Below are 110642 nucleotides of genomic sequence, written 5' to 3' on the forward strand. Positions count from 1 at the left end.
CATAAGTTCAGCCCGGCAGCACTCATCTTTGAGACGGGATCGCACCCAGGATGGCGACCTGTTCGGGATCCTGGCTCGCGGCTTCGGGCAGGCCTGCACAACCGTTCTACCCGCTTTCCGCAGCAGGCCGGCTCTGTGGTCCGGCGTCTGTTCTGATCCCGCAAAGGAGAAACGCCATGCAAATGCTTGATAACCACCGCTGGAGCTGGGCGAGGGCCGGGTTACGACCCGGCGCGCGATCTCGCCTGGTGGTTCGATATCGAACGCAATCGCCTCTTCACCCGGAAGATAGGCGGCGGCGAGACCGAGGTGCATGAACTGCCCTTTTCAGCCAGCGCGATGGCGGTGACGACAGATGGCCGGCAGCTGATGCTGGCTGAAAACGGCCTTACCTGCGTGATCCGCGGACCGGCGCGTTGAGTCTGCATCTCGCCATCGAGGCGGATGATCGGGTCACCCGCTCGAACGATGCGCGGGTCCACCCGTCGGGGCCTTCTGGATCAGCACCATGGCTGGAGATGCGAGCCGGGCGTCGGCAGCTTCTACCACTATTTCAGGGGGCGCCTGGAGCGGCTGTGGGCGGGAATCACGATCCCGAACGCGATCTGTTTTTCGCCCGATGGAACCATCGCCTATTACTGCGACACGCCCAGCCGCACCATCATGCGGGTTGCAACCGATCCCCGGAATGGCCGCCCGCTGGCCGCGCCCGAGACCTTTCTCGGCCCGCTCGATGGCAGCCCGATGGCGCTGTCACCGATGCAGATGGCAATATCTGGCTGACTTTTTTATGGGCTTGGCAAGGTAAACGGCTACACGCCGAATGGTCGGGAAATCGGTTCACTTTCTGTACCAGCCGCCAATGTCACCTGCCCGGCCTTTGTCGGGCCAGAAGCGCGTCACATGCTTGTCACCACGGCGCTTCACGGCATTCCGGAAGCGGACCGAATTGGCCTGCCGGAGGCCGGTGCCACGTTCATCACCGCGCTTGATTTTCGCGGACGGTTCGACCCGCCCGTCGCCCTTTGACCAGATGGCCCGCAGGGGATGCCGCCCATGCTGGCCATCAGCTGACCGGTGGCCAGCATCGGCTGTCGACGCGGGCCTTGGCGCGCCAGACAAGCTTCAAGCCGTCTGATCACGGATTATTAATCACACTGAGCTATTCCCCGATCCTTGGACAGATTTCCGGCTGATTTAAGCTACTGCCTTTGTCTGCTGATCTGTTACAATTGTGTTGAAGCGGACCATGGCGGGCGGCTTTCCGCCATGGGCGGTGCGGGGACGCCGATGGTTGTAGAAGGTGATCCAGGATCCGATGGCGGCCTTTGCCTGCGACCCGGTCTCCCAGGCGTGCAGGTAGACACATTCATACTTGAGGGACCGCCAGAGGCGCTCGATGAGAGCATTGTCGATGCACCGCCCCTTGCCGTCCATCGAGATGCGGGTGCCAGGTCATCTGCCGGACACCGTAGAAGGGCGTGTCGAGGAACTGCCGGTCAATCAGCCGCATCTGGCAGAGGTTCTGATCCGTCTCGCCAGCCGACTCGTGGTAAAAGGAGGAACGCGAGATCGACAGCAGGCGGCACTGCGCCCCGGTCGACAGCGCCGGGTGGTTCCGCTCAATCATCTCACGCCGCACTTGCCGGTCCACGGCTTGAGCTTTCGTGAAAAAAAATCGTTGACGACAACGTTCGCCCGCTCTACCGAACGCATGGCGTTCGCGGGCTCACCCTGCGATCCTGGCGTGCCGCGACCGGAGCGTCTCTTCATCCACCTCCACAACAGGCTTTCTGCCGCCACGCTGGAAGATATCCACAGCCCCGTCGAGCAACGCCTTCTTCCCTTGGTGGATCATCGTCGGATGCACGCCGTATTCGACCGCCAGTTCCGACACAGTGCGCTCCCCCTTTACGGCCTCAAGTGCCACGCGCGCCTTGAAGCCCGCTTCAGGGTACCTGCGTCTCCGCATTCCGGATCTCCTCGTCCCCGGAGAACAGCAAATGTCAGAACGTAGCTTCCGTCACTGTCCGATTTCCCAGGAATGGCTCAGTCTGGCTCGGCTTCGATATAGTTGTTACATAATTACGGCTATGCGCTATTTGGCGTCGTTGCCAAAGTCGGTTGATGTAGAACCAAAGTAGAAATGTCACTGTGAAACGGCGGCCAAAAAGACGCCACTTTCGACGTTTTGGCGACCACTTTGCGGGAGTATAACTTCCACTTTTTTGATCTCCGGCATCGTATACCGACAATATCAATATCTTACGGTGATCGCTCTCCTGGCGAACTCAAGAGACTTCCAGCCTCTCAATGCCGGCCACCTTCGCAGACCCTCGGCTTGACTCAATCGAGAACATTGCAGCAACACTGGATGCACTAACCCGGCCACCGCAACCCGATCCCCACGCCGGATCTCTTCGACATCCATCCGCGACCAACCGGAAAGCGACCGCTTTTCGTGCCGGTCCCCTCATGCCGCGAGGTTCTCAAAAACATGCCCAAAATACCCATGCTTGGGGTCAGACTCTTCGATCCAGACGCGAGCCGCTACAAGCTGACATCCCGCTTCACGGTCCATCTCGTCCGCCTGCGTCAGGCCACGGTCGAGGCTGCGAAGTCGCTCAGCCCCAAGGAGCTCGAAGAGCTGGTCAAAAGCTCCGCGATCATGAAGTCGACAGGATCGAACGCCGTGTTGACCTGATCCTGGCGGCCCGGGCGAAACTGCCGGGCGCGAGCCATCTGAAGTCGGATGATCGCAACGCGCTGCGGGCGCTGGCCGATGGCGCGGAGCTGATCGACATCCCCAGCGAGCATCGCGCGGATGAGATCGCCGCCGGGCTCCATACCGACATGCCTTGGATGGGCCCGGCTAATGAGCTCGCCTGGCATGCCATGCGCCGGTCCGTCCGCGAGGGCTGGAAGGGTTTCCGGCTGCCGCCCATGCTGCTCGGCGGCCCGCCCGGCATTGGCAAAAGTCACTGGGCCCGCAAGTTCGGTGACCTGCTCACGGCGCCGGTCATGGTGCTGGAGGTGGGCAGCGAGGCGGCCAGTTTCGGGCTGGTGGGCAGCCAGCGCGGCTGGAGCGGCGCGGAGCCGGGACGGCTCATCAGGACGATCCTGCGAACGGCGGTCGCCAACCCGATCGTGGTGGTGGACGAGATCGAGAAGGCGGGCGCGCCAACCACAACCAAGGGACATGCCTTCGGCCTTACGGAAGCCACCCTGCCCCTGCTCGAGCCGCTCAGCGCCAGGCGCTGGAGCTGCCCCTACTATCAGGTGGAGTTCGACATGAGGTGGATCGGCTGGATCTTCACCGCAAACACCGCCGCCATCCTTTCGGAGCCCTTCCGCAGTCGCTGCCCGCCCATCCGCCTGCGCCACCTCACATGCGTGGAGCTTGGCGATTTCGTGCGCCGGGAGGGCGCAAGGCGCGAGCTCTCCGAGACCGCCATCGAGATAATCGCGGAGGTGCTGGCGCACCCCTCCCTGTGGGGTCATCGTCCCAGCCTGAGGATCGCGGGCCGGATGCTGCAGCGGGCCGCGGATCTGGAGAAAGGTCCGCTCCTGCGCTGATACCGCATCCCCCTGCCCCATCTTCTGAATGTCCCCGAGTTTCTTAGACGCGTTCACGTCTCATCTTCTGCTGCCGTTCGAACTCGGCGGGCGACAGCATCCCGTTCCTCGCATGTTTGCGCTTTGGATTGTAGAACATCTCGATGTAATCGAACACGTCCTGCCTTGCCTCTTCGCGGGTCCGGTATGTCCTGCGCCTGATCCGCTCGCTCTTGAGGCGGTTGAAGAAACTCTCGGCGACGGCGTTGTCGTGGCAGTTGCCGCGGCGGCTCATCGAATGCTCAAGATTGTGGGCGCGTGAGGCAACGCAGCCCAATCCATGCAGGTCGAACTGGCTGCCCTGATCTGAGTGGATCAGCACCTTTCCCTTCGGTTTGCGCCGCCAGACAGCCATGAGCAGGGCCTGCAGAACGATATCCGTTGTCTGCCTGCTTTGCATCGACCAACCAATCACGCGCCGGGAATATACCAGCAAGGCCATCCTGAAGTGGGCCAACGAGAACGGCGTCGAATGGCACTACATCGACCCGGGCAAGCCGCAGCAGAACGGCTACATCGAAAGCTTCAACGGCAGCCTGCGGGACGAGTACTTAAACGAGGAGATCTTCGACAGCCTGACCGATTGTGCTCTGCCCCCTGGAAACTGGACCGTCTTAAGCTTGAGTTTTCGGCTAGTTTTCCCTGGCTGGGAGAGGAGCTGAAGACGATGAAGGCATCGAAGTTCACGGAAGCGCAGAAGGCGTTCATTCTGAAGCAGGGCGAGGAAGGCACGCCTGTTGCCGAGATCTGCCGCAAGGCGGGGATCAGCCAGGCCACATACTTCAACTGGAAGAAGCGTTATGGCGGGTTGCTTCCCGATGAGATGCGGCGGTTGAAGGCGCTTGAGGACGAGAATGCACGGCTGAAGAAGATCGTGGCGGACCTGACGCTCGACCGCGAGATGCTGCAGGACGTCATCCGCCGAAAGCTCTGAGGCCTGTCCGGACGCGCAAGCTTGTTGACGGGCTTCTGGTTGACTGGGGTGTCTCGATCCGACGGGCCTGCCAGGCGCTGCGGTTCGACACTTCGAGCTACCATTACAAATCCCGTCGCACCGGGCAGGCCGGCCTCGAACTGCGGATCCGCGAGATCTGCGAAACGCGTGTGCGCTATGGCTACCGGCGCATCCATGTGCTGCTGCGGCGGGAGGGCTGGCAGGTGAACATCAAGAAGACACGCAGGATTTACAATGAGCTGGGCCTGCAGCTGCGCAACAGGCATCCGAAGCGCCGGGTGAAGGCGAGGCTGCGCGAGGACCGACAGGAGGCCTCCGGACCGAACGAGGTCTGGGCGATGGATTTTGTCCATGACCAGCTCGCCCTGGGCAAGAAACTGCGGATCCTGACCATCGTGGATATCCATTCGCGTTATTGCCCGGCGACGGATCCCCGATTTGCTTACCGGGGCGAGGATGTGGTTCAGACGCTCGAACGGGTCTGTCGGCAGATCGGCTACCCGCAGACGATCAGGGTCGATAACGGCAGCGAGTTTATCTCCCGCGACCTGGATCTGTGGGCCTATGCCAATGGTGTCACATTGGACTTCTCCCGACCGGGGAAACCCACCGACAATGGCTTCATTGAGGCGTTCAACAGCAAGCTGCGGGCGGAGTGCCTGAACGCCCACTGGTTCATGGACCTTGCGGATGCGCGCGAAAAGTTGGAGGCTTGGCGCAGAGACTACAACGAGGTCAGGCCTCACAGTGCGATCGGTTACAACGTGCCGATCAACCTGCATATTCCCGGTGGCGCAGCCAGCCCGCCTCCGTGATCAGAGCCGCGAAACTCCAGATCGCGGCGGTCCTAACCAGGGGAGCAGAGCAAGAGCCGCGAAACTCCAGATCGCGGCGGTCCTAACCAGGGGAGCAGAGCATATGAACGAGGGACGACCGGGGGCAGGTCACTGTTCGTTCCAGAAAACGGGTTCATCGCTCTGAACGCTCCCCTTACGTGCCGGCGTGTTGGATCTCACAGCACTTGCACCACGCACCCCACTTTCTCGGCCTCTTCCAGGATCTGCTGAATGCTGTGGGGCTGCCGATCACGCTGACGAATGAGTTTCGCCATCTGACCAAAGGAGGGATGATGCGCGAAGGCGTGAGCGCCGGTCGGCCAACCGATATTTTCTCCAGGACGGTTTCCTGCGGCAAGAGGAAGCGGAAAATCATGCAATGCGGGTATTGCGTGCCCTGCGTGATCCGCCGCGCAGCACTTTTCGGAGCCGGGATCGACGATGAGACGCGCTATCGTCATAATATCAGGGACGCTTGGAGGGATCCGGAAATTCGGGACGACCTCCTCGCGATGAGGCTCGCCAACCTGGACGTGATCGGCAATCTGCGGGTACGGGCCATCGCAAGTGGTCCCTTCCCGCTGGGAGCTGTCGAAAGGGACGGTTGGTTCGGTGTTCACGAGAGAGGTCTCACGGAGTTCCGTGACTACCTCAGAAGCGAGGGCTTGTAGGTTGATCGATTTTCACTGTCATCTGGACCTGTTTCCGCGGCCCACAGTAGCCGTGCCGGAGGTCGAGGCAGCAAAGATCTAACTTCTCTCTGTCACCACCACCCTCAAGGCATTCAAAAAGACTGCAGGTTTTCCGGGCAAAGGATCGCGAATTCGAACCGCGCTTGGCCTGCACCCACAGCTAGCTCATGAGCGACTCAAGAGGTTGATCTTTTTTGCCGGCGGGTGTCGGAGACCCGTTATGTCGGTGAAGTTGGGCTTGATGGTGGTGATGAGTTCGCGCGGCACCTGGTTCTTCAAAAGGAGGTCTTCAATACTGTGTTACGGTCCTGTTCGGATGCCGGCGGTAAGTATTTGTCCATTCAGAGCAGGAATGCGAGCGGCGAGTCATGCAAAATATGCTGTTATGTGTCGAAACCAGTCACACGGCCCGGGCTGACGGTGCCGTGGGAAAGAGCAGCTCAAGGACCCGCAGTGTGACCGGAGAGTTGCCTGAGCCTAGCTGAGATAAGGAGGCATGCCGGATCCAATTCGGGGTAATTCCTTCTCAAATCGCCCCAGCCAGCGCTCCACGGCACCGGTAAGGTGGTCACGAAGCTGCCGTGCTGCAAAGGCCGTTTCCTTGCGGGAAAGAAGATCAAGAATTTCAAGATGTTCGTGAAGCGCATCGCCGATCTGATCCAGCGGAATACTGAGAACCGGGTCAAACAGGTGCCGGGTCGGCGCGAAGAGGATATGGGTGCGCTCCAGAGCCCGGAGAATCTCATGATTGGGGCAGGCACCCAGCAGATCGACATGCAGATCACGTTCGATCCGGTCAAAGCTGGCGCTGTCGACGCTTTCTTTCTGCAGCAGATCCGCGATCCTGCTTCGGGCTTCGCTGATCGCGGCGGGCAGTAGGAGGGGGGCGGCGAGTTCGAGCGCCGCCGGCTCAAGCAATGCCCGAAGATCATACAAGTCCCGGACCCGGCGCGGCGTGACATGTTCGGCGATCCAGGTGCCTGAACGGGATTTGTCGATCAGCCCAACCGCATGCATGCGGGCCAGCACATCCCGCGTCACGCTGCGGCTGACATCGAAATGCTCGGCCAGCCGCAACTCATTGATCCGCACCTGCTGGCGCAGCACTGCGGCCAGCACGGCCTGTTCAACCTCGGCATAGATCCGTTCCCATTGCCGGGACTGGTCGAGGCAAACTCGGTCAAGCGGCATCGGGTTCTGCGCCATGATCTCGCCCGCCTGCCCCGCCACGAAAAACCCCTTGCGGCCCAGCGATGTCACCAGCCCATCTGCCTCCAGCTGCTCCAGGGCCTGGCGCACAGGCGAGCGGCTGACGCCGAAGGTGCGGGTCAGTTGCAGTTCCACCAGCCGTTCACCGGCGGTCAGGCTGCCACTGAGGATCAGATCGCGCAGACCTGCATGAACCTGTCGTGACAGCGAGGCGACATCGTCTCTGGCCATGGTAACCCTCACTTCCGCGCGCGGCGCCCAGTTCTCTTCAGCACAATTAGTTATTGCACATTGGGCGCAATAAGCAATAGGTTGCCCGCAGAATCATCTATGTTCGGGGAGGAGCTGAAGATGAAAGCAGCCGGGATGGGGGCATTTGCCCTTTGTATGGCCGGAGCGGCGGCTCAGGCAGAAACCGTGATCCGCTTTGCCCATATGAATGGTCAGACGCATTTCGTGCACAGCGAGGCGATTGCTCTGGCCGAACGCGTGCATGAGCGCAGCGGTGGGGAAGTCCGGATTGAAGTCTTCCCCTCGGGCCAGTTGGGGGAGAGCAGCCAGATCGTCGAACAAATGTCGTTCGGAGCCGATCTGATGGGTCAGGTCCAGGCCGGAAATCTGGCTGATTACCTGCCGGATTTCTCGATCCTCGTCTATCCGTTCATGTATGACGGGATCGGGGATGTCGAACGCCTGGTGGGCTCGGACCTCGTCGCCGGGCTGAATGAAGGTGTTTTGCAAAGCAATCTTCGGGTGATGTGTTACCTGCATTACGGCACTCGTGATCTTTACACCCGCAACCGCGAAGTGCGCAGCCCAGCCGACAGCAAGGATATGTCGATCCGGGTGCAGCCAGTTACAATCTATACCCAGATGGTGGAACAGGTGATGGGCGGCGCGCCGACCCCGATCCCATGGCCCGAAGTGTATTCCGCACTGGCGCAGGGCGTGATCGATGCCGCCGAGGCGCCGCCATTGTCGATTCTGGATCAGCGGCATTACGAACATGCCCGCTATCTGATCCAGACAAATCATATTCAGGATGTCGTGCCGCTGGTGATCAGCGCCTCGCAATTCGACGCGCTCAGCCCCGCCAGCCAGGAGGTGCTGCAGACCGAAACTGCCGCCGCCTGTGCCGCCATGTCGGCGGCCTCGATCGCCAGCTATGAAACCGGCATCGAGGAGCTGCGCGCCAATGGGATGACCATTATCGGCGATGTGGACCGCGCTGCCTTTGCCGAAAATGCGGGTCTGATCGCCGCCTCTTTCCCCGAATGGACCCCGGGCCTGTATGACCGCGCGCGGGCTATTCTGGACGCGGAGTAACGATGTCAGGACAGAGGCCGGGACCTCCGGCCACCGCCTGATCCGCCTGTCCCTCGCGCCTTCCAAAGGACAAATCATGACGACAGCAAGCGCAGCCGCCTCCTGGCTGGATCGCTTTGAGAGCGGTCTTGTCCGCATCATCGCGATCTTTGCCATTCTCATTCTGATTTCCATCGTGGGGATCGTGTTTATCGCCGTTGTGATGCGCTATGGGTTCAACCTTGCGCTGGTCTCCTCTTTTGACGTCTCGACACTGCTTTTCGCCTGGCTGATCTTTCTGGGCCTTGTGATGGCCGAACGCGACGGCGCTCATATGGGCATCGACATCACTGATATGCTGCCCCCTCGCCTGCACCGGATGGTCGTGTTTTTGCGCTATGCGCTCTTGCTGGCGGCAGCCTGCTATCTCTGTCGCATCGGCCTTGCCCTTGTCGAGCGCACCGGCACCCAGATCCCATCTCTCAGAATTTCGACCCGCTGGCTTTACGCCGCATTGCCGGTCGGGTTCGGCCTTCTGGCTGTCGCTTATGCGATCCGCCTTGTCCGGCTGCTGCTGTCTCCTGCGGGAAAGGCCTGACCATGCTTGCAATTATTGGCGTTCTTTTTGTCGTCCTGCTTTTGCTGGGTGTTCCGGTCGGGATGATCCTGATCATGATGTCGCTGGTCTATGTGCTGTTCGAGCCGTCGATCCTCGACATGATCTTTGCGCAAAGGCTGGTTGTCGGCACCCAGAGCTTTCCCCTGATTGCGGTGCCGCTGTTCATCCTGACCGGCGAGCTGATGAATATTTCCGGGATCAGCCGGCGCGTGATGGCTTTTGCCAGCGTTCTGACCCGGAAATTCTGGGGTCGGATCGCCCTGACCAATGTGGCGCTTTCCACCCTGCTGGCGGGCATGTCGGGGTCGTCAAATGGCGATGCGGCGATGCAGGCAAAGATTATGGTGCCGGAAATGACCCGTCGCGGCTATCCGCGTGGCTATTCGGTGGCGCTGACGGCGATCACTTCGCTGATCGCACCGATGATTCCGCCGGGGATTGGGCTGATCCTGTTCGGCTTTGTCACCAATGTCTCGATCGGCCAGCTTTTCGCTGGCGCCATTCTGCCGGGCTTAATGCTGGCCGCGATGCTGATGGTGCAGACCTGGATCACCGCCCGCCGCAACCAGTGGGAGCCGCCCGAGACCGGCGCGCCGGAGATCCCGCTGGGCAAGGCATTCCTTTCGGCCCTGCCCGCGATCCTCTTGCCGGTGATCATCATTGTCGGGATCCGCGGCGGCGTCTTTACCCCGGCAGAGGCCGCGAGCGTTGCGGTGATTTATACTGCGCTTTGTGTGCTGGCCTACCGCGAGGCGAGTTTCGGGCAGGTATTCGCCTCGCTGCGCTCGACCGTGGTGTCAACATCGGCCATCCTGCTGATCCTTGCGGCCTCGGCGGCATTCAGCTGGATCCTGACCTTTGAACAGGTGCCGCAATCGGTGGCCCGGGCCATGCTGGATCTGACCGATAATGCCGGGCTGATGCTGCTTCTGGTTTCGCTTTTGCTGCTGATTGCAGGCGCCTTCATCGATGGGACGGCGCTGATCCTGATCCTTGGCCCGATCTTCCTGCCGGTGGTGACCTCGCTGGGTGTCGATCCGGTGCATTACGGGATCATCTTCGTGCTGATGGCGCATCTGGGCGGGGTCACACCGCCGGTCGGCACCATCATGTTTGCCACCTGTTCCATCACCCGCACACCGCTTTCCGAGTTCATGCGGGCCATTATTCCCTTCATCTTCAGCTATATGGCCTTCACTATTGTGATCATTTTCGTGCCCTGGTTCAGCCTCGTGCTGACCGGACGCTGAAGCACAAAGTGAGGCAGCGAAAGACCATGACACGTCCCGAAATGATCACCTGTATCGAAGATCTGCGTCAGCTGGCAAAGCGCCGCGTGCCCCGGATGTTCTACGATTACGTCGATTCCGGCGCCTATACTGAAGCAACCTATCGCGCCAATGAACGCGATCTCGCGCGCCTCGGTTTCGTGCAGCGCGTCGGGCGCAATATCGCGGGGCGGCGGCTGGAGAGCCATGTTCTGGGCGTGCCGGTGCGGATGCCACTGGCACTGGCCCCGACTGGCCTCGCTGGCATGCAACGTGCCGATGGCGAGATCCTGGCCGCCCGCGCCGCGCGTGATTTCGGCATTCCCTTCACCCTTTCCACGGTGTCGATCTGTTCGATCGAGGATGTCGCCGCCGAGACCGGCAACCCTTTCTGGTTCCAGCTTTATGTGATGAAAGACCGCGGCTTTATCGAAAGGCTGGTCGGGCGCGCCCATGCGGCGGGTTGCTCGGCGCTTGTGGTGACCGTTGATCTGCAAGTGCAGGGCCAGCGCCATAAAGATATCCTGAATGGCCTGTCCACCCCGCCAAAGCCCAGCCTGCGCAACCTCATCAATCTGGCGACGAAACCGCGCTGGTGTCTTGGGATGCTGGGCACAAAACGGCGCAGCTTCGGCAATATTGTCGGCCATGTCAGCGGCGTCAGCGATGTCACTTCTCTCGCCGGCTGGGTTGCCGATCAATTCGACCAGACCCTGACCTGGGAGGATATCGGCTGGCTGCGCCGGATCTGGGACCGCAAGCTGATCGTGAAAGGCATAATGACGCCCGACGACGCCCAGGCCGCTGTGGATCAGGGAGCCGATGCGGTGATCGTCTCGAACCATGGCGGCAGGCAGCTGGATGGTGCGCCGTCAAGCGTCAGTGCGCTGCCTGCGATTGTGGCAAAGATCGGGTCCCAGGCCGAGATCCATATCGATGGCGGTATCCGCAGTGGTCAGGATCTTTTGCGGGTGCGCGCGCTTGGCGCCCATGCCGCCTATATCGGCAGGCCCTTTCTCTATGGGCTTGGCGCGATGGGGGAAACCGGCGTCCGCCGCTGCCTCGAAATCATGCATCGCGAGCTTGATATCACCATGGCGCTTTGCGGCCAGACCGATATCGGGCAGGTCGATGCCTCCATTCTGGCCGCCGCAGATCTGCCGGCCGACTTTCCCCATACCTCCATGACCGACTGAAAGGACAAAACATGTTCGGCAATTACAAGATGCATCCCGACAGCGGTGTGATGCCGCCCTACGCACCCGCCTATCCGTTGGAATGGGAATGCCAGCTGCGCAATCTCGAGGTGATGACCCGCGTCAATGCGGCAAAGCTGCGTGAGCTGCTGGCCCATACCCCGTTTGAGCCGGTGAATGACCGTGTGGCTTTCCGTTTTATGGCTTCGCCCGGTCATACATTGTCATACCACAATGACCGCATGTTCGACCTGATGGTGACAGCCGCCGTGCGCTGCGAGGGGCTCTTTACCCAGACCCATCTTTATATGTTCTGCTCAGATCCGATGGGCATTGCCGCCGGGCGCGAGCTTTTTGGCTATACCAAGAAAGACTGCACCTATGCCTTTGACGAGAAAGAGGATGGCTCGATTTCGGGCTGGGTGAACCGCCGCACGGTGCCGGTGGCCGATTTCGCCTTCACCCCGGATCCGGCGGCCCCGGTGGTGCGGCTGGTCGATGGCCCGGACCAGCCCCGCGGCGAGATCCATGTGCGCCGGTTCCCCCATCCCGAACATCCCGGCACAGCCTATGCCGATGTAGTCCATCGTGCCTTCCCTCTGCCCTACAGCCCCCCCATCCCGGGGCGGATCGACCTCAAACTGCACGAGTCTGCCTTTGATCCGCTGACCGAGCTGGAGCCCGAAGTCCTTTCGGCGCAGTTCATGGTTTCGACAGATTACGCCGGTGGTTTTGCGAAGGAAGAACGTCGTCTTGTGAAGCGGCTGGTGCCGTGAGCGAAGCTGCAACAGGTGTCGCCCTCGTGACCGGGGGCGGCGGCGGCATCGGGCGCTGCATCGCTGATACTCTGGCGCTGGACGGCTATGCGGTGCTGGTGGTAGATCTTAGCGGTGCAGGTGAAGAGACTGCGCGCGGGATCCGGGAAGCCGGGGGTCAGGCCGCCGGGTTCAGGGCGGATGTGACCCGCGATGAAGACTGGCTCCTTGCATTCGAGGCCGCGGAGCAGCGCTTTGGCCCTGTCACCGCGCTGGTCAACAATGCCGGCATTGCCGGGCCTTTCGCCCCGATTGACCAGTATTCGGTTACGGCCTTTGACGAGGTCATCTCGGTCAATCTGCGCGGGGTGTTTCTCGGCCTGCACCATAGCCTTGCCCGGATGCGCCGCCAGGGCGGGGGGGCGGTGGTCAACATCGCCTCGACCTCCTCCATTCGCGGCCGCGCGGGGCTGGCCGGCTATGTCGCGGCGAAACATGCCGTGCTTGGCCTGACCCGGGTGGCCGCGCTGGATATGGCCGGCAGCGGTATTCGCGTGAATGCGGTGCTGCCCGGCCCTGTCGATACAGCGATGATCGCCACCATTGACCGCAATGCCGCAGCGCAGGGCCAGGCCGTGCAACGCAGCGGCACTGCTGCCCCGATCCCGCCTGACGGCATCGCCCCGACTGTCTCCTTTCTGCTCTCCGACCAGGCCCGCCACGTCAATGGCGCGGCCTGGGTGGTTGATGACGGCTCTACTCTGAACTGAAGGATATCTCTGCCATGAAACTTTGCAGCTTTGGCCCCCAGGGCGAGGAACGCGCCGGGCTTGTCGATGCCGGGGGCGGATCCGCGACATTTCCGCCCTGGTGCCCCGCTGGAACAGCGACCATCTGCGGCCCGGCGCGCTGTCGGCACTTGCTGCGCTGGATGTGACCGCTCTGCCAGAAGTCGCTCCGGGAACCCGGCTCGGCGTGCCGTGGAGCGGGATCTCGAAATACATCTGCATCGGGCTGAACTATTCAGATCATGCTGCGGAATCCGGCCTGGCCGAACCCTCTGAGCCGATCATCTTTCTCAAGGCGCCCAGTGCGATTTGCGGCCCGGATGACGATACGATCACACCCGAAGGTTCGACCAAACTCGACTGGGAGGTGGAATTCGGTGTGGTGATTGGCGCGACTGCCAGAAATGTCAGCGAAGAGGCCGCCCTTGACCATGTCTTCGGCTATTGCCTGTTGAACGATATTTCCGAGCGCGGCTTCCAGATGCAGTCGTCGCAATGGGACAAGGGCAAGGGGTGTGACAGCTTCGGCCCGGTCGGGCCCTGGCTCGTCTCGAAAGACGAGATTGATGATCCCCAGAGTGTTGATCTCTGGCTGGAGGTGAATGGCATCCGCAGGCAGACCGGCAATACCGGCACGATGATTTTCACACTGCGCCAGATCATTGCCTATGTCAGCCGTCATATGACGCTTTTGCCCGGCGACATCATCGCGACAGGGACCCCACCAGGTGTCGGTATGGGGATGCGCCCCGACCCGGTCTATCTAGCGGCAGGGGATGTGGTCGAACTGGGAGGGCATGGCCTTGGCAAGCAACGGCAAAGGGTCGTTTGAAAGCTGAGCTGCCGGGCATAGCTGCGCCTTTTCCACGACTTCATTTCTGAAAACGGTCAGGACGCCGGCCAGGCGTCCTGCTGAAACTGTTCAGGCCGACAATGGCTTAGAAGCAGCTGACTGGCATGGCAATGCTGAGCACGTAAGCGATCCGCGTGACATCCGATACTTCTGGCCCATTTCAACTTAACACGGAGTTAGGCAACGGACACCGGACCTGGCAGCTGCGAGCCGTCATCAAGACCGTTCCACTTCACCCGGAGCGAAATCAATCAAAATCTCACGCAGATCGAACGCTGCCAGCCCCCCGGGTCCACAATGCCTGCAGCATCCAACCACTTCATCTTCGGAAAGCTTAGTAACTCCGCAACTGTCCAGATCGGGATACCCACAACCATCTGAGCTACTCCCCGGAATTCGGACAGTGACGGAAGCTACGATCTGACATTTGCTGGTCTCCAAGGACGAGGAGATCAGAATATGAAGAAGCGCAGGAACCATGATGCAGGCTTCAAGGCCCGCGTGGCGCTGGAGACTTTGAAGGGCGAGCGCACTGTGTCGGAGTTGGCGGTCGAATACGGCGTGCATCCGACGATGATCCATCAATGGAAGAAAGCCTTGCTCGACGGGGCGGCGGGCATCTTCGAACGCGGCAGCAAGAAGCCTGTTGCGGAGGTCGACGAAGAGACGGTCCGATCACTGCACGCCAAGATCGGGGAGCTGGCGGTAGCCAACGATTTTTTGTCACGAAAACTCAAGCCGTGGACCGGCAAGTGAGGCGTGGGCTGATCGAGCGAAGCCACCCGGCGCTGTTGATCGGGGCGCAGTGCCGCCCGGCTCGTCGATCTCGCGCTCGTCCTTCTGCCATGAACTGGCGGGTGAAACGGATCAGAACCTCGGCCTGATGCGGCTGATCGACCGGCAGTTCCTCGACACGCCGTTCTACGGCGTCCGCCAGATGATCTGGCACCTGCAAAACGAGGGGCACGGCGTGAACCAGAAGCGCATCCGGCGGTTGATGCGGCTCATGGGCCTGATGCCGATCTGACCTGGAAGCCCAACACCAGCAAGCCGAGGAAGAGGCACAAGATCTATCTCTATTTGTTGCGCGGGCTGCGAGTGGATCGGCCCGGTCAGGTCTGGTGCGCTGACATTACTCTCGCAAGCTCTCTCGAACCGGTGGCGTTCGCCTGCTCGGCTGCCGATGCGGCGCGGCTTCCTGTATCTCGTCGCCATCAGGACTGGTTCACCCGTAAGGTGCTGGCGTGGCGGATATCGAACACGCTGGAGGCGGACTTCTGCATCGAAGCGCTGAACGAGGCCATCCTCCGCTTCGGCGCGCCTGGGATCATGAATACGGACCAAGGTTCACAGTTCACATCCTTCGCCTGGACTGACCGCCTGAAACGCGTTGGCACCCGGATTTCGATGGATGGCAAAGGGTGCTGCATCGACAATGTCTTCATCGATCGTCTGTGGCGATCGCTGAAGTATGAATGCGTCTATCTGCGCGCCTGGGAAACAGGATCGCAGGCAAAGGCCGCCATCGGATCCTGGATCACCTTCTACAACCATCGACGACCCCACACTGCCCATGGCGGACAGCCGCCCGCCGTGGTCTGCTTCAACAGCATCGAAACAGATCAGCAGGCGCAGGCAGTAGCTTAAATATCCCCGAAAACTGTCCAAGCATCGGGGAGTAGCTCAGCAAGGCTTGGGTATCCGCTTTACACTGGAACCGCGGCAATGGATGGCGGGCCTTTTGTCGCCCCCATGATCCGCACCCGCTTTGACGGGAAGATCACCGGATTGCCGCCAAGAGATGCGCAACCGACACAAGCCGCTCCCCCGAGGTCCCGGCAGCCAAATGGATCACCACCGCGCCTGCGACGATCTCTTGCCGGGCCACGCCACCCACATCGAGCCGCGGCCCATCTTCAGCGGGGCCGAACATCATTGCCGCGAACTCCACAGGGTCTTTGGGTGCAGGCAGCTCAAGCCGCTCCTTCCGCGCCGGCGCCCGCCAAATAGAGATATGTTCGCCGGCGCTCGGTGCCGCCGCGCAACGATGTTCACAGTCACGTCCGGCACCAACGTCCCCGCCACGACCCGCGCCTTCACTTCATCCGGCTAATTCCGGTTCCGATGGTCGCCATCACCGCCCGGGAGAAGCTCCAATGCATACTCCATGAAGAAACTCCGTTCCAACAATCATCTGAGTCCAATGAACCGATCATGAAGACGCTCGGAAGGTGGGAGGCAGAGAACGCTTACAGCGCATCCTTCCGGATGCGCCTTTTGTCTATTTGAAATGTATCAGGCGCTGAAATCGGGCGGGACCAGCGCTTCGGGCATGTTCTGATAGGAGACCGGGCGCAGGAAGCGGCGGATCGACAGCGTGCCCACGCTGGTCGCGCCGAAATTGGTCGAGGCCGGGTAAGGCCCGCCATGCACCATCGCGTCGGCGACCTCGACGCCGGTCGGGAAGCCGTTCACCAGCACCCGGCCCGCCTTGCGCTCCAGCACCGGCAGCAGGCGTTTGGCGGCCTCGGTATCGCCCGCGTCTAAATGGATGGTGGCGGTCAGCTGGCCCTCAAGCCCACGCGCAAGCGTCTGCATCTCGTTGAGAGAGCGCACCCGCACCACAAGACCCAGGGGGCCGAAGACTTCTTCTGACAGGGAATGGTCGGCGAGGAACTGCCCGCCCCTGGTCTCATAGAGGTTGGGCGAGGCCTGGCGGCCCTCGGACACCGTCTCGAATACCGGCCTCACTGTGTTGCGGCTCTGGAAGCGGGCCTGACCGTCGCGATAGGCTTTCGCGATGCCTTCTGTCAGCATCGCCTGCGGCGCGACCTTGCTCAGCGCCTCTTTCGCAGTCGCGATCAGGCGGTCGGCATCCGGGCCGTCGACCACCACGGCGATGCCGGGATTGGTGCAGAACTGACCGGCGCCCGTCGTCAGCGAGCCGGCCCAGCCGGCGCCGAGGGCTTCGGCGCGGGCTTTGGCGGCCTCAGGCAGGATAAACATCGGGTTAACGGAGCCGAGTTCTCCGAAGAAGGGGATCGGCTCAGGCCGCTGTGCGCAGAGGTCAAAGAGCGCGCGACCACCGGCGAGAGAGCCGGTGAAGCCGACTGCCTTGATCAGCGGGTGCTGCACCAAAGCGGTGCCGACATCGCGGCTGCCGCCCTGGATCAGGCTGAAGACGCCGGGATGGATACCACATTTGGTGATGGCGGCATGGACCGCCTCGGCGATGATCTCGCCGGTGCCGGGATGCGCCGAGTGGCCTTTGATCACAACGGGGCAGCCCGCGGCCAGCGCGGCGGCCGTGTCGCCACCGGCAGTCGAGAAGGCGAGTGGGAAATTCGAGGCGCCGAAGACCGCGACCGGGCCGATCGGGCGCTCGACCAGTTTCAGATCGGGGCGCGGCAGCGGCTGGCGCTCCGGCAGCGCCGCGTCATGGCGGCGGTCGAGGTAGTCGCCCTTGCGGATATGCGCCGCAAAAAGGCGCAGTTGGCCGGTGGTGCGACCGCGCTCGCCTTGCAGACGCGCGGCGGGCAGGCCGGTCTCGGAGGAGCCGATTTCGGTGATGGCGTCCGCGCGGGCTTCGATTTCATCGGCGATGGTCTCAAGGAACACCGCGCGCTCTTCGCGCGAGGACCAGCCGAAGGACCAGAAGGCTTCCTCAGCCGCTTGCGCTGCTCGGTTCACCAGATCGACGGTGCCGGTGGAGTAATCAAACGCCGCGCCATGCGCTGGTTCCGAGCGGAAGCTGCCTTCGCCCGCGACCCATGCGCCTGCGATCAGATGTTTGCCATGCGGGGTGAAACTCATGTTCAGTCTTTCTTAAGGCGGTAAAAGCGCAGGCCGTTATCCTGCATAATGCCCTGCATGGTCTCCGGAGCGTAAAGGCTGCCGAGCAGATCGCGGGCGAGATCTACGACCTGGCCATGGCTTGCCGCCAGGGTGCAGACCGGCCAGTCGGAGCCGAAGACCAGCCGCTCCGGCCCGAAGGCCTCGGCGACGAGGGTGACGAAGGGGCGGATGCGATCCGGCGTCCAGTCTGCGCCGGCCTCGGTCACAAGGCCCGAGATTTTGCAATGCAGGCCGGGCACAGTTGCCAGTGCGCGGATGCCGGCGGCCCATTCCGCATCGACCGGCCCTGTCATATCGGGCTTCGAGATATGGTCAAGGATCGCATGCAGGCCAGGCGTGGCCTGCAGCGCCTCGACCATAGCGGGCAGATGGCGCGGGAAGGTCAGGACATCGAAGGGCGTGCCACGTAGCGCAACTTCGGCAAGACTTGCGCGGAAGCGCGGATCGGCGATCAGCGCTGGATCATGTTCCTGCAACATCGGGCGCAGGCCGATCCATTTCGGCCTAGCGGCATAGTGATCCAGCCGCGCCGCGAAATCCGAGGCCAGCATGTCGATCCAGCCGACCACGCCCGCGACAAAATTCGTCTTCGCGGCGATATCCAGCAGGAATTCCGTCTCGGCCTCGGTCTCGGCGGCCTGGACCAGCACGGTTTGCGTGATGCCCGAGGCACGCATCAACGGCTCCAGATCCTCCGTGCCGAAATCGCGGTAGAGCGCGGTCAGTTCAGGGCTCATCCAGCCGTAATCCCCGCGCGAAACCTTCCAGAAATGCTGATGTGCGTCGAGCATCCGTCCCCCTCCTCAGCTGCGCAGCACGCCCTTTTTCAGGATGATATTGGCGTAAAGTCGGCGCTCGCCGGTCGCGATCACCGCGTAGGCGGCTTTGGTGCGGTCATAAAAGGCGAAGCGGTCGATCAGCTCCAGCCCGATCTCGCGGCCCTCGGCAGCTTTCGAGAGGCCCTCGAAATCGGCATAGATCGCGGGGCGCTCGCCGGGGGCATCCATCGCGGCAGTCGGCTGGTCGACGAAATCATCCAGCGGGAAGACAGAAAGCACCGCCTCCAGCGCGTCGGTGGCCGAGATCTGCGGCAGGCGGATCAGGCGCTGCGCGGCGCTCGCGGCGGGGAAGTTGGCGTCGGTGATCACCAGCTCATCGCCATGCCCCATATCGGAAAGGATCGCGAGCAATTCGCCCGTCAAGAGCGGGTTGATAGTTTTGAGCATGTCAGTCTCCAGTCAGGCGTTTTCGAGAGCGCGGTCGAGATCGGCCCAGATCGCCTCGGGCAGATCGGTGTTGAACCATTCGACATTCTGCGCCAGTTGCGCGGCGGTTTTGGCGCCGATCACCACGCAGGTGGTGGCGGGATGACGCATCGGAAAGCGGATCGCGGCGGCGGCCAGCGGCACGTCGTATTCGTCGCAGACGGAACGCAGGGCCTCGACGCGCGCGACAATCGCCGGATCTGCATCGGCATAGTTGAACTTCTTGCGCCCGCCCTTCGGCGCGGCGAGGATGCCGGAATTATAGACCCCGGCCAGCACCAGCGAGACGCCGCGCTTCTGCGCCAGCGGCAGGAAGGTCTCGCCCGCGTCGCGGTCGAGCAGCGAATAGCGCCCGGCCAGCATGCAGCAATCGAGATCGGTCTCCTCCAGCGCGTCGCGGATTACTTCCCACTCATTCACGCCAAGGCCGAAGCCTTTGATATTGCCAGCGGCTTTCAGCTCCTGCAGCGCGCGGAAGCCGCCGCCTTTTGTCAGCTGACCCCAGTGATGATCGTGCAGATCGGCATGTGTAACGCGGCCGATGTCATGGACATAGAGAAGGTCGATCCGGTCCATGCCGAGGCGCTGCTGGCTGTCATCATAGCTGCGCATCACGCCGTCATAGCTGTAATCGAACACCTCGCGGAACGGCAGACCGTTCCACCAGCCGGGGTCCAGCGGGTTTTTCGGTGGCTCGGGCGGTAGTTTGCGGCCGGCGCGTTCGGTCGTCATCAGGCGGCCGACCTTGGTCGAAAGGGCGTGGCTTCCGTCATGCTCGCGCAGGACCTGGCCGGTCAGATGTTCAGACCGGGTCAGGCCATACATCGGCGCGGTGTCGAAATAGCGGATGCCGAGTTCCCAGGCTTTCTGCAGCATTTCAACGGCCTGGGCGGTCGGCACATCGGCATAAAGCCCGCCAAGCGGCGCCGATCCGATGCCAAGCGCGGTCAGTTCCAGCCCGGTATTGCCGACTTTGCGGCGGGTTGCGGCGGTGGTGGTCATGGGTATTCCTCAGGTATGGGTTGCACTGCGGCGCCGGGTGCGGGCAAAGACCACCAGCCCGACACCGACCAGCAAAAGAGAGCCGCGCACGATCTGCCGCTCGCTGTCGGTCCAGCCGAGGAGCGCTGCGCCGTTCAGCAGGCCGATCAGGAAGATCACGGCGGTCAAGGTGCCGATCACATTGGGTTTGCCAAGCTTCAGCGCCATACCACCCAGCAGCACCGCAGTCAGCCCGTCAAGGAAGTAAGACGTGCCGAGATAGGGCTGACCGGAAGACAGGTTCCCCGCCAGCAGCACCCCTGCCAGCGCCGAGACAACGCCCGACAGGATATAAAGCATGAAGAGCATCTTATTAACCGGCACCCCGGCCTCGGCCACGGCATCGCGGTTCTGCTCCATCGCGTAGATATAATGGCCGAAGGTCAGCTTTTCCTGGATGAACCAGGCCAGCGCGTAAAGCAGACCGACAAAGATCGCGACCAGCGGCAGCACGCCGATTTTGACCGCCAGCAGATCGCCGACAAAGCCGGTAGAGCCAAGCGAGATCGAGGTGCCCTTGCCAAGTGCCGCTGCAAGTGAGGCCGCAAGCGCGCCAGTGGCAATCGTGATCACCAGCGCGGGCAACCGCAGACCGGCGACCAGAGCCGCATTGAGCAGGCCAAAGAGGATACCGACGCCAAGGCCGCCAAGGCTCGCCATATCCCAGCCGTAACCTGCCTGCACCAGCCATGCGGTGAACATATTCGACAATGCCGTCACCGACATGAAGCTCACGTCTATCTCGCCGGTCGCAATGATCCAGGTCAGGCCCAGAAACATCAGCGCTGCGATGGAAGAGGAGAGCAGCATACCGTGGATATTGCCGGGCGCGAGGAAGGTCGGGCGAAGAAAGGCGAAGGCGGCGAAAACCAGGATCACCAGAATGAAGAAACCATAGCGCATCAGCAGCTCTCCGCCATTGGGGGCCTGTCTCGCCGGGGCAGCGCGCTGCGCCGGGTGAAAGGTGGTCGCATTGCTCATGCCGATTTCCTCCGCGCCGGGAACAGATCGCGCAGCGCGCCGGAGATCCTCGGATCGAATATCGCGATGGCTGTGATCAGGACGGTCGAGACGATGGCGTCCGAGTAGTAGTAAGGGATCGCCAGCAAAGTGAAGCCGTTCAGCATCATCGACATCAGAAGCGTGCCGGACAGGGTGGCGCCGACCGAGGGGCGGCCGAACAAAGCCGCGCCGAGGTAGACGGCGGCAAAGGCGGGCATCAGCAGCTGATTGCCGGCGGTGACATTTGCCGCACCGGAAGACGCCACCAGCAGCGTGATCGAAAGGCAGGCAAGCGTACCGCACAGCGCGAAGGCGAGGATGATCAGCGCGGTCGTCGGTACCCCGGCAAAGCGCGCCGAAAGCCGGTTCTGCCCTGTCGCATAGAAGCCGGCGCCAAAGCGCGAGGCATGCAGCAACACACAGGCGATCAGCGCGGTACCGATCAGGATCGCGAAGGGCATATCCAGCCCTATGATCTTACGGTCATTCAGGTCAAGCAACCCCGACATGAAGAAATTCTGCGAGATCGAAGTGCCGTTTGAGTAGAAGTAGGAAAAGCCGATGGCCAGGCCGCCGGTCGCAATCGTGGTGACGATATCTGGAAGACCGAGGCGCGCGACCGCGATTCCGTTCACCAGGCCAAAGACAAAGCCCATCGCGAGGCCGCCGGCCACTGCGACCGACAACGGCATCCCGATGGCGATCAGCCAGCCCAAAGTCATCGCGCCCAGTGAGGCGACGCCCGGGAAGGAGAGATCGAAATGCCGCACAACGATCACAAAGGTCAGACCAAGCGCGGCCAGCCCCTGGACCGACATATGCCGCATCAGCGCGCGGATATTGCCCTCGGACACATAGGCGCTGTTTTGCATGGCAAAAAGCACGGTGATCAGCGCGCTCATCGCCGCAAAGGCCCCCAGCCGCCATAGGAGTTGGTTCGAAATCATGCTGCTTTCCCTCCGGTGGCGCTGCCCATGATCCCGGCATGAAGCAGCCTATCGCGGTCATCCCCCCGCACCGGCGCACCAATCGGGCGGCCGCGATAGAGCGCCAGCGTGCGATCAGCGACGCCATGTACCTCATCGCAATCGGATGAGATCACGATGACCGCCTTGTCTTTGGAAATCTCGCGCATCAGGGCATAGATCCTGGAGCGCGCACCGATATCGACGCCGACGGTCGGCTCGACAAAGATATAGACATCGGCCTCGCGGTAGAGGCCGCGCGCGATGACCACCTTCTGCTGGTTGCCGCCCGAGAAGCCGCGCAGATTGCGGTCGAGCTTGAGCGGGTAAAGGTCAACCTTTTGCGCCAGCTCCATCGCAGCGCGGCGATTGGCACCAAAGCGCAACAGGCTGCCGGTCGAGGCGCGGGAGAGGTTTGCCAGCGTGGTGTTGAAGACGACGTTTTCGTCCAGCGTCAGCCCCTCGGCCCGTCGGTCGCCAGGGACAAGGAAAATCCCCGCCTTCAGCGCCTGGGCGGGCGAGGAGAAACGTGTCTCACGCCCTTTCAGCATGATCTCACCCCGGTCGGGTCGGATCGCGCCAAAGAGCGCCTTCGAGAGTTCATCAACGCCCGAGCCCACCAGGCCGAAAATCCCGAGGATCTCGCCTTTGCGGGCCTGGAAGGACACATCCTGGAAGAGATCGCCCGAGCCAAGCCCGCGCGCTTCCAGCACGATCTCGCCATCGGCCAGGTCGGAGCGCGGCGGGAAGGTCAGGCCGGTTTTCGAATCCAGCATCAGGTTCGGGATTGAGATGTCGCGCTCACGTGCCTCGGCCACCGTATGGCAGGCCACCTTTTTGCCGCCCCGGAACACCGTGAAGCGGTCGGCGATCTCATAGACCTCTTCGAGGCGATGCGTGATGTAGATGATGGCGATCCCGCGTGCCTTCAGCATCGCCATCATCGCGAAGAGGGAGGCTTTTTCGCGCTCAGTCAGGGTCGAGGTCGGCTCGTCAAGGATCAGGATGCGCGCATTTTTCAGCCGAAGCGCGTGCAGGATCGCGACGATCTCACGCTCGACAGCGGGCATATCCGCGACCTTGCGGCTCAGGTCGATTTCAATCGGGAAACGCGACAGGATCTGGCCTGCGCGGGCGGCAATATCGCGGCGATTGACGCGGACGAAAAGACCGGGGCGCGCGGCCTCGCTGCCCAGGAAGATATTCTCGGCACCCGACAGATCGCCGACCAGTTCAGGGTGCTGCTGCACCACCGCAACGCCTGCCTCGATGGCCGCGCGCGGCGAGCCGAGCTCATAGCTCTCACCCGCGATCTCGATCACGCCGCGATCTTTCGCATAGACGCCCGACAGGATCTTGATCAGCGTGGATTTGCCGGCGCCGTTGACGCCAAGCAGCGCATGGATCTCACCCGCCCTCAGGCCGAAATCCACATTTTCCAGTGCTTTTACATCGCCGAAGCGCTTTTCAATTCCTCGCATCGACAGGATATCCCCTGCCTCAGCGCCTGCTCGGGTGCCAGTTCCGGTACCTTCGGCCATGTTCCGTATTCCCTGTCTGACGGATCAGAAGACGCGGGCGGCAGGGGAGTGCCACCGCCCGCGAGTGCATGTCAGAGGCTGCGCCTCAGAGCACGCGGTTCCAGCCAAGCTTTGCCGCTTCGCCCGGGACGTCATAGGTGTCCGGGATGGTGTCGAGTTTGTCGAGCATGTCCTTGGTCACGGCATAGGTCGGCGTGATGATGAAGCGCGGCGCGGCGCGGCCGGCGGCCACTTCATGCGCGAAGAAGGCGTTCATATAGGCCATCTCGTAGAAGCTCTGCGCCATTGTGATTTTGAACGGCGAGTCGGCCTTGATATATTCAAACGACTGCTGACCGCCGTCGATGCCGGTGATGATGGTGTTGCGTCCGGCGGCGCGGATCGCAAGCATCCCCTCCGACGCGGCGCCATCCCAGGCGCACCAGATGGCATCCAGTTCCGGGTTTGCGGTCAGGACCTGATCGACAACCTGGCGCGGCGTGGTCGAGCCGCCAAGCGCGAAGGCGATTTCCGAGACGATCTCGATTTCCGGGAAGCGGACGAAAACCGATTTCGCGCCGAGCGTGCGCTGATCCCAGCTTTCATTCGACGGCAGTGAGACCAGCGCCACCTTGCCTTTGCCGCCCAGTGTCGAGGCGATATATTCCGCCGGATAGGCGCCGAGGCCGAAATTGTTCGACATCGCGGTCGAGGTCACGGTGGCATGCGGCACATAGCTGTCGCCGATGAAGATCGGCACGCCCGAGGCCACGGCCTGCTGCACAGCCGGCGAGATCGCGGCGGCATCTGCCGGGGTGATGAAGATCGCGGTCGGCTTCGTTTCGACGAAAGCGAGGATCTGGTCGGCCTGCTTTTTCACGTCATAATTCGCGTCGGCGATGGTCAGCGTGCCGCCTAGGCGGTTCACCGCGTCCTGATAGCCGTTGACGATATGGCGGCCGGATTCCCAGACGGTCCAGCCCAGCGAGGCGCAGAATTTCAGATCGGCGCTTTGCGCGAAGGAGTAGTCCGGGCGCAGAAGCGTCGCGGCGACGGTGGCCGCAGCCCCGGCCGAGAGAAGCCCGCGGCGGGTCAGGCGCAGACCGCTGTGGCTATGGACCAGCTCCGGCGTTTTGGTGTCTTCAGTCATGTCTTCCTCCCTCTGTCGGCCCTGCCCTTTTGGCGGTATCGGCCGGTGCAAACCCTGATGGGTCGTGCCCTTGTTCCCTCCCGGAGCAAAGGCGGTATGCCCGGGCGCCCTTTCGGGCATCCGGGGTGGTCGCGGTCTGGCTCAGGCGCTTTCGCGTAACAGACCGAGATATTCCTGCTGCGTCGCGACGCGCGGATTGGTGGCGTGGCAGTGATCCTTCAGCGCGGCATGGCTGACTTGCTCCATCATCGCCTCGGTGACGCCCATCGCGGTCAGGCCGGAGGGCATGCCGATGCGGCAGTTCAGATCTGCGACCACCTGATCCGGCGCGCCGCCCATCCGTTTTGCCAGCACATCCCATTTCGCGCCGATTACGGGTCGGTTGAAACGCAGCACGGCCGGCATCAGCACCGCATTCAGGGTGCCGTGATGCAGGTTCAGCTCTCGGATCGCACCCAGCGGATGGGTCAGAGCATGCACCGCGCCGAGGCCCTTCTGGAATGCCATCGCACCTTCCAGCGCGCAGATCATCATGTCGCGCCGCGCATTGGCATCGCTGCCATCGCGCATCGCGGGCTCAATCGCGTGCAGCCCGTGATCCAGGCCATGCAGCGCAATCGCCTCGGCCGGCGGGTTGAAGGCCGGCGCCATATAAGTCTCGAGGCAATGCGAGATCGCATCCATTCCGGTCGCGGCGGTCAGGCCGCGCGGCAGGCCATAGGTCAGCTCCGGGTCGCAAAGCGCGATCGAGGGCAGCATGAAGCCCGAGATGATGCCGAGCTTGCGGCCATCGGCTGTGATGATGACGGCGGCGCGGCCAACTTCCGATCCGGTGCCGGAGGTGGTCGGCACCGCGATCATCGGGCAGATGCGGCCATGGATCTTCGAAAGACCACCGGAAACCAGCGTATACTGGTCCAGCGGACCTTCATGGCCGGTCAGAAGGCGCACGGCCTTCGCCAGATCCAGCGAGGAGCCGCCACCAAGCCCGACGATACCGTCGCAGCCTTCCCCCACATAAAGCGCATGCGCCGCGATCACCGCCTCTTCGGTCGGGTTCGCGGGGTCTCGGCAAAGACCGTCGCGTTTTCGAGAAGGTCCGCAACCTTAGCCACGAGGCCGGTCGCGACCAGCCCTGCATCGGTGGCGATCAGCGGGCTCTTGACGCCCAGGCCCGCCAGAAGTTCCGGCAGACGGGCAATCGCGCCCTCGGCGAATTCGATCCTGGTCAGATAGTTGATCGTGCTCACAGTGCCGCGCTCCGCAGCACCGGGTGACGTGATTTCGGCATGTCTTCCTCCCGCATCGGGTGCTGCTGCCCTGCAGCGCTCCAGGCGATTCTTGAACCGCACCTTCAACCCAACTAATATATGAGTGGCATAGCACAGCGATATATGAGTTTGTCAAGAAGCTAAGAATTGCTGTTGCATTTTCTTTTTTTAAGGGCGTATTCGTAAGGGGAGTGGGAGGAAAGTATGCAGAATCGCACGCCGCAAAAGGCCGAACAAGTATATGAGTTGCTGCGCAGATCAATCATCCTGCTGGAGATCGAGCCGGGCGCGGCGCTTGTCGAAAAGGATATTTGCGCCGAACTTTCGATCTCGCGGACCCCGGTGCGCGAGGCGGTGCTTCGCCTTGCCGAGGAAGGTCTGGTGAATGTGATTCCCCATTCCGGCACTTATGTCAGCCGCATCTCGCTGCCGGTCGCCGAAGAGGGGTTCGTGATCCGCCGCGCGCTGGAAATCGAAAGCGTCCGCCGAGCCGCGACCCATTACACCGAAGAAGGCGGCGTGCTGCTGAATGCCACCATTGCGCGGATGCGGGATCTGGTCAGCAATGGCCGGCTTGAGCTCTATCTTGATGAGGATGATGCCTTCCATGCCGGCATCGCCCGCATGAGCGGCATGCCCCGGATCTGGAAATTCATCACTATGGCCAAGGTCCATCTCGACCGGATGCGCCAGCTTTCTGCTCCGGTGCCGGGCCATCTCGGCGCCGTGACCGAACAACATGCCGCCATCGTCGCCGCTATCGCTGCGGGCAAGCCCGACCAGGCCGAGCTCGCGATGCGGATCCATCTCGAGGCCTCATTCGATGTGATGATCCGCCTCTACCAGGACCGGGCGAACATGTTTCAGCCCGCAGAAGACTGAGCCAGGAAAGACCCGAAATGCCTGACGCCAGAAACTTTGTTTCACCACTGATCAGACTGAATTCAGCGGATAATGTCGCTGTTGCTCGTGAGACCATCGACCCGGCAGAGCTGCCCGAGGTCGAGGGGATCCGCCCTCTGACCCGTATCCCGCGCGGCCATAAAATGGCGCTGAGGCCGATTGCGCGCGGCGCGGCGGTGACGAAATACGGCCAGACCATCGGTTTCGCGACCGATGACATCCATGCCGGCTCGCATGTCCATGTGCAGAACCTCGCCGTAGGCGAGTTCACCCGCGAATATGCTATCGGCGTTGACGCCGTGGACCCGGTCATGGTGCCGACGGCAGATCGCGCCACATTCATGGGTTATCTGCGCCCCGACGGCCGGATCGGCACGCGCAATTATATTGCGGTGATTTCCTCGGTGAACTGCTCGGCCACCGTTTCAAAAGCGGTCGCTGCGCATTTCTCGACCCCCGGTGTGATGGAGCGTTGGCCGGGGGTCGATGGGGTAATCGCGCTGACCCATGGTGGCGGCTGCGCCTTCAACACGAAGGCCGAGGGTTATACCTACCTCGCCCGCACAATCGCGGGTTACGCGACACATCCGAATATCGGCGGCGTGCTGATGATCGGTCTGGGCTGTGAGACCAACCAGATCCCGGCGCTTTTGGAGCGCGAGGGGCTGGCGGAATCCGACCGGCTGCGCACGATGACGATCCAGGCGGTCGGTGGCACCCGGGCGACGGTTGCGGCGGGGATCCGGGCGATTGAGGAGATGATGCCGATCACCGGCGCGGCAAAGCGCAGCCCGCAACCTGCATCTGGCCTGATGCTGGCGCTGGAATGCGGCGGCTCGGATGGCTATTCTGGCATCTCGGCCAATCCGGGCCTGGGCTGTGCCGCCGATCTGCTGGTGCAACACGGCGGCACCGTGATCCTTTCGGAAACGCCCGAGATTTACGGCGCCGAACATTTGCTGACGCGGCGTGCCTCGCGACCCGAGGTGGCACAAAAGCTGCTCGAACGCATCGAGTGGTGGCGCGATTACACCGAGCGCAACAACGCCGAGATGGACAACAACCCGAGCTACGGCAACAAGGCGGGCGGGCTGACGACCATCCTGGAAAAATCCCTCGGCGCGGTGGCCAAGGGCGGTGTCTCGCCTCTGAACGCGGTCTATGAATATGCGGAAAAGGTCACGGAACACGGACTCGTCTTCATGGACACGCCCGGCTACGACCCGATTGCGGTGACTGGCCAGATCGCCGGCGGCGCCACTCTGGTGGCCTTCACCACCGGGCGCGGCTCGGTCTCGGGGTTCAAACCCTCGCCGACGCTGAAGCTCGCCAGCAATTCGCAGATGTATCGCCATATGTCCGAAGACATGGACATGGATTGCGGCACCGTGGTCACCGGCGAGGAAGATATCGAGACCCTGGGCCGGCGGCTCTTTCAGCTTCTGATCGACACCGCCTCCGGCCAGCTCACCCGCAGTGAAGAGCTGGGCTACGGGGATAATGAATTCGTGCCGTGGCAGGTCGGCGCGGTGATGTGACAGCCAGACGGCACCGCCAGGATGCGTGCCGGTCCAGCTTTCGGAGGAGAACGGATATGAACACGGTCGCGAAGCATTATGATGTTGTGATCGTCGGCGCAGGTGTGGGGGCGGCGCGATGGCGAACCGTCTGGCCGCCACCGGCGCGAAAGTTTTGATGATTGAGCGCGGCAATTACCTGCCGCGCGAGGCTGATAACTGGTCGGTGAAGGCGGTCTTCCATGACCGCAAATATACCGCCAAAGAGACCTGGCGCGACAAGGACGGCAAGCCCTTCCACCCCTCGACCTTCTACTATGTCGGCGGCAATTCGAAATTCTTCGGTGCGGCCACCGTGCGTTTCCGCACGGAGGATTTCGAGGATCTGGAGCATGAGGACGGCGTCGCCCCGGCCTGGCCCTGGACATATTCCGAATTCGCGCCCTATTACGACGAGGCCGAGCGACTGATGGGCACGCATGGCACCGCCGGCGCCGATCCGATTGAGCCGCCGCGCTCCGGCCCCTTCCCCTACCCGACCATCGGCCATGAGCCGGAGATGGAGGCGATTGCCGATAAGCTGCGCAGCAAGGGGCTGCGTCCTTTCCCGCTTCCCATCGCGATTGACCGCCACAAAGGCGGCGCCTGTGTGCGCTGCGCCACCTGTGACGGCTTCGCCTGCAAGCTCGGCGCGAAAAACGATGCCGAGGTGCGGCTGGTGCGCCCGGCTTTGGCAACCGGTCAGGTTGATCTGGTGCTGGATACCAAAGTCCTGCGCCTGATCACCGATGCCACCGGCAAGCGCGTGACCGGGGTCGAGATTGAACGGGGCGGCGAGACGAAGGTGATCGAGGGCGATCTGTTCATTTCCTCGGCCGGTGCGATCAATTCCTCGGTGCTGCTGCTGCGCTCAAAGAATGAGAAACATCCGGGCGGGATCGGGAATAACACATCGGACCTCTTGGGCCGCAACTATATGGCCCATAACAACACTGCAATGATGGCGATCCATCCCTTCCGGAAGAACAAGGTCACCTTCCAGAAGTCGATGGCGATCAATGACTTTTACCTTGCGAACCATCACCGGCCCTACCCCTTGGGCAACATCCAGGGGCTCGGCAAGCTCCAGGGCGGAATGCTGACGGCGAATGTGAAATTCATTCCCGAATGGGCGATGGATCTCTTTGCCACCCGCTCGGTCGACTGGTGGATCATGTCGGAAGACCTGCCGCATCGCGACAACCGGGTCACGCTCGACAATGATGGCACGGTCAGGATCAGCTACACGCCGAACAATGAGAAGGCGCATAATGAGCTGGTCAAGGTCTGGGCAAAGACCATGCGCTCCATCGGCTATCCGCTGATCATCACGCAGCGCATGGATATCACCGTCTCGATGCACCAATGCGGCACGGCTGTGTTCGGGCGCGACCCCGCGACCTCGGTGCTCGATCCCTGGTGCAAGGTCTGGGATGTCGACAATCTTTATGTCGTCGACGCCTCGTTCCTGCCCTCATCCACCGGCTTCAACCCCTCGCTGACCATTGTGGCGCAAGGGGTGCGGGTTGCCGAACATCTTGCCCGCGACGTGCTGAAAACCAGCGCCGCCGCCTGACATACCGATTTCGGGGAGGAAATCATGTCCGCAAAACCGAAGGATATCTTCGATCTCACCGGCCGCGTGGCCATCGTCACCGGCGCCTCGCGCGGAATTGGCGAGGCGCTGGCCTACGGCCTCGCCGGGCGTGGAGCAAACGTGGTGGTGAACTACAATTCCGCGCCGGAGCGTGCCGCGAAAGTGGTCGCGAATATCGAGGCAATGGGCGCGAAGGCCATCGCGATCCAGGCCGATATATCGGACGAAGACGCCGCCGGCCGCCTGGTAGCCGAGACCGTTCAGGCCTTTGGCAAGCTCGATATCCTGATCAACAATGCCGGCATCGTGTTGCCGGCTGCGGCGGAAGCCTGCTCCATCACCGACTGGCGCCGTACGATGGCGGTGAACCTGGATGGCGTCTTCCTTGTGTCCCGCGCGGCGGGGCGGCAGATGATCGAACAAAAATCGGGCGCAATCATCTCGGTCGGCTCGATGTCGGGGCGGATCGTCAACTGGCCCTTCCGCCACGCCGCCTATAACGTCTCGAAAGCCGGTGTGCATATGCTCACCAAGGCGCTGGCGACCGAATGGGCCGAGCACGGGATCCGCGTCAACGCCATCGCGCCGGGCTATATCCGCACCGAACTGACCGATGAGGTCTTGCGCGAACATCCCGATGTGGTGCGCGATCACTGGGCCAAAGGCGCGGTGCAGGACCGCATAGGCTCGGTCGATGAGCTGGTCGGCGCGGTGGTCTACCTCGCTTCTGACGCGGCCAGCTTCACCACCGGCGAGATCATCACCATCGATGGCGGCCTGACGCTGCGCTGAGGAGAGAGACATGGTTCAACGTGGTTTTGGCGGCCCGCTCCGCTATGTGCAGGGGCCGGGCGTGCTGGCCGATCTGGGGCAATATGCGGTGGGGCTGGGCGCAAAGGCGCTGCTCCTGGTCGATGCCTTTGTCGAGAAAACATATGGTGAAGCGCTGCGCGCCTCTCTGAAATCGGCAGGTGTCGAGACGGTTTCAACCGTGTTCGGCGGCGAGTCGACCGAAGCGGAGGTGGCGCGCGTCGCCACGCTGGCCAAAGGCGCCGCCGTGGTGATCGGGGTCGGAGGCGGCAAGACGCTCGACACTAGCAAGATCGCGGCGCGCGATGCCGGCGCGCGGATCATCACCGTCCCGACCATCGCCTCGACCGACAGCCCGACCAGCTCCATCGGCGTAATCTATACCGAGGATGGCGTCTATGTCCGGGTCGAGCGCTGCTATCGCAACCCCGATGTGGTGCTGGTCGACAGCGACGTGATCCTGCGCGCGCCGGCGCGTTTCCTGGCCGCCGGCATGGGCGACGCGCTTTCGACATGGTATGAGGCGCGCTCGAATTTCGAAAGCCGTTCGAACAATTACATCGCGGACGGCTATGCGGTGACCGTCGCCGGCGCTCAGATCGCCCGCGCCTGCCATGAAACCCTGATGCGCGACGGGCTGAACGCCTGGGAGGCCGCGAAAGCCGGATGCCTGACCGACGCGGTCGAGAATATCATCGAAGCGAATACGCTGCTCTCGGGCCTCGGGTTCGAGAATTGTGGCGTCTCGGGCGCGCATGGCATCCATGATGCGCTGACGATCATGGAACCGACGCATCACTTCTTCCACGGCGAAAAGGTGGCCTTCGGGATCATCTGCCTCCTCGTGCTGGAAAACCGCGACCGAGCCGAAGTCGAAGAGGCCGTGCGCTTCTGTAACGCCATCGGCCTGCCGGTGCGGCTGGCCGATCTTGATCTCGCCGATGTCTCGGATGCCGACTTACTGCGCGTTGGAGAAGAGGCTATGAAGCCGACTAATGTGATCCACTCAGTCCACCGTCATTTGACGGCGCGCAGCATCGCCCATGCTATTCGCACCGCGGATGTTATCGCGACCAGCCTGACCGGGCCGAAGCACGCCTGATATCCCCCCCCGAAAAGACGGGGCAGGGAGGAAGACATGACTGGAATCCATCCGGCTCCGCCGCCAAACTTGGGCGGCGATGAATAGAGCTGCGCACTTAGGTGCGGAGACGCGCCAGAACTTTGGCCCAATTCGGGCTCTGAAATCACTCGATCTCGACCCGCGCTCCGCCGAAGTTCACGCGCTGATGGGCAAGCCGCATAAATCTGGCCTACGCCGGATGGTTACCAGCATAGCTGACAGAGTGCGTGGACGTGGCGCCGGCGTGACGAACTTGTCCCATAGGGCATTCTTCCATTCCAAAGAAAGGATCGTACCAGCAAACCTTGGGATCAAACACTTTATGTGTCCCGGGTCCGCTACATTAGCCTCATCGCGGCTCCCGGCCAAGAGCTGCGATGGGTTGAGATACAGCGCAGAACGCCTTGTGGTCTGACCAGGATCGTGAGCCGGGCTGAGCCCGCCTCTCTTCACCGTCTCGAACAGTTGACGGAGGCCCGTTTTGCGGGACCGTGAAGCATAAGGAAGAGAGAGTGATATGATACCAGTAGCGGCCGTGATCGGCATAGATGTTTCCCGCAATTGGCTCGAAGGCTTTTGTGCGTCGAGCGGGCGATGGCTCCGCCTGCCCAACACCGCAGCCGGCCATGCGCAACTTCTCACGCAGCTCCAGGATTGTCCCAACCAGTGCGGGTCGGATTTGAGGCAACAGGCGGTCAGGGATGGGTGCTCTGGTCCACGTTTGTCGCGACCGGGGCGGAGGCTCTGCAGCTACCACCGGCACAGATCAAGGCCTTTGCCCTTTCGCGGGCACACGGGCAAAGACCGACAGGAACGATGCCGAGCTCATCGCGCGGTTCATGCTGTTCAGGCCTGAAGCCGGGCGAAAACTGCCGGGAGAGAACCTGCGTATTCTCAATGCATTAACAACACGCAGGGCAGAGGTGGTAGAGATGCGCAGACGGCTTACTGCGCAGATCGCGGCGCGCAGGAAACAACAAGTCCCCGCCGATCTCGAGGCTATGGATGCCAACTTCCTGGCAATGCTGGACGCTCAGGTCGGTGACCTTGAGCACCGGATCAAAGGTGCCATCGGGCAGGGCTTTGTTGCGCTATTCGTTATGAAGTCGGATTTGCCCCTTTCCCAGACATCTTCAGCGCCTGCGAACGGTCTCGGGCGTGCCGAGTGATGTGAAGCGGCTCATGAATGCGATGCGGATCTGAACCTCTGCATCCTGCCTGTCGAAGTCTCTGGCCATGATGCGCTCGCCGAGGAGTTTAATGGATCTCATCCTGGCTTCCACGCGGCTTCGTCGGTGACATTCTGACCATTTCTTCCAGTTGGCCATGCCGAACCGTCTGCAGGCCCGTAGCGCCTCATTTTGCGCCTGCAGGCCCGGATCCATGCCCTTCCATGCCTGGGCATTCCGTCGTGGGGGGATGAGGGCATCGGCCCTTCGATCCGCGATGGCGGTGTGACAGCCTTTGGTGTCATAGATGCCGTCGGCGGTGACACTGCCGATCCGCTCCTGCGCCGGGAATTGCTCCAGCAGATCGGGCAGAACAGACGCATCGCCGATGCGGTTTCCGGTCATCTCGACCGCCCGCACTTCCAGCGTTTCAGCGTCGATAGCTATGTGGATCTTGCGCCATCGCCTGCGGCGAATGGCTCCATACTTGCTGACCTGCCACTCACCTTCGCCAGAGCACCTGATCCCGGTGCTGTCCACCAACAGATGCAGCGGCCCGGGCGCCGCATGATACGGGATCTGCACATTCAGCTGCTTCTGCCTGCGGCAGAGCGTGGTGTAGTGTGACACGGGCCAGTCGAGACCAGACAGGGCCAGCAGGCTCTCCACAAACCCTGTCGCCTGCCGCAGCGGCAGTCCGAAAAGCACCTTGACTGAAAGTCAGAATTGGATGGCCGCTGCCGGGAGCCTCTCAGGATGACCTGGCTTGCCATTCGGGGCGCGAACCAGGCCCGCTCAGGGTCAATCACACCATCAGAGAGCCGCGGCGCTTCAGGGCTCGACTATAGCCAGACCAGTTCGTCGTGCGGAAAACAGGGATCGGCTTGCTCATAGGGTCAACGTAACCCGCTGACTCAGAAACATGAATCCGGGAAACCGCAGGATAGTGCAACAAAGCCCAATGGCGTTAAAGCGCCTCATCATACCTCCTCGACGAAACGCCAGAGCTAGGAAGGGCCACGATCCGGGCCTGCGATCGCGCAGCGAGGCCCTGAGTGCTTGCATACGCTACGGTCGGGCCAACTGGAAGAAATGGTCCGGGTCTCACTGACGAAGTCGGGTCGAGGCCTGGATGCGATGCGTTAAACTTCCAGGCGAGTGCATCCTGGCCAGAGGCTTCGACAGGCAGGATGCCAAGGTCCAGAGTAACCATCCGGCGTAGGCCGCAGTTATGCGGCTTTGGCGATGGGGCTGCGCTTCCATTTCCAGGGGAGCAGTTCCGGCAGGCGCGACACTGGCATGTCGGGGAGTCGTGCCAGGACATCGGCCAGCCAAGCCTGAGGATCGACGTCGTTCATCTTGGCGGTGACGATGAGGGAATACATGAAGGCGGCGCGTTCGCCGCCCCGGGGCGAACCGGTGAAGAGCCAGGCTTTGCGGCCGAGGGCGATACCGCGCAGGGCTCGTTCGGCTGAGTTGTTCGTCAGGCAGATGCGGCCGTCGTCGAGGAAGCGGGTGAAGGCGTCCCAGCGGCCGTCCTGCTCGAACATGTAGTTGATGGCCTTGGCGACGGGGTTGTGCTTCGACATCCGGGCGCGCTCGGCCCGCATCCAGTCGTGCAGGTCTTCGACCATCGGGCGCACCAGCCTCTTGCGGGTATCTTGGCGCGCTTCGGCGCCCATGCCGGTGATCTCGCGCTCGGCATCGAAGATGGCATCGATGCGTTTGACGGCTTCCAGCGCGATGGGCGAGATCTCTTCGGCGACCGATCTGCCCTTACGGGCGGTGGCCTTGATGTCGGCCAGTTCGAAGAACTTCCGCCGGGCGTGGCTCCAGCATAGCGCGCTGAACACCGGCGCGGGTTTGCGGGCCGCATCGTAAACGCCGTTGTATCCGCCATAGGCGTCGGCCTGCAGGATGCCGGTCCAGCCCGCCAGATGCCGGGTCGGATGTTCCATCCTTCGGTCGGTCGAGAAGTAATAGAGCGCCGCAGGTGGTGCCCCGCCTGCAAAGGGGCGGTCATCGCGCAGATAGGTCCAGAGCCGGGCCGTCTGCGTCCCGCCCTTGGCCATCAGTGGCACGGTCGTATCATCCGCGTGTAGTCGTTCGGCGCCGAGAACATGGGTGCGGATCAGATCGTGGATCGGCTGCAGCGCGACGCTGCAGGCCCCGACCTGGTCGGCCAGCGTAGACAGGCTGATCTCGACACCTTCCTTGGCATAGCGTTCGGCCTGCCGGTTCAAGGGCTGATGCTGGCCGAACTTCTCGAAGAGCACCATCGCCAGCAGGTTGGGGCCGGCCCAGCCCCGAGGCGTGGGGTGGAAGGGGGCCGGTGGTTGGCTGATCTTCTCGCAATCCCGGCAGGTGAACTTCTCGCGGATGGTCTGGATCACCTTCCACTGCCGGGGAATGACCTCCAGCGTCTCGGTGATGTCCTCGCCCATCTTCACGATGCGCGTCGACCCACAACAGGTGCAGGAGGCCGGGGCTTCGACCACCACGCGCTCCCGCGGCAAATGATCGGGAAACGGCTTGCGGGACGGACGGCGACGTTCGAAAGCCGCAACTGTGGTCTTCGCCACGGCGGCATCCGTCTTTGCCCGATCCTGCCCAAGGTCCGTCTCCAGATCCTTAAGCTGCATCTCGAGTTGTTCGATCAGCCGGGCGTGGCGTTCGGCGCTGTGGCCGAACTGCTCGCGGCGGAGTTTGGCGATCTGGAGCTGCAAGTGCCGGATCATCACATCGGAGGCGGAAACGACGGCGCGCGCCTGTATCAGTTCATCCTCTGCAGCAGCAGTGCGCGCCTCTGCCGCAGCGAGGGCAACACGCAGGATATCGATCTCCGAGGGGGTCTCCGACATGCGAAGGCCTACCACAGGGATGCAAAACAGTCCAACAAAACAAAGGATTTTGGGGCTGTCAGCCCGCCGAGGCAGGCCGCTGCGTCCAGCGCGGATTGCGCCAGTCGATCCCCTCGAGAAGATAGCCGAGCTGCGCCGCCGAGACAGGAACGGCAGCGCCGTCCCGGCTCACCGGCCAGATGAACTTCCCCGCCTCCAGGCGCTTCAGATAGAGCGACATGCCGACCCCATCGTGCCACAGCACCTTGATCAGATCCCCCCTGCGCCCGCGAAAACAGAAGATCTCGCCACCGTGTGGGTCGCGCCCCAGCCCCTGCTGCACCTTCAGCGCCAGGCTGTTCATCCCGCAGCGCATGTCCGTCACCCCGCCCGCGATCCAGACCTTCGCCCCAGCCGGAAACGCGATCATGCCCGGTCCAGAACCTGCACCAGACGCGCCAGCAGCATCGGATCGATGGCGGCGGCGACCGCAAGCCTGCGCCCGTTGGCCAGCGTGATCTCGACGTGGTCTTCGCGGTCGGAGGTCGGCTCGGTGGTAGATTGGCGGCATGCCGTGCCAGCAGTATCCGAAGCAACCTGCACCGCAAGAAACTGCGGGCGACTGCCAGCGACAAGTTGACCGGACCGAAAATCCCGACGCCACCGCGTCAGCAGTGCCCGCGAAATCTCGTAACGCCGAGCCGTCGCGGCGCATTGCCGAAAACCCCGAAGGCTCTCTTCGACAATCCGAACCTTCTCGGCATCCGTCCATTCCCGCCGCCGACCTTTGTCGACAACCGAGAGAACCTCGATCTGTGATCTGAACTTAGGGTCATCCATAAGGTCAGCGTCTTAGCCGACATCAGTCCCCTTCATCAGACGGCCCTCACCGGATGGATACGGTCCAGATCCGGATCGCACACAGGAACAGCTTCACATCACTCGGCACGCCCGAGACCGTCCGCAGGCGCTGAAGATATCTGGGAAAGGGACAATCCAGCCTCATCCCGAATAGCGCAAAATAGCTCATTGCCTATGTCAGCCGTCATATGACGCTCATGCCCGGTGACATCATCGCGACAGGGACCCCGCCGAGTGTCGGTATGGGGATGTGCCCCGAGCCGGTCTAGCTGGCTGCAGGGGATGTGGTCGAACTGGGGGGCCTTGCCTTGGCAGACAAAGGCAAAGGGTCGTGTGAAAACTGACCTGCCGGGTGTAGGTGTGCCCTTTCAAGACGCTCAGGGTTGAGAGCGATGAGGACGCTGAACAGGCGTCCTGCTGAGACCGTTCGGGCCGACAGTTGCGGTGAGGGAGCGCACAGATGTGGTCATATGCATAATGGCACGGATCCGCGTGGCACCCATCAATATCTATCGGGTCCTTGTGCAGATTGAACACTGCCAGGCGTCCCGCGTCCACAATGCCCGTGGCATCCATCTGCGGCGAAAAAGCTTAGACCCCGATCAGCGCCGCTGCCGATTTGACCAGGCTGTAAACGGCTGTTGTGGCTGCCGCCATGAGGGCATCCGCCCAGTTCAAATCCGGGGTGACAGTGCAAGAAAGTCGCCGCCGCCGGTGATTCCGGAGACAAGGCCGATCACTGCACGGGGGATCAAGGCAGGCATGAACGGCGGCTGTTAGGCCACCCGAATGGCAGCTTTCCCCAGAGCGCGCGCGCCGCGCTACGGCACGTGGCCCGACAGCATCAGAAGAGCGCCAACGAGGGGATAACTCGCCCGGCACCCGGATTCACGCCCCCAGGCGCGGCGAACGGATAGCCGGGGAGCGGGAAGGGAAAGTGGTTTTCCGAGGAGAGTTGCGCGGTCCTTTGGACCATGTGGGTGCCAATGGCGGCAACCACATGGTTCAGCAGCAGTGCCGTGACTTTCATCTCAAGCGGGGGCAATCCGAAAATGACCATCAGCGCGATGTAGCCGGTAGCGCCCGTCTGATCCGGCGCTGCGCAGGGCAAGGTGACAAGGAAGAATGCCAGTATCAATTCAGTCGGTCTTCTCCGCGCTGGCGCACCCATCGGTCCCCACTTCAGGAAGGCATATGCGGCCGCCGCAGCAATCTTCCATGAGGAACCGCAAAAGGCCGTTCAGGGCATCGAACTCGGCGGTGTAAAGGATCGACCGGCTTTCGCGGCGGGAGGATACCAGGCCCGCACGCTCCAGTTCTTTCGCATGAAAGCTGACATTCGAGGCGGTAACCCCGGCCTGCTCGGCGATCACGCCTGCGGCGAGACCCTCCGGCCCGGCTACGACCAGCATTCGCAGGATGCGCAGGCGGGTTTCCTGAGACAGGGCTCCGAAGGACAAGAGCGCTTGACGTTCATCCATTATTTGATGATCCTATAAATATAGAATCAATGAGTATCGCAAATGACGATCCAAAGCAATATCGGCGCGCCGACCGGCGCCGCCGACCCGGGAGATATTACCCTCAGCGGGTTTCTCGAGACACTCTGGCACTTTGGGCCTCGGCCCGTCGTCTTCAGCTATAACGGCGGGGAGGCAGGCCCGTCTGTCAGGTCACTGAGGTCAGGGCCGGACAGTTTCGCGCGCTGGATTGTGGGGGCAACCCGGAGGCCAGGTTCACCAGGACCATCGTCAAGAAAACTGACCATGTCGCGCTGGACATGGCGGCCAGGTTGACCTTCGAGGTCGGTGATAAAGTGCAGCCGATGCCAGACATCGACCCGGCGGCACTCAAAGTGTTGAAGACCTTTCAGTATCCGACGGAGGACCTGCGCCCGAAAAGCTGGGACTAGTTCGCGCAGGACGCTGCGCCGCAATTCGGCCTGGTGATCACCGTTGGTAAGGATGTCGCCGGGGAGGTCTGCCCGATCCGGCCAGGCTCGCCAGCCACAGGCCATTGCGGCATTGCGGATCCGGCCGCTGCCACCGGCACGGAGCTCGAGCGCGAGATGGTCTTTGCCGAGGCGTTTCGTTACCTGCGGCTCCGCCTTGAGCTTTTCTGTGCCCTGCTGGTTGCATCGCAGGATGCAACCAGCCTGATCCGCCACCTGCGTGAGATCGGCCGCGCCGAGGGCGCAACTGACCGGCCGCGCGACAGTATCTGAGGACATTATGGACATCGTCATCTACCACAACCCCGCCTGCGCGACCTCGCGCAACACGCTGGCCATGATCCGCAATGCCGGTGTTGAGCCGCATGTGATCGAATATCTGAAGACGCCGCCGGGCCGGGCCATGCTGCAGGACCTGGTGGCCAGGATGGGAATGCCCCTGCGCGCGCTGCTGCGCGAGAAGGGCACGCCCTTTGCAGAGCTTGGCCTTGGGGATCCGGGCCTGACCGACGATCAGCTTCTTGATGCCATTGCGGCGCATCCAGTGCTGATGAACCGACCGGTGGTGGTGTCGCCGAAGGGTGTTCGCTTGTGCCGCCCCTCCGAGGATGTCCTGGATCTGCTGCCGCCGCAGCAGGGCGCGTTCACCAAGGAGGACGGCGAACAGGTCGTCGACGGGGCGGGCAACCGCATCAGGTCCGCCTGAGCGATGGCACCTTCCCCCTCGCGCCGCCTGTCATTCCTTGACCGCTATCTGACGGTCTGGATTTTCGCCGCCATGGCCCTTGGCATCCTGATGGGATCCGTGGTCCCGGGGCTTCCCAACCTGATGGAAAGCCTGTCCATCGGCACCACCAATATCCCGATCGCCATCGGCCTGATCGTGATGATGTATCCGCCACTGGCCAGGGTCCGCTACGAGGATTTGCCGCAGGTTTTCGCCGATCGCCGCGTGCTGATCCTGTCGCTGGTGCAGAACTGGCTGATCGGACCGGTGCTGATGTTCGCCCTTGCCGTGATCTTCCTGCGCGACCATCCCGATTACATGACCGGCCTGATCCTGATCGGGCTCGCACGTTGTATCGCCATGGTTCTGGTCTGGAACCAGCTCGCGCGCGGCGACAGCCAGTATGTGGCGGGTCTGGTTGCCTTCAACTCGATCTTTCAGATCCTGTTCTTCCCGGTCTGCGCCTGGGTCTTCCTGACTGTGCTGCCGCCCCTATTCGGGCTGGCGGGCAGCGTGATCGACATCAGCATATGGACCATAGCCGAGGCGGTGCTGATTTATCTCGGCCTCCCCTTTGCCGCGGGCTATCTGACTCGTCGCCTGCTGATCGCCCGGCGTGGGCAGGCCTGGTATGCAGAGCAGTTCCTGCCAAAGATCAGCCCGCTGACACTCGCGGCACTGCTCTTCACCATCATCGCCATGTTTAGCCTGAAGGGGGGCGAGGTTCTGACCCTGCCGGGCGACGCGCTGCGCATCGCGGTGCCGCTGACACTCTATTTCCTGATCCAGTTCACCATCAGTTTCTGGATGGGGCGGCTGATCGCGGCGGACTACCCCCGCACGACAGCCATCGCTTTTACTGCAGCCGGCAACAATTTTGAACTGGCCATCGCGGTCGCCATCGCGGCCTTCGGGCTGGCCTCGCCGGTGGCTTTTGCTGCTGTCATCGGCCCGCTGGTGGAAGTGCCGGTGCTGATCCTGCTGGTATCCGTCGCGCTGCGGCTCGGCCGGCGCTGGTTCCCCGATGCTCCAACGAAAGAAGAGATGAAGACGTGACCGATCTCCCGAACCTCACCGATGCCGCGCGCGTTCCTCTGGCAGGCGATCTGCTCGCCCCCTCGCGGTCGGCGCATCCGCCACGGATCCTGCTGCTCTACGGCTCTCTCCGCGCGCGGTCCTATAGCAGGTTCCTGACGCAGGAGGCCGGGAGGCTGCTGCAATATTTCGGCTGCGAGACGCGCATTTTCGACCCCAAAGGCCTGCCATTGCCGGACGAGACCGGCGCCGATCATCCGAAGGTGCAGGAGCTGCGCGACCTCTACCTCTGGTCTGAAGGCCAGGTCTGGACCAGTCCCGAACGCCACGGGGCCATGACCGGGGTGATGAAAAGCCAGATCGACTGGATCCCGCTCTCCATGGGCGCGATCCGACCGACCCAGGGGAGGACCCTGGCGGTCATGCAGGTCTCGGGCGGGTCGCAAAGCTTCAATGCCCTGAATCAGATGCGTATTCTTGGCCGCTGGATGCGGATGCTGACCATCCCGAACCAGTCCTCGGTTGCGAAGGCCTATGACGAATTCGACGAGGCCGGCCGGATGCGACAATCGCCCTATTATGACCGCGTGGTCGATGTGATGGAGGAGCTGGTGAAATTCACGCTTCTGACCCGCGACATCTCCGCCGTGCTGACCGATCGCTACAGTGAACGCAAAGAGGCCGCCCAAGCTCTGGAAGCCCGGCTTCGACTGGACGAGGCTGTACGATGACCCTTGCCGCACCGGCCTTGCCCCTGCGGCGCTGGCCAGTGATCACCGCGCTCGGCATCGTGCAGATCTTTGCCTGGGGCAGCAGCTACTATCTGATGGCTCCGCTGGCCGGCCCCATTGTGGCCGATACCGGCTGGCCGCTCCCCTGGGTGATCGGAGCCCTGTCGTTCGGGTTGCTTGTGGCAGGGCTGGCTTCGCCCCGCGTTGGCACGGCCATTGCACGACATGGCGGCAGGCCGGTGCTTGCCGGCGGAATGATGCTGCTGTCGGCAGGTCTTCTTGTGCTGGCGGCGGCTCCGAACCTGCCGGTGTTCTGCCTTGGCTGGGTCATCATCGGCCTCGGTATGTCGGCAGGGCTCTATGATCCGGCCTTCGCAACGCTGGGACGTCTTTATGGTCGCGACGCCCGATCTGCGATCACCGCGCTGACCCTTTGGGGCGGGTTTGCCAGCGCGGTTTGCTGGCCGATCTCGGCCTGGGCGGTCGGGCAGTTCGGCTGGCGCGGCACCGCCGCCGGCTACGGATTGCTGCATCTGACGATCTGCCTGCCGCTGATCTGGCGCATGATCCCGCAGGAGATGAAAGGACCACCGATGGGCAAGGGGCAGGCGACGGCGCAGATAGCGCTTTCGCGGCCCGAGAGGCGCAGTTTCCGGATCCTGACGAGAATCTTCACCCTGGCCGCGATCATTGCGGCTGTGGTGTCTGTCCATCTCCTGACCCTGCTGGAGGCCCGTGGCGTGTCAACTGCTGCGGCGGTCGCGATGGGCGCGCTGATCGGTCCGGCACAGGTCGCCTCGCGCCTGGTGGAGACCGCGAGCGGTGGCAAACATCACCCCAGATGGACCCTGCTGATGGCGGCTGTCCTCTTTACTGCGGGTGTGGCTCTGCTGGCCTCCGGCTTTGGCTTTTCGGGCCTCGCGCTCATGCTTTATGGCGGCGGCAACGGCCTGTTCTCAATCGCCCGTGGGGCGCTGCCCATGGCGCTGTTCGGACCCGATCGATATCCCGCCCTGATGGGGCGCATGGCACGGCCAGCCCTGACTGCCCAGGCAGCAGCCCCTGTGGCCGGGGCTTTCGCAATACAGTTTCTGGGGGCGAACACAGTGCTTTTTCTGCTCATGGTTCTCGCGGGATCAGCATTGGTGCTGGCCATCTCCGTCGCCGTCGCCGTCTCCGTTGTGCGGCCAGGGTGATGAACGGCAGGCCGGCATCAGCGACTGTTATCCGAACAGCGCAAAATGCGACAGAGCCAGAGGAGGGTTGCGCCAGATTCCTGCAATACTCCCGTCCGCCGGAGACGGAGCGAAGCCCTGGCGGCGGAAGAGACCGGGCGCTCTCCTGACAGTTTTTAACCTCGCGGCAGACAGACTCTGCCCTGGGTCTTTATCGGAAAGGCAATGCAGAAGCGCGCGACCTGATTGCCAGACTGCGCCGATGGGTCAGCAGGCTGGACCGAGTCGACGATCCGAAGGGTGAGAACCTGTTGGGTCTGGAACGCCTGCCAGACCACCCTACCCTGCCGCGATTTCACGAACCTGTCTCGCTGCGGCTTCCAGCAGTGCATGTGCCAGGGCATCGTCATTCACCGCCCGCGAGAGCGTCAGCGCGCCCACCATCAGCGACAGCACGGCCATCGCCTTGTCCGAGGGCCGGTTTTCGCCGGCAGACCCGGTCATCTCCGTCAGCATCCGAAGATGCTCCCGCACGCCGACCTCGAACTGCGCTCTGACCTCTGGTCCGTGACGGGCAGCATCGGCCCCCAAAGCGACAAAGGGGCAGCCTTCCCCCTTCCTGTTCAGATGTTCGGGCGAAAGATAAAAGGCGGTGACAGCCTCAAGCGGCGCATCGGGGTTTTCGGCAACCACGTCCGACCAGCGCCGTGTCGCCATTTCCATTGCGCGCGCGGAGGCCTGCCCGATCAGATCCTCTTTCGAGGCAAACTGTTTGTAAAAACCGCCCTGTGTCAGGCCAGCGCCCTTCATCAGATCCTTGAGCCCGATGCTATCGAAACCATGTTCGCGAAACAGCTTGCTGGCCGCGTTGATCACGGCCTGATGGTTCTCTTCCGCCTGCGCACGGCTCACTCTCATGGGGCGCTCCGATCCCTGAATTCGCTGGGAAATTCTTACCGCATATAGAGGCTGAACGCAATCAAAGCAGCATCCATCCCGTCACATCCAGGGGGCATTAAGGCAGGTCTATCGCCGCAACACCGACCCGAGCATGATCAGGCCATAGGCCAAAAGCCCGAGCCCCAACGCCAGATAAAGCGCGCGGATGTCGCCGGTCCATTCCAGCGCCAGCCAGCCACCGCCAAGCGCGATCACAAGCCGGACAATCCCCGCCACCAGCGGCATTGTCAGCCGTTGCTGACCCTGCGCCGCGAAGTAAAGCACCAGCCCGAGGCCGAAGAAACCGTAAAACGGTCCCACGATCTGCAGATAGGCGCGGCCGGCTTCAATCATCTCAGCCTCGGCGCTGAACAGCGTCAGCCAGGCCACCGGAAAGGCGGCCGCGATCAGGCCCACCGCTTCGGTTACGGCAAAGGCCAGCACCGCGCCGGTCAGCGCGATCTGGCGCGCCCGGGCCTCCAGGCCGGCGGCGGCATTGGTGCCGACCAGCGCCACCATCGGGGCACCGATGCCGAAGACCATCGGGATCAGCAGATATTCCAGCCGGATGCCGGTGCCGAAGCCCGCCACCGCTTCGACCCCCAGCCGCAGCGCGATGATCGCCGTGCTGCCCGCGATGACAACATTGCTGATCACCGACTGTACCGAAGACAGCGCACCGATCTTCAGTATCCCGGCAAAATGCCGTGCTTGCAGCGGCAGCCAGCGAAAGCGCGCGGGGTTGCGGCCAGATGCGATGTAAAGGCCCAGAATGGCCGCCCCCACCGCGTAGTACAGGACCAGCGCCAGACCGCCGCCCGCAATGCCCATCGCCGGGATCGGTCCGAAGCCGAAGATCAGCAGCGGCGAGACCGGGATCAGGAAAACCACCCCGAGCACCGAGACGAGCGCGGGCACCAGCATATTGCCCGCACCACGGATCACACTGCCCAGGCCGTTCATCAGCCAGGTGAAGACATTCCCGGCAAAGACCACGTTGGAATAGATGATCGCGGCTTCCAGCTCGGCGCCGCGCCCGCCAAGCGCGGTGAAGATCGGGCGGCCCCAGATCAGGAACAGCGCCGAGAACGCAAGGCCAATCCCCAGATTGACCACCACGGCGTGCAGCACCAGCGCATCGGCATCGGCCCTGCGTCCGGACCCGAGCGCACGGGCGATCGAGGAGGAGACCGCCCCGCCCACCGCCCCGGCTGAAATCATCGTCATCAGCATGACCACCGGAAAGACCAGCGCCATACCCGCCAGCGCATCGGTGCCGAGTTTCGAGACCCAGAAGGTCTCGATCAGCCCGGTCGAGGCCTGCGCCAGCATGATCAGCACATTAGGCAAGGCCATCCGCACCAACAGCGGCAGGATCGGTGCCTCCAGCAGACGCTGCGTGCGCGGGTCGCGTTCAATCGTGGCAGTGGCGGCGGTCATAGGGGCACCAGGAGGCTGGAGGCAGAAACAGAAACAGCGGAAAGCATCACTGCGCTGCCCAGCGGCGCAGGGCAAGGCTTGCATTGACGCCCCCAAAGCCAAAGCCGTTAGACAGGGCGTAGTCGGTATGAAGGCTGCGGGCCGTGACGCCGACAATATCCAGCCCCCCGGCCGCCGGGTCCGGATCGGTCAGATTGCGTGTCGGCGGCGCGATCTGGTCGCGCAGCGCGAGTGCGGTGAAAATCGCCTCCAGCCCGCCTGCCGCCCCCAGAAGATGGCCGGTCGCCGATTTGGTTGCGCTGATCGCCGGGCCTGGCAGACCGGCGAACAGGGTCCGGATCGCCGCCAGCTCGCCCAGATCACCGACCGGGGTTGATGTGGCATGGGCGTTCAGATGGCCGACCGCACCCGGCGCAATCCCGGCCTGGGCCAGCGCAATCTCCATCGCGCGGCGCGCGCCGTCGCCATCCTCGGGGCCTGCGGTGATGTGCCATGCGTCTGATGTGGTACCATAACCGACGATCTCGGCAATCGGTTGCGCACCGCGCGCGAGGGCGTGGTCCAGCGCCTCGATCACCAGGATGCCCGCGCCTTCGCCCATCACGAATCCGTCGCGTGCCCGGTCAAACGGGCGGGAGGCCAGCGCGGGCGTCTCATTCCAGCCGGTCGACAGCGCGCGGGCCGCGGCGAATCCGCCAAGCGCCGTGCGATCGATACAGGCCTCGGCCCCGCCGCAAAGCGCGACGTCGATCTCGCCCGCGCGGATCATGCGGGCGGCATCGCCAATGGCCTGCACCCCCGCCGCGCAGGCGGTGACCGGCGCGCCAAGCGGCCCCTTGAATCCGTACCGGATCGACACCTGACCTGCGGCAAGGTTCGCAAGGAAGGAAGGCACCGTGAAGGGCGACAGGCGGCGCGGACCCCGGTCCGCCACCGTCGCCACGGCGTCAACGATGGCGTGGAACCCGCCGATCCCGGTCGCGATGATCGTGGCTGTGCGGTGACGTTGTTCATCGGTTGCAGGGATCCACCCCGCCTGTGCCACGGCCTCATCGGCTGCCGCCATGGCGAAAAGGATGAAGCGATCCATCCGCCGCTGGTCCTTGGGCGCGACAGTACTGTCGGGGTCAAAACCACCTTCCGGATCCTCGGCGGATCCGGGAACCGGCGCCGCGATCCTGCATCCCAGATCGGCACTGACCGCATCCGGCAGAAGGCGCAGACCTGAGCCGCCCGCCAGCAGGCGTTGCCAGGCCAGCTCTGTGCCGGTGCCGAGCGGGCTGACGGCGCCCATACCTGTAATCACGATTCTGCGCATGGCATGTTCTCCGATCCATGTTAGATGTCATATGCCATCTAACATGGATCAGCAAGACACCTGGCGTTACGGGATACCGGGCGTAACAATACCACGCGCCATCAGCCAAATTCAGATCCCGGCGCATGGGCCGTTACCCCGTCCCCGCCGAGAAAAGCGCTGCGGAAATCTTATGGCAGGAACGCCCCCGTTCACCGCCTCGACAATGCAAGGACGCTGACCGCAGACACAGGCGCGGCGTCAGAAACCGCTCCGGCGGAGCAGTTTCCGGCGGATGGTGATCATTGCCCGCCGGAAATGAGCCGGGTTTTCCTTTGCAGATCAGGCCAGCTGCAATCCAGGCCTATGTTCAAGCGGGCAGAACATGCCGGTTTCGCCGGATCAAGAGACGGCGCAGAATGCGTCGTGACCTGACGTGACTTCAGAGCAGAACCACTTGTTTGCCGCGCAGGATACCTTGCCGGACCTCTGCAAGCACGTCCGGCAATGTGGAAAATCCGGATACGCTTATCGGAGGCAGCTCCAGCGATCCCTGCTCAACCAGGCTGAAAAGCCGGGTCCCGGCCTGACGCAGCAGCCGCAGATCCTCGCGGCATCCATGTTGGTGGATGCTGTTCAGCGCCACTTCGTGCAGGGACAGAGCGGTAGAAAATGCGGACAGCGGCGCGCTTTCCTGCCGGTCCTGGATGCAGATCAGGTGGCCGTTATAGCCGATCAGCGGCGCCAGTATGCGGGCATGAGTGCCGCTGACCGTGTCGAAAGCCGCATGAAGACGGCGTGGGCCGAGGGCGGCCGTCAGCTGCTGCTGCCAGTCCGGATCATGATAGTCGAAAACCCCGCTGACCCCGAGGGACAACAATGCCGGGTGATGCGAGAGAGAGGCAGTTGCCCAGACACGCCAGCCCAGCCTCAGGGCCAGCTGGCAAAGGATCAGCCCGACCGCGCCACCGCCGCCACAGACCAGCACATCGCGCCCTCCGGTGCCGGGCAGTTTTTCCAGGGCCTGCCAGGCGGTCAGGCCCGGACAGGGCAATGCGGCGGCTTGCGCATCATCCACACCCTGCGGGACTGCCATAAGGGCATCCGCGCGGATCACGATATGGCTGGCAAAGCTGCCATTCTGCCCAAGGCCCTGATGATAGGCGTAACGCATAACCGCAGGCAGCTGCACCCCTGCCCCGGCGGCAAGCAATATGCCACAGCCATCAACCCCCGGAACATGCCCGGGGCTCCAGAGCGGGTGCCCCCATTCGATCATCTTCCAGTCGACCGGGTTCAGCCCGATCGACAGGTTTTGCAGCAAAACCTCGCCGGGCCCGGGAACGGGCAGCGCGCGGCTTTCCTGCTTCAGCCCTGTGGGCTGCCCCTGGCTCTGCCATGTCCAGGCAATCATCTCATCGGCCAAAACTCTCTCCCCCGCAAAGCCTGCCCGGCTGTCAGAACCCGCCGCTCACAAAACCGCCATCAACCGCGATCTCGGTGCCGGTGACATAGGCCGCCGCCGGAGCGGCGAGGAACAATGCGGCCCCGATGATGTCTTCAGCCCGGCCCCAGCGTTTGATGGCACAGCGGTGCAGAATACGCCCGGTCAGACCGGCATCCTCCTGGAGGCCGGTTGTCATCTCGGTCGCGATATAGCCCGGCGTGACCGCGTTCACCCGGATCCCCTCGGCGGCAAAAGCATGGGCGAGGTGGCGGGTCAGCCCCAGAACGCCGGCCTTGCTCGCGCCATAGGCCGGCACCGCCGTATCGGTCAGATAGCTGAGCATCGAAGCCGTGTTGATGATCGAGCCGCCCTGGCGTGCCAGCAGGGGGCGTGCCGCCATGCTCAGCCCCATGACGCTGTTAAGGTTGACTTCCATGACTTCAAGGAAGGTGTCGGTTTCATATTCCTTGTCGGGCCGCGCAATCCCGGCGGCATTGACCAGAATATCGAGACGGCTGAACCCGTCGAAAGCGCCCGCCACCGCTTTGCGATCCGTCACATCGAGGCGGGCGAAGCGCATCCCTGCGACGGGCGGCGTGGCATTCAGCCGCCCGATCTTGGCCGCAGAACTGCCCATAGCGATGACCTCTGCGCCGAGGCGGGCAAAGGCCTCAGCGATGGCGAGGCCAATGCCACTGGTGCCGCCGGAAACGCAGACTGTCTGGCCGGCAAAAAGATCGGGGCAAAGGATGCAAGCGGGGTGGTCATCTCAGCGGGTCTCCTTCGGGAATTTCAGGTCAGACGCAGCCCTGGCGATAGCGCGCCAGAGAGTGCGAGAGGTCATATTGCTGCGTTGCGGCCAGGCGATAGGCGGCCAGCCCGGCCTGATAGACCGGGCGATGTGCGGGGCGCGGGCTGTGCCGCGATGCTTCGGCATGGATCGCGCGGATCGGCGAGAAGTCGGACCAGATCTTCAGCGCATGGAAGGCGATGGCGGCGGCGCCCAGCGTTGCGGCCTCTTGGTCAACCGCGGTCTTGACCACATCTATCTCAAGAGTATCCGCAAAGATCTGGCGCCAGAACGCGCTGCGGGCGCCACCGCCAACCGCCACCAGGGACGGGCCGATGGGGGTCATGCGGCGCAATTCGTCCAGCGCCACCCGAAGGCCATAGGCGACCCCTTCGAACGCGGCACGCAGCAGATCGCCACGGTCATGCTGCAGCGAAAGGCCGATCCAGCCCCCCGCACTTCGGCGCCGCCTTCCAGCGATGTGCCGCCGCCCAGCGTCGGCACCATCAGCAGGCCGCGCGCCCCGGGTGGAGAGGTCTCCGCCAGCTTTTCCATTGCGGCATGGCCCATGCCTTCGCCATCCGCGCCAAGGATCCTGCGGGTCCAGTCCATCGTGGTCCCGAAGAGAAGATGGATGTGGCCGAGATAAACTGCCCCGGCACCAGATGGGCGAAAGCATAGGAGCGGACTTTCGGGTCCAGGACAGGGCGTGCGGCGGATATCGTCAGCCAGCTTGACGAGCCCATCGAGGAAAAGAGATCGCCGTCTTCAAAGGTCTGCGCGCCAAGCGCCATGCAGGAATTATCGACCCCGCCTGCAATGACGGCCGTCCCGGGCTTAAGCCCGAGCGTCTGTGCCGCCGTCCTTGTCAGCTCGCCGATCACCGAGGCCGATGGCACGATTTCCGGCAGGAGATCTGCGCGCAGCCCAGCGGCGGCCAGGATCTCCGGGTCATATTGTCCGGCCAGCAGATCAAATGCCCCGAACCAGACGCATAGGACGGATCCGTCACCATCCGCCCCGTCATCAGGAAATTGAGATAATCCTTGGTGCCGAGAATGCGGTTGGTACGGGCGAAGATCTCCGGGGCGTTCCGGCGCAGCCAGAGGATTTTGAACAGCGGGTAGAGCGGTGCCGGGAAGCCATTTCCGGTGCGCAGATACCAGCTTTCCTCGTCGAAACGGTCAAAGAACGCAGCCGCATCCTGCTGGGCCCGTCCGTCTGACCAGATCGGCACCGCATCCTGCAGCAACTGCCCCTCTGCATCGACCGGAATACAGCCAAGACTGTGGCCCGAGAGGCTGATCGCCCTGACATCCGCAGCCGTAAACCCGGCCTCCCCCCCTTTCGCCAGCAAGGCGGCGGTGGTTCGGATCAGAGCCTGCCACCAGTCTGCCGGCCGTTGCTCATGCAAAGATGGCACGGGATAGAATGTCGGGTAATTTTCGACCACTTCGGCGAGCACCCTGCCATCGGGCGCGACAACGGCACCTTTGAGCCCCCCGGTGCCGAGGTCGCATGCCAGAACCAGATCCTTCATCATTTCTCTCCCGCGTCTGTCTGGTCCGGCTCAGCCCGCGACCCGCAGCCCGCCATCCGGCAGGGACCGGCAGGCCGCGATCAGGTCTCTGGCCACATCCGTATTGATGCCAAACCGCGTGACTCCGGCTTCGATCATGGCAGCAACGGTCTCAAGATCACGGATCCCGCCCGAGGCCTTGATGCCAATTTCCGCGCCGGCGGCTTCCCGGATCAGCCGGATATGGTGCAAGGTGGTGGGGAGCCCGGTCCAGCCGGTGCCGGTCTTAACAAAGGCTGCCCCGGACGCCGCCACCAGCGTCGCCGCGCGGCGGATCTCGTCATCGGTCAGTCGCGAGACCTCGATGATCACCTTGACCGGCACCGGTGCCACGGCTTTGATCACGGCGGCAAGCTCTGTCGCCACATAGGCATCATCGCCAGACTTCAGCCGCCCGATATTCATCATCATATCGACTTCGGTGGCGCCGTCCGCGACCAGCCCGCGCGCCTCGACAAGTTTGGTCTCTGTGCGGTTGCCGCCCGAGGGAAAGCCGATCGGTCCGCCCACCAGCACCCCGCAACGGCCCGGAAGCAATGTCGCCAGCAATGCGGTGAAATGCGGCAGCGCATGGACGGCGATAAAGCCTTCGGCCAGCGCGACCCGGGCGACCTCGCGCAGGTCGGCCTCGGTATGGAAAGCCTGCACGGCGCTGATATCAATCATCTGCGCAAGATCGCGCGGCGACAGGATGCTTTCGGCGGGTGCCTCGGCCATAGTTTTCTCCTTGCTGGAACAACCGGGGGATGCCCCGGTCCTGCCCTTCGTCTCAGCCCTCTCCGCGCGCGCGGAACCGGGCCAGATGTTGTTTCATTTCCTTGAAACGGTTCGCCTGCTCGGCGTCGCGGCGCAGAGCTACCGCCGTCGAGAGGATGTCGATGGTGACCAGAGCCGCCAGCCGCGAAATGGTCGGTGTATAGGCATCGGTATTGTCGAGTGTCTCGACCACCAGCACCACATCGCAATATTGCGCCAGCGGCCCCTCGGCGCCCAGAAGACCCAGCACCTTTGCACCGTTCCGGCGTGCCAGCTGCGCCACCTCGATCAGAGATTTCGTCATTGCGGTATTCGAGATCACCACCGCCACATCACCCGGGCGCATCATGCCCGCCTGCATGGTCATCTGGTGCAGGTCGCGCTCGGCACCGCAGGGAATTCCGAACAGCGGAAACTTCTGCTGTGCGTCCAGCGCCACGATGGCCGAGGCGCCAAAGCCGAAGAACTCCAGTCTTGCGGCATCGGCCAGCAGGGATACCGCCGCCTCCATCCGCACGGTGTCAAGCTGGCGGCGGGCCCAGTCGAGGCTGGTGATTGTGTAGTCAAATATCTTGCCCGAAATGACCTGGACAGAGTCGAAAGCCGCAATCGCCGAATGCGTCGCCGGCGTCCCGAGCGCGAGACTATGGGCCAGCCGCAGCTTGAAATCATTGAAGCCCTCGCAGCCCACGGCAGTGCAGAAGCGGATGACGGTGGGCTGGCTGACCTGGGCCAGCTCTGCCGTTTCTGCCACGGTGGCCGAAAGAAAACGCGACGGATCTTCAAGCACAAGATCCGCCACTTTGCGGTCAGAGCGGCGCAGATCCGGCAGCGCCTGGCGGATCGCGGTAAGGATATCGACGCCGGGATTGCTCCGCGCCTGTTCTGTCGACTTTGGTTCCATTACCGCTCTCCTGCTCAAAATAGGTCAGCCGACACAATAAACCACGCCGGTCATGGCGCGTAGTATCGCAAGATCGGCCCGTTGCGCAGCCATGGCGTCGATCCGCTCCGGCGCACAGCTATTGAAGGCGAACATGCCATAGTGATGCGCCAGCAATGTGCCCGCCCCGACGGCGCAGGTGATCCCGGCCGCTTCCTCAAGCGAGAAATTTCCCGCAATTCCTGATGCTGTCAGCTCGGGGTCACGCCCGTTCACCGGCAAAAGTGCGATGTCTGGGGCGAAATCGGTGACATCAGAGACAAGCCCCTCAAAAGGCACACAATCCCCCGAATGCCAGAGCCGCAGATCCGGCGTCGCCAGACCATAGCCGAGAAACCGGTGCCGCCCTGTGAGATCCGTTTCCGGGGTTTCATGTGCCGCAGCGAACACCCGAAGCGAAAGCCCCGGCGCAAGCGCAATCCTTGCCCCTGCATCGGTGCCGGTAAGGCGCGGATCTTCCGGGTCGAGCCGGCTGCGAAGGGCGGCCTCGGCCCGCTCCGCCTCGGGGAATATAAAGCGCGCTGCCGGAAAGGCCTGCGCGATATAAGGCAGCGTGCCCGGATCCATATGATCGCCGTGGCGATGGGTCAGCAGGATGAAGTCCGGCTCCGGCAGATCTCTGACGGCGACCGGCACCGGCATCATCCGCTCATGCGGGCGGGCTGTACCGCTATATTTTTCAGCCAGGCTGTCCGAGAGATAGGGATCGATCAGGCCAAACCGGCCTGCGGCAAAGATCGCGAACCCGGCCTGGCCAAGCCAGAAGATTTCTGTCCCCCCGGCCTGAGCCCCGCGCAGCCGGGCCGCGCGCAGCGCCGGCGCGAGATCCCCGCGAAGGGCCGCGGGGACAGAAGGCGCCCGGGGGTCATGCCGGTGCTCCGGCTGCGGGTCCAAGGGCGCGGATCAGGTTCCGGACCGCAATCGACGTCGCACGGCTGACGCTTTCCGCAGTCAAAGCGCCGATATGGCTGGTCGCAATGACATTAGGGTCACCTGCAAGGGTCAGATCGCGCGGTGGTTCCTCGGCAAAGACATCGGTTCCGTAGCCGCCCACAGCACCGCTCGCCAGCGCCGCTTTCATTGCCTGCTCATCGACGAGGCTCGCCCGGGCGGTGTTCACCACCAGGGCGCCCACCGGCAAGAGGGCAAGTTCTGCGGCGCCCAGCAAAGGCGCCCCATCGGTGCGGGCCGGTGCATGGAGGCTGATCAGATCGGCTGAGCGCAGCAGCTCTTCAAAGGGCGAAAAGGAAAACAGCGCCGGATGCAGGCCGGGATCGCGCGGGAAGGGATCATAGGCCAGCACCTTTGCCCCCATTGCCACCACCACGCGGGCGACATGCGCCCCGATCGCGCCCATTCCGACGATGCCGACCGTGCGGCCCGAGATCTCGGCTCCGCGCCTGCGCAGCCAGCCGCCCGATTTCACGCTGTGATCGGTTTCAGGGATATGGCGCGACAGGGACAGCATCAGGCTGACCGCAAGCTCTGCCACGCCGATGGCATTCGCGCCCTCGGCACGCAGCACCTGCACCCCCCGCGCCTCGCATTCCGCCAGCGGCAGATTGTCGGTGCCGACACCATTTCTGGAAATCGCCCTCAGCGCTGATGCGGCCCGGATGACCTCGGCCGGGACCGGCTCGACCCCGGCAAGCCAGCCGACGCAACCGGGCAGCAGACTGGTCAGATCCTCGGGCGTCGGTGTCTCGCCGGCCTTTGCCCAGACGAGATCATAGCCCGCCTCGGTCAAAGGCGTCAGCTCGGCCGGGCGCAAAGCGGTCAGGGAACGGGGCGTGATCAGAATGCGGGTCATGGTCCTGCCTCAGAGTTTCGGCTTCTGGCGTCCCGCCGCATCAGCAATGCGGGAGATCTCGTTGAAGTCCGGGCCGGAAACCGGAATCGTGATGTCGAAGACCTCGGCAATCACCTGGGTCCAGCCATGCAGGAAATAGGTCCAGCCATCCTCGATCTGCAGCGCCTTTGCCGCGCGGGCGCGTTCGGCCTGCTGCAAGAAGACCAGATCGCCGCGATAATTCAGATCCCAGGCAATGGCTTTCTCGGGGAAAAGCGCCGCATCGGTCAGGGGTGATCCGGGCGCATCCTTGCCAAGCCCTGTCGCATTGACCACAACCGAGCCGGGCTTCAGCCCCGCCAGCAATGCGTCATTGCGCCCGGGCCGGTCGGCCAGTTCATAATCAAGCCGCGCATCGGTTTCGATCCCGGAATGCACCTTTGCAATCTCGTCAAGCCGGGGCTGCGAGCGGTTCGAGACAATGATCCGCGACGGCACATCCGCGCCCCGCGCCTTGTGCATCAGATGCCAGGTGATGGCGATGGTCGAGCCACCCGCGCCCAGCATCAGCAGCTCGGCCCCGGTCTTCGAAAAATGATCTGGCGGCAGGAAACCATCCAGGGCAAGCCCGGATGAGATGGGGTCCTTGGCATGGCAGCGCAGGCGCCCGCCCCGTTTCGAGATACAGCTCACTTCATGCATCAGCTGTGCATGGGGGTCGATCTCGTCAAAAAGATCGCGGCAGGCCGCAAAGAGGTCAAGCTTATGGGTTGTCACCAGTGCGCCAAGCGAAAGCGGGTCATCACGGATGAATTCCACCGCCTCGCGATATGCGGCGGGATCGGCATGGAGCGGGAAATCAATTCCTCTGATACAGGCATCCTTCAACCCGAGATGATCGGCCCAGGCCGGGAAGACCCGCATGATGGAAGAGGCGCCGGTGGTGACACCGATGAAGTAAAAGGTCGGGCGGGTTGCAGGCTCGTAGCGGCTCATTTCGGTTCCTCACGCAGTCTGGCAGCCATGGTGACGGCTTCGCGGGCCTTGCGGGTGATGGCCGCGAAATCGCCCTGGGAAATATCATCGCGGGTGGCGATCCAGGTTCCGCCCACGGCTGCGACGGCTGGCAGAGTCAGCCAGTCCCCCATTGTCGCAAGGCTGACACCGCCGGTCGGGATGAAACGGGGGACAGATGGGCGAAAGGCGCCGAAATCGCCGAAAGCATCGCAGCCCCGCCCGCCGCGCCTGCGGGGAAGAACTTGAAGAGGGAAAGCCCTTCCCCAAGCGCAAGGCTCAGCTCCGAAGGCGTCATCACGCCCGGGGCGAAGGGCAATCCGGCGCGCGCCGCTGCCGTCGTGATCGCCGGATCATAGCCCGGAGCAAGGCCGAAGCGCGCCCCGGCGGCCTGGGCGGCCTGAAGATTGGCCGCGGTCAGGATCGTGCCTGCGCCGGTGATCAGCTCGGGCCGTGCTTCGCTCAGTCTGGCGATCACATCCCCCGCCGCGCCGGTGCGGAACGTGATTTCCGCAACCGGCAGCCCGCCTTCCAGCAAGGCATCCGCAAGGGCCAGCGCCTGATCGGCCTGTTCTATGGCAATCACCGGCACGACGCCAAGCCGCGCGATATGGTCGAAAATCCCGCTTTGCATCCCCTGCCCTCTCAGATTGCCGTTGCCATGACCGCTGCAACCGCTTCCGGGCTGCGCGGGTTGTAGAGATCGTTTTCGCGCTGTTCCCAGCCGCCGTTCGCGCTGGCATGGATACGGCTGCGCATACCGCCTGCACGGGCGATGATCTCGTAATCCTGGCCGGAATCGGACGGGTAGCAGAAGAACATCACCAGCGGCGCGGCGCCGGTATTGACCGAGCGGTGGATCCAGAAAGGCGGCACATAGCAGACGGTCAGCGGCGAGACTTCAACGATGCGGATCTCGCCATCGGGCGATTCCAGAAGCATCAGGCCCTCGCCCGAAATCCCCTGATAGATCTCGGGGCGATTTCCGGCCCGATGAATATGCCCGCGGGTCATGAAGAACTCGTCGCCGATCATCCCGGGTTCCATATGCGTCATCCCGAAGATCAGATCGCCCGGGGCCTCCGTCGGGCGGAACTCCTCGACGGTATAGACAACACGGTCGCCCTCATGTGCCACCGCCCCGGCAAAGGCCGCCGTGTCGCGATAAAGCCCACCAAGATCGGCGAGCCGCTTTTCATACCGGCCTGTGCGATTGCCAAGCGTGCCTGTCTGCGGCCCGATCAGACAGGCCACGGGATCATAGAATTCCAAAATTTGCTCCTTCGTCGTCTCTCAGCGGATCGTGTAGCCGCCGTCGATCGCCAGATTGGCACCGCTGACCATCGCGGCCTGCGGGCTGGCGAGATAGAGGACCGCTTCGGCGACCTCTTCGGGTTTCGCAAAACGTCCGACCGGAATGGCGGCGCGGGTTTCGACACCCTTCTGGCCGCCCCAGCTCATCAGACCAAGCTCGGTTTCGGTCACGGTGGGCGAGAGCGCATTCACCGTGATGCCGCGCTTGCCCCATTCCAGCGCCATGCAGCGCGTCATGCCAAGAATGCCGGCCTTGCTGGTGCAATAGGCCACATGACCCTCGATGCCGATTGTCGCGGCCTGCGAGGACATGTTGACGATGCGCCCATATCCCTGTTCCAGCATTGGCGCCGCTGCGGCTTTAGCAAACAGAAACGCCGCGCGCAGATTGATCGACAGGGTCGCATCCCAGAGATCAAGCGGATAATCCTCCGCCGGGGCGAGCGGGCCGATGCCGACATTGTTGATCAGGATATCAAGACGCCCGAAAGCCTCCAGCGCCGCCTGAACGGCCCGGCTGCCGCAGTCATCCTCACGTACATCCAGCTGCAAGGCGCGGTGTCCGGCGCCAAGGCCGGCGGCGATTTCTGCAATTTTCTCATCCCGATCAACCAGCAGGAGCCTGGCGCCGCGTGCCGCAAACATCTGCGCAACGGCAAGGCCAATGCCTGCGGCCGCGCCGGTGATCAAAACCGGGCTGTTCTGAAAGCCGGTTTCAGGTGTGGGATTGATCTGCATCACAGAACCTCACGTGCAAAGGCATCCAGCGCGAAGATCGCATCGCGCAATGTTTCCACAGAAAGCGCAACCGGCGTCGCCCAGGTGCATTGGCCAGGCGCCAGCGCGGCCCCGGCAACGCGGGTGATTTCTTCGGTGGTGACCCCTTCAAGCCCCAGATCAGCAAGCGTCACCGGCAGGCCAAGGCTGCGGCAAAAGCGGATCATCGCCGTGATCTCTTCGGTGGCGCGGTTTTCCAGCATCAAAAGACACAACGTGCCGAAGGCCACCTTCTCGCCATGGAGAAGACCATGCGTCTGCGGCAGCACCGTCAGCCCGTCATGGATACCATGCGCCGCCGAACAGCCACAGTTTTCAAAGCCCAGGCCGCTCATCAGGATATTGGCTTCGATGATCTGCTCCAGCGCAGCAGTGATCCGGCCTGCCCGCGCCGCAGCAACCGCTTTCGGCGCCTCTCCCATCAGGATGTCATGACAGCGGCGCGCGACAGCGATGCCGACCTCGGTCGGGGGGAAACCGCCCGCGACATAGTTGCTCGTCCGGGATTCGATGTTCGAGCGGGCTTCGAACCAGGTCGAAAGCGCATCGCCGATGCCCGCGATCAGGAAGCGAACGGGCGCTGCAGCCACAATTTCGGTATCGACCAGCACAAGATCCGGATTGCGCGACAGGCGCAGGGATTCCTCAAAGACCCCGGCCTCGGAATAGCGCACCGCGACGGCGGAACAGGGGGCATCGGTCGAAGCGATGGTCGGCAGGATCACGATTCGGGCGCCGGTCTCAATCGCCGCAATTTTCGCAGTGTCGATGGCCTTGCCACCGCCCGCGCCAATCACTGTCGATGCGCCCGTCTCACGGACCTGCGCCACAATACGGGCAATCTCGGTCGCGGAACATTCGCCGCCGAAAGACAGGATCTGCAGACCCGGAATGCCCGCCACTGCGATCGAAATCCGATCGAACACCGCCCTGTCGATCAGCATCAGGCTTTTGCCGCCCCAGCCTGCGAGGACATCACCCAGTCGCGCAACCGCTCCTCTTTCCTGGATATATTTCCCAGGCCCCCCAAATGCGCGCGACATGCCATCCCCTTACGTGTGTCGATGTAGTCTCACTACTAATTACGTTGCAACGCTACATGTCAATAGCTTTATGACTTACTATTTTTCAACTTTTTACAGTTGACACATTTATTTATGTACTATTACTACTTATACAGCACAAGGCAGATGCCGCAGCCAGGGGCAGGAGACCTATGGCCGCAGGGCGGAGGAGATCATGGCCAATAACCTGCAGATGGTATCGATCAGCAAGCATTTCGGGGGCATCCGCGCGCTGTCGGATGTCACTTTCACGGCGAATGGCGGCGAAGTTCATGCGCTTCTGGGCGAGAATGGCGCCGGCAAATCCACGCTGATGCGCGTCTTGTCCGGCGACCACCAGCCCGACCGCGGCAGGGTGGTTCTCGATGGCGAATCCCTGTCTCTCGCCAGCCCCCGGGCGGCGCGCGACCATGGAATCGCGGTGATCTATCAGGAGTTCGCGCTCTGCCCGCATATGAGTGTGGCCGAGAACATCTTCATCGACGATCCGGGTTTCGGGCGCAGTATCATCAACTGGAAGGCTTTGTATTCCCGCGCCTCCGAACTGGTCGCGAGCCTTGGCCTCGCAAAGCTGGATGTGCGCCGCCCCGTTTCGGATCTTTCGGTAGCAGAGCAACAGATCGTCGAGATCTGCAAAGCGCTGCGCCGCAAATCCCGGGTGATCGTATTTGACGAGCCGTCGGCAGTGCTGACAGAGCGCGAAACCCGCCAGCTTTTCGACCTGATCCGCCGCCTTCGGGCGGAAGGTGTCTGCGTGATCTACATCTCGCACCGGCTGGAAGAGATTTTCGAGATCTGCGACCGCGCCACGATCATGAAAGACGGCACCTATGTCGATACCGTGAATATCGCGGATATCGACCAGGGTCAGCTGGTCGCTATGATGGTCGGGCGCGAACTGACCCATATTTTCCCGCCGCGTCATGCCGTCATCGGCGCCCCGGTGCTGGAGGTGGACAATCTCAGACTGCCCGAACTGGTCGGGGATGTCAGTTTCTCGGTGCGCGCTGGCGAGGTTCTTGGCTTTTACGGCCTGATCGGCGCGGGGCGGACCGAGGTGATGCGGGCGATTTTCGGCGCAGACCGCGCGGTATCGGGCGAGATCCGGCTAAAGGGGGCGCCCGTCCACAATACCAGCCCGGGCAAGGGCGTTGATAACGGCTTCGGCATGGTCCCCGAGGATCGCAAGGGTCAGGGTGTTCTGCTCGATCTGTCGATTGCGACAAACATCATGCTGCGGCGGCGCAACGGAACTGCCCGCATGGCAGGGATCCTCAATTCCGGCGCCGAGCGTGATCAGGTCAACAGGCTGATCTCTGCGTTACGGATCAAGACGCCCTCCGGCACGCCGGAGGTCTCGACCCTGTCGGGTGGCAACCAGCAAAAGGTCGCGCTGGCAAAATGGCTGGCGACGGATCTTGAGGTGCTCATTCTTGACGAGCCGACACGCGGCGTCGATGTCGGGGCGAAATCGGAAATCTATCAGATCATCAATGAGGTGGCCGAGCGCGGCCTTGCGGTGATCGTCGTCTCCTCCGACCTGCCGGAACTGATTGGCATCGCCGACCGCATCATCGTGATGCGCTCGGGTGCGATCAAAGGCGAGCTGTCGGGAGAGGATATGAACGAAAAGGCGCTGATCGCGCTGGCGATGGGAGTGAAAGAATGACGCGAACCGCAGCCTCGTCCGGATCAGGACAGATCACCGGCTTTCTGGTGCGCAACAGCTCTGTTGTCATGCTGGTCCTTCTCATCATCGCCTCCGCGATCCTGTCGGATGCCTTCCTGTCGCGGGGCAATATTTTCAACCTGCTGCGTCAGCTGACTCCGCTTTTGCTGATCAGCATCGGGATGCTGCTGGTCATCAATACCGGCGGCATCGACCTTTCGGTGGGCGCAATCGCGGCGGCCGGCGGCCTCGCGGTCGCGATCCTGATCCCACAGCTGCCCTTTGACGGCACTCCCGCCGTGCTTACGGGCGTTATTGCCATGCTGGTCTTCGGCGGGCTGCTTGGGGCGTTCAATGGGGCACTCGTGGCATGGTTCCAGCTGGCACCGTTTGTTGTGACGCTGGCGATGATGACCATCGCACGCGGCATGACCTATATGATGTCGAACGGTCAGCCGGTACGCCTGCCCTATGAGCTGGAGGCAACCGCGATTTTCGATGCTTTCGGCAGCGGCGGGCTGCCCTGGCTCCGGCTGCCCTGGCCGGTCGTGTTGTCGATCCTGGTGATCGCCGGCTTCTGGTTCCTGATGCAGCGCATGGTGTTCGGTCGCATGGTGATCGCGACCGGCAGCAATGAGACGGCGGTGCGTCTCGCCGGCATCCCGCATCGTCGCTATATATTCGCAGTTTACGTGATCAGCGGCGCCCTGGCGGCCCTGGCCGGGATCGTCGTCACCTCGCGCACCGGGGTCGGAACGCCAGTGGCCGGTCTGGGCTTTGAGCTGGATGCGATTGCGGCCTGCGTGATCGGCGGCGCCCGGCTCTCGGGTGGTAAGGGCACGGTGATCAATACGGTGATCGGCGTCCTCGTGCTTGGCCTTATCGGCAATATCATGAACCTGATGAGCGTGCCGTCCTACCCGCAGCAGATCATCAAAGGCCTGATTATCGTCGCGGCCGTAATGCTGCAACGTTTTGGCCGCGACCGGGCCTGACCCCTTTTCCAGGCGCCCGCGCCGTCTTTCAGAACCAAAACCACCTCCGGGCGCGATCTCGCGCCGGGACGAGGACCTTACATTCATCACAGGGAGGAACCAGATGAAATCCGTGAACACCAGACTGGCCATTTTGCTGGCAAGCGCCATCGCAATTCCCGCAGGAATTGCCTCGGCTCAGGACGCCGACAAGCCTGAGATCTACAAGCTGATGCCCGACACCGCGCTGTCCGGCCTTGTCGACCCCTATATGCCCGACCGCACCGATATCGACAAAGCCTGGCCGAAAACGCCCGCTGATCCGGGTAAGATCCAGGTCGGCTGGACCGAGATCACCATGGGCGGGCCGTTTTTCGTAGAACTGATCAAGGGCGCACAAAAGACCGCGGATGCCAGCAATATCGTGCTTGATGTGCAGGTGGCTGACGGCGATCTGCAACGTCAATGTGGTCATATCGACACGTTCATCACCCAGGGCAAGGATCTGATTGTCATCGATCCGACCGATACGCTGGGGGTCGCCTCCTGTATCAACCGGGCGGTGGATGCGGGCATCCCGGTGCTTGCCATCGGCACCGTGCCCTCGGACCGCGCGCGCATCCTGACCACGATCACGCCGAACCCCTATGAAAACGGCTTCCGCACCGGCGAATATGTCGGCCAGAATGCGGGGACCGATCTGATTGTTGCAGCGCTCATCGTTGGCGTGGTCGGCAATTCCACCTCCGAAAGCCGCCTCAACGGCATGGTATCCGGCATGGTCTGGCAGCGCATTCAGGATCTTGGCCTGGACATCTCTCGTGAAGATGCCATGCTGCGTGGCTACAACCTCTTCCAGCAGGCGAAGAAATCGGGCGGTTTCAACGATGAGGAGCTGAAGTTCCAGGTCGTCGCAATGGGCGAGGGCAACTGGACCGAGGAAGGCGGGCTTGCCGCGGCCGAGGATATTCTGACGGCGCATGGCAGCAAACTGACCCATATCCTTGCTGACAATGACTGGATGGGCATCGGATCGCTGCGGGCGCTGCGCAATACCGGCATCGAGACGATCAAAGTTGCCACCTCTGCCGATGGCGCACGTATTGCCCTGGAAGAGATCAAAAAGGGCAACCTTCTGGTGACCGGGACCTTCTCGGGCGAGCAGACCGGCGTCTCCGCAGTGGCCTTTATCGATCAGATCTTCAACAAAGGGTTTGACGCGCAAAACCTGCCGCTGGGCACCTATTTCCCGGCCTATGCCATCACTCCGGAAAATGTTGACGACTTCATCGACCCGAACCCGGAAAACCAGTTCTATAAATACGAGGTTTCTCCGGTCCTCAATATCGGTGAGATCCGCGCCGCCGCCGGCGTGAACTGATCTGCCCTGATCCGAATGAGGGGGCCCTTGGCCCCCTCAGACTTTGCGCTCCGGTCTTCTGGCCATTTGCTCTGCGCCAGGGGCAACCCTTCCCTTCAGCATGAGGCCCGTGAATGCCCTCCCATATTTCCAAGCCCCTCGTCATGATCACTGGCGCCAGCGCCGGGATCGGGTCAGAAATCGCCCGCACCTTTGCCGCCGCCGGATATCCTTTGCTGCTCCTGGCGCGGCGGCGCGAAAAGCTCCTGGACCTCGGCCTTGCCAATGCCGTCTGCTGCGAGGCGGATGTGCGGGACCGGGACAGCATCCGCGCGGCCATAGCCGAAGGCGAGGCGCAGTCCGGCCCGGTCGATGTGCTGATCAACAATGCCGGGATCTCGCGTCTGGCACGGCTTGATGATCAGGATCCGGAAGACTGGCGCGATCTGATCGACATCAATGTGACCGGCGTTCTGAACTGCATGCATGCGGTGCTGCCTGGAATGAAGGCCCGCCGTCATGGAACCATTGTCAATATGTCGTCGATTGCCGGACGCAAGGTCTATCCTTTCCACGATGTCTATGGCGGCACCAAGCATTTCGTTCACGCCGTCAGCGACGGGGTGCGGGGCGCATCGGCAGAGTTCAACGTGCGCGTGATGACGGTTTCGCCGGGCATCACCAAATCCGAGATCGACAAAACCATCACCGATCCCGCAGCCTATGCGGTCTGGTCCGCTGACCGCGACCGGATGGAGGGGGGATCGACGCAACTCATGTGGCCTCGGCGATCCTCTTCGCCTGCCAGTTGCCGCAATCGGTAAATCTTCAGGAACTGACGATTACCGCGACCGCCCAGGCCTATTGAGGCACCCCGCTCACCTGCAAAGAAAGCCCTGACGAGCGGTCGTTTTCGCGGCTCTGGCACGTCCTGCGCCTGATCCGCTCGCGCCTGAGCAGGTTGAAGAAGGGCTCGGCGACTGCGTTGTCGTGGCAGTTTCCACAGGGGTCCCTGGAAGGATCGGGATTGTGGGCGCGTGAGATAACACCGCCCGGTCCATGCTGGTAAACTGGCTGCCCTGATCCCTATGGACCACCACCTTCGCCTTTGGCTTGCCCCGCCAGCTGGCCATGATCTAGGCTTGCAGGATGACCTCTGGTTTACATGGACCAGGCGCGCACGCGCGGGAACCCGACGTCCTTTTTCGTGTCTCCTGCCGCCGCCTTCACGTATTGGCGCTTTCGGGCACAGAGCGAGCGCTTGCTCACGCCAGGCCGGGCCAAAACGTCGCCGACCGGATTGCGCCGCGCGGTTGTCTGCGCGACCGCATCGCGCCCTAATCCGTCAGTGAAATTGCCTGTGCCCATCATGGCCTCTTTGCCTCAAAATCAGCAAAGAAGGCATGCAGGAAACATGGGACTGTTCATCAGCCCGCCGACAAGCCCGCCGGTCAGGCCTTTCGATTGGGCAATTATGCGATCCCCCGCTGAGGCGTCCCTTCCTTGGCCGGCCCGGTCGCTCACAGGCGGAACCTTAATACCCACGGCGCTGACAGCACTGGCTTCCGAAGTTACGGGATCTGGCATTCCTTCGGAGCCAGGGTCCAGCTCAGGTTAAAGCGCATGACATAAAGGGGTGGCCCTGGATAAGTTCAGGACCACCGCCGGGTACCGGTTCTGTCAGGCGGCAGCGACAGGCCTCAGCTCTCGACCGCGCCGATTTGCCAGACATAGACCGGCTCGGTGCCATTGACCGCGTGATCACCGAGGATGCGCTCTTTGTAGATCAACGGGTTATGGTTCGCGGCCGTCCGGGCATTGCGCCAGTAGCGGTCCAGTCCGAGCGCCGTATCCGCCGCCGAGGCGCTCAGCGCGTTGAAGAGGTCGCTGGTTGCGCGCAGCGCGAGGTCCGCCGCCGCAACCTGAGCTTCGGCCGAGGCCAGTTCCGCCGCGATATTGGCGGCGTCATCGGCGGCTTTGTCTCCCGCTTGCGAGGTCTCATAGGCGCGATCGGCTGCACGGGCGGCCTCGATGGTGGCGGCGCGGGCGGCAAAAGCAAAAGCACGCGCGCGGCCCACGACCTGCAGGACCTGCGGGTCCTCGCGGACCACCGAGCCCGAGCCATGTGAGAAGGCGCGTTTGCGGGCGGCGACCTTACCCGCGACATCCTGCACCGCCGCCAGCGCCGCCCCGGACAGCACCGCGTCCAGCACCAGCTGATAATAGGCGGTCTGATAGCGGAAACGGGTTTCGAACGGCACCAACCCCTCGGCTTCCAGCGCTGCCCCTTTGAACGTGGTGGTGCCGGTCCCGGTCAGCTTCTGGCCAAAGCCGGTCCAGTCATCCAGCCGGTCGATCCCCGGCTGATCGGCGCGCAGAATCGCCACCACCGGCGCCCCATTGTCTGAACGCACCGCATAAGTGTCGATCCAGTCTGCAAAAATCGTACCTGTCGAATAGTATTTCTCGCCATCGACGCGAAAGCCCTCCCCCTCGGGTGTGACTTTGGTGAAGGTCTCTCCCAGCTTCACCTTGCCAATTTCGGACCAGGCATTGCCGGCGATCTCTCCCTTGCCAAAGCGGCGCAGCCAGACCTCTCCTTCGGCGCGCGGCGCCACCAGCCGGTCCTCGACCAGCGCAAAATGGCCGCGCAGCGCCTGGACGATATTGGTATCCGCCGCAGCAAGGTCGATCAGCAGATCAAAGAACTGCTCAAGGCTCGCGCCAGAACCTCCGAATTCGACGGGCACCCGCAGCGCGGTGAACCCGGCCTCTTTCAGCCATTTGATCTCCTCAAACGGCAATTTCCGCTCGCGTTCACGCTGGTTGGCGCCCTCACGGATGCGTTCGAACAGGGGCGCGAACCGGGCCTTGAGCGCGGCCAGATCGGGAAGCGTCGCGGGCTGAAAGCTGGTTTCTTGTATCGTCATTTTAGGGGACTCCGGTTGCAACAGCCCGCCCTGCCCGGCGCAGTGGCGCCGGGGGCAACATGGCTGGTCGATGGGCTTATCGGCAGGCGCCGCGTTATTCGGCGGCGAGGGTTTGTTTTTTGCGGGCTTCGATGGCGCGGACGCGGGGGAGGACGTGTTTTCCGAAATACTCAACCTCTTCCTGGAAATGCAGGAAGCCGAGAAGGATGAGGTCGGCGCCGGCCTCTTTCAGGCCGATTATGCGTTCGGCGACCTGGTCGGGCGTGCCGATCAGGTTCGAGCGGAAGCCGTCATTATACTGCACGAGGTCCTCGAAGGAGGATTTCGCCCAGTTGCCCTCGCCCTCGGGCTGGCGCGACCGGCATTGACCACCTGTCCGGCAAAGCCCTGGACGGCTTCGGGATTGGCCTTCGCGATGATCTCGCGCAGCACCGCCTGCGCCTCGGCTTCGGTCTCGCGCACGATGGCGAAAGCGTTGATGCCGACCTTCACCTTATGCCCGTTGGCCGCCGCCTTCGCGCGGATGTCTTCGACCTGGGCGCCGAGCCCTTCCGGCGTATTGCCATTGGTGAAATACCAGTCCGAGACCCGTGCCGCCATGTCGCGCGCCGCCCGTGACGAGCCGCCCTGGAAGATTTCCGGTTGCGGATCAACGGGTTTGGGCTTCAGGCTATAGTCGTTGAAGCGGTAGAAATCGCCCCGGAAGGTGAAGCTTTCCTCAGACCAGATGCCGCGCAGCGCCCGGATGAATTCCTCGGACCGGCGGTAGCGCTCGTCATGATCCAGCCAGGGCTCGCCGATCGCCGCGAATTCGCCCCGGAACCAGCCCGAGACCACATTGACCGCGATCCGCCCGCCCGAGAGATGGCTGATCGTGGCGATTTGTTTCGCCGCCAGCGCCGGGTTCCAGGGGCCGGGCAAAAGCGCCGCGATCACCTTCAGCCGTTCGGTATGGGCCAGCAGATCCTGGCTGAACGAGACGGATTCATGTTGGTTTTCAGCGCCGTAGCCCGCAGTAAAACGGATCTGGCTCAGCGCATAGTCAAAGCCCGCTGCCTCGGCGATCTGCGCCAGTTTGCGGTTATAGTCCGGCGTCCAGCTGGTGCGCTGTTCGATATCCGAGATCACGAGGCCGCCCGAGACATTGGGCACCCAATAGGCGAATTTGACGGGATCGGAGGTCATGTGCAGCCCCTGTGAAACGGGTTATCCGGCGAGACGGGTTTTTCGGCGGCGGCTTATTCTGCCGCAGCACGGATCCGCGCGGCGCCGGGGAAAATCGTAGTGAATTCGTCAATGGCCCGGGCGAGCCGGTTCAGCGCCGGGTCCGACACCAGCCGTCCCTCGCTGAAATCGCGGTCCGAGACATGCACGGCGGTCGAGAGCACGCGGGCCTCGAAAAAGGCGAAAAGCGGCCGCAGCTGATGTTCCACCGCCAGCGCATGTTTCTCGCCCCCGCCGGTCGCGGCGATCAGCACTGGCTTGCGCAGCAGCGCGGAAGGGTCGATCAGGTCGATCAGGTGTTTGAAAAGCCCGGGATAAGAGCCCTTATAGATCGGCGTCGCGACGATCAGCGCATCGGCATTCAAAAGCGTATCGAGATTGTGCCGCGCCTTGGGGCTGAGGTCATCGGCGCGCCGCGCCCGGCCCAGATCCTCGCCGAAATCGGCGATGTCGAACAGGGTTGTGCGCGAATGCAACCCGGCCCCGGCCAGATCCAGCGCCTGCCCGACCAGCGCACGCGTCTTCGACGGCGCGGTGACATTCCCCGCAAGACCCACGATATGAAGTTCGGACATACAGCTTTCCTCAATCCCGACAAGTGCCGTCGTGATAAAGCCCCAATGCCGCACCACGCCATTCCAAATTCAGACAAACCGCAGTGAGTTTCTTTCGTGGGCCTCTGTGCGGATCTCTTGCCAGTAACTGCGGAGCGCGCGGGAACAGAGAAGTTGTTTTCCCAGGGCCGGCATTTGCAGCAGATTGTCACTGTCCCATCATGGTTCCGTGGGCAGGATCGGCTGCAAAGAGGGGAAGAATAATATTCGTCGCATCGCGGCATGCCGGCGCAGGAATCGACGCGGCTTCGCCAGCACTTCCGGTATTTCCCGGGCGCGGTGCACCCCGGTGCGCGGCTCAACGTCACCACCCGCTCCGGTGCGCTTCGGGACGGACGTCAGATTGCCGAAGGTGATTCCAATCATCGCCAAGCACAGGAAGTCCGCGACACCCGCAAGCATCGGAATGCCAGTCCAGGGCTGATGGCCGTCCCAAAGCGGAAAAAGAGGATTGTCGGGTCGCAGGCCAGTGCCAGGCCGCATCAGCAGCAGCACCATCCCGGCTGTAAAGATGTCCGGTCTGACGCACGCTAATACGGTGGCGCCCCTTTCTTCGCGCCTTAAACTGCGCAGGGTGCCACGGATCAGGATGGCGAGGCGATGCTCCGGGAGCCGTTTGCCATCGGGCCTCCGAAGGTCAGCGGCGGCGCCATGCGGTTCTGCCCCTCTAAGGGACGGGTTTTCACTGGCCTTCACTATAGATCTGCCGACGCTCATCACGTCACGGATTCTGACGGCGATCTTCGTATTCGGCGCAAGCTCGTGAGCGCGATGTGCACAGCCTTGTGTGTTCGGCGCCCGCCCTTCGGCATAGCTGCCTTCCCCGTCGCTTTTCACTGTCGCGGACCGGATCGTCAGGACATGATCAGCACGGCTCTGCGAGGGGGAGCATCCCGCGCCTGAGACAAAACGTTTCATTATCTTGCTGCGGGGGGCCGCTCAGACGGGGCCAGATCTGATCGGGTCAGTTCAAAAGCGAGGACAAGAGTCCGATCACCGCGACGGCGCGAAGGGCCTGGATGTCCGCCATCACCAGGCGGTCTGCGTCAACACGATACTCCTGTCCCCTCGGCGGCGGCTGAATATGGCTGGACGAGGCCGCCGTAAGGGCTCGGCGCCGTCCTGCGCCAAGACGGTACACTGGGCCTGATCCGTCGGGGAGGCAGTGCGGGCTGGATTCTGCGCGAAAGAAGGCAAGGATGCGAGAGCAATGGCGGCGGCGCTGGCAAGAGCCATCAGACGCGGCGGCAGTTCTGGTTCTTCGTTCTGCGGGCGATTTGCTGTCGGAGTGTCGGAGTGTCGGAGTGTCGGTGCGCGCGAGGCGTGGAGGCGGCTGGTCGGTCTCGACAAAGGCGATCAGTGCATCGGTGTAGCTTCGCCAGACCGGTGCCTGTTCCGGTGTGATGCCGATACAGGTCTCGAGACAGGCAAGGCGTTGTGCGAGGATCAGGCCAGCCGCCATCGCGGTGACTCTGATCACGTCCGTTATGGCCGTGACCCATCGGACCATATCCTTGCGGGCCGTTGCGGTGGTCCCACGCGCCGGCGGATGGCGGGCTGTGCATTTCCGCGACGGCGGGCCCATTGCGCCCGAAACGCTGGCGGCGGCCGGCAGATTGCTCATGATGGACAGTTTCATCGCATCTCTCCTTTCGTGGCTGGTGATGCGATGAAGCTGAGCGCTGGCTGTATCCGGCCCCGGTTCCGGGCGTTACGACCTGTTTCCGCGAGGACGATTTTTGTAACGGAATGGTGCCAGATGCGGGTGGGAAACCTTTCGTTACATTTTCCTCCCCCGGAAGGGTCCAGAACCAGCTTTAAACGGGTTGAGGCGCAGTCCTGGCGCCCGCTATTTGTGCCTTTTTGCTCAACAGGCCCCTTTGATCCCTGTCGTCGATGACGATGCGGAAATCAGGACGCTGTTGGCGCGGCACCTCCCGGGCAAGGTATGTCTGGCGCAAACCGCCGCCACCCGGCGCGAGACCGAGGCGCGGCGGATCGCGCCGCGCCTGGATCTGGTGATGCGGGACATGATGCTGCCCGACGCGCCGGGCCTGGAGATCGGCGCGGATGACTATCTCGGGAACCCCTTCATCCCGCGCGACCTCGTCGCGCGGATCCGTTCGGTCTTGCGGCGCGCGGATCCTGATATCCCGGCGCCCCCTTACACAGGTAAGGCACGCAACTGATATCAGATTTCGGGCTTTGCAATTGATGTCGAAAGGCGCCGCGTGCTGGCGCCCGACTGCTGTGAAATTTGCCTTACCGGCGCGGGACTCGACCTTTTGCGGGTATTTCTGAAGCGTACGAGCGGGCTTTTGTCACGCGATCAGCTCCTCGATCTGGCCCAGGGGCGCAACCTTGATCCCTTTGACCGCTCGATTGACGTGTTGATGAGCCGGCTGCGGCGCAAGCTGGGCGAAAAGCCCGCCGAGCCGGTGTTCCGCCCGGTCAGAAACGGCGCCGTCACCTCGCTCAACGCCGTATCACTGCGCTGGTGATCGTGGCCATCCTGGCGCGGGTCGGGCTGGCCACGCTTGCCGCCAGCCGTGCGCATCCGCTGCCCGATCCTCGGCATCTGGATTGCGATGATCGTGACGGGGTCGGTCGCGGTTTTCTGGTATACCGCCCGCCGCATCCGCCGCCCAATCGGGCAGAGGGAGGATTCCGCCGGCCGGGTCGGCACCGATGCCTCTCTGCCGCTGGTGCCCGACGCCGGGCCGGCGGAGATGCGCGCGACGACCCCGGCATTCAACCAGGTCTTATCCCGGCTGGCTCGCACGTGAAGAGGCCGGCGGCGATCTGGCGGGAACGGTGCCGGTCACAGCCAGGCCGCCGGCGTTGAAACGGGCGCCGCGCAACCGGAAGAACAATGCGGCGACCGATGGCGGCAGCGGTACTATCAGTCTCAGGCCCGGGGGCGATGGCGGTGGTCATCCTCCAGAATCACGGGCCAGACATACCCGAATCGCAGACCGGTAGAGTGTCTGATCCGTCTTCTGCGGCCATCCGGGGCGGCAGAAAGTGCAGCCAGGCTGCGGGCTCGGGCTTGCCAGCGCGCGCGAGATCCTGGCAGCGTTTCGGCGCTGCGCCTGCTATCCGCAACCGCATGGGCGGTGGGCTGCAGCACGAAATCACCCTGCCCACATTGATCGTCTGACCCCGACACATTCCCCTGTTCGCGCCCCCGTTCCGCGGGAATACGGAATTTCATCGTGACGCCTCCGGGAAGACGTAATCCGCCTTGCACGAATTAACCCGGACTTTGCCCCGATTTTGCCCGATTTGCCGTTCCAACTACCCTTGGTTGAGTTGTGGCAGTATGCTGCAACGCCGCGCCTTCAAAGAAGAGACGTATCATGGTCGCACTCGTGGTTATCCTCAGCGGACTTGCTGCTCTGGCAGCATCTGTGCTGGTCTGGTTCCTGGATGGGGGCATTGTCGCGGTGATGATGGCCTATGTGATCTCCGGCAATCTTTGCTTTGCCCTCCTGAGCGGCCTGGCCGGCTCGGTTCAGTCACCAGAAGCCAAGCCCGATTTTACCAGTGCCATTGAAGCAGATCTTCAGGCGCTTCTGGAAGAGCGTCTCAACAAAACGATCCGCAACCAGGCGCCGCCGCGCAAGCCGCGTTTTCCGCTTCTGCGCCGTAGCGGTGTCTCGCTGCCGGGCTCTGCAAAAGTGACCAGGTCGGCCAGAACCCGCACCCTGTTTCACTGACGCGAAGATCCCTCCCAGTGGGCCACGGCCCTGTCCGGCCCGAAGTCTCGGGCTCTCAGGCCCCTTGTGATGGGCCTGTGCTCAGTCGGGTGGTGGCAGGCGGTTCAGGATCGCCTCGACCTGACCAGGACTGCGCGCCGGTTTGACCAGATCGGTGATCACCTTGTCAAAGGTCACCGCATCCTCGCTGACCCGGAAGATCTGCCAGGGTTGCTGATCGCCCAGCTGCCCCTTCATCATCAGAATCTGCGGGAAGCCGCGCCGTGCAGGCAAGAGATAGACATCGGTCATCTGGATCGTCATGCCCGGCGCCGTTTCCCAGACCGGAATCGCAAGCCGGCCTTCCTCGCGGTCGAGGTAAAGCCCGTCCTGATCTCCGGACAGTGAAAAGCTGAGCGAACCGGAGAAGTCCTCTTCTTCCGGTGGAAGTGCCAGATCCACGAGCGACGCATCACCTGGCTTATGGCGCGGCTTCGCCCCAAGACGCGGCAGGGTTTTAGAGGGCGCCGCCGGCGCGGCACTGGCAATCGCTTCCGATGCAGTTTCGTAAGCCGGCCCGGCCGAACCAGGGCCCCCGCCTCCGCCTGCGGGCGGCGCAGCGGCAAGGGGCGGGAAATCCGGCTCAGGCAGCGGCGCTGCGGGGATCGTCACATCCCGCGGTGCGGTGGCCGCGGATCTGGACGCAGCCGATGGTGGCGCGGGCGCGGGCTGAGCCTCCTGCGCCATATCGGTTTCGGCCACGGAATGCGCATCCTCGGTCGCCACAGTTTTGCGGTCTGACCCATCCGGCATCTGCGCCAATGGCAGCGGTGCCTGGGGCAGCAGAAGGAAGGCCGCCATCACACTGGCCGTCGCCGCAGACCCCGCTATCCCGAGCCGCCGGGGCGAAAGCCAGCGCGCGATCAGTGACGGCTCCGGCGCGGCAGGCGAGAGGCCGGCGGTGACAAAGCGCTCGCGCGCGCGGGCGATATCGGCCCGCATCAGCGCCGGATCGGGATCAGGCAAGGCCAGATCCGCCAGACGGTCCAGCGGATCGGTCCGGGCCGTATCACGGGGGTCGCGGCAGCTGGTCACAATACCCCCCTCAGCGCTTTGCGGGCCTGGTGGATATGCCAGGACACCGTCACCTCTTTGCAGCCCATAATGCGGGCGGCTTCTGCCTGGGCCAGGCCTTCTCCATGCACCAGCAGGATCGCATCGCGTTGTTTTTCGGGCAAGGCCCGCACTGCACGCCAGATATCGGCGACATGCAGCGCATCCTCCTGATCGCCCTTGCTGAAATCATCGGTCAGAAGCGACGCCGCCGCCACCAGACGGCCCCGCCTTGCACTGGCACGCTGCTGGTCGCGCACCGCATTGAGCGTCACGCGATAAAGCCAGCCCTGGAAGGAGGCGCGGCCGTCAAAGCTGCGGATCGTCGTGGCAAGCCGCATGCAGATGGTCTGCGTCACATCCTCGGCATCGGCGCGATTGCCGGTCCAGCGGCAGGCGACGCGGAAGATAAAAGTGTAATGGCGCGACAAAAGCAGCTCGAAAGCACCGGCATCACCGGCCCGCGCCCTTTCGACCAGGGGATCGGTTCCTGTTATCGTGTCAGATCCCGGCGCTCGTGCATCCATACTGGCAGCAAGTGTCCCGGCCCGGCTCTCGCCGACCCCTGTTTCGCCAGCCTGGACCTGAACGGCCCTGTCGCTTGCGGCCTCGCTTTGGGGCAAAGACCTCTCGCCGTGACGCATCATTCTACGCTTCGCAACCGTATACGCCGCGAGAACAGCACTATTTTTCGGCCAAACGCAACCGGGAGCCGGCGGGGTTCCCCGCGGCTCTGTCCTTGCCGTAAAGGAAAGCGCCATGGTCATTGGCGGCTCCGCGACATAGTTGCAGCCCCGGCATGTGAGAGTCCTGCCGTCAGAGCAAAGACGCCTGTTACCCGCAGGATCCTGGGGCGGGCGGGTCACAAATCCGTCAGAATGGCCCGCCCCGTCTGGTTGATTGCCAGCCGGCCCGCCCGGCCCTAAACTTCGGCGATGCCCACGCTCCAACAGCTCAGATACCTCGTCGCCGTCGCGGACCAGCTGAATTTCAGCCGCGCCGCCGAGCTGTGCAATGTGGCGCAACCAACGCTGTCGATGCAGCTGCGGTCGCTGGAGGAGCGCCTTGGCGCGCAGCTGGTCGAGCGCAGTCGTGCCCGGGTCAGCCTGACGCCCGTCGGCCGCGATGTGGCGCGGCGCGCACGCGAGGTGATCGACAGTATCGAGGATATCCGCGAGGTCGCGCGCAGAGGCGATCCCGATGCGCCCCAGGCCTCGCTCAGGATCGGGGTGGTGCAGACGGTGGGGGCCTATGTGCTTTCGGTCGCGATGCCAGGCCTGCGCGCCGCCTGGCCCGAAATGCGGGTGAATGTGCGCGAGGAGCGAACGGAAACCCTGATCCGTCAGCTGCTTGAGGGCACGTTCGATGTCATCTTGCTGGGCGAGGACCTGCGGCGCGAGGATGTGGAACAGGCGCCCCTGATCACCGAACCGCTGCTTGCGGTGATCCCGGCCGATCACCGCCTCGCCGGACAAAGTGAGATCGCCCCCGCCGATCTGGCGGGCGAGACCGTGCTGGGTTTTGACGGCGGGCCGGCGCTCAGACGCGCGGCGACGCGGCTGTGCAGCTGGGCCGGGGCGCGGCTTGCCCGCGATTACGAGGGCACCACCCTGGATACTTTGCGCCAGATGGTCGCGGCGGGGATGGGGATCTCGCTTCTGCCCGCGCTTTATATCCGGTCCGAGGTTTTGCGCGAACAGCTTGTGGTCGCCCGCCCGCTGTCCGGGGCGGTGCTGACGCGCAATCTCACCATGGTCTGGCGCCGTGACGCGCCGCGCAGACAAAGCTACACCGCCATCGCCGCGAATTTTCGTGAAAGCCTCAATCCCTGGCACAGTGGCTGAACCGGGGCGGATCAGTCGTATTGGATCCGGGTCGTCCAGCCCGAGACCGAGACCCCCCGCGCCGATGCAAAGCTTTGAGCAAGCTGGCTCAGATCGCTGCCGCCATCGACCACGGTACAGGAAATCACCCCGCTTTGCGTTGCGCGCAAAAGCCGCAGCCGCGCCCCCGCCCGGCGGAATTCACCGGCAAGATGTTCCAGCCCGTCCCAGCAATCCTCGACCGCAAGGTCGATCTCGAAAATCAATGAGATGCCGGGGAAACTGGCGCGCAGGCTGTTGATCGAGTCGACAGGGATCGCGAAATCGCACGCAGTGGCGGTTTTGGCCATGGGCCCCTCCTTCAGGTTACCGAAGGGCCAGAGGCGCCTCCGCTTTAGCTGCATTTTTTTCGCGCCCGCAATCTGAGCTTCAAATCGGCGCGTCGTCTGTGGGGTCGCTAGCATCCCAAAGGCGCTCTGGTCAAGTCAGGTGGCCAAGGGACGGGAGAATGAAATTCTCTCACTCTGCCGGATTGTGAAAACAGAAGGTGGTTTCTGGCCGAACTGTGATCTTGTGCCAGCCTGTCGAAGCCGCTATCAAATAACGACAATAATGGTCGAGTATGATGCCCTTCCCTGCCCCGCCCTTGCATAAAAGAACGCCATCGTGGCCCGGCGGGCTGCGGTCGGGGCAATATTGGCGAAATGGGAACAAACCGGTGCTTCCCTCCCCCATAACCCCGCCTGCGGGAGAAAAACATTCTCTTCACTTGCCGGTTTCCCGCCCTGGCGTTCCTTGCTTAGTGGCGCGGCCCGGTGCAATCAGGGGTGCTGAAACCGGAGTCGGCAATGGCCATTGAAATCGCCCAGCTGCGCAAGAGCTTTGGCCGCAATGAGGTGCTGAAAGGCATCGACATCGCGGTCGAGGATAAAGAGCTGATCGCCCTGCTCGGCCCGTCGGGCTCGGGCAAGACCACGCTGCTGCGCATCATCGCCGGTCTCGACTGGCCCGATTCCGGCCGGCTTGAGGTCGATGGCGCCGACTGGCTGTCGATCGCCGCCCGCGATCGCCGCATCGGTTTCGTCTTTCAGCATTACGCCTTGTTCCCGCATATGTCGGTGCGCGACAATATCGCCTTCGGGATGACGGTCCGGCCCAGGGCCGAACGCCCCGGCAAAGCGGTGATCGCGCGTAAGGTCACCGAACTCCTGCAATTCCTGCAGATCCCGCATCTGGCGGACCGGCTTCCCGGCCAGCTCTCGGGCGGGCAACGCCAGCGTGTCGCGCTTGGCCGGGCGCTGGCGATTGACCCCCGCGTCCTGCTTCTTGACGAGCCGTTCGGTGCGCTGGATGCCGCCGTGCGCCGCGATCTGCGGTCCTGGCTGCGGTCTGTGCATGATGCATCAGAGACCACGACAATTTTCGTCACCCATGACCAGGACGAGGCGTTCGAGCTCGCCGACCGGGTGGTGATCATGGGCGAAGGCCGGATCGAACAGATAGGCACCGCCGACCAGATCCACGACCACCCCGCCTCGCCTTTCGTGGCACGGTTCATGGGGGCAACCATCGAATTGCCGGTGCGGATTGCTGCAGGCCGCGCGACGGCGCCCGGGATCGATACCGCCCGGCTTGAACGCCGCGCTTTGCCCGACGGTTCTGCCACGCTGTTCGTGCGCCCCGCCGATCTGACGCCGGTGCCCGACCCTGCCGGGCTGTGGCGTGTGAAGCAGGTCACTTCAACCGGCGCTCTGCTGCGCCCGGTGCTGACGGGGCCCGAAGGCCAGGACATTGCGGTCGAAATCCTGCGCCGCGCGGCCCCGAACCTCTCGGCAGGGCAAAGCGTCACGCTGCGGGTCGAGACCGGCACCATTTTTACCGAAACGCCTCCCGGCCAGCGCGGCCAGGCGGGGCAGCCCTCTGAAATTAATACTATTCCCCTCAAGGAGAAACAGAAATGAACCTGATCTCTTCGCTGCGCACCGCTGCGGCGGTTGTGGTTCTGGCAGCCGCTCCGGCGCTGGCTCAGGACAAGATCCTCAATGTCAGCTATGATATCGGCCGCGAATTGTTCGAGGCGCTGAACCCGGTCTTTGCCAAAACCTGGAAGGAAACCACCGGCCGCGATGTCACCGTCGATCAGAGCCATGGCGGCTCTTCGGCCCAGGCCCGCGCGATCCTTGAAGGTCTGAACGCCGATGTGGTGACCTTCAACCAGGAGACCGATATCGACGTGCTGGTCGATGGCGGTCTGGTCGATGCCGACTGGCGCAATGCCTTCCCGAATGGCGCCTCGCCCTATTATTCGCTGCCCGCTTTCGTGGTGCGTGAAGGCAACCCGAAAGGCATCAAGGACTGGAGCGATCTGGTCCGTGACGATGTGCAGCCGGTCTTCGCCAATCCGCGCACCTCGGGCAATGCGCGCTATACCTATCTCGCGGCCTATGCTTTCGCGCTGGAAGCCAATGGCGGCGATGAGGCCAAGGCCAATGACTTCGTGAAGAAACTTCTGTCCAACGTTCCGGTCTTCGACACCGGCGCGCGGGCATCGAGCCAGACCTTTGCCGAACGCAATATCGGCGATGTGCTGATCACCTTCGAGGCCGAAACCGCCGGTATCGTCGCCCAGTATCCGGGCCTGGAGCGTGTGACCCCCGGAACCAGCCTCTTCGCGGCCTTCCCGGTCGCCCTGGTCAAGGAAAACGCTGAAAAGAACGGCACTGTCGAGGTTGCGACCGCCTATCTGAACTGGCTCTACACCCCCGAAGCGCAGCGCGTACTGGCCGAGCAGAACTTCCGCGTCACCGATAAGGACGTGGCGGCCGAAGTTGCGGCACAATTCCCCGAGGTCAAACTGCTGACCGTCGACGTGCTGGGTGGCTGGGCCGAGATCAAGGCCAAGCATTTCGACGAGGGCGGGATCCTCGATCAGGTCTTCGAGAACTGATCTCGTAAATGACCGTCGCTTCTGTCCGCATCAGGCCAAAGCGTGTTCTGCCGGGGTTCGCACTGAGCCTCGGCACCACGCTTCTTTATGTCAGCGTGATCATCCTGATCCCGATCATCGCCCTTGTGATTTCGGGCGCCGGGATCGGCTGGGACAGGTTCGTGCGCATTCTCACCTCGGCCCGCACGCTCGACGCGTTGCGGGTCACGGTGATGGCGGCGGCGATTGCGACGGTGATTAACGCATTCTACGGGCTGTTGATGGCCTGGGTGCTGACGCGTTACGAATTTCGTGGCCGTGCCTTCCTTGACGCGATGATGGATATTCCCTTCGCATTGCCCACCGCCGTGGCGGGCCTCGCGCTGACCTCGCTTTTTGCCTCGACCGGCTGGTTTGGTGGCCCGCTGGAGGCCATGGGCATTCAGGTCGTCTATGCGCTGCCCGGGATCATCATCGCGATGACCTTCACCTCTGTGCCCTTCGTGGTGCGCGCGGTGCAGCCGGTGCTGGAAGACCTCGACCCCGCGCTGGAAGAAGCCGCAAAGACCCTGGGCGCCACACCCTGGCAGACCTTTTCAAAGGTGATCCTGCCTGCGATCCTCCCGGCCTGGCTTGGGGGCTGTACGGTGTCGATGGCGCGATCCATGGGGGAATTTGGCGCCGTGGTCTTTATCGCGGGCAACCTGCCCGGCAAGACCGAGATCGCCTCGCTCCTCGCCTTCATCCGCTTGCAGGAATATGATTATCGCGGCGCCTCGGTGATTGCGCTGATCCTGCTGGTCTTCGCATTGTTGCTGCTGCTGATCTCGAACCTGTTCCAGATCCGCGCCGCGCGCTACCGCGAGGGTGGCAAATGAGTGTGACCCCGATGAGCGCCCATGACCAGATCGAAGCAGGCCGCCGTGCCGCCAATGCGGGCGAACGCCGGACGGCGCGGGCGCTGATCGCGCTGGCGCTGGTCAGCACCGCCTTCCTGATCGCAGCCCCCCTTGTCTATATCTTCTGGCGTGCTTTCGCGGCCGGGGTCGGCGGCTATTGGGCCGCGATCACCACGCCCGACACGCTGCATGCGATCTGGCTGACGGTGATCGTCACCGTCATCGTGGTGCCGATCAACGTTGCTTTCGGCATCGCGGTCGCCTGGGCTATTGCGCGTTTCCGCTTTCCGGGGCGCGGGCTTTTGATGACCATTGTCGAGATTCCCTTCTCGATCTCGCCGATCATTGCGGGCATCTGCTATCTGCTGCTTTATGGCCGCCAGGGTTTCCTCGGCCCCTTTCTGCGCGAACATGACATCACCGTGCTTTTCGCCCTGCCAGGGATCGTGCTGGTCACCCTTTTCGTCACCGCCCCCTTTGTCGCGCGCGAGGTACTGCCTTTGATGCTGGCGAAAGGCTCGGAACAGGAAGAAGCCGCCGTGACGCTTGGTGCCAAAGGCTGGCAGGTCTTCCGCTATGTCACATTGCCGGGGATCCGCTGGGCGCTGCTTTATGGCGCGGTGTTGTGTGCGGCGCGCGCAGTGGGCGAGTTCGGCGGGGTCTCGGTCGTTTCGGGCCGGGTGGCGGGGCAGACCAATACGCTGCCACTGCAGATCGAGCTTCTGTACAATGAGATGAACACCTCCGTGGCAGCCTTTGCGGCCGCCTCGACCCTGACGATGATCGCGATCATCGCCCTGATCGCCAAGACCTTCCTCGATTCCCACAACCGGCGCGACTGACCGGTCTGCCGGTCAGCCCCGGTCTCAGCGGGCGGCAGCGTTTTCCTTTGCCGCGATATAGCGCGCCATCTGGCCGGCCTGCACGCGGATGTCGGGGATCGCGGTGATCTCCCAGAACATGGCGCGCGAAACCGGACCAAGTGCGAAAAGCCGGTCAGAGGCCGCGCCATCCCGCCCGATCAGCCGCGCCTCAGGGGATACCTCGAATCCGATGCGCAAAGGATCGACGCGCGCCGCCCCATCCGCCAGAAGCCCTGCCATCAATGGCGAGGCGTTCTTTTCCGGGTCATTGCGGATGCCGCGGCAATCAATGATCCGCCCCACCTCAAGCCGCGCCGGGTCGGCCGCACCGCGCGGCTGGATCACGGCTGTCACCACCTCGTCCTGCGAGTCGCCCGCCGCCGCTTCGGCACGGATAAAGGCGGCCCGCTCAATCTTCAGCCGCCCCGCTTGCGTCGCAGCCTCAAGCCGCGCGGCGGAAGCCGGCGGGATGCGGTGGCGATGCACCTCCCACCAGGTGGCGGCATGGCGCAGGAAACGCCGGCGCTGGTCCAGATCCATATTCTGCCAGATCAGGCTGACATAAGGCCGGATCCCGTCGACCGCAGACCGCCAGGTGCCACCTTCGGCGTCGGCATCGGCCACCAGACCGCGCAGCCATGCCAGCAGCCGGCTGACCGGAGCCCCCAGAGGCACTGTTTCGGCCGCGATCTTCAGCGCCGCCCCCGGCCCGTGGGACCGCGGCAAAAGCCCGCGCCGCGAGATCGCGATGATCTGGCCCTGATGCCCGGCCCGTTCCAGCGAAAGCACCTGGTCCACCATCGAAAGCCCGGTGCCGATGATCAGAACCGGCGCGCCGTCACCCGGCGGCGTATTGACCGACCAGGCGCCCGAGATCAGTCCGGACGGGTCTTCCTTCGGGACCACATGCCCGGTCGCAAGCACCGCATAGGCGCCTTTCAGCTGCCGCCCGTCGTCAAGCTCGGCCTTCACGCCGCCCTCGCGCTCGCTGATCCCGAGACAATCGGCCTTGATACAGACCAGCCGCCCCGACGCCGTCCAGGGCGTCAGCAGGCAGGACAGATAGCTGCCATAGGTGGCGCGTCCGACAAAGCTCTCGCTGTCGTGACGGCCCGGTGCATTACTCTCGAGCCAGTGCAGAAAATGATCCGACTCATCGGGAAAGGCGCTCATATTATGGACGCGGGTGTTGAGCAGATGGTCTGGATCACTGGTCGAATAGGCGATTCCACAGCCCAGAAGATGGCGACCCTCGACCACCGTGACCCTGAGATCGGTGTTCTGGCGCAACAGATTCGCGGCAAAAAGCACACCGCTCGCGCCGCCGCCGATCACCAGCACATCACGCCAGCCTTCCTCGCGCGCGAAGGGTTCGGCTCGGGTCGCAGCGGTATAGCTCATATCGGGTCCGTCTTGTGTTGGCGTCATGATCAACTGGCCAGCCCTGGGTGAGGTAGCAACGGCAACCATCCAGCACCATTTCGGTTCCAGATTACCAGCCAAAACCGGAATATTGTTCCAAGATGTCACTTGCAAACAGAAAGTTCATCATTTCCCCAGACGGAACAGAGTGGAAATTCTCTGCCGCTGATCCTGCCTGTTCAGAAAGCGGCTGACGCAGGTGCTGAGCGGTGAAGCGCCCGAAATCCGGGTGCAATCTTCCAAAAACCCGTCAACCAGGAAAAAACTGTTTCCAGCAAAGACTGTCATATAAATTGCAATTCTTCCAATGTGGAATTAGTCATCATCTATTGTCTGAAATAAAATTCACAGAGTCACCCGGCGAGAATCATTCATGTCCTCGAGCGAATCCCCTTTCGGGGTTGCAGATTTCCCAAACCGCAGGGGCTAAAGCGCCTGTGCGACTTCGCACTCGCTTTGATCACTTTGCCCATCACACTGCCAATGATGCTGATGATCGCCGTTGCGATCCGACTGGGGTCCGGCGGCCCTGCCCTGATGCGACTGAGCTGTCTCGGCATGAACGGGCGCGTCTTCCGGCAATACCGCTTTCGCGTGATCCGGGGGGACCTTTCGGCGGCGGATCTGTTGCACGCCAATGCAGCGGATGCGGGGCATCTGACGCCGCTTGGCGCGGTTATGCTGTCAACCGGGCTCAATCTTCTGCCACAGGTGCTGAATGTGCTGCGCGGTGACATGTCCTTTATCGGTCCGCGTGCGGTTGCGGTCGCGGCCACGGACCGGCGGAGAAACCCGATAACCGGCTGTTTGCGGTGCGCCGGGGATTGTCACTCCGGATGCATTTCACCCCGCCGGTCAAATCTGAGCGAAAGCGAACGGATGGCCCTTTCGCTGGCCTATGTTCGCTGTGCCGGCGCCTGCACCGACGGCAAGCTGGTGCTGCAATCGGCAGCAAGGATCTTTCGGCGCAGGAAACTGAACACCTTCGCTGCGTTTCAGTCAGGCAGTCCTTTCAGAAGGACTGGCCGGCCGCGCATACGGCCAGCCTGGCTGGTTCAACGATTGACCCGCCGATACTCACGCGCCGAAGCAATCTGTGCGTCACGCTCGGCATAGATCCTGACCAGTCGTGACATGCTGGAAGCATCTGTTACCGCCAGGGACGCGCGGCGGATCTCGTCTTCGCCAAGCGACAGAAGATCGTCATAGACCGCATCCATTTGCCGGTCGGGGCGATTGCCGGCCTCGCCCGTCAGAAACTGACGGAAGATCAGCAGCGCAGACAGACTGCCCCGGACGATCCAGACCAGCAGAGCCGCACCAAAACCCAGCCCTGTCACAAGGCCAATCAGCCCATTTATCAACCAATAACGCCACCGGCCACTATTGCGATTACAGCCATCGCCTGACCTCCTGTTTCCGTCCGTGCCCTTCGCGCTGTCGGCGGGGGTCGATTGCATTCACCTGCACAAGGTGCAGAAAGGGTTACGGTCACCACCGGGACAGGGATTCCAGCGGTGACCGTCGCCGATCACCCTGGAACGTGACCCAGGCCGATCACCGCTGAAGGCAGCAGAGCGCGTTTGACCGGGAGCACTGTCACCTCTCTGTTTTCAGCCCGTGTTGGGCAGTCACTGGCCTAGAACTCCAGTGCCGCCGCATCACTCAGCACCACATTTTCATGCAGAGCCGCGAAATTGCGAACCCGGTCGATCCGCTCATCCGTACAATCGAGCAGGGCGGCCAGAGCCGAAACCTTGCCCATCGGCTTGACCGTGCCGACATAGTCATAAGGCGCATTGTCCGAGCGCTGAGCACCCCGTTCATCACCGGATCGATCACCGTGATGATGTCCGAGAACCCGCATTCCGGCAGGTCTCGAGCGTGGCGACCATCAGCTCGCACGTGGCGCGCGCGAAACCGTGGTTCGGCCCCGTCCCGGACAGCCGGGCCGTATCAACGCAGAATCGGGTCGATTCCCAGATCCTGGATGACCGCAGCGGGGCCTCGCCATCGAGGATCTCGCTAACACATCTGACAGCATATGCGGGCCGGTCGTCTGAGCAGACGGACGCAGGAGATGACCTCGCCTTCGGTATCCAGCCCAACGAGATAGAGCGGGTCGAGATGATCAAAGCGATCGATTTCGCGCCCTTGTTCGATGCTCACGTCCCAACCAGACGCGTCACTGAAAACCCGGGCACGCAGCCCGTACATATCGTCAAGAAATCTTCAAACAGATGTTTGTTTACGGCGTCGATTACGATGATCATGGCAACCCCATTGTCACATTCCTCAGACGTTAACCACTGGTTGTGCCGCCCGATACTCGGGAATCCCGTACTTATGAAGATTTTCTGCTTTTTCCCGCCGGAAAAAAACGGCATGCTCCGCCACGGGCTCCTGCCCTGGCGGTCAAATGGGGTCGCGCCCCGTGCTGTATCAGATCGGATAGATCAGATGTTGCGCAATTGCCCTGGCAATGGCCTGGGCTGTGCGGTCAGCGAAAAAAAGCTTCTCGCGCGCGAGGCGCAGACTGCACTTCAACGGTACGATGCGAAATATTCAGATGTCTGCGATGTCCTGCTGGGTCTTGCCCCAGCGTCCATTGCAAAATCTCTACCTCACGTGAAGACAGCGGCGTGCGGCGCAGGACATTGGAAAACGCATCGGAATTCATCACCGCGTCATGCATATGAACGGCGATCGATTGCAGATCTCCGATATGCTCGGCGATCATCGAATGCCATTATGATCGTCGGTGTCGCGCGTCACGCTGAGCATCCCGGTATCACCGAAAGGCCCGCGCACCGGGATCGTTACCCCACGGTCCGAAATCCCGAATTCCCGGGCGGCACAGAAAACAACGCGAAAAATTCTCGCTTTGTTCGATCCGCGACCAGTCGATCGGTTGCGATGCTGCGCTGCGCGATTCGCAGGGTCGGGTCAATCAGGTGATAGGCCTGTTGGGTATAATGGCGCTTCCACTCTTCAGGATAGGTGACATAGCCATGCATTGTGCCGGCAACCGGTTTGACCCCAGATAGGCCACATGATCGAATCCAAAGCGATCCCGCACCTGTTCGAGGAAGCAGTCGAATTTACCGGCCTGGCCGGCAACCTCGCTCAGGTCGATGAGCTCCGTCATGATCCCTTTTCCCGGTTCAGAGTAAGACAGTCGTACAAGTTGAAGGGTTGCGCCCTCAAACCTGTTAACGCAAGCCTAAAAGAGGCTCTCACGTGTAATGTTTCCAAATTGTGGCAGAGCCGTCCGGTTGACCGGTCATAGTCTCTGAAAACATGGCTGACGACTCGGGTCCCGATCAAAGTGAGCAAAAGAGCACCCGAATCTGATCAGCCTGGCAATGCGGCGATATAGTCGCGCGCCTGCCTGCCGGTCAAGGCCGCGCCTTGCCCCGGGCGGTACAGCACCGATCCGAGGTCAGAACCATGCACCCCAGCTGCAAAATAGCGTCCATGGTCGCGGGCGGGATGCCTCCCACTGTCAGCATCGGCACCGAGGCCGCGCTCACCGCCCGGAGCGCCTTGATGGCGACCGCCGGGATGATCCCGGCGGGAAAAAGCCTGAGGGAATGCGCCCCGGCATGGATGGCGGCAAAGGCTTCGGTCGGGTTGCGACGCCGGGTTCACAGACCGGACTGGCCGCGCGGGTTGCAGCCTACACGCCAGGAGCGAGATTTCTGGCGGCGATCAGCCTGCCGTCGGGCTTTGCCACAGCCTCGAGATCGGTGGCGGCCAGCACGGTGCGGGCCCCCGATGATCACGCGGGTTCCGAAAGCTGCACTCCGCGCGGCGATGCTCTCCAGCGCCGCGGGCGAGTTCAGCGGCACCTCGATCAGGGTAAAGCCAGCCCCGACCAGTTCACCAACATGGGCCAGCGCCTCTTCCGGGCGGATGCCCCGCAGGATAGCCACCAGCGGACAGGCCCTCAGCACCGTTGCAAACACGAAGATCAGATCAGCCCTCCGCGTTTCGCAATTTAAAAAAGCCCGCGCCGGTTCATACATTCGGGTGCAACCCTCGTTGTCACCCCGAACGCCACGAAGGCGCGGGCATAGCGCCCCGCCAGAACGCCGCGTCCGATCAGGGTTACCCTTGTTCTCTCAGCTATGGCTTCCAGCCCGGCCCCGATCTCATCGCCGATCAGCAGCCCCGAGAGGTGATCGGCGATTTCTTCCGGCGTGAGCCGCCCCATCAGCACGAGGCTGCGGGCCGAGAAGGCCCGTGCCATCGGCGCGCCCTGGATTTCGCGGCCCCGTCCCTGCGCAGGAAAGCCGCCTCTGAGCCCTCACCCGGCACAACCAGCCGCCCGAGGATCAAATTCTGGCGCAGGGCAGGAACTGCCTCACCGGTGATGCAGATGCTCGGGCCAGGATCTGCCCTCCTTCGACCCGTACCCATTTGCTTTAATTTCCCGCAGCTGTGATCCGCCGCATCATGACGCCGGCGGCCCCACGTTTCGCCGCTGTCATCAAGGCGGAACTATCCGTGATGCGCGTGGCTTACACCGGCGTCGCCGCATCACTTAGGGCCTCAGGATCAAAGCTCGGCGCATCGCCCGCGACAGCCCACATGTCAGTCTTCGAGATCCAGTGTGAATACCACATGTTGCGGAATTTGCCTTCGTAATACAATATGCGGTGGTGAATGCCGTCGTTGCTATCATGAGGAGATTGCGCCTTCATTGGCATCAACCCGGATCTCGTGCCCCTCAAGCGTGAACCGCGCCCTCCGGCCTGGGCGCCGACATACAGCCTCTCGCCAGGATAGGGTGCCAGGGTCTGGAACCCCAGCACCCGAGGGGTGCGACGCCCTCCATCAGCAGATCCTACAACGTCGCCCCTGGTAAGAGCATCGCCGAGAGCTTTGCCCCGCTCAGCCGCAGCGCTTTGACCGGACGGCCATCGGAAGGAGGTCGAAAATCTCCGAACTCTTTTCCGGATCACTGCCGGCTCTGCCAGGCCATTGACCCTGGGGCGGACCAGCCGGGCAGGCCCTGATGCCCTCTCCGCGGTGGAAACCAGCCGGTGAGCCAAGATCGGCATCGCCAAAGGACGGGCATGAGGCGAGTTGGGCGCCAACCGCAATATGATGGCTGCGGCGTCCCTCTGGCCTGTAGTGCATCACGGCGCCCGCGCCCCATTTCGCGATCCAGATGCCGCCCTCACTGCCGGTGACCGCACCAACGGGGTTCAGCCCCCAACGTTCAGGTCGAGGAAAACGCGGGCTCTTCCATTTGCCAGCTGCCGCATTCAGCGGCTGCGCCCATGCCAGCGCAAGCGCAGTGTCGGCGAAACAGGCCAGCCGCCCGTCAGGCGCGAAAACAGCTCGCATTGGGATCGAGATACGGGCGAACAGAAGTGTGCCTGGCCGCGGTAGTAACGGCAGATCGACCCCGCCCGTCATTCAATCTCGTGTCGTGCGGTCAGTCTCGACTGCGACCAGCATTTCTGTGGTGCCGGTGTCCAGGTCGAGCCCAAAAAGCCCGCGCCCCCTGGCGTTCACGAGCCTCGAGCTGTTGATCTGTCCCGCCGCCGAGACCATGCGGTGGAACTGCCAGTCGCACCCCGGAGTCAGCTGGCGACGATTCAGAATATCGAACCAGAAGAATTGTTTACGTTTGGGTGCCAGAAAGCGCCTCGCCCAGCTCGCAAGATGGGTGTCAAAGGGGCTTATGCCTGGCCTCCCGCCAGCCGCGCCTCGGAGAGTTTCACGAGGCCGTTTTGCAACAGGATGAAGACAAGCAGCAAAAAGCCTATCATGATCCGCGTCCACCAGAAGGAAGGCGAGCCGTCAAACAGGAAACTGGTCTGGATCAGCCCGATCGTCAGAACAAAGAGCATCATGCCGAACATATCGCCCCCGCCACCGGTCAAAAGCTTGCCGCCTGTCACCACGGCGGCGATGTCAGTGAGTTCCATCCCCACCGTCGCGAGCGAATAGCCCGAACTGGCATAGACCGAGGTGCCGAAACGGGTCTTTTGGACCACCAAAATGCCGATGACGAAGGTCGCCTGCATCAGAATTCCGATCAGCGTCAGCCGCCCCTTGCCGGGATCAGCCCATAGGCGCCGACGAGGCTCTGGCAGAAATCATGCGGGATCGGCACCGGTTCAATCGACAAGAGATAGGCGGCAATACGCGCGAGGAACATGACCGGAAGCGCAATCACCGATCCGACCGAAAGGTCGATGCCGCCGGACAGGATCACCAGGGGCATCCCCACCGCGACAATGCCGGGATAAGCACTATCGGTCAGCAGGTTAACGATTTCACGGGTCGAGAACATATTCGGAACTGCAGCAAGCAGATCACCAATCCGATCAGGATAATCGCGCTGGTGACATAAAGCGGCAGCGCGCGGCATTTCATTGTCCGGCTCCTTCTGGCGCCCGGTCACGGCACAGTCCGCAGGCCAGAAGGCTCATTCGCGCGCGATCCTGGGCGACCGCAGCACCAGGATCACCGGAACCAGCATCGCCTTGCTCACGAGGTTATATTCCGAAGGAAAGCCCGCAAGCCGGAGGCCCGAGGAAATCGTCCGGATGATCAGCGCCCCAGGCACTGTGGCCGCAATCGAGAACTGGCCTCCGAGCAACGAATTGCCCGCGATCACCATGGCGAGGATGGTGTCAAGCTCCGGCCTGAGCCCCGCATTACCGGCATCCGCGCCGCAAATACCCGCGATGACGATCAGCCCGTCCAGCGTTGCGCTAAGACCCATCGCCCTATTTGGCGCGATCGGCAGCACAGCCGCGTTAACCCGCCACGCGCCAGGCCTGGTGGTTAATCCCGACCGCCTTGATTATGAGGCCAAGTGCGGTGCACCGCATCAGCACCGTGACCAGCACGGCGGTGGCAAGCCACATCCAGACCGGTAGCGGCAGGCTATGGAAAGTGACGGGTCCGAGAAAGGCAAAAGCCGGATCGGTGAAGGTCAGGATGCGGCCTTCGGTGATCAGCTGCGCAATGCCGCGCCCCGTGGTCAACAGGATCAGCCTCGCGACAAAGGGCTACACCCATGCCACCGCCACCAATGCGCCATTCCAAAGCCCCGCCGCCACCCCCGCAAGCAGCGAAAGCGGATGCCAGGAGCCCTCCTAGACCCCGAAGGCCGCAACCGCACTGCAGATCGCCAAGACGGTGCAGACCGACAGATCAATGCCGCGCGTGTCGATCACCAGCGTCCTGCCCACCGCCAGCAGCGCCACCGGGGCCGAGCGCTTCAGAAGGTCGATCACCGGCCCGACCGGCCGGCCGTCATCAAAGCTGACCAACAGTAAGCCCGCGTAGAACACTGAGATCAGCCCCAACAGGGATGCCAGTGCGGCAGCACCGCCTTTTGCGGGTTCCTGCCCGACAACTCGCCGATGCGTTTTTCGCGCCCCGAGCTGCGTATATCGAGCCGCTTGAAGTAGTCAGCGGCGGTGCGGTTTATTCTGTGTGCGTGATCGGACTTGCCCAGCCGTGACGCGCCTGGAGGCCCGCCATGATGTTCTCGCGGGTCGAAAGATCTGCGATTGTGCCATCAGTCTTGCGATCTTCCGGTGCGAAACCAAACCCCGCCGCATTCGCGCGGCGGCACAGTCAGGTTGAGCTTGCCCGCCTGGTTCCCTGGCTTCGGCCTTGCCCACGGTCCTTGCAAAAGGCTCCACCGCACTACGGCGGCCATTGCCTTGAAACCTGAACATCGCCGGGCGGGGCGCACGATCGGCGGGGCGCGAATGCAGCACCTTATCTTCCGGCGTGCGGCCCGGCATATGCGCGATCAGCTTGACCCGGTTCAGGCGCGCAGTCTCTTCGTTCGTGCTATATGGGCCATTCCTGAAAACCGTGACCCGGTCGATCAGGTCGAAGACCTGCTCCGGAAAATGCGAGACGAACAAGATGACCAGACCACCCGCGCGCAGCGACTGCACCACGTCAAGAACCATCCGCACCTCGGTCGCATCAAGGCTGGCGGTCGGCTCTTCGAGGATCAGCACCTTGCCCGACAGGGATGCCGCCCTCGTGATCGCGATGATCTGGCAGATCGCCACCAAATAACTGGCCAGATCGTGGTCGACATCCAGTTCAAGGCCATATTGCGCCAGGATCGCCTTCGCCTCGCCCTGCATCGCGCCGCGCCCGGGTCGCGCTGAGAGTCGAAAGTCAGACATTTGATCAGCGTCGATTTCCCCGCGCCATTCTCGCCCGGAAGCGCATGGACCTCACCGGCGTGCAGGTCGAAAACCATCCCATCCAGCGCGTCATAGGCGGGCCGGCCATGTTCGGGGTCAGCGCCAGGTCGCCAGATCGTCTTTACAGGCGTAGAGCGCGCAGTATTCCTGCCGCCGTTTTCAGCCTGGATGACGCTTTCCACAACTTCCTTGCCGAGAGAGCGGGTGAAATCGCCGGTCTTGCTTGTCACGATGCTCAGGCTCTCGTCGCCCGCAATGCCTTGCTCAGAGCCCTTCTTCCTGTCTATGGCCAGGAAAAAGCCGGTGATGCCTTGCAGCTCGGTAATACGTCTTTCCTTGTCGCCAACAGTGTATGCGAGCCATTTGCCGACCAGTTCGCCCTCTTGAATAAGGTTCGAGCCGACAGCCGTCAGGTAAAGCGACGGGGCGCTCTCAACCATACGTGCAGCGGCACAACTGCGATCTCGGCCTCTCTGGCGGCTTGCAGCACGGCATCCCAACCGGTGGCGACGACCGGCGCGATCAGGATCGCGTCAACACCCTGGGCGATGAAAGACCGCAAAGCCGCGATCTGATTTTCCTGCTTTTACTCCGTATCCGAAAATTGCAGCTGGTAGCAGACCGCTTCCTGTTACGATCTGGTCAGAGAGGTCTTTGCCGCGCCCAGCCCGATTCCAACCCTATTTGCGAGAAGCCGATCACTTTTTACTGGGCCATGGCAGCGCCGGCGCCAAGCGCGACGATCGTAACGCCCGCAAGGAACGTTCTGATGGTCATGGTATCCTCCCACAAGGTGTCGGCTGGTCGTAGTCCGGCCCTGGTCGTCACCGGCGCGCAAGACACCGGATACTTATTCCGGCCCCTGCGGGCTCAGAAATCAAAAGCCGCCACCCTGTTGCGCTGTCCCAGCGTGAAAGCATCGGCCACCAGCACCATCGGGCGCAGGTCGATATCGGAAAGACCGGCCTCAACAAGGCGGGCCATTTTGGCATAAAGTGCGGGATATTCACCCATAATCGTATTCTCGCCGCCGGCCTGTTTCCCGTTTATTTCCAGAAGGTTGCCGCCAGTTCGCAGCGCGATGTCGCCTTTGTCAGTGGCAAATTCCATATCCCAGATCTGCGGCCCTTCCTGGCGGAAATCGAAATCTGCGGTGATCCCCTGCGCGAAACGCAACCGAGCGGCAATCGGCGCGGATCGGTTGCAAGGAAAATCCAGCTCCGCCCCGCTCAGATGCACCGGCATCGGCAGGATCTCGGTCAGGATCGAAAGCGCATTGATGCCCGGATCAAAGACGCCCATACCACCGGCCTCGAAAATCCAGTCCTGGCCGCGATGCCATTTGCGGACATCTTCGCGCCAGGTGATATGGCCGCTTTTCACGGTCTTGTCCTTAAGCCAGGCCTTCACTGCCGCTACCCCTGCGGCCTCGCGCGAATGCCAGCTGGTATAGAGACTGACGCCCTGCCCGGTGGCCAGCCGTTCCAGCGCATGGATCTCGGCAAGGCTGGCCGCCGGCGGCTTTTCCAGCATCACATGGCGGCCCGCACTCAGCGCGGCCTCAGCCACCGCAAAGCGCGGCACCGGCGGCAGCGCCAGCGACACGACCCCGATATCGGGCCGCGCCGCCAGCATGTCTTCGATCCGCGTGAAGGCCTCGACCCCCGGAACCGTCCCGGACCGCGATACCGTCGCCGCGATTTCCCAGTCAGGGCTCGCGTTCAGCGCCGGCACATGCTGGTCGAGCGCGATCTTGCCAATGCCAACCAGGGCTATTTTCATCGCCGTTCCCATCTCAATGACTGTCCTAACCCACGTCGCGGCCCCGGCAGCCCATGAGGAAGTCAAGCTCCGCGCCGGTATCCGCGCCGCCGATAAGGTCGTTATACAGCCAGGCGTAGTCAGAAGACGGCGGCGCGGCCGTGGGCGCCCATTCCGCCAGGCGTACCGCCAGTTCCTCGTCAGAAATCTCCAGCATGAGCGTGGTTCGGCATATCAAGTGAGATCATATCGCCATTCCTTATCACCGCAAGCGGTCCGTCCGCCGCCGCCTCGGGTAAGTTATGTAAGACCACGGTGCCACAGGCCGTCTCCGACATCCGCGCGTCAGAGATCCGCGCCACATCGGTGATTGCCTCGCGCAGAACCTTGGGAGGCAGGCCCATATTGCCGACCCCGGCCATGCCGGGACTGGCCCCGGGCCCGCAATTCTTCAGCCCCATGACACAGGTTTCGTCAACGTTGAGCGCCTCGTCATTGATCTTCGCCTTGGCCACCGCGATGCCGCCCTGGGCGATCAGGCGCATGTGGGCCGCAAGGATCAGGTCCTCGTTCCAGTTGCGGAGGCCTTTGACTTTATCCGAGACCGTCGCGCCCCAGACGGTCAGCGCAACCTTATGCGGTTTGCCGGCCTCGCCGAGCCGCTTCAGGATAATTGGCAGACCGCCAGCATAGAAGAATTCTTCTATGACGTCTTTGCCCGACAGGCATCAGGTTCACGATGGTCACGGCGTCGCGCCGACAGCGGTCCCGGTCGTCCGGCTTCAGGTCGTTGCCAACCCGCCCCGCGATCGCCAGCAAATGAACCGCGGCGCTGGTGGATCCGCCAATTGCGTCATTGGTGCGGGTCGCATTCTCGAATGCCACTTTCGTCATGATATCAGAGGGTCTCAGGTCGTCCTTGGCCTTCTGGACGATGCGGTGCCCCGGCATCTGCGCCATCACACGACGACGCGACCCCATCGCCGGGATCGCGGCAATGCCCGCAAGCACCATGCCCAAAGCCTCGACCATCGAGACCATGGTCGAGGCGGCGCCCATCGTATTGCAGGCGCCGGTCGAGCGGCTCATCGAAGCCTCGGCTTCAAAGAAGTCCTCCCTGTTCCTCTCGCGCGCTTTGACGGCTCCCGAGAAACTCAACAGCTGGGCACAAAACCCCAGACGCTCGCCGCGGAGACAGCTGTTCAGCATCGGACCAACGGTGACCAAAACCGACTGAATAGCGGTCGAGGGCGCACCCATCAGCAGGCCCGGCTTGGTCTTGTCGTAACCGCCCAGCGGCACCGCGCCGTCAATCGGCTGGCCGCGCATCTGCGCCTCAACCGCCACCGTCGCGATATTGCAATACATCATGGCGGTCGGGCGGAAGGAGATTTCGCTTGCCGAAAACATCGGCACCTCGAGCGGGAAGCCGCCAGATTCCCGGATCCCCGCCTTCACCTCGTTGGCCAGATCACGCATATGCCCGCCGAGATGCGCGCGGATCCCTGTCTGCTCAGGCATAAGGCCATCCGCTTTCCAGCGCGCCGTTGGTGACGCTGGCGAAGCGGCATATCTGCGAATGGATCATGCAGCAACGTGCTGCGCTGATCCAGGTCTCGCTCTGCCACCTGCCTGATCCCAGACGCCGCCCGCTGTCACCGCTCGCGCTGCATCTGCGCAAAAGGCTGCTGGCCGGCGGCGTCGCCGGAGGGTCTCAGCTCTTGCCGGGCGGCAGGTAATCAAGGCCCGGATCAATCTGCGCCGGGCGACCGCGCAGCGACAGCGATGGCAGGCGCGGCGCGGTGCGGCTGATCACGCGGCCCTCGCGCAGCACGTAAAGCCGTGTCGGTTTCAGCCGGATCGCCTCGGTTACATCCGCCGCCTGAAGGATCACGAGATTGGCCTTGCATCCGGGCGCCAGCCCGTAGCCGTCAAGCCCCATGGTCTTTGCCGAATTGACTGTCACTGCGTCAAAGATCTGATGTTTCTCGGCAATCCCGCCCATCTGACCGACATGCACCGCCATATGCGCGACCTCGAGCATGTCGCCCGAGCCCATCGAATACCAGGGATCCATGCAGCAATCCTGGCCCAGCGAGACATTGACGCCCGCCGCCATCAGCTCGCGCACCCGCGTCATGCCGCGCCGTTTCGGATAGCTGTCATGCCGCCCCTGCAGCATGATATTGATCAGCGGGTTCGGCGTCGCAGTCATCTGCGCCTCGGCGATCAGCGGGATCAGTTTCGACACATAATAATTGTCCATCGAATGCATCGAGGTCAGATGCGAGCCATTGACCCGGCCCTGCAACCCGAAGCGGATGGTCAGCGCGGCCATGGTTTCGACATGGCGCGAAAGCGGATCATCGGTTTCGTCGCAATGTATATCGACCGGCAGCCCACGATCTGCGGCGATGCGGAACAGGGCCTCCAGCGAGAGCCGCCCCTCCTCCATCGTGCGTTCGAAATGCGGGATGCCACCGACGATGCCCACGCCCATATCCAGCGCGCGCTCCAGCGCTTTCACCCCTTCGGGAATGCGGTAATAGCCATCCTGCGGGAAGGCCACGAGCTGAAGGTCGATATAGTCCTTTACCCGCTCCTGCACCTCAAGCATCGCCTCGGCGGTCACCAGGCGGGGGTCAGAGGTGTCGACATGGGTGCGGATGTGCAAAAGCCCCTGGGAAACCGCCAGATCACAATAGCGCAGCGCACGTTCGACCAGCGCCTCACGGGTCAGCCTAGGCCGCAGTTCGCCCCAGAGCGCGATCCCTTCAAGCAGCGTGCCGGAAGCATTCATGCGTGGCAGCCCCAGCGAGAGCGTCGCATCCATATGGAAATGCGGATCACAAAACGCGGGCGAGACCAGGCGGCCAGCGGCGTCGATCACTTCACCGGCTTCGGCGGGCAGCTGCTTTTCCACCGCCGCGATCTCACCCTTGCGGATGCCGATATCATAGCCGTCGCGGCCGTCGGGCAGATTGGCGCCCCGGATGATGGTGTCGAACATGGTCACTCCTTAACGCTCGCCGCGCCGATAGGGTTGCATCAATGCCTGGGGCACCCGCGCGCGACGTGCCATCACCGCAAGCGCGAGGATCGACAGCACGAAGGGCACCATCAGGAAAAGCTGATAGGGCAGCGCGCCGCCCATAACGGTTTGCAGCCGCAACTGGAAGGCATCGAAAAACGCGAAGAGAAGCGCGCCGGCCAGCGCCCGCCCCGGCCGCCAGGAGGCAAAGACCACCAGCGCGATGCAGATCCAGCCACGCCCCTGGACCATGGTCGGGATGAAACTGTCAAAGGCGGAAAGCGTCAGGAAAGCACCTCCCATTGCCATCAGCGCCGATCCGGCGATCACCGCGCCATAGCGTATCACCATCGGGTTGATGCCCTGGGCCTCGGCGGCATGCGGGTTCTCGCCGGTCATGCGGATCGCAAGGCCAAAGGGCGTGCGGAAAAGGGTGAAGGCCAGGGCGAGCGCCAGCGCAATCGCGAGCCAGGTCGGCGCGGTCTGGGTAAAGACGGCCTGGCCGAAGAAGGGCAGATCAGACAGAGCCGGAATATGCAGCGGCTGGAAGGGAGCGATCTTCGGCGGCGTGCCCTCGACCGGGACCAGCAGGCGAAAGAGATAATAGCTGAAGGACGAGGCGAAGAGCGTAACGCCCAGCCCCGAGACATGCTGCGACAGCCCCAGCGTCACGGTAAGTGCGGCATGCAGCGCCCCGAACACCATCCCCGACAAAGCTGCGACAAAAAGCCCCGTCCAGAGATCGGCCCCATTCCAGACGGCAAACCAGCCGATCATAGCGCCAAAGGTCATGATCCCTTCGATGCCAAGGTTCAGAACGCCCGCCCGTTCGCATAACAGCGCGCCGAGCGTGGCGAAGATCAGCGGCGTGGCGATCCTGAGAACCGCTGCCCAAAGCCCCGCTGAGGCGAGGATATCGAGAATATCGCTCATCTGCGGATCCTGTATTGGGTGAAGAAGATCGCGACCAGCATGGTCAGCAAAGAGAGCGCGACCGTCACGTCGGCGATATAAGACGGTACCGCGAGCGAGCGGCTCATCGCATCGGCGCCGACAAACATCACCGCCGTAAACAAAGCCGCCAGCACCACGCCAAGCGGGTTCAGCCCGGCAAGCATCGCGACCACAATCCCTGAATAGCCGTACCCGGGCGACAGCTCGGTCGTGACATAAGAGGTGATGCCCATCACCTCTACCGCGCCGGCAAGCCCGGCCAGCCCCCCCGACAGCATCGCGACCAGCACCAGCGTCCGCCCCAGTGGCACACCCGCGAAAGCGGCGCCCGAAGGGTTCAGCCCCGCCGCCCTCGATTGCAGCCCGAAAGCCGTGCGCGACTGGATGAAATGCACCACAAAGGCCAGCACAACCGCGACCACAAGCCCGATATGGAGGCGCGAGCGCGGGATGATCTTTGGCAGTTCGGCCTGCGAGGCAACCGGAACCGATTGCGGCCAGCCGAATGCGAGTGGGTCTTTCAGCACCGTGTCGATCAGCATCGAGACAACCAAAAGCGCCACGAAGTTCAGAAGCAGCGTCGTCACCACCTCATCCACCTGGAACCGCAGCCGGAGCCAGAGCGGGATCAGCAGGAGGATCATCCCCGCCAGCGCGCCGGTCACGAACAGAAGCGGGATCTGCACCACCCCCGGCAACCCGCCGAACAGATGCGCGCTCGCCGCCGCCACGGCGATAGCGCCAAGGTAAAGCTGCCCCTCTGCCCCGATATTCCACAGCCGGGCGCGAAAGGCGACCGCCGCCGCAAGCCCGGTCAGGATCAGCGGCGCCGTGCGCGCCAGCGTCTCTGTCAACGCGAGCTTCGAGCCGAATGCCCCGGTGATGATCTTGCCAAACGCGGTCAGAACCGGCGCACCGGCAAGCGCGATCAGCCCGCCCGCAAGCGCCAGCGAAATCGCGACCGCGATCAGGGGCGTCAGCACCGCCAATGCCGGCGGGATTTGTTCGCGCCGTTCAAACCGCATGTTCTGCCGCTCCCCATTCGCCGGCCATCATCAGGCCAAGCTGCCGCGCAGTGATCCCTTCCGGGCGGACCGGAGGCGACAGCCTTCCGCCGGTAATCGCCTGAATGCGGTCTGCAAGCGCCATCACCTCATCAAGATCTTCCGAAATCAGAAGCACCGCCGTCCCCGCGCGGCGCGCGTCCAGGATGCGCTCATGCACCGCCGCCACCGCGCCCTCGTCAAGGCCCCGTGCCGGCTGCGCGGCGACCAGGATTCTGGGATGTTCGATCAGGTTCCGCCCCAGGATCAGCTTTTGCATATTGCCCCCCGACAAGAGCCGGATCCGGCTCGCAGGCGTGCCCCCGCGCACATCAAAGCCCTCGATGATCCGGCGTGCGAATTCCATCCCCGCCTTGCGGTCCACAAGGCCGCGCCGGGTGAATTCCGGCAGCCGTTCCAGCACCGCATTTTCCCAGATCGCCATTTCGCCAATGACGCCATCATGATTGCGGTCTTCGGGAATGCGGCCGATCCCGGCGCCCACCACCTCGCGCACCGTCAGATCGCCGACCGGCTGGCCAAACAACGTGATCTCGCCGGCGCTGCGCCGCGCAAGGCCGCCGGTCAGCCGCGCCAGCGCCGCCTGACCATTGCCCGAGACCCCGATGATCCCCAGCACCTCACCCGCGCGCAGATGGAAATCGACCGCTTTCAGCCGCTCGACGCCGCCCTCGCGCAGGGTGACGGCTTTCGCCTCCAACACCACATCGCCCGGGGTGGCCGGCTCGCGCAGAGGCCGCCTCACCTCGCGCCCGACCATCAGCCCGGCAAGTTCCGCCTTTGAGGTCTCGACCGCCCGGCGCTCTGCCACCACACGCCCGCCGCGCAGCACCACGATCCGGTCAGCGGTCGCCATCACCTCGTCAAGCTTATGCGAGATGAAGATGATCGAAAGCCCCTGCCGCGCCATATCCTTGAGGTTTGCGAACATATGTTCGGATTCTACATTGGTCAGAACCGCGGTCGGCTCATCCAGCACAAGGATCTTCGCGTCATTGTAAAGCGCCTTGAGGATCTCGACCCTCTGCTGCTCGCCCACCGACAGATCACCAAGCCGCGCATCGGGGTCGGTCTTCAGCCCGAAACGCGCGGAAATCTCCATCAGACGCGCCCGGCATTTTGCCCGGTCCGACCAGGGCCGCCAGAGGCTCTCGGTGCCGGTCATCACGTTTTCCATCACGGACAAATTGGGGGCCAGCGAGAAATGCTGATGCACCATGCCGATGCCTGCGCGGATCGCAGCCCTGGGTCGCCCAGGCGGCAGCAGTCGACCCATTACAGAAATATGCCCGGAATCAGGGGTATAATGACCAAAGAGCATCGACATCAGCGTCGTCTTGCCCGCGCCATTCTCGCCCAGAAGGGCGATAATCTCACCGCGTTCAAGGCTCAGCGAAATATTGTCATTCGCCAGCGTCGTGCCGAACCTTTTGCTGACCTGGGAGATGTCGAGAACGGTTTCACTCATGTCAGCCCCGCGACGGCAAAGGGATGGGTCCAGCGCTCTTCGACCTCAAGCCGGGCGGCAATCGAGAGGAGCAGTCGCTCCTGCCCCATCGGCGCAATCAGCTGCACCGGCAGCGGCAGCCCTGCAGCATCGGCGCCGAAAGGCAGCGTAATCGCGGGGGCGCCAGAGATATTCGCAAGGCTCGCCAGCGGCGCGAAACGCGCCATCCGGTCGAAATGCAGATCGGTATCCGAATGATCGGTCGGAAAGGATCCAGCGGGCAGCGGTGGCCCGGACAGCATCGGCGTCAGCAGCAGGTCCACCCCGTCAAAAATCCGCCACAGATCGCGCGCGACATAGACCATCTCGTTCAGGCTGGCCCAGAGCGCGCTTGCCGTCATACCAAGGCCCCGCGCCACCACCGCCCGGGTCATCTGTTCGGCCCGACTGAAATCCAGCCGCGACGAGAGTTCCGCGAGATTGATCGAGACAATATCGGCAAAGATACGCCCGCTGCGGACGGCAAGGTCCGTCACCATCTCGCCCTCAAGCGGGCGGATGCGGTGGCCGTTCCGGGCCAGAACCCGCGCCGCCGCTTCGACCGCCTCCACCCTCGCCTCGTCGAGGGGCCAGTCCGGGCCCATATCAGTGACAAGCCCGATGGTCAGGGGGCCTGATTTCGCCTCTTCCAGCAAGGGGCTCGCGAAAGGCCCCTGGGCGCCGCCGATGGTCGCGGCGGCAAAGATCGCCTCCGCATCGCGGACAGAACGGCAGATCGCCAGCTCGCTTGCGATGCCGCCGAGATGGTTGCCAAAGCCCGGGCCGCCCGGCACTGATCCGCGCCCGGGCTTCAGCCCGACAAGTCCGCAGGCCGCTGCCGGCACCCGGATCGAGCCACCCGCATCGGTCGCATGGGCGATCGCCGCTATCCCCGCCGCAACCGCCGCCGCGGCCCCGCCCGAAGACCCGCCGGGTGAGAGCTGCGGGTTCAGCGGGTTCTTTGCCACCGGCCCGACCGCAGGCTCCGACGCCAGCGAAAGGCCAAATTCAGGCACCGTTGTCAGCGCGAAAGGGCAAAGCCCCGCCGCCCGGAACCTTGCGGCCAGCTGGCTGTCTTCACCCATGCCGCCCCGCGAAAACATCGCCGATCCGGCACAGACCGGAAAGCCCATAAACGGCGCGCCGAGATCCTTGACCACCAGCGGCACACCGCCAAAGGCTGCATAGCGCTGCGGCGCATTGCCGGGAAGCGCGTCAAACTCGCTCGCCAGCTCCCGCCCGCGCGGCTTGTTCAGATGCGCCAGCGCGCCAAGATCCGCGCATGCCTCTGCGCGCGCGAAAGAGGCTTCCATCGCCTCCGCCGCCGTCAGATGGCCCCGGCGGATCGCCGAGGCCAAAGCTGTCGCATCTGATCCCATCCGGGCTTACTTCGGCTCGTCGAAGTTTTGCGGCACGGTGAAACTGCCGGCCTTGATCTCGGCCCGGACCTTCTCCATCTCGGCCTCTGCCTCGGAAGGCGCCACACCGGCCACATAGGAAATATCGCTGCCGCCCTCTTTCATCAGGCCAAAGGGGGTATAATCCTTGCCGGTCGGATTGCCCGCCGCTACGTCGGCCACAATCGCATTCAGGATCGGACGGAAGCCCCAGAGCGCATTGGCGAAAACCGTGTCGGGATACATCGGCGTATAGTCGATCAGCGAGCCAATGGCCTTGACGCCACGTTCTTTGGCGGCATCCGCCGTACCGATCCGTTCGCCAAAGAGGATATCCGCGCCGGCATCAATCATCGCAAGCCCGGCCTCGCGGGCTTTCGGCGGGTCAAAGAAGGTTCCGATCCAGGCGACAAGATGTTTCGCCTCGGGGTTCACCGCCTTGACGCCTTCGGCGAAGGCATTGATCAGAAGGTTGATTTCCGGGATCGGGATGGCACCGACGGACCCCACCACATTCGACTTTGTCATCTTGCCCGCAAGCATGCCCGCGAGATAGGCGCCGTCATAATTCCAGGTGCCGAATGTGCCGAAATTATCCCCTTCCGGCCCGCCGGACGAGCCCATGGCAAAGGCGGTATCCGGGTAATCGGCAGCGACTTCGCGGCCCTGCCGCTCGACCGGGAAGGTCTCGCCGATGATCAGCTGATTGCCGGCTTCGGCATATTCCCGCATCGCGCGCGGGTAGTCGGTGGCCGAAATCCCTTCCGAGAAGGTGTATTCGATGGTGCCATCAGCCGCCGCTTCCAGAAGCGCCTTATGCAGCACCGAATTCCAGGCGTTTTCCACCGGCGAGCCATGCACGCCCGCGACCCTGACCGGCGTTGCCGCATAGGCTGGCCGCAGCAAAGGCAGCGAGGACGCGCCGAGGATCACCCCCGATTGCAGAAGAAAGCGGCGTGAAACGCGAAGATCCCTGGTCATGATGGCCCCCTGTGGCTGATCCTGTTGCTTTGTCCAGTGGTGAGAGCCCCAGGCCCGCAAGTCAACGGTTTCGTCTATTGCCATGCGTCTCGTGCAAGAGACAGCCCCTCTGCCGCATAAATTTTTACCGCCCGGTCAGATTAGCTGTGTGTGCAGTCTCCCCCCTCTTCATCGGGGCCCCGCCATTGGGACAGGCGGGAAACAGTTGCAGGGTGAAGGCATGTGGTCCTGGATTGCCATATTGACGGGGGAAGGCGCTTACGCCCTCACCACCCCGGTTCGCGCCCGAAGGCCAAAGCCTTGCAGACACCAGATGGGCGGGTAGCATTTTCGATCATCGGCTTTTGGGGGCCGAACCATGCCGGCCCCAAGCCGCTCGGGGGTCCTGAAGGCGCCCCCAGGCGCGGCGGGCAATCGCGAGGGCGGCCGCATAGGCGATGAGAGACGCGGGCATGGGATTCTCAGGCGAGGTTGCGTGCGAGAGAGCTTGGCTGATCGGAGCGATGTCCGGCGCATCGAGCTCTATGGGTTCAGGCGTCAGATCGCTCGATGGAAGACAAGTGCCCTGCCCTCCTGTTCTCTCGCTTCGCAGTTGCGCCGCCGGAGCAGAAGCTCTCTGCTTCGGCAGGGTCAAAATCCGCCATGTTCAACGGCGCCAGGTAGGACTTCTCCCCCTTACCAGCTCTGCTGTTATGCTTGCACCACCTTGATTTCCTGCGTGGAGCTGAGGTTCCTGGGCCTGCGGACCCGGGGCAAGCGCGGGGCCGAAATCAGCTCCTCCAGCGATAATCCTGTCTGTACCTCGGCCAGCAAGACCACCATTGCCGCGGCCTTTGCGTCCTCGCCGGCATCATGATGAGCAAAATCAAGCGTCAGCGCCTTTTTCAGATGGCCAAGGCCATGTCCGCCATTGCCACAGAATTCCGGCCAGGCCCGGCGGGCGATCGTCACACTGTTCGCCCATCGCCAGCCAGGATCAGGAAGCCCCCCGGCGCGGCATGCGCCACTGATGGCCCTGCTGTCAAAGGTGCTGTGCTGAATGATGAGATGCGCCTGAAGAAGCGGTGAAATCAGCGGCAACACCTCGGGGAATCTCGGGGCACCCACCACGTGGTCAGGTCCGATCCCGTGCAGTTGCACATTGAACCCCGAAAACCGCTGCACCGGATCGACCAGAGTGCTGAACACGGTCACCGAACCGTCCTGTCCGACACCGGCAATGCCGATCTGGCAAATGCTCGCAGGATCCGAATTGGCCGTCTCGACATCCAGAGCGACAAACCGAAACGGGCCGGCCGGGACGATGATGGTGTGGTCAGGCATCAGAACTATCTCCATCCCCGTTCGAAATGAACGCCGCAATCCGGCTGTGTCGCGCTTTCGTTTCCGGGCTATGCGGTTTCTAAGGATGATCCCCGCGCCGTACCAGCCCCTCGCTCCGGTTCAGGACAGGGCGCGCTACATCTGCCCCCAAAAGCAGGCGGCGAAAGCGGCGTGAGCTACAACCGGCGCAGGTTGCAGTTCCGCTTCTTTCTTGTTGCCTTCCATAAAGCCGGACCAGCCCGTGACGGCGCGCGCGAAGATGCAGCTTTCGCACCGGAATGCGTCAAAACCAATAGCCATTGTGGGCCCGGAGCGCTAGGAATGGCCGTGATATGTAAACCGACATTTGCCCGGTCCTGGCTGTGCAGGGCGGTGCAAATGGCCGCAGATCTCCGGAGCCCGAGATGAGCTATATCCCCGCCGCTGACCGCTATGACAACAACCGTGCGAAATACCGCTATACCGGCAAAAGCGGGCTGCAACTGCCGGCGCTTTCGCTGGGGCTCTGGCATAATTTTGGCGATACAACCCCGCTTGAGACACAGCGCGAGATCGTCTTCAGCGCCTTTGATCACGGCATCACCCATTTCGATCTCGCCAATAATTACGGCCCTCCCTATGGCGCGGCAGAGGTCAATTTCGGCCGTATCCTGCGCGAGGATCTGGCGGCGCATCGCGATGAACTGATCATCTCGACCAAGGCCGGCTGGGATATGTGGCCAGGCCCTTATGGTCAGGGCGGCGGCTCGCGTAAATATGTGCTGTCGAGCCTGGATCAGAGCCTGAAACGGCTGGGCGTTGATTATGTCGACATCTTCTATTCGCACCGGTTCGACGCAAAAACCCCGCTGGAAGAGACGGCGGATGCGCTGGCGACGGCGGTGAAACAGGGCAAGGCCCTTTATGTCGGCGTCTCGTCCTATTCCGGTGCCAAAACCCGCGAGATGGCGGCGCTTCTGCGCGAGCGCCAGGTGCCGCTTCTGATCAACCAGCCGTCTTACAACCTGTTCAACCGCTGGATTGAAAAGGATCTTCTCGACACCGTTGAAGAGACCGGCACCGGGATCATCGCCTTCACCGCACTGGCGCAGGGGCTTTTGACCGGCAAATATCTGAACGGAATCCCGGAGGATGCACGGGTGAACCGGGCGGGCGGCGGCTCGCTGCGCCCTGAACATCTGAGCGACGAAAACCTCGCCCGCGCGCGCGCACTGAATGAAATCGCGAAACGGCGTGGCCAGAGCCTTGCGCAGCTGGCGCTGGCCTGGGTCCTGCGCGATCCGCGTGTGACCTCGACCCTGATCGGGGCTTCCACGGCGGCACAGGTTGCGGAAAATGTCGCGGCGCTGGACAACCTGGATTTCAGCCCGGAAGAGCTGGCGGAAATCGACCTCCATGCGGTCGATGGCGGCGTTAATCTCTGGGACAAGCCGTCCCATGACCAGGCGATCTGAGCCGGCGCGCCCAGACTGATTCACCATCGGACGCTGCGAGGGAAACAACTCTCTCGCAGCGGGCCGGAGCAAAGAAGAAACCGCCCGCGCAGGCGCGCGGAAAAGAACGGGCACGGCTTGCCCGACACCCGGATTACGGGCAAATTTCATCAGCAAATTATTGATATATCAATGTCTTGGCCATTTGCCCTTATCTGGCATCGGGTCCGGACCCTGCTGTGAAAAGGAACCGCCATGGGCTCTCTGACCGGGAACCAGATCGACTATAGCCTGCATCCGCGTGTCAATTCCGATGACCCGGTGCCCGCTCGCCCGCGCCCGTCCGAGCCGGCCTATGTGCTGAAAGACGAGGCCGATGCGATCCGCGTCGCGACAGAGCTGGCGGCAGAGCTGGCCAAGGATGCTGCGCTTCGCGACCGCGAGGGGCTTTTGCCGCTGCGCGAGCTGGATCTCTATTCGCAAAGTGGCATCTGGTCGATCATCGTGCCGAAGGAATATGGCGGACCGGGCCTGTCCTATGCCACACTTGCGAAGGTGATCGCGATTGTCGCCTCGGGCGATCCGTCGGTGGCGCAGATCGCGCAGAACCATATCGCCATTCTCGGGCTGATCGATATTGACGCAACCGATGCCGAAAAACGTGAGATCTTTGGCTGGGCGTTGCAGGGGCTGCGCTTTGGCAATGCCTTCTCGGAATTCGGCGGCAAGACCGTGGTCGATTTCAAGACCCGCGTCACCTTCGAGGGCGACGAGGCAGTGGTGAATGGCGAGAAGTTCTACACCACCGGCGCGCTCCTGTCGCATATCGTGCCAATCGTTTCGATCGGGGATGACGGCGCATATCTCGTCTTTGCCGACCGCGAAACCAAAGGGCTGACGATCACCAATAACTGGTCAAGCTTTGGCCAGCGCACCACCGGATCCGGTTCGGTCCGGCTGGAGAATGTGCGGGTGCCGAAGGCGCGCGCGGTCAAACTCCAGGATGTTTCGGTGGTGCCGACGGTACAGGGGCCGATCTCGCAGATCATTCAGGCTGCGATTGATGCCGGTATCGCGCGCAACGCGATTGACGAGACGATCCGCTTTGTGACCACCCAAAGCCGGCCCTGGATCGACAGCGGCAAAGAGACTGCGGGCGAGGATCCCTATACGATTCAGGCCATTGGCACGCTGAAGATCCACCTTCACGCCGCCGATGCGCTGCTCGAGATCGCCGGACGCGCCATCGACCGGGGCCGTGCCGATCCGACGGAAGAAAACGTGACAGACGCGACCATTAAGACCGCCGAGGCCAAGGTGCTGACCACTCAGGTCGCAATTGACGCGACCAATAAGCTGTTTGAATTGGGCGGCACCCGCTCGACGCTGGCGCAGCATGCGCTGGACCGGCATTGGCGCAATGCCCGCACCCATACGTTGCATGATCCGGTGCGCTGGAAATTCTACCATATCGGCAATTACTACCTGAATGGCGTCAACCCGCCGCGCCATCCCTGGAACTGACCCGTAATACGCAAAACGCCCCGGGATTCCGGGGCGTTTTCAGATCATCGCCGCGCTCAGGCAGAAACTGGCTCCTGTGCCAGCTTTGCCGCCAGCTTTTCGGCCCAGGCGGTCACTTCGGGAACGCCCATCAGCTCGCCCACAGCGGCGCGGGCCAGCGGTCCTGCGATCAGAAGATCGCTTTGCGGCTGACCGTATGCATCAATCGCTTCACCCTCCGGCGTCGCCGAAAGCCCAAGCCCCAGCGGATCGACCGCAATCAGCCCCTGACGCGCAAGATCGGCGTAAAGCGGGTTGGTTGCGGTGACCGCCCCATGTGCGGGTCCGGTCGCGAGGATCACCCGATCCGCTGTGACGCACAGCGCGCCGCCCCGGCGCAGCCGCAGGCTGATGCGCAGCCGCGCGCCCTCACGCTCAAGCCCCGTCACGCGGCCGGCCAGCGCAACCAGCTGGCCTGACCGCTCGGCCGCGAGCAGGCTTGCATGGGTCTGCGGCGCGATGCGGAAGCGGTGGATATCCCAAAGCCCGCGCAGATGGCGCAAGAGCCGCCGGCGCTCGGGCAGTGGCAGCGCGGCCCAGATCTGCGGGCCCTGGCCTCGTAGCCGGTCAAAGACCGGATGCCAGGTCAGCCCGGCCTTTGCGGCAATGACCAGCTCAGCCCGGATACGGCGCAAAAGCGCCAGTGCCGTGACCGGCGGATCAAGGGTGAAATCGGCGCTGCTCTCGTCCTGGACCGGCCCATGCGGCTGCGAGCGCCGCCCTGATCGCGATAAAAGCCGGATCCGCCCCTTGTGATTGCGCCGCATCAGGCTTGCAACAATATCGGCGCCGGTCAGGCCCGAGCCGATGATCAGCAGCTCTCCCTCAGGGTCAAACCCGTCCAGCACAGCGGGCAGATAGGGGTCGGCGATCAGCGCGGACGTCCCGGCGAGGGCTTCGAGCCCGCGCGGCAGGCCGGGGCCGGGATGGGTGGCCGCAAGCACCAGCTCATCGGCCCGGATCACGCGCCCGTCCTCTAGCCCGATCTCCCAGCGGCCAGCGGTGCGCGCGGCCCTGACGGCCCGGCTTTGCAGATGCACGATCCGACCGGCATCGAGAAAGGGTTGCAAATGCGCCAGCACATAGGCGCCAAACACCGCGCGCGGTGTGAAAATCGCACCGTCAGGGCGCAGCGCATCCGGCGCATAGGCCGGTGCGGCGTCTGATGCCAGCCAGCGCGCATAGTGATCCGGCTCGGACGTGTCGAGTGTCATCTTCACATGCGGCACGTTCAGACGGTGGTCCGGGTCGGGCGTGGAATAGGCGAGCCCCCTGCCAGGCTCGGGCCTCGGATCAATCAGGGTGATGCGCAATGTGTCGTCGGGGCTCAGCCGGGCCAGATGCCAGGCCAGCGCCGATCCGGAAAGCCCGGCCCCCACGATGGCGACATGCCGCCCTTCAGGGGCGGTGATCGGGCGCTGTTCGGTCATTTCAGCGCCCCTCTCAGCTGGCCGAAGCGCGCGCGCGGATGTCAAAGGCCCCGCCGGTCTGGGCGCTGCGCTCGGTCACGGCAGACTTGCCCAGAAGCGGGAAGACCAGTTCGGCAAAACGGATGGACTCTTCCAGATGCGGATAGCCCGACAGCACGAATGTATCGACCCCGAGCGCCTGATATTCGCGCAGCCGCTCGACAATCTGCTGCGGGTTGCCGACCAAAGCCGTGCCAGCCCCGCCGCGCACAAGGCCAACCCCGGCCCAGAGGTTTGGCCCCACCACCAGCCGGTCGCGCCGCCCGCCATGCAGCGCCTGCATCCGGGCCTGGCCATGGCTGTCCATCCTGGCCATATTGGCCTGGGAGGCCGCGATATCCTCATCCGAGAGATGCGAGATCAGCCGGTCGGCATCGGCCCAGGCCTCCTCTTCGGTCTCGCGCGCGATCACATGCAGGCGCACGCCAAACCGGACCTGACGCCCGTGCTTTGCAGCCCGCGCCCGCACATCGGCGATCTTTTCCGCCACGGCTTCGGGTGGCTCGCCCCAGGTCAGATAGGCATCGACATGTTTCCCGGCGAGATCATGCGCTGCCGGCGAGGATCCTCCGAAATACAAAGGCGGATAGGGCCGCTGCACCGGAGGGTGGAAATTCCGCGCGTTCTCGACGCTGAGATGCTTGCCCTTGAACGAGACCGGCGCATCGGTCGCGAGGATCCGGCGCCAGACGGTCAGAAATTCATCCGCGGCCTCGTAACGCTCGTCATGTTTCAGAAAGACGCCATCCGCCGCAAGCTCGGTCGCATCGCCGCCCGGCACCACATTCAGCAAAAGCCGGCCGCCAAGTGCCTGATCCAGCGTCGCCGCCTGGCGCGCCGAGGCCGTCGGCCCCATGATCGAGGTGCGCAAAGCGACCAGAAGCTTGATCTGCTTCGTCTCGGCAATCAGGCTCGCCGCTGTCACCCAGGGGTCCTGGCAGCTTGCGCCCGTGGGGATCAAAAGCCCGTCATAGCCCAGCCGGTCCGCGGTGATCGCGATCTGGCGGATATAGCCATTCTCGGGCGGGCGGCTGAAATCCGAAGTGCCCAGATAGCGCGTATCGCCCGAGGTCGGCAGGAACCAGAAGATCTCAGGGCTGGCGGGAGGGTTGGTCTGACTGGGCGGGGTATCCTGGATCGGGTGGCTCATGTCGCGACTTCCTGGGCGATGGGGGGCGGTGAGTACTATGGCCTGAGGGGCGCACCCCGTCAGATCTGAGGCTGAGTTATACGAGGGTCAGCGCCCCTCCGGCCATTCCAAAGGCCTTTTCTGCGCAGAAGGCGGCCACTGTTGCCCTCCCCCCTTAGGGAAAACTATTCTCCTGACGGGGAATACCCTTCCACTTTGCGGGGCAAATCCGGGGGCGAAGCCGCCTGGTGCCGTGGAAATCCGGCCCTGAGTCTCTGGCCCGCTGTTTCAAATCAACCTATTGAAAAACATAATATATCGAAAAAAGCGATGCCTGTGGCAAAGAAAATCCAGGCTGCATGGGGCGGTCTTACCAGGAGATCCTTCTCTTTGAGGGGCGGGCTTTGGAATCGCCTCGGGCCGCCCTGACGCGGTAATCACGGCACAACATGTCGTGTTTAACCGGCTCCCCGGCATCTCCCTGCCGAACCGGCCGCCGATCAGATGAGAGACTGCAAGATGACCCGCCAGATCCGCTTCAACGCCTTTGACATGAACTGCGTCGGCCATCAGTCGCCGGGTCTCTGGGCGCATCCGACTGACCGGTCGGTGAAATACAAGGATCTCGACTACTGGCAGGATCTGGCCCGCACGCTGGAACGCGGCGTGTTCGACGGCATCTTCATTGCCGATGTGATCGGCTATTACGATGTCTATAAAGGGAATAATGAGGGCGCGATCCGGAATGGCGCCCAGATCCCGGTGAATGACCCGATCCAGCTCGCCGCGCCGATTGCGCTTGCGACCGAGCATCTGGGGATCGGGATCACCGCCTCCACCTCATTTGAGCACCCCTATACTTTCGCCCGCCGTATCGCGACGGCGGATCACCACTCAAAGGGCCGTGTCGGCTGGAACATCGTGACCTCTTACCTGGAGAGCGGGGCGAAAAACATCGGTCAGGGCGGGTTGAAAAAGCACGACAACCGCTATGAGGTCGCCTCGGAATATCTCGAGGTGATCTACAAGCTGCTGGAAGGCAGCTGGGAGGAAGGCGCGGTTGTCAAAGACGCCGAAGGCCGCGTTTTCGCCGATCCGGCAAAGGTTCACGAGATCGGCCATAAGGGAAAATATTTCGAAGTGCCGGGCTACGGGCTGACCGAACCGTCGCCGCAACGCACGCCGCTGATCTATCAGGCCGGCGCCTCGGGCCCGGGCAAGGCCTTCGCGGCGGCCCATGCGGAATGCGTTTTCGTCGGCGCGCCGTCAAAGGCGCTGCTGAAAGACTATGTCGCCGATATCCGGGCCCGCGCGGCGGCAGAGGGCCGCGACCCAAAGCAGATCTATGTCTATACACTGATCACGATCATCACCGATGAAACCGAGGAAAAGGCCCGCGCCAAATTCGAGGATTACAGCAAATACATCTCATATGAAGGCTCGCTGGTCTTCATGTCGGGCTGGAGCGGGGTCGATTTCGGCGCCTATCAGCCCGGCGAAGTGATCCGCAAGGTTGAGACCAATGCGATCCATTCCATGCTCGATGCCTTTGGCGGCAAGGACAAGGTCTGGACCGTGGATGAGCTGGCGAAATATGGCGGCATCGGTGGCCAGGGTCCGGTCTTTGTCGGCTCTCCGGCGCAGATCGCCGATATTTTGCAGGACTGGGTGGCCGAGACGGATGTCGATGGTTTCAACATTGCCTATGCGGTAACGCCGGGCTCGTTTGAAGATGTCGTCGATCTGGTGGTGCCCGAGCTGCAAAAGCGCGGCGCCTATCCGACCGAATATAAGCCCGGAACCCTGCGCGAAAAGCTGTTCGGCGCCGGCCCCTATCTGCCGGTCAACCACCCGGCCGAACGCTACCGCGATATCGAGGCGGTGAAACTGGCCGAGGCCGCCGCGCGCAGTGCCGCAGAATGATACGTCTTGAGGCGGTCACCAAGAGCTTTGCCTCAAAGCGTGGCGCGGCACCTGCGCTGCACGGCATCGACCTTTCGGTCGGTCGGGGCGAGATTTACGGCATCATCGGGGCATCAGGCGCCGGGAAATCGACACTGGTGCGGCTGATCAACCTGCTTGAACGCCCCTCCTCGGGCGAGGTGCTGATTGACGGCGCGCGGGTCACCGATGCGAAAGGAACTGCGCTGAGTGATCTGCGCCGCTCGATCGGCATGGTGTTCCAGCATTTCAACCTGCTCAGCGGACGGACGGTGGCAAAGAATGTCGCGTATCCGCTGGAGCTGGCCGGGCGGCTGAGCCGGGCCGAGATCACGGCAAAAGTCGCGGCCCTGCTGGATCGGGTCGGCCTGGCGGATCACGCGCAAAAATACCCGCGCGAGCTTTCGGGGGGGCAGAAACAGCGCGTCGGCATCGCCCGCGCGCTGGCGAATGACCCGAAGGTGCTTTTATGCGACGAGGCAACCAGCGCACTTGATCCGCAGACCACCGGCCAGGTGCTGGATCTGTTGCAGGAAATCAACCGCGAGCTTGGCGTCACCATCGTGATGATCACTCATGAGATGGAGGTGATCCGCCGCGCCTGTGATCGTGTGGCGGTACTGGAAAAGGGCCGCGTGGTCGAGGAAGGCCCGGTCACGACTGTTTTCCTGCATCCCGCCCATCCCGTGACCCGCGCCCTGGTGCGCGAGGCCGAGGGGGACAATGCGGTTCCCGCCACACAGGCGACAGGCCAGCTCTTGCGGCTGACCCTGACCGGTGCCACGGCGCATCAGCCGATCCTCGGGCGCATCGCCCGCGATTTCGGCAGCGATTTCGCCATTCTCGGCGGCCGTGTCGGCCATATCCGCACGACACCCTATGCGCAATTCGCGGTGGCTTTGTCCGGCGGCAATGGCGGGGCGGCGGTGGCAGCCCTGCGCGCCTCGGGCGTTACGGTCGAGCTGATCGGCGGCGGCCCGACGGCTGCAGAACGTGGCGGGGAACGCGAAAGGCATCTCCATGTGGTTTGACCGGATCAACTGGGCCGATATCGGCACCGCGCTCGGCCAGACCCTGACCATGGTCGGGATCTCGCTGACACTTACGGTGCTGATCGGACTGCCGCTGGGTATCCTGCTGTTCGTCACCGGCAAGGGGCAGCCTTTCGCAAAGCCCATCGGCTATGGCGCGCTGTCATTCGTGCTGAACATCATCCGCTCGGTGCCATTCATCATTCTCCTGATCGTCCTGATGCCGGTCACGGTCCTGATCACCGGCACCTCGCTGGGCATTCGCGGCGTGATCTTTCCGCTGGTGATCGGCACCTCGCCCTTCTTCGCACGCCTTGTGGAGACCGCGCTTCGTGAGGTGGATCGCGGCGTGATCGAGGCAAGCCTTGCGATGGGCGCCTCACCTGCCCAGACCATCTTTCGCGCCGTCCTCCCCGAGGCCCTGCCCGGCCTGATCGCCGCCGTCACCGTCACCGCAATTGTGCTTGTCGACTACACAGCGATGTCGGGCGCAATCGGTGGCGGTGGGCTTGGTGATCTGGCGATCCGCTACGGCTATCACCGCTTCCAGACCGAGATCATGCTGGTCTGCGTCATCGTCCTCATCTTGCTGGTGCAATTGATCCAGGCCTCGGGGAACAGCCTCGTCACCCGTTTCACGCGCCGCTGAACCGCTTCATTCCAAAGGATAATTCTATGTCAAAACTGAAAACCCTGGCCTTTGCCGCCGCCGCTGCCTTAGGCCTTGCCGGCGCTGCCCAGGCACAGGAAAAGCTGGTGATCGGCGCCACCGCCATTCCCCATGCCGAGATCCTCGAATTCGTGAAACCGATCGTCGCGAAAGAAGGCATCGACCTCGATATCCGCGTCTTCACCGATTACATCCAGCCCAATGCGCAGCTGGTTTCGGGCGAGCTTGACGGCAATTACTACCAGTATCGCCCCTTCCTCAACGAATGGAACCGCGAGCGCGGCGACAATCTGACCGTCATCGTGCCGGTCCATATCGAGCCCTATGTCGCCTATTCGACCAAAATCTCCTCGCTGGATGAGCTGAAAGACGGCGCGAAAGTTGCGATCCCGAATGACCCGGTCAATGGCGGGCGCGGGCTTTTGCTCCTGCAACAGCTGGGACTGATCAAACTGGGCGAATTCAAATCGCTGACCTCGCCCGATGACCCGCTGCCGGGGCTGAAGGACATCTCCGAGAACCCGAAGAACCTCGATATCGTCGAACTGGAATCCGCGCTTTTGCCGCGGGCCCTGAACGAGGTCGATCTGGGCGCGCTGAACGGCAACTACGTCTTCGAGGCCGGTCTCGATATCGACAAGGCGCTGTTCATCGACAATGGCCAGGATGGTCATAACGTCTGGAGCGAATATCTCGTGACCCGCCCCGGTGACACCGAGGATCCGCGCATCAAGATTCTCGCCAAAGCGCTGAACAGCGACGAGACCCGCCAGTTCATCCTTGACCGCTACAAGGGCCAGATCTTCCCCGCCTTCTGACGCCTTCGCACGCAAACCAATCTGAAAAGACGGGGCGCGTGACCTCCTCATGCCTGCGCGCCGTCCGTCTCCTGCCAGGGTTACCTCTGGCAGGAGACAGTTTCTCAATCACCCCGCCGGAGCCTCACATGACCAACCCGCAGAAACCGCTGGACTTCCTGTGGTTCATCCCTTCCTCCGGCGATGGCGCCTATCTGGGCAGCGACCTGCGCGCGCGGCCAGGAGACCCGGATTACTTCCGCCAGATCGCCCGGGCGGCGGATGGCTTAGGCTATTCCGGCGTGCTGATCCCGACCTCGGTCGCCTGCGAGGAAAGCTTCATCCTCGCGGCCGACCTGGCCGCCCATACCGAACGGCTGAAATTCCTTGTCGCCGTGCGCCCGGGCACCGCGTCACCGGCCTATTACGCGCGACTGGCCTCGACGCTCGACCGGCTGTCGCGCGGGCGGCTTTTGCTCAATATCGTGGTTGGCGGCGCGCCGGCAGAGCTGGCGGGGGACGGCATCTTCCTGCCGCATGACGAGCGCTACACCCATGCGCGCGAGTTCTTCGACGTCTTCAACAGCCTGCTCGAAACCGGCGAGGCGCATCTCGACGGCAAGCATATCAAGGCCCATCATGCAAAGCTGGGCCTGCCGCCCTTCCAGGAGCCGCGCCCGCCTTTGTATTTCGGGGGGTCGTCCGAGGCCGCTCATGATTTTGCCGGCGATTATGTCGAGAAATACCTGACCTGGGGCGAGCCCCCGGCCCAGGTGGCCGAGAAAGTCAAAGCGGTACGCGCGGCGGCAGCGGCAAAGGGGCGCGAGGTCAGCTTTGGTATCCGACTGCATTTCATCGTGCGTGAAACCGATGAGGAAGCCTGGGCCGCCGCCGACCGCCTGATCTCGCACCTCTCGGATGAGACCATCGCGAATGCCCAGGCGGTGCAGAAAACCCAGTCGGATTCAGTGGGTCAGGAACGGATGCGCCGCCTGCATGAGGGCCGCCGTGACCGGCTTGAGGTCTCGCCGAACCTCTGGGCGGGGGTGGGCCTCGTGCGCTCTGGCGCAGGCACGGCGCTGGTTGGCTCTCCCGCCACGGTTGCCGCA

At 63.0% G+C, this 110642-nt stretch carries 119 protein-coding genes, 10 pseudogenes and 1 riboswitch (1 of these 130 running past the window's edge); of the genes and pseudogenes, 49 read left to right on the forward strand and 80 right to left on the reverse strand.

Going from position 1 to position 110642, the window contains the following annotated elements; genetic code table 11:
* Positions 1-186: 186 nt before the first annotated feature.
* Both QNO18_RS17445 and QNO18_RS17450 read left to right on the forward strand, forming a co-directional pair.
* The gene (locus tag QNO18_RS17445) at positions 187-420 is read left to right on the forward strand and encodes a hypothetical protein (protein WP_283178841.1); all 234 of its coding nucleotides are present in this window, start codon (positions 187-189) and stop codon (positions 418-420) included.
* Between the two features lie 48 nt (positions 421-468).
* Positions 469-1029, forward strand: a pseudogene (locus QNO18_RS17450) (SMP-30/gluconolactonase/LRE family protein).
* Between the two features lie 168 nt (positions 1030-1197).
* Here QNO18_RS17450 and QNO18_RS17455 read toward each other — a convergent pair.
* Positions 1198-1972 (reverse strand): annotated as a pseudogene (locus tag QNO18_RS17455) (integrase core domain-containing protein).
* 623 nt (positions 1973-2595) lie between these two features.
* Positions 2596-2847: a hypothetical protein gene (locus tag QNO18_RS17460; RefSeq protein WP_283178842.1), complete on the reverse strand. Its 252-nt coding sequence runs from the start codon at positions 2845-2847 to the stop codon at positions 2596-2598.
* A 96-nt stretch (positions 2848-2943) separates the two neighbouring features.
* On the opposite strand from QNO18_RS17460, the gene QNO18_RS17465 reads away from it, so the two are divergent.
* Complete coding sequence (locus QNO18_RS17465; RefSeq protein ID WP_283178843.1) at positions 2944-3576, forward strand: AAA family ATPase; 633 nt, start codon at positions 2944-2946, stop codon at positions 3574-3576.
* Positions 3577-3619: 43 nt separating this feature from the next.
* Here QNO18_RS17465 and QNO18_RS17470 read toward each other — a convergent pair.
* Positions 3620-4045 (reverse strand): annotated as a pseudogene (locus QNO18_RS17470) (IS3 family transposase); the annotation flags it as partial.
* Between QNO18_RS17470 and QNO18_RS17475 the strand changes: the two are divergent.
* Positions 4038-4193: pseudogene (locus QNO18_RS17475) on the forward strand (integrase core domain-containing protein); the annotation flags it as partial. The pseudogenes QNO18_RS17470 and QNO18_RS17475 overlap by 8 nt on opposite strands.
* A gap of 89 nt (positions 4194-4282) precedes the next feature.
* Positions 4283-5385, forward strand: a protein-coding gene (locus QNO18_RS17480) for an IS3 family transposase (protein WP_283178705.1) whose coding sequence is annotated in 2 segments (ribosomal slippage) — positions 4283-4544 and positions 4544-5385 — 1104 coding nt in all. Because the reading frame shifts where the segments join, the coding sequence is not laid out codon by codon here.
* A 197-nt stretch (positions 5386-5582) separates the two neighbouring features.
* Here the strand turns inward: QNO18_RS17480 and QNO18_RS17485 are convergent.
* A complete protein-coding gene (locus tag QNO18_RS17485) occupies positions 5583-6026 on the reverse strand; it encodes a hypothetical protein (RefSeq protein ID WP_283178844.1) in 444 nt (147 codons plus the stop codon).
* Positions 6027-6575: 549 nt separating this feature from the next.
* Positions 6576-7538 (reverse strand): GntR family transcriptional regulator, encoded by a 963-nt coding sequence (locus QNO18_RS17490; RefSeq protein WP_283178845.1) that lies wholly within the window; start codon positions 7536-7538, stop codon positions 6576-6578.
* A 120-nt stretch (positions 7539-7658) separates the two neighbouring features.
* Here QNO18_RS17490 and QNO18_RS17495 point away from each other — a divergent pair, with 120 nt between their 5' ends.
* The 10 genes and pseudogenes from QNO18_RS17495 (at position 7659) to QNO18_RS17540 (ending at position 15738) form a co-directional block, all read left to right on the forward strand.
* A complete protein-coding gene (locus QNO18_RS17495; RefSeq protein WP_283178846.1) occupies positions 7659-8633 on the forward strand; it encodes a TRAP transporter substrate-binding protein in 975 nt (324 codons plus the stop codon).
* Between the two features lie 76 nt (positions 8634-8709).
* On the forward strand, positions 8710-9210 hold the full coding sequence (locus QNO18_RS17500; RefSeq protein ID WP_283178847.1) for a TRAP transporter small permease subunit: 501 nt from the start codon (positions 8710-8712) through the stop codon (positions 9208-9210).
* A 2-nt stretch (positions 9211-9212) separates the two neighbouring features.
* Positions 9213-10481: a TRAP transporter large permease gene (locus QNO18_RS17505; protein ID WP_283178848.1), complete on the forward strand. Its 1269-nt coding sequence runs from the start codon at positions 9213-9215 to the stop codon at positions 10479-10481.
* A gap of 26 nt (positions 10482-10507) precedes the next feature.
* Positions 10508-11695, forward strand: a complete 1188-nt coding sequence (locus QNO18_RS17510; protein WP_283178849.1) for an alpha-hydroxy acid oxidase — start codon at positions 10508-10510, stop codon at positions 11693-11695.
* A gap of 11 nt (positions 11696-11706) precedes the next feature.
* Positions 11707-12471 carry an acetoacetate decarboxylase family protein gene (locus tag QNO18_RS17515; protein WP_283178850.1) on the forward strand — a complete coding sequence of 255 codons (765 nt, stop codon included), beginning with the start codon at positions 11707-11709 and terminating at the stop codon, positions 12469-12471.
* Positions 12468-13220 carry an SDR family NAD(P)-dependent oxidoreductase gene (locus tag QNO18_RS17520; RefSeq protein ID WP_283178851.1) on the forward strand — a complete coding sequence of 251 codons (753 nt, stop codon included), beginning with the start codon at positions 12468-12470 and terminating at the stop codon, positions 13218-13220. The genes QNO18_RS17515 and QNO18_RS17520 overlap by 4 nt, the downstream gene beginning before the upstream one ends.
* A 14-nt stretch (positions 13221-13234) precedes the next feature.
* Positions 13235-14070, forward strand: a pseudogene (locus QNO18_RS17525) (fumarylacetoacetate hydrolase family protein).
* A gap of 480 nt (positions 14071-14550) precedes the next feature.
* Positions 14551-14847 (forward strand): transposase, encoded by a 297-nt coding sequence (locus QNO18_RS17530; RefSeq protein WP_283178852.1) that lies wholly within the window; start codon positions 14551-14553, stop codon positions 14845-14847.
* Between the two features lie 49 nt (positions 14848-14896).
* The gene (locus QNO18_RS17535; protein ID WP_283178853.1) at positions 14897-15118 is read left to right on the forward strand and encodes an IS3 family transposase; all 222 of its coding nucleotides are present in this window, start codon (positions 14897-14899) and stop codon (positions 15116-15118) included.
* The gene (locus QNO18_RS17540; protein ID WP_283179267.1) at positions 15115-15738 is read left to right on the forward strand and encodes an IS3 family transposase; all 624 of its coding nucleotides are present in this window, start codon (positions 15115-15117) and stop codon (positions 15736-15738) included. The genes QNO18_RS17535 and QNO18_RS17540 overlap by 4 nt, the downstream gene beginning before the upstream one ends.
* A 133-nt stretch (positions 15739-15871) precedes the next feature.
* Here QNO18_RS17540 and QNO18_RS17545 read toward each other — a convergent pair whose 3' ends face one another.
* The 11 genes from QNO18_RS17545 to QNO18_RS17595 all read right to left on the reverse strand — a co-directional run bounded on the left by QNO18_RS17545 (position 15872) and on the right by QNO18_RS17595 (position 26139).
* Positions 15872-16024 carry a hypothetical protein gene (locus QNO18_RS17545; protein ID WP_283178854.1) on the reverse strand — a complete coding sequence of 51 codons (153 nt, stop codon included), beginning with the start codon at positions 16022-16024 and terminating at the stop codon, positions 15872-15874.
* Between the two features lie 362 nt (positions 16025-16386).
* Complete coding sequence (locus QNO18_RS17550) at positions 16387-17904, reverse strand: aldehyde dehydrogenase (NADP(+)) (RefSeq protein WP_283178855.1); 1518 nt, start codon at positions 17902-17904, stop codon at positions 16387-16389.
* A gap of 2 nt (positions 17905-17906) precedes the next feature.
* Positions 17907-18737 (reverse strand): amidohydrolase family protein, encoded by an 831-nt coding sequence (locus QNO18_RS17555; protein ID WP_283178856.1) that lies wholly within the window; start codon positions 18735-18737, stop codon positions 17907-17909.
* 12 nt (positions 18738-18749) lie between these two features.
* Positions 18750-19172, reverse strand: a complete 423-nt coding sequence (locus QNO18_RS17560; RefSeq protein ID WP_283178857.1) for an RbsD/FucU domain-containing protein — start codon at positions 19170-19172, stop codon at positions 18750-18752.
* A gap of 12 nt (positions 19173-19184) precedes the next feature.
* Positions 19185-20213, reverse strand: a complete 1029-nt coding sequence (locus QNO18_RS17565; RefSeq protein ID WP_283178858.1) for an aldo/keto reductase — start codon at positions 20211-20213, stop codon at positions 19185-19187.
* 9 nt (positions 20214-20222) lie between these two features.
* On the reverse strand, positions 20223-21233 hold the full coding sequence (locus tag QNO18_RS17570) for an ABC transporter permease (protein ID WP_283178859.1): 1011 nt from the start codon (positions 21231-21233) through the stop codon (positions 20223-20225).
* Entirely contained in the window at positions 21230-22201 is a 972-nt protein-coding gene (locus QNO18_RS17575; protein ID WP_283178860.1) for an ABC transporter permease, read from the reverse strand. Before QNO18_RS17575 ends, QNO18_RS17570 begins: the two co-directional genes overlap by 4 nt.
* A complete protein-coding gene (locus QNO18_RS17580; RefSeq protein WP_283178861.1) occupies positions 22198-23700 on the reverse strand; it encodes a sugar ABC transporter ATP-binding protein in 1503 nt (500 codons plus the stop codon). Before QNO18_RS17580 ends, QNO18_RS17575 begins: the two co-directional genes overlap by 4 nt.
* A 145-nt stretch (positions 23701-23845) precedes the next feature.
* Positions 23846-24889 carry a sugar ABC transporter substrate-binding protein gene (locus QNO18_RS17585; protein ID WP_283178862.1) on the reverse strand — a complete coding sequence of 348 codons (1044 nt, stop codon included), beginning with the start codon at positions 24887-24889 and terminating at the stop codon, positions 23846-23848.
* Positions 24890-25030: 141 nt separating this feature from the next.
* Positions 25031-25930: an iron-containing alcohol dehydrogenase gene (locus QNO18_RS17590; protein ID WP_283178863.1), complete on the reverse strand. Its 900-nt coding sequence runs from the start codon at positions 25928-25930 to the stop codon at positions 25031-25033.
* Positions 25927-26139: an iron-containing alcohol dehydrogenase gene (locus tag QNO18_RS17595; protein WP_283178864.1), complete on the reverse strand. Its 213-nt coding sequence runs from the start codon at positions 26137-26139 to the stop codon at positions 25927-25929. Before QNO18_RS17595 ends, QNO18_RS17590 begins: the two co-directional genes overlap by 4 nt.
* Positions 26140-26364: 225 nt before the next feature.
* On the opposite strand from QNO18_RS17595, the gene QNO18_RS17600 reads away from it, so the two are divergent.
* The 6 genes from QNO18_RS17600 (at position 26365) to QNO18_RS17625 (ending at position 33318) form a co-directional block, all read left to right on the forward strand.
* Complete coding sequence (locus QNO18_RS17600) at positions 26365-27042, forward strand: GntR family transcriptional regulator (protein WP_283178865.1); 678 nt, start codon at positions 26365-26367, stop codon at positions 27040-27042.
* A gap of 17 nt (positions 27043-27059) precedes the next feature.
* A complete protein-coding gene (locus tag QNO18_RS17605) occupies positions 27060-28601 on the forward strand; it encodes an altronate dehydratase family protein (protein WP_283178866.1) in 1542 nt (513 codons plus the stop codon).
* Between the two features lie 118 nt (positions 28602-28719).
* Positions 28720-30195 carry a GMC family oxidoreductase gene (locus tag QNO18_RS17610; protein ID WP_283178867.1) on the forward strand — a complete coding sequence of 492 codons (1476 nt, stop codon included), beginning with the start codon at positions 28720-28722 and terminating at the stop codon, positions 30193-30195.
* A 24-nt stretch (positions 30196-30219) separates the two neighbouring features.
* Positions 30220-31008, forward strand: coding sequence for a glucose 1-dehydrogenase (locus tag QNO18_RS17615; RefSeq protein ID WP_283178868.1), 789 nt, complete (start codon positions 30220-30222; stop codon positions 31006-31008).
* 10 nt (positions 31009-31018) lie between these two features.
* Positions 31019-32128, forward strand: a complete 1110-nt coding sequence (locus tag QNO18_RS17620; protein WP_283178869.1) for a glycerol dehydrogenase — start codon at positions 31019-31021, stop codon at positions 32126-32128.
* 722 nt (positions 32129-32850) lie between these two features.
* Complete coding sequence (locus tag QNO18_RS17625; protein ID WP_283178870.1) at positions 32851-33318, forward strand: transposase; 468 nt, start codon at positions 32851-32853, stop codon at positions 33316-33318.
* On the opposite strand, the pseudogene QNO18_RS17630 reads toward QNO18_RS17625, so the two are convergent.
* Positions 33283-34210 (reverse strand): annotated as a pseudogene (locus QNO18_RS17630) (IS5 family transposase). The gene QNO18_RS17625 and the pseudogene QNO18_RS17630 overlap by 36 nt on opposite strands.
* An 87-nt stretch (positions 34211-34297) precedes the next feature.
* On the opposite strand from QNO18_RS17630, the pseudogene QNO18_RS17635 reads away from it, so the two are divergent.
* A pseudogene (locus QNO18_RS17635) lies at positions 34298-34522 on the forward strand (IS5/IS1182 family transposase); the annotation flags it as partial.
* A gap of 25 nt (positions 34523-34547) precedes the next feature.
* Here the strand turns inward: QNO18_RS17635 and QNO18_RS17640 are convergent.
* The 3 genes from QNO18_RS17640 to QNO18_RS17650 are packed head-to-tail and all read right to left on the reverse strand — an operon-like array spanning position 34548 to position 36998.
* Complete coding sequence (locus tag QNO18_RS17640) at positions 34548-36179, reverse strand: IS66 family transposase (protein WP_283178871.1); 1632 nt, start codon at positions 36177-36179, stop codon at positions 34548-34550.
* 58 nt (positions 36180-36237) lie between these two features.
* The gene (tnpB, locus tag QNO18_RS17645; RefSeq protein WP_283178872.1) at positions 36238-36588 is read right to left on the reverse strand and encodes an IS66 family insertion sequence element accessory protein TnpB; all 351 of its coding nucleotides are present in this window, start codon (positions 36586-36588) and stop codon (positions 36238-36240) included.
* Positions 36585-36998, reverse strand: coding sequence for a transposase (locus QNO18_RS17650; RefSeq protein WP_283178873.1), 414 nt, complete (start codon positions 36996-36998; stop codon positions 36585-36587). The genes tnpB and QNO18_RS17650 overlap by 4 nt, the downstream gene beginning before the upstream one ends.
* 185 nt (positions 36999-37183) lie before the next feature.
* Here QNO18_RS17650 and QNO18_RS17655 point away from each other — a divergent pair.
* Positions 37184-37285, forward strand: a pseudogene (locus tag QNO18_RS17655) (fumarylacetoacetate hydrolase family protein); the annotation flags it as partial.
* Positions 37286-37863: 578 nt separating this feature from the next.
* Here the strand turns inward: QNO18_RS17655 and QNO18_RS17660 are convergent.
* On the reverse strand, positions 37864-38157 hold the full coding sequence (locus QNO18_RS17660; RefSeq protein WP_283178874.1) for a hypothetical protein: 294 nt from the start codon (positions 38155-38157) through the stop codon (positions 37864-37866).
* A gap of 1 nt (position 38158) precedes the next feature.
* The gene (locus tag QNO18_RS17665; protein ID WP_283178875.1) at positions 38159-38500 is read right to left on the reverse strand and encodes a metalloregulator ArsR/SmtB family transcription factor; all 342 of its coding nucleotides are present in this window, start codon (positions 38498-38500) and stop codon (positions 38159-38161) included.
* Between the two features lie 464 nt (positions 38501-38964).
* Here QNO18_RS17665 and QNO18_RS17670 point away from each other — a divergent pair, with 464 nt between their 5' ends.
* From QNO18_RS17670 to QNO18_RS17690, 5 genes are read left to right on the forward strand one after another with little or no spacing between them, the layout of a single operon-like run.
* Complete coding sequence (locus QNO18_RS17670) at positions 38965-39243, forward strand: hypothetical protein (RefSeq protein WP_283178876.1); 279 nt, start codon at positions 38965-38967, stop codon at positions 39241-39243.
* Between the two features lie 7 nt (positions 39244-39250).
* Positions 39251-39676 (forward strand): arsenate reductase (glutaredoxin), encoded by a 426-nt coding sequence (gene arsC / locus QNO18_RS17675; RefSeq protein WP_283178877.1) that lies wholly within the window; start codon positions 39251-39253, stop codon positions 39674-39676.
* Between the two features lie 3 nt (positions 39677-39679).
* Positions 39680-40753: an ACR3 family arsenite efflux transporter gene (gene arsB, locus QNO18_RS17680; RefSeq protein ID WP_283178878.1), complete on the forward strand. Its 1074-nt coding sequence runs from the start codon at positions 39680-39682 to the stop codon at positions 40751-40753.
* Complete coding sequence (gene arsH / locus QNO18_RS17685; RefSeq protein WP_283178879.1) at positions 40750-41463, forward strand: arsenical resistance protein ArsH; 714 nt, start codon at positions 40750-40752, stop codon at positions 41461-41463. Before arsB ends, arsH begins: the two co-directional genes overlap by 4 nt.
* Positions 41460-42659, forward strand: a complete 1200-nt coding sequence (locus tag QNO18_RS17690) for an MFS transporter (RefSeq protein WP_283178880.1) — start codon at positions 41460-41462, stop codon at positions 42657-42659. Before arsH ends, QNO18_RS17690 begins: the two co-directional genes overlap by 4 nt.
* Before the next feature lie 318 nt (positions 42660-42977).
* Here QNO18_RS17690 and QNO18_RS17695 read toward each other — a convergent pair whose 3' ends face one another.
* From QNO18_RS17695 to QNO18_RS17780, 18 genes are all read right to left on the reverse strand, one after another.
* A complete protein-coding gene (locus QNO18_RS17695; RefSeq protein ID WP_283178881.1) occupies positions 42978-43556 on the reverse strand; it encodes a TetR/AcrR family transcriptional regulator in 579 nt (192 codons plus the stop codon).
* 108 nt (positions 43557-43664) lie between these two features.
* Entirely contained in the window at positions 43665-45017 is a 1353-nt protein-coding gene (locus tag QNO18_RS17700) for an MATE family efflux transporter (protein WP_283178882.1), read from the reverse strand.
* 46 nt (positions 45018-45063) lie between these two features.
* A complete protein-coding gene (fabF, locus tag QNO18_RS17705) occupies positions 45064-46335 on the reverse strand; it encodes a beta-ketoacyl-ACP synthase II (protein ID WP_283178883.1) in 1272 nt (423 codons plus the stop codon).
* 421 nt (positions 46336-46756) lie between these two features.
* Positions 46757-47740: a zinc-binding dehydrogenase gene (locus tag QNO18_RS17710; RefSeq protein ID WP_283178884.1), complete on the reverse strand. Its 984-nt coding sequence runs from the start codon at positions 47738-47740 to the stop codon at positions 46757-46759.
* A gap of 31 nt (positions 47741-47771) precedes the next feature.
* The gene (locus tag QNO18_RS17715; RefSeq protein WP_283179268.1) at positions 47772-48512 is read right to left on the reverse strand and encodes an SDR family oxidoreductase; all 741 of its coding nucleotides are present in this window, start codon (positions 48510-48512) and stop codon (positions 47772-47774) included.
* 46 nt (positions 48513-48558) lie between these two features.
* Positions 48559-48996: an FGGY-family carbohydrate kinase gene (locus QNO18_RS17720; protein ID WP_283179269.1), complete on the reverse strand. Its 438-nt coding sequence runs from the start codon at positions 48994-48996 to the stop codon at positions 48559-48561.
* The gene (locus tag QNO18_RS17725) at positions 48894-49163 is read right to left on the reverse strand and encodes a hypothetical protein (RefSeq protein ID WP_283179286.1); all 270 of its coding nucleotides are present in this window, start codon (positions 49161-49163) and stop codon (positions 48894-48896) included. Before QNO18_RS17725 ends, QNO18_RS17720 begins: the two co-directional genes overlap by 103 nt.
* A 268-nt stretch (positions 49164-49431) precedes the next feature.
* Positions 49432-50091, reverse strand: a complete 660-nt coding sequence (locus tag QNO18_RS17730; protein WP_283178885.1) for an FGGY family carbohydrate kinase — start codon at positions 50089-50091, stop codon at positions 49432-49434.
* Between the two features lie 30 nt (positions 50092-50121).
* Entirely contained in the window at positions 50122-50847 is a 726-nt protein-coding gene (gene deoC, locus QNO18_RS17735; protein ID WP_283178886.1) for a deoxyribose-phosphate aldolase, read from the reverse strand.
* Between the two features lie 52 nt (positions 50848-50899).
* Positions 50900-51790 (reverse strand): SIS domain-containing protein, encoded by an 891-nt coding sequence (locus QNO18_RS17740; protein WP_283178887.1) that lies wholly within the window; start codon positions 51788-51790, stop codon positions 50900-50902.
* 24 nt (positions 51791-51814) lie between these two features.
* Entirely contained in the window at positions 51815-52723 is a 909-nt protein-coding gene (locus tag QNO18_RS17745; protein WP_283178888.1) for an MBL fold metallo-hydrolase, read from the reverse strand.
* A complete protein-coding gene (locus QNO18_RS17750; protein ID WP_283178889.1) occupies positions 52695-53639 on the reverse strand; it encodes a phosphoglycerate dehydrogenase in 945 nt (314 codons plus the stop codon). Before QNO18_RS17750 ends, QNO18_RS17745 begins: the two co-directional genes overlap by 29 nt.
* A gap of 9 nt (positions 53640-53648) precedes the next feature.
* Positions 53649-54614 (reverse strand): shikimate dehydrogenase, encoded by a 966-nt coding sequence (locus QNO18_RS17755; protein ID WP_283178890.1) that lies wholly within the window; start codon positions 54612-54614, stop codon positions 53649-53651.
* Complete coding sequence (locus QNO18_RS17760) at positions 54611-54766, reverse strand: hypothetical protein (RefSeq protein ID WP_283178891.1); 156 nt, start codon at positions 54764-54766, stop codon at positions 54611-54613. Before QNO18_RS17760 ends, QNO18_RS17755 begins: the two co-directional genes overlap by 4 nt.
* Positions 54751-55266, reverse strand: a complete 516-nt coding sequence (gene eda, locus QNO18_RS17765; RefSeq protein WP_283178892.1) for a bifunctional 4-hydroxy-2-oxoglutarate aldolase/2-dehydro-3-deoxy-phosphogluconate aldolase — start codon at positions 55264-55266, stop codon at positions 54751-54753. The genes QNO18_RS17760 and eda overlap by 16 nt, the downstream gene beginning before the upstream one ends.
* An 11-nt stretch (positions 55267-55277) precedes the next feature.
* On the reverse strand, positions 55278-55904 hold the full coding sequence (locus QNO18_RS17770; RefSeq protein ID WP_283178893.1) for a glucose-6-phosphate isomerase: 627 nt from the start codon (positions 55902-55904) through the stop codon (positions 55278-55280).
* Between the two features lie 21 nt (positions 55905-55925).
* Entirely contained in the window at positions 55926-56684 is a 759-nt protein-coding gene (locus QNO18_RS17775; RefSeq protein ID WP_283178894.1) for a GolD/DthD family dehydrogenase, read from the reverse strand.
* On the reverse strand, positions 56684-57766 hold the full coding sequence (locus QNO18_RS17780) for a glycerol dehydrogenase (RefSeq protein WP_283178895.1): 1083 nt from the start codon (positions 57764-57766) through the stop codon (positions 56684-56686). Before QNO18_RS17780 ends, QNO18_RS17775 begins: the two co-directional genes overlap by 1 nt.
* 196 nt (positions 57767-57962) lie before the next feature.
* On the opposite strand from QNO18_RS17780, the gene QNO18_RS17785 reads away from it, so the two are divergent.
* The 4 genes from QNO18_RS17785 (at position 57963) to QNO18_RS17800 (ending at position 62614) form a co-directional block, all read left to right on the forward strand.
* On the forward strand, positions 57963-59456 hold the full coding sequence (locus QNO18_RS17785; RefSeq protein WP_283178896.1) for a sugar ABC transporter ATP-binding protein: 1494 nt from the start codon (positions 57963-57965) through the stop codon (positions 59454-59456).
* Positions 59453-60451, forward strand: a complete 999-nt coding sequence (locus tag QNO18_RS17790) for an ABC transporter permease (RefSeq protein ID WP_283178897.1) — start codon at positions 59453-59455, stop codon at positions 60449-60451. Before QNO18_RS17785 ends, QNO18_RS17790 begins: the two co-directional genes overlap by 4 nt.
* A 103-nt stretch (positions 60452-60554) precedes the next feature.
* Positions 60555-61811 (forward strand): sugar ABC transporter substrate-binding protein, encoded by a 1257-nt coding sequence (locus QNO18_RS17795; RefSeq protein ID WP_283178898.1) that lies wholly within the window; start codon positions 60555-60557, stop codon positions 61809-61811.
* A 113-nt stretch (positions 61812-61924) separates the two neighbouring features.
* Positions 61925-62614, forward strand: a complete 690-nt coding sequence (locus tag QNO18_RS17800) for an SDR family oxidoreductase (RefSeq protein WP_283178899.1) — start codon at positions 61925-61927, stop codon at positions 62612-62614.
* Positions 62615-62702: 88 nt separating this feature from the next.
* Here QNO18_RS17800 and QNO18_RS17805 read toward each other — a convergent pair.
* From QNO18_RS17805 to QNO18_RS17840, 8 genes and pseudogenes are all read right to left on the reverse strand, one after another.
* Positions 62703-62947, reverse strand: a pseudogene (locus QNO18_RS17805) (IS3 family transposase); the annotation flags it as partial.
* A gap of 4 nt (positions 62948-62951) precedes the next feature.
* Positions 62952-63158, reverse strand: a complete 207-nt coding sequence (locus QNO18_RS17810) for a hypothetical protein (RefSeq protein ID WP_283178900.1) — start codon at positions 63156-63158, stop codon at positions 62952-62954.
* Positions 63159-63490: 332 nt separating this feature from the next.
* Positions 63491-64720 carry an acyl-CoA dehydrogenase family protein gene (locus QNO18_RS17815; RefSeq protein WP_283178901.1) on the reverse strand — a complete coding sequence of 410 codons (1230 nt, stop codon included), beginning with the start codon at positions 64718-64720 and terminating at the stop codon, positions 63491-63493.
* A gap of 94 nt (positions 64721-64814) precedes the next feature.
* The gene (locus QNO18_RS17820) at positions 64815-65024 is read right to left on the reverse strand and encodes a hypothetical protein (RefSeq protein ID WP_283178902.1); all 210 of its coding nucleotides are present in this window, start codon (positions 65022-65024) and stop codon (positions 64815-64817) included.
* Entirely contained in the window at positions 64991-65905 is a 915-nt protein-coding gene (gene sfnG, locus QNO18_RS17825; protein WP_283178903.1) for a dimethylsulfone monooxygenase SfnG, read from the reverse strand. The genes QNO18_RS17820 and sfnG overlap by 34 nt, the downstream gene beginning before the upstream one ends.
* A gap of 53 nt (positions 65906-65958) precedes the next feature.
* Positions 65959-66519: an NAD(P)H-dependent oxidoreductase gene (locus QNO18_RS17830; protein WP_283178904.1), complete on the reverse strand. Its 561-nt coding sequence runs from the start codon at positions 66517-66519 to the stop codon at positions 65959-65961.
* A 198-nt stretch (positions 66520-66717) separates the two neighbouring features.
* The gene (locus QNO18_RS17835; protein ID WP_283178905.1) at positions 66718-67476 is read right to left on the reverse strand and encodes a hypothetical protein; all 759 of its coding nucleotides are present in this window, start codon (positions 67474-67476) and stop codon (positions 66718-66720) included.
* A 46-nt stretch (positions 67477-67522) separates the two neighbouring features.
* A complete protein-coding gene (locus QNO18_RS17840; protein ID WP_283178906.1) occupies positions 67523-68197 on the reverse strand; it encodes a hypothetical protein in 675 nt (224 codons plus the stop codon).
* A gap of 241 nt (positions 68198-68438) precedes the next feature.
* Here QNO18_RS17840 and QNO18_RS17845 point away from each other — a divergent pair, with 241 nt between their 5' ends.
* The 4 genes from QNO18_RS17845 (at position 68439) to QNO18_RS17860 (ending at position 70277) form a co-directional block, all read left to right on the forward strand.
* A complete protein-coding gene (locus QNO18_RS17845) occupies positions 68439-68747 on the forward strand; it encodes a hypothetical protein (RefSeq protein WP_283178907.1) in 309 nt (102 codons plus the stop codon).
* A gap of 42 nt (positions 68748-68789) precedes the next feature.
* Positions 68790-69059, forward strand: coding sequence for a winged helix-turn-helix domain-containing protein (locus QNO18_RS17850; RefSeq protein WP_283178908.1), 270 nt, complete (start codon positions 68790-68792; stop codon positions 69057-69059).
* 36 nt (positions 69060-69095) lie between these two features.
* The gene (locus tag QNO18_RS17855; RefSeq protein ID WP_283178909.1) at positions 69096-69344 is read left to right on the forward strand and encodes a hypothetical protein; all 249 of its coding nucleotides are present in this window, start codon (positions 69096-69098) and stop codon (positions 69342-69344) included.
* Between the two features lie 573 nt (positions 69345-69917).
* A complete protein-coding gene (locus tag QNO18_RS17860) occupies positions 69918-70277 on the forward strand; it encodes a hypothetical protein (RefSeq protein WP_092902544.1) in 360 nt (119 codons plus the stop codon).
* Between the two features lie 81 nt (positions 70278-70358).
* Here QNO18_RS17860 and QNO18_RS17865 read toward each other — a convergent pair whose 3' ends face one another.
* Entirely contained in the window at positions 70359-71351 is a 993-nt protein-coding gene (locus QNO18_RS17865) for a hypothetical protein (RefSeq protein ID WP_283178910.1), read from the reverse strand.
* Positions 71348-72016 carry an RNA polymerase sigma factor gene (locus QNO18_RS17870; protein ID WP_283178911.1) on the reverse strand — a complete coding sequence of 223 codons (669 nt, stop codon included), beginning with the start codon at positions 72014-72016 and terminating at the stop codon, positions 71348-71350. Before QNO18_RS17870 ends, QNO18_RS17865 begins: the two co-directional genes overlap by 4 nt.
* Positions 72017-72304: 288 nt before the next feature.
* Between QNO18_RS17870 and QNO18_RS17875 the strand changes: the two genes are divergently transcribed.
* Positions 72305-73213, forward strand: coding sequence for a LysR substrate-binding domain-containing protein (locus QNO18_RS17875; protein WP_283178912.1), 909 nt, complete (start codon positions 72305-72307; stop codon positions 73211-73213).
* Between the two features lie 11 nt (positions 73214-73224).
* Here QNO18_RS17875 and QNO18_RS17880 read toward each other — a convergent pair whose 3' ends face one another.
* Positions 73225-73542 (reverse strand): hypothetical protein, encoded by a 318-nt coding sequence (locus QNO18_RS17880; RefSeq protein ID WP_198835164.1) that lies wholly within the window; start codon positions 73540-73542, stop codon positions 73225-73227.
* Between the two features lie 23 nt (positions 73543-73565).
* A riboswitch (SAM riboswitch) is annotated at positions 73566-73643 on the reverse strand.
* Between the two features lie 397 nt (positions 73644-74040).
* Between QNO18_RS17880 and QNO18_RS17885 the strand changes: the two genes are divergently transcribed.
* Genes QNO18_RS17885 through cysW form a run of 4 tightly spaced genes read left to right on the forward strand, consistent with a single transcriptional unit; the run spans position 74041 to position 77859 of the window.
* Positions 74041-75153, forward strand: coding sequence for a sulfate/molybdate ABC transporter ATP-binding protein (locus QNO18_RS17885; RefSeq protein ID WP_283178913.1), 1113 nt, complete (start codon positions 74041-74043; stop codon positions 75151-75153).
* Positions 75150-76139, forward strand: a complete 990-nt coding sequence (locus QNO18_RS17890) for a sulfate ABC transporter substrate-binding protein (RefSeq protein ID WP_283178914.1) — start codon at positions 75150-75152, stop codon at positions 76137-76139. Before QNO18_RS17885 ends, QNO18_RS17890 begins: the two co-directional genes overlap by 4 nt.
* Before the next feature lie 8 nt (positions 76140-76147).
* The gene (gene cysT, locus QNO18_RS17895) at positions 76148-76996 is read left to right on the forward strand and encodes a sulfate ABC transporter permease subunit CysT (protein WP_092902556.1); all 849 of its coding nucleotides are present in this window, start codon (positions 76148-76150) and stop codon (positions 76994-76996) included.
* A gap of 11 nt (positions 76997-77007) precedes the next feature.
* Positions 77008-77859, forward strand: a complete 852-nt coding sequence (gene cysW, locus QNO18_RS17900; protein ID WP_283179270.1) for a sulfate ABC transporter permease subunit CysW — start codon at positions 77008-77010, stop codon at positions 77857-77859.
* Between the two features lie 24 nt (positions 77860-77883).
* On the opposite strand, the gene QNO18_RS17905 is transcribed toward cysW, so the two are convergent.
* From QNO18_RS17905 to QNO18_RS17995, 20 genes and pseudogenes are all read right to left on the reverse strand, one after another.
* The gene (locus tag QNO18_RS17905) at positions 77884-79281 is read right to left on the reverse strand and encodes an FAD/NAD(P)-binding protein (protein ID WP_283178915.1); all 1398 of its coding nucleotides are present in this window, start codon (positions 79279-79281) and stop codon (positions 77884-77886) included.
* Between the two features lie 1076 nt (positions 79282-80357).
* The gene (locus tag QNO18_RS17910) at positions 80358-80642 is read right to left on the reverse strand and encodes a hypothetical protein (RefSeq protein WP_283178916.1); all 285 of its coding nucleotides are present in this window, start codon (positions 80640-80642) and stop codon (positions 80358-80360) included.
* A 299-nt stretch (positions 80643-80941) separates the two neighbouring features.
* On the reverse strand, positions 80942-81169 hold the full coding sequence (locus QNO18_RS17915; RefSeq protein WP_283178917.1) for a hypothetical protein: 228 nt from the start codon (positions 81167-81169) through the stop codon (positions 80942-80944).
* Positions 81141-81410, reverse strand: a complete 270-nt coding sequence (locus QNO18_RS17920) for an acyl-homoserine-lactone synthase (RefSeq protein WP_283179271.1) — start codon at positions 81408-81410, stop codon at positions 81141-81143. Before QNO18_RS17920 ends, QNO18_RS17915 begins: the two co-directional genes overlap by 29 nt.
* Positions 81328-81519 carry an acyl-homoserine-lactone synthase gene (locus QNO18_RS17925; RefSeq protein WP_283178918.1) on the reverse strand — a complete coding sequence of 64 codons (192 nt, stop codon included), beginning with the start codon at positions 81517-81519 and terminating at the stop codon, positions 81328-81330. Before QNO18_RS17925 ends, QNO18_RS17920 begins: the two co-directional genes overlap by 83 nt.
* A gap of 283 nt (positions 81520-81802) precedes the next feature.
* The gene (locus tag QNO18_RS17930; RefSeq protein ID WP_283178919.1) at positions 81803-82042 is read right to left on the reverse strand and encodes a hypothetical protein; all 240 of its coding nucleotides are present in this window, start codon (positions 82040-82042) and stop codon (positions 81803-81805) included.
* Positions 82039-82179: an autoinducer binding domain-containing protein gene (locus QNO18_RS25710; RefSeq protein WP_349293905.1), complete on the reverse strand. Its 141-nt coding sequence runs from the start codon at positions 82177-82179 to the stop codon at positions 82039-82041. The genes QNO18_RS17930 and QNO18_RS25710 overlap by 4 nt, the downstream gene beginning before the upstream one ends.
* Positions 82122-82319 carry an autoinducer binding domain-containing protein gene (locus QNO18_RS25715; RefSeq protein ID WP_349293890.1) on the reverse strand — a complete coding sequence of 66 codons (198 nt, stop codon included), beginning with the start codon at positions 82317-82319 and terminating at the stop codon, positions 82122-82124. Before QNO18_RS25715 ends, QNO18_RS25710 begins: the two co-directional genes overlap by 58 nt.
* On the reverse strand, positions 82253-82450 hold the full coding sequence (locus tag QNO18_RS17940; protein ID WP_283178920.1) for a hypothetical protein: 198 nt from the start codon (positions 82448-82450) through the stop codon (positions 82253-82255). Before QNO18_RS17940 ends, QNO18_RS25715 begins: the two co-directional genes overlap by 67 nt.
* Positions 82451-82949: 499 nt before the next feature.
* Positions 82950-83237, reverse strand: coding sequence for a hypothetical protein (locus QNO18_RS17945; protein WP_283178921.1), 288 nt, complete (start codon positions 83235-83237; stop codon positions 82950-82952).
* Between the two features lie 65 nt (positions 83238-83302).
* The gene (locus tag QNO18_RS17950; RefSeq protein WP_349293906.1) at positions 83303-83569 is read right to left on the reverse strand and encodes a 2-dehydro-3-deoxygalactonokinase; all 267 of its coding nucleotides are present in this window, start codon (positions 83567-83569) and stop codon (positions 83303-83305) included.
* Between the two features lie 1426 nt (positions 83570-84995).
* A complete protein-coding gene (locus QNO18_RS17955) occupies positions 84996-85343 on the reverse strand; it encodes a hypothetical protein (RefSeq protein WP_283178923.1) in 348 nt (115 codons plus the stop codon).
* 17 nt (positions 85344-85360) lie between these two features.
* Positions 85361-85690 (reverse strand): hypothetical protein, encoded by a 330-nt coding sequence (locus tag QNO18_RS17960; protein ID WP_283178924.1) that lies wholly within the window; start codon positions 85688-85690, stop codon positions 85361-85363.
* A 57-nt stretch (positions 85691-85747) separates the two neighbouring features.
* Positions 85748-86047: a hypothetical protein gene (locus QNO18_RS17965; RefSeq protein WP_283178925.1), complete on the reverse strand. Its 300-nt coding sequence runs from the start codon at positions 86045-86047 to the stop codon at positions 85748-85750.
* A 34-nt stretch (positions 86048-86081) separates the two neighbouring features.
* Entirely contained in the window at positions 86082-86312 is a 231-nt protein-coding gene (locus QNO18_RS17970) for a hypothetical protein (protein ID WP_283178926.1), read from the reverse strand.
* Between the two features lie 111 nt (positions 86313-86423).
* Positions 86424-86636 carry a hypothetical protein gene (locus tag QNO18_RS17975; RefSeq protein ID WP_283178927.1) on the reverse strand — a complete coding sequence of 71 codons (213 nt, stop codon included), beginning with the start codon at positions 86634-86636 and terminating at the stop codon, positions 86424-86426.
* A 105-nt stretch (positions 86637-86741) separates the two neighbouring features.
* Positions 86742-87440: a hypothetical protein gene (locus QNO18_RS17980; protein ID WP_283178928.1), complete on the reverse strand. Its 699-nt coding sequence runs from the start codon at positions 87438-87440 to the stop codon at positions 86742-86744.
* 472 nt (positions 87441-87912) lie between these two features.
* Complete coding sequence (locus QNO18_RS25720) at positions 87913-88065, reverse strand: hypothetical protein (RefSeq protein ID WP_349293891.1); 153 nt, start codon at positions 88063-88065, stop codon at positions 87913-87915.
* 308 nt (positions 88066-88373) lie between these two features.
* Positions 88374-89285 carry a Gfo/Idh/MocA family oxidoreductase gene (locus tag QNO18_RS17990; protein WP_283178930.1) on the reverse strand — a complete coding sequence of 304 codons (912 nt, stop codon included), beginning with the start codon at positions 89283-89285 and terminating at the stop codon, positions 88374-88376.
* A 25-nt stretch (positions 89286-89310) separates the two neighbouring features.
* Positions 89311-90749, reverse strand: a pseudogene (locus QNO18_RS17995) (dihydroxy-acid dehydratase); the annotation flags it as partial.
* Positions 90750-90850: 101 nt separating this feature from the next.
* On the opposite strand from QNO18_RS17995, the gene QNO18_RS18000 reads away from it, so the two are divergent.
* Positions 90851-91003 (forward strand): hypothetical protein, encoded by a 153-nt coding sequence (locus QNO18_RS18000; RefSeq protein ID WP_283178931.1) that lies wholly within the window; start codon positions 90851-90853, stop codon positions 91001-91003.
* Here QNO18_RS18000 and QNO18_RS18005 read toward each other — a convergent pair.
* The 7 genes from QNO18_RS18005 to QNO18_RS18035 all read right to left on the reverse strand — a co-directional run bounded on the left by QNO18_RS18005 (position 90979) and on the right by QNO18_RS18035 (position 99500).
* Positions 90979-92274: an amidohydrolase family protein gene (locus QNO18_RS18005; RefSeq protein ID WP_283178932.1), complete on the reverse strand. Its 1296-nt coding sequence runs from the start codon at positions 92272-92274 to the stop codon at positions 90979-90981. The two genes, QNO18_RS18000 and QNO18_RS18005, sit on opposite strands and share 25 nt — an antisense overlap.
* Before the next feature lie 9 nt (positions 92275-92283).
* Positions 92284-93228, reverse strand: coding sequence for an ABC transporter permease (locus tag QNO18_RS18010; RefSeq protein WP_283178933.1), 945 nt, complete (start codon positions 93226-93228; stop codon positions 92284-92286).
* The gene (locus tag QNO18_RS18015) at positions 93225-94274 is read right to left on the reverse strand and encodes an ABC transporter permease (RefSeq protein WP_283178934.1); all 1050 of its coding nucleotides are present in this window, start codon (positions 94272-94274) and stop codon (positions 93225-93227) included. The genes QNO18_RS18010 and QNO18_RS18015 overlap by 4 nt, the downstream gene beginning before the upstream one ends.
* On the reverse strand, positions 94264-95781 hold the full coding sequence (locus QNO18_RS18020) for an ABC transporter ATP-binding protein (protein ID WP_283178935.1): 1518 nt from the start codon (positions 95779-95781) through the stop codon (positions 94264-94266). Before QNO18_RS18020 ends, QNO18_RS18015 begins: the two co-directional genes overlap by 11 nt.
* Entirely contained in the window at positions 95778-97178 is a 1401-nt protein-coding gene (locus QNO18_RS18025; protein ID WP_283178936.1) for an amidase, read from the reverse strand. The genes QNO18_RS18020 and QNO18_RS18025 overlap by 4 nt, the downstream gene beginning before the upstream one ends.
* A gap of 6 nt (positions 97179-97184) precedes the next feature.
* Positions 97185-98177 (reverse strand): BMP family protein, encoded by a 993-nt coding sequence (locus tag QNO18_RS18030; protein ID WP_283178937.1) that lies wholly within the window; start codon positions 98175-98177, stop codon positions 97185-97187.
* A 690-nt stretch (positions 98178-98867) separates the two neighbouring features.
* Positions 98868-99500, reverse strand: coding sequence for an exonuclease domain-containing protein (locus tag QNO18_RS18035; protein WP_283178938.1), 633 nt, complete (start codon positions 99498-99500; stop codon positions 98868-98870).
* 404 nt (positions 99501-99904) lie between these two features.
* On the opposite strand from QNO18_RS18035, the gene mgrA reads away from it, so the two are divergent.
* Both mgrA and QNO18_RS18045 read left to right on the forward strand, forming a co-directional pair.
* Positions 99905-100954 (forward strand): L-glyceraldehyde 3-phosphate reductase, encoded by a 1050-nt coding sequence (mgrA, locus tag QNO18_RS18040; protein WP_283178939.1) that lies wholly within the window; start codon positions 99905-99907, stop codon positions 100952-100954.
* Between the two features lie 234 nt (positions 100955-101188).
* The gene (locus QNO18_RS18045) at positions 101189-102457 is read left to right on the forward strand and encodes an SfnB family sulfur acquisition oxidoreductase (protein WP_283178940.1); all 1269 of its coding nucleotides are present in this window, start codon (positions 101189-101191) and stop codon (positions 102455-102457) included.
* Positions 102458-102513: 56 nt separating this feature from the next.
* Here the strand turns inward: QNO18_RS18045 and QNO18_RS18050 are convergent, their stop codons facing one another.
* Together QNO18_RS18050 and ssuD (QNO18_RS18055) are read right to left on the reverse strand one after the other, a co-directional pair.
* A complete protein-coding gene (locus tag QNO18_RS18050) occupies positions 102514-103926 on the reverse strand; it encodes an FAD/NAD(P)-binding protein (protein WP_283178941.1) in 1413 nt (470 codons plus the stop codon).
* Between the two features lie 13 nt (positions 103927-103939).
* On the reverse strand, positions 103940-105115 hold the full coding sequence (gene ssuD / locus QNO18_RS18055) for an FMNH2-dependent alkanesulfonate monooxygenase (protein ID WP_283178942.1): 1176 nt from the start codon (positions 105113-105115) through the stop codon (positions 103940-103942).
* A gap of 498 nt (positions 105116-105613) precedes the next feature.
* Here ssuD (QNO18_RS18055) and QNO18_RS18060 point away from each other — a divergent pair, with 498 nt between their 5' ends.
* The 5 genes from QNO18_RS18060 to ssuD (QNO18_RS18080) all read left to right on the forward strand — a co-directional run.
* The gene (locus QNO18_RS18060; protein ID WP_283178943.1) at positions 105614-107017 is read left to right on the forward strand and encodes an LLM class flavin-dependent oxidoreductase; all 1404 of its coding nucleotides are present in this window, start codon (positions 105614-105616) and stop codon (positions 107015-107017) included.
* On the forward strand, positions 107014-108066 hold the full coding sequence (locus QNO18_RS18065) for an ATP-binding cassette domain-containing protein (protein ID WP_283178944.1): 1053 nt from the start codon (positions 107014-107016) through the stop codon (positions 108064-108066). The genes QNO18_RS18060 and QNO18_RS18065 overlap by 4 nt, the downstream gene beginning before the upstream one ends.
* Complete coding sequence (locus tag QNO18_RS18070; protein WP_283178945.1) at positions 108056-108715, forward strand: methionine ABC transporter permease; 660 nt, start codon at positions 108056-108058, stop codon at positions 108713-108715. The genes QNO18_RS18065 and QNO18_RS18070 overlap by 11 nt, the downstream gene beginning before the upstream one ends.
* 26 nt (positions 108716-108741) lie before the next feature.
* Positions 108742-109554 (forward strand): MetQ/NlpA family ABC transporter substrate-binding protein, encoded by an 813-nt coding sequence (locus QNO18_RS18075; protein WP_283178946.1) that lies wholly within the window; start codon positions 108742-108744, stop codon positions 109552-109554.
* Between the two features lie 128 nt (positions 109555-109682).
* Positions 109683-110642, forward strand: partial view of an FMNH2-dependent alkanesulfonate monooxygenase gene (ssuD, locus tag QNO18_RS18080; RefSeq protein ID WP_283178947.1) — the 5' portion only. 207 nt of this gene lie beyond the right edge of the window; only the first 960 of its 1167 coding nucleotides appear in the window; it begins with the start codon at positions 109683-109685; the stop codon falls past the right edge of the window.

It is taken from the genome of Gemmobacter sp. 24YEA27, assembly GCF_030052995.1.
Taxonomy (GTDB): Bacteria; Pseudomonadota; Alphaproteobacteria; order Rhodobacterales; family Rhodobacteraceae; genus Pseudogemmobacter.

Coding starts and splice junctions, on each gene's coding strand:
- QNO18_RS17460 (WP_283178842.1), bottom strand. CDS start 2,847: ATGGAGCCCGGCGGCGATCTCATCCGCGCGATGCTCGCTGGGGATGTC.
- QNO18_RS17465 (WP_283178843.1), top strand. CDS start 2,944: ATGCTGCTCGGCGGCCCGCCCGGCATTGGCAAAAGTCACTGGGCCCGC.
- QNO18_RS17490 (WP_283178845.1), bottom strand. CDS start 7,538: ATGGCCAGAGACGATGTCGCCTCGCTGTCACGACAGGTTCATGCAGGT.
- QNO18_RS17495 (WP_283178846.1), top strand. CDS start 7,659: ATGAAAGCAGCCGGGATGGGGGCATTTGCCCTTTGTATGGCCGGAGCG.
- QNO18_RS17500 (WP_283178847.1), top strand. CDS start 8,710: ATGACGACAGCAAGCGCAGCCGCCTCCTGGCTGGATCGCTTTGAGAGC.
- QNO18_RS17505 (WP_283178848.1), top strand. CDS start 9,213: ATGCTTGCAATTATTGGCGTTCTTTTTGTCGTCCTGCTTTTGCTGGGT.
- QNO18_RS17510 (WP_283178849.1), top strand. CDS start 10,508: ATGACACGTCCCGAAATGATCACCTGTATCGAAGATCTGCGTCAGCTG.
- QNO18_RS17515 (WP_283178850.1), top strand. CDS start 11,707: ATGTTCGGCAATTACAAGATGCATCCCGACAGCGGTGTGATGCCGCCC.
- QNO18_RS17530 (WP_283178852.1), top strand. CDS start 14,551: ATGAAGAAGCGCAGGAACCATGATGCAGGCTTCAAGGCCCGCGTGGCG.
- QNO18_RS17545 (WP_283178854.1), bottom strand. CDS start 16,024: ATGTTCGGCCCCGCTGAAGATGGGCCGCGGCTCGATGTGGGTGGCGTG.
- QNO18_RS17550 (WP_283178855.1), bottom strand. CDS start 17,904: ATGAGTTTCACCCCGCATGGCAAACATCTGATCGCAGGCGCATGGGTC.
- QNO18_RS17555 (WP_283178856.1), bottom strand. CDS start 18,737: ATGCTCGACGCACATCAGCATTTCTGGAAGGTTTCGCGCGGGGATTAC.
- QNO18_RS17560 (WP_283178857.1), bottom strand. CDS start 19,172: ATGCTCAAAACTATCAACCCGCTCTTGACGGGCGAATTGCTCGCGATC.
- QNO18_RS17565 (WP_283178858.1), bottom strand. CDS start 20,213: ATGACCACCACCGCCGCAACCCGCCGCAAAGTCGGCAATACCGGGCTG.
- QNO18_RS17570 (WP_283178859.1), bottom strand. CDS start 21,233: ATGAGCAATGCGACCACCTTTCACCCGGCGCAGCGCGCTGCCCCGGCG.
- QNO18_RS17575 (WP_283178860.1), bottom strand. CDS start 22,201: ATGATTTCGAACCAACTCCTATGGCGGCTGGGGGCCTTTGCGGCGATG.
- QNO18_RS17580 (WP_283178861.1), bottom strand. CDS start 23,700: ATGCGAGGAATTGAAAAGCGCTTCGGCGATGTAAAAGCACTGGAAAAT.
- QNO18_RS17585 (WP_283178862.1), bottom strand. CDS start 24,889: ATGACTGAAGACACCAAAACGCCGGAGCTGGTCCATAGCCACAGCGGT.
- QNO18_RS17600 (WP_283178865.1), top strand. CDS start 26,365: ATGCAGAATCGCACGCCGCAAAAGGCCGAACAAGTATATGAGTTGCTG.
- QNO18_RS17605 (WP_283178866.1), top strand. CDS start 27,060: ATGCCTGACGCCAGAAACTTTGTTTCACCACTGATCAGACTGAATTCA.
- QNO18_RS17610 (WP_283178867.1), top strand. CDS start 28,720: ATGGCGAACCGTCTGGCCGCCACCGGCGCGAAAGTTTTGATGATTGAG.
- QNO18_RS17615 (WP_283178868.1), top strand. CDS start 30,220: ATGTCCGCAAAACCGAAGGATATCTTCGATCTCACCGGCCGCGTGGCC.
- QNO18_RS17620 (WP_283178869.1), top strand. CDS start 31,019: ATGGTTCAACGTGGTTTTGGCGGCCCGCTCCGCTATGTGCAGGGGCCG.
- QNO18_RS17625 (WP_283178870.1), top strand. CDS start 32,851: ATGGGTGCTCTGGTCCACGTTTGTCGCGACCGGGGCGGAGGCTCTGCA.
- QNO18_RS17640 (WP_283178871.1), bottom strand. CDS start 36,179: ATGTCGGAGACCCCCTCGGAGATCGATATCCTGCGTGTTGCCCTCGCT.
- tnpB (WP_283178872.1), bottom strand. CDS start 36,588: ATGATCGCGTTTCCGGCTGGGGCGAAGGTCTGGATCGCGGGCGGGGTG.
- QNO18_RS17650 (WP_283178873.1), bottom strand. CDS start 36,998: ATGGATGACCCTAAGTTCAGATCACAGATCGAGGTTCTCTCGGTTGTC.
- QNO18_RS17665 (WP_283178875.1), bottom strand. CDS start 38,500: ATGGATGAACGTCAAGCGCTCTTGTCCTTCGGAGCCCTGTCTCAGGAA.
- arsC (WP_283178877.1), top strand. CDS start 39,251: ATGGACATCGTCATCTACCACAACCCCGCCTGCGCGACCTCGCGCAAC.
- arsB (WP_283178878.1), top strand. CDS start 39,680: ATGGCACCTTCCCCCTCGCGCCGCCTGTCATTCCTTGACCGCTATCTG.
- QNO18_RS17690 (WP_283178880.1), top strand. CDS start 41,460: ATGACCCTTGCCGCACCGGCCTTGCCCCTGCGGCGCTGGCCAGTGATC.
- QNO18_RS17695 (WP_283178881.1), bottom strand. CDS start 43,556: ATGAGAGTGAGCCGTGCGCAGGCGGAAGAGAACCATCAGGCCGTGATC.
- QNO18_RS17700 (WP_283178882.1), bottom strand. CDS start 45,017: ATGACCGCCGCCACTGCCACGATTGAACGCGACCCGCGCACGCAGCGT.
- fabF (WP_283178883.1), bottom strand. CDS start 46,335: ATGCGCAGAATCGTGATTACAGGTATGGGCGCCGTCAGCCCGCTCGGC.
- QNO18_RS17725 (WP_283179286.1), bottom strand. CDS start 49,163: ATGGACTGGACCCGCAGGATCCTTGGCGCGGATGGCGAAGGCATGGGC.
- QNO18_RS17730 (WP_283178885.1), bottom strand. CDS start 50,091: ATGAAGGATCTGGTTCTGGCATGCGACCTCGGCACCGGGGGGCTCAAA.
- deoC (WP_283178886.1), bottom strand. CDS start 50,847: ATGGCCGAGGCACCCGCCGAAAGCATCCTGTCGCCGCGCGATCTTGCG.
- QNO18_RS17740 (WP_283178887.1), bottom strand. CDS start 51,790: ATGGAACCAAAGTCGACAGAACAGGCGCGGAGCAATCCCGGCGTCGAT.
- QNO18_RS17750 (WP_283178889.1), bottom strand. CDS start 53,639: ATGACCCGCATTCTGATCACGCCCCGTTCCCTGACCGCTTTGCGCCCG.
- QNO18_RS17755 (WP_283178890.1), bottom strand. CDS start 54,614: ATGAGCCGCTACGAGCCTGCAACCCGCCCGACCTTTTACTTCATCGGT.
- QNO18_RS17760 (WP_283178891.1), bottom strand. CDS start 54,766: ATGGGGGACTGGCTGACTCTGCCAGCCGTCGCAGCCGTGGGCGGAACC.
- eda (WP_283178892.1), bottom strand. CDS start 55,266: ATGCAAAGCGGGATTTTCGACCATATCGCGCGGCTTGGCGTCGTGCCG.
- QNO18_RS17775 (WP_283178894.1), bottom strand. CDS start 56,684: ATGCAGATCAATCCCACACCTGAAACCGGCTTTCAGAACAGCCCGGTT.
- QNO18_RS17780 (WP_283178895.1), bottom strand. CDS start 57,766: ATGTCGCGCGCATTTGGGGGGCCTGGGAAATATATCCAGGAAAGAGGA.
- QNO18_RS17785 (WP_283178896.1), top strand. CDS start 57,963: ATGGCCAATAACCTGCAGATGGTATCGATCAGCAAGCATTTCGGGGGC.
- QNO18_RS17790 (WP_283178897.1), top strand. CDS start 59,453: ATGACGCGAACCGCAGCCTCGTCCGGATCAGGACAGATCACCGGCTTT.
- QNO18_RS17795 (WP_283178898.1), top strand. CDS start 60,555: ATGAAATCCGTGAACACCAGACTGGCCATTTTGCTGGCAAGCGCCATC.
- QNO18_RS17800 (WP_283178899.1), top strand. CDS start 61,925: ATGCCCTCCCATATTTCCAAGCCCCTCGTCATGATCACTGGCGCCAGC.
- QNO18_RS17810 (WP_283178900.1), bottom strand. CDS start 63,158: ATGGGCACAGGCAATTTCACTGACGGATTAGGGCGCGATGCGGTCGCG.
- QNO18_RS17815 (WP_283178901.1), bottom strand. CDS start 64,720: ATGACGATACAAGAAACCAGCTTTCAGCCCGCGACGCTTCCCGATCTG.
- sfnG (WP_283178903.1), bottom strand. CDS start 65,905: ATGACCTCCGATCCCGTCAAATTCGCCTATTGGGTGCCCAATGTCTCG.
- QNO18_RS17830 (WP_283178904.1), bottom strand. CDS start 66,519: ATGTCCGAACTTCATATCGTGGGTCTTGCGGGGAATGTCACCGCGCCG.
- QNO18_RS17835 (WP_283178905.1), bottom strand. CDS start 67,476: ATGAAACGTTTTGTCTCAGGCGCGGGATGCTCCCCCTCGCAGAGCCGT.
- QNO18_RS17840 (WP_283178906.1), bottom strand. CDS start 68,197: ATGAAACTGTCCATCATGAGCAATCTGCCGGCCGCCGCCAGCGTTTCG.
- QNO18_RS17860 (WP_092902544.1), top strand. CDS start 69,918: ATGGTCGCACTCGTGGTTATCCTCAGCGGACTTGCTGCTCTGGCAGCA.
- QNO18_RS17870 (WP_283178911.1), bottom strand. CDS start 72,016: ATGATGCGTCACGGCGAGAGGTCTTTGCCCCAAAGCGAGGCCGCAAGC.
- QNO18_RS17875 (WP_283178912.1), top strand. CDS start 72,305: ATGCCCACGCTCCAACAGCTCAGATACCTCGTCGCCGTCGCGGACCAG.
- QNO18_RS17880 (WP_198835164.1), bottom strand. CDS start 73,542: ATGGCCAAAACCGCCACTGCGTGCGATTTCGCGATCCCTGTCGACTCG.
- QNO18_RS17885 (WP_283178913.1), top strand. CDS start 74,041: ATGGCCATTGAAATCGCCCAGCTGCGCAAGAGCTTTGGCCGCAATGAG.
- QNO18_RS17890 (WP_283178914.1), top strand. CDS start 75,150: ATGAACCTGATCTCTTCGCTGCGCACCGCTGCGGCGGTTGTGGTTCTG.
- cysT (WP_092902556.1), top strand. CDS start 76,148: ATGACCGTCGCTTCTGTCCGCATCAGGCCAAAGCGTGTTCTGCCGGGG.
- cysW (WP_283179270.1), top strand. CDS start 77,008: ATGAGCGCCCATGACCAGATCGAAGCAGGCCGCCGTGCCGCCAATGCG.
- QNO18_RS17905 (WP_283178915.1), bottom strand. CDS start 79,281: ATGAGCTATACCGCTGCGACCCGAGCCGAACCCTTCGCGCGCGAGGAA.
- QNO18_RS17915 (WP_283178917.1), bottom strand. CDS start 81,169: ATGCGGGTTCTCGGACATCATCACGGTGATCGATCCGGTGATGAACGG.
- QNO18_RS17925 (WP_283178918.1), bottom strand. CDS start 81,519: ATGTACGGGCTGCGTGCCCGGGTTTTCAGTGACGCGTCTGGTTGGGAC.
- QNO18_RS17930 (WP_283178919.1), bottom strand. CDS start 82,042: ATGATCGCCGAGCATATCGGAGATCTGCAATCGATCGCCGTTCATATG.
- QNO18_RS25715 (WP_349293890.1), bottom strand. CDS start 82,319: ATGCATGGCTATGTCACCTATCCTGAAGAGTGGAAGCGCCATTATACC.
- QNO18_RS17940 (WP_283178920.1), bottom strand. CDS start 82,450: ATGACGGAGCTCATCGACCTGAGCGAGGTTGCCGGCCAGGCCGGTAAA.
- QNO18_RS17955 (WP_283178923.1), bottom strand. CDS start 85,343: ATGCAGGCGACCTTCGTCATCGGCATTTTGGTGGTCCAAAAGACCCGT.
- QNO18_RS17960 (WP_283178924.1), bottom strand. CDS start 85,690: ATGCCGCGCGCTGCCGCTTTATGTCACCAGCGCGATTATCCTGATCGG.
- QNO18_RS17965 (WP_283178925.1), bottom strand. CDS start 86,047: ATGGGTCTTAGCGCAACGCTGGACGGGCTGATCGTCATCGCGGGTATT.
- QNO18_RS17980 (WP_283178928.1), bottom strand. CDS start 87,440: ATGCAGGGCGAGGCGAAGGCGATCCTGGCGCAATATGGCCTTGAACTG.
- QNO18_RS17990 (WP_283178930.1), bottom strand. CDS start 89,285: ATGAAAATAGCCCTGGTTGGCATTGGCAAGATCGCGCTCGACCAGCAT.
- QNO18_RS18000 (WP_283178931.1), top strand. CDS start 90,851: ATGCAGCAACGTGCTGCGCTGATCCAGGTCTCGCTCTGCCACCTGCCT.
- QNO18_RS18005 (WP_283178932.1), bottom strand. CDS start 92,274: ATGTTCGACACCATCATCCGGGGCGCCAATCTGCCCGACGGCCGCGAC.
- QNO18_RS18010 (WP_283178933.1), bottom strand. CDS start 93,228: ATGAGCGATATTCTCGATATCCTCGCCTCAGCGGGGCTTTGGGCAGCG.
- QNO18_RS18015 (WP_283178934.1), bottom strand. CDS start 94,274: ATGCGGTTTGAACGGCGCGAACAAATCCCGCCGGCATTGGCGGTGCTG.
- QNO18_RS18020 (WP_283178935.1), bottom strand. CDS start 95,781: ATGAGTGAAACCGTTCTCGACATCTCCCAGGTCAGCAAAAGGTTCGGC.
- QNO18_RS18025 (WP_283178936.1), bottom strand. CDS start 97,178: ATGGGATCAGATGCGACAGCTTTGGCCTCGGCGATCCGCCGGGGCCAT.
- QNO18_RS18030 (WP_283178937.1), bottom strand. CDS start 98,177: ATGACCAGGGATCTTCGCGTTTCACGCCGCTTTCTTCTGCAATCGGGG.
- QNO18_RS18035 (WP_283178938.1), bottom strand. CDS start 99,500: ATGCCTGACCACACCATCATCGTCCCGGCCGGCCCGTTTCGGTTTGTC.
- mgrA (WP_283178939.1), top strand. CDS start 99,905: ATGAGCTATATCCCCGCCGCTGACCGCTATGACAACAACCGTGCGAAA.
- QNO18_RS18045 (WP_283178940.1), top strand. CDS start 101,189: ATGGGCTCTCTGACCGGGAACCAGATCGACTATAGCCTGCATCCGCGT.
- QNO18_RS18050 (WP_283178941.1), bottom strand. CDS start 103,926: ATGACCGAACAGCGCCCGATCACCGCCCCTGAAGGGCGGCATGTCGCC.
- ssuD (WP_283178942.1), bottom strand. CDS start 105,115: ATGAGCCACCCGATCCAGGATACCCCGCCCAGTCAGACCAACCCTCCC.
- QNO18_RS18060 (WP_283178943.1), top strand. CDS start 105,614: ATGACCCGCCAGATCCGCTTCAACGCCTTTGACATGAACTGCGTCGGC.
- QNO18_RS18065 (WP_283178944.1), top strand. CDS start 107,014: ATGATACGTCTTGAGGCGGTCACCAAGAGCTTTGCCTCAAAGCGTGGC.
- QNO18_RS18070 (WP_283178945.1), top strand. CDS start 108,056: ATGTGGTTTGACCGGATCAACTGGGCCGATATCGGCACCGCGCTCGGC.
- QNO18_RS18075 (WP_283178946.1), top strand. CDS start 108,742: ATGTCAAAACTGAAAACCCTGGCCTTTGCCGCCGCCGCTGCCTTAGGC.